Source organism: Hymenobacter sp. ISL-91, from assembly GCF_018613725.1.
Classification (GTDB): Bacteria; Bacteroidota; Bacteroidia; order Cytophagales; family Hymenobacteraceae; genus Hymenobacter.
In genome coordinates this window covers 30,904-146,246 of the sequence record NZ_JAGGPS010000008.1, presented here as the reverse complement: position 1 = coordinate 146,246, position 115,343 = coordinate 30,904, and the positions used below count along the sequence as shown (strand labels likewise).

Annotated in this window: 93 protein-coding genes (1 of these 93 running past the window's edge); 57 read left to right on the top strand and 36 right to left on the bottom strand. The window is 60.1% G+C overall.

The genetic code is table 11. The features are described 5' to 3' along the window. Positions 1-101, top strand: partial view of a M16 family metallopeptidase gene (locus tag J7E24_RS04225; protein WP_215135450.1) — the 3' portion only. Its footprint begins 2,926 nt before the window's first position; 101 of the gene's 3,027 nt are visible here — the last part of the coding sequence; its start codon lies off the left edge, out of view; its stop codon occupies positions 99-101. 131 nt (positions 102-232) lie between these two features. On the opposite strand, the gene rpoN is transcribed toward J7E24_RS04225, so the two are convergent. Continuing rightward, positions 233-1,822, bottom strand: coding sequence for an RNA polymerase factor sigma-54 (rpoN, locus tag J7E24_RS04220; RefSeq protein ID WP_215135448.1), 1,590 nt, complete (start codon positions 1,820-1,822; stop codon positions 233-235). Between the two features lie 258 nt (positions 1,823-2,080). On the opposite strand from rpoN, the gene asnS reads away from it, so the two are divergent. Further along, positions 2,081-3,487 (top strand): asparagine--tRNA ligase, encoded by a 1,407-nt coding sequence (gene asnS, locus J7E24_RS04215; protein WP_215135446.1) that lies wholly within the window; start codon positions 2,081-2,083, stop codon positions 3,485-3,487. A 580-nt stretch (positions 3,488-4,067) separates the two neighbouring features. Here the strand turns inward: asnS and J7E24_RS04210 are convergent. Further along, on the bottom strand, positions 4,068-4,316 hold the full coding sequence (locus tag J7E24_RS04210) for a hypothetical protein (RefSeq protein ID WP_215135442.1): 249 nt from the start codon (positions 4,314-4,316) through the stop codon (positions 4,068-4,070). 133 nt (positions 4,317-4,449) lie between these two features. Here J7E24_RS04210 and J7E24_RS04205 point away from each other — a divergent pair, with 133 nt between their 5' ends. Then, positions 4,450-6,096, top strand: coding sequence for an FAD-dependent oxidoreductase (locus J7E24_RS04205; RefSeq protein ID WP_215135440.1), 1,647 nt, complete (start codon positions 4,450-4,452; stop codon positions 6,094-6,096). A 100-nt stretch (positions 6,097-6,196) separates the two neighbouring features. Here the strand turns inward: J7E24_RS04205 and J7E24_RS04200 are convergent, their stop codons facing one another. Beyond that, entirely contained in the window at positions 6,197-6,679 is a 483-nt protein-coding gene (locus J7E24_RS04200) for a hypothetical protein (protein ID WP_215135437.1), read from the bottom strand. 412 nt (positions 6,680-7,091) lie between these two features. Here J7E24_RS04200 and uvrA point away from each other — a divergent pair, with 412 nt between their 5' ends. Together uvrA and J7E24_RS04190 are read left to right on the top strand one after the other, a co-directional pair. Beyond that, on the top strand, positions 7,092-10,250 hold the full coding sequence (gene uvrA, locus J7E24_RS04195; RefSeq protein ID WP_215135435.1) for an excinuclease ABC subunit UvrA: 3,159 nt from the start codon (positions 7,092-7,094) through the stop codon (positions 10,248-10,250). Between the two features lie 182 nt (positions 10,251-10,432). Further along, on the top strand, positions 10,433-10,630 hold the full coding sequence (locus J7E24_RS04190) for a hypothetical protein (protein WP_215135432.1): 198 nt from the start codon (positions 10,433-10,435) through the stop codon (positions 10,628-10,630). Positions 10,631-10,714: 84 nt separating this feature from the next. Here J7E24_RS04190 and J7E24_RS04185 read toward each other — a convergent pair whose 3' ends face one another. The 3 genes from J7E24_RS04185 to J7E24_RS04175 form a co-directional block, all read right to left on the bottom strand. Beyond that, entirely contained in the window at positions 10,715-11,299 is a 585-nt protein-coding gene (locus tag J7E24_RS04185) for a DUF4142 domain-containing protein (RefSeq protein WP_215135430.1), read from the bottom strand. 46 nt (positions 11,300-11,345) lie between these two features. Next, positions 11,346-11,579, bottom strand: a complete 234-nt coding sequence (locus tag J7E24_RS04180) for a hypothetical protein (protein WP_215135427.1) — start codon at positions 11,577-11,579, stop codon at positions 11,346-11,348. Positions 11,580-11,667: 88 nt separating this feature from the next. Next, positions 11,668-12,243, bottom strand: coding sequence for a DUF4142 domain-containing protein (locus J7E24_RS04175; protein WP_215135425.1), 576 nt, complete (start codon positions 12,241-12,243; stop codon positions 11,668-11,670). A 184-nt stretch (positions 12,244-12,427) separates the two neighbouring features. Here J7E24_RS04175 and J7E24_RS04170 point away from each other — a divergent pair, with 184 nt between their 5' ends. After that, a complete protein-coding gene (locus J7E24_RS04170; RefSeq protein WP_215135422.1) occupies positions 12,428-13,282 on the top strand; it encodes a hypothetical protein in 855 nt (284 codons plus the stop codon). A 94-nt stretch (positions 13,283-13,376) separates the two neighbouring features. Here J7E24_RS04170 and J7E24_RS04165 read toward each other — a convergent pair whose 3' ends face one another. The 3 genes from J7E24_RS04165 to queA all read right to left on the bottom strand — a co-directional run bounded on the left by J7E24_RS04165 (position 13,377) and on the right by queA (position 16,393). Further along, a complete protein-coding gene (locus J7E24_RS04165; RefSeq protein WP_215135419.1) occupies positions 13,377-14,177 on the bottom strand; it encodes an enoyl-CoA hydratase-related protein in 801 nt (266 codons plus the stop codon). Between the two features lie 165 nt (positions 14,178-14,342). Next, on the bottom strand, positions 14,343-15,068 hold the full coding sequence (locus J7E24_RS04160; protein ID WP_215135417.1) for a 2-C-methyl-D-erythritol 4-phosphate cytidylyltransferase: 726 nt from the start codon (positions 15,066-15,068) through the stop codon (positions 14,343-14,345). 275 nt (positions 15,069-15,343) lie between these two features. Further along, entirely contained in the window at positions 15,344-16,393 is a 1,050-nt protein-coding gene (queA, locus tag J7E24_RS04155) for a tRNA preQ1(34) S-adenosylmethionine ribosyltransferase-isomerase QueA (protein ID WP_215135415.1), read from the bottom strand. A 232-nt stretch (positions 16,394-16,625) separates the two neighbouring features. Between queA and J7E24_RS04150 the strand changes: the two genes are divergently transcribed. From J7E24_RS04150 to J7E24_RS04140, 3 genes are all read left to right on the top strand, one after another. Beyond that, on the top strand, positions 16,626-17,885 hold the full coding sequence (locus J7E24_RS04150) for an ABC transporter permease (protein WP_215135412.1): 1,260 nt from the start codon (positions 16,626-16,628) through the stop codon (positions 17,883-17,885). A gap of 342 nt (positions 17,886-18,227) precedes the next feature. Continuing rightward, the gene (locus tag J7E24_RS04145; RefSeq protein WP_215135409.1) at positions 18,228-19,091 is read left to right on the top strand and encodes a TIGR00730 family Rossman fold protein; all 864 of its coding nucleotides are present in this window, start codon (positions 18,228-18,230) and stop codon (positions 19,089-19,091) included. A 193-nt stretch (positions 19,092-19,284) separates the two neighbouring features. Beyond that, positions 19,285-20,511 (top strand): lycopene cyclase family protein, encoded by a 1,227-nt coding sequence (locus tag J7E24_RS04140; protein WP_215135407.1) that lies wholly within the window; start codon positions 19,285-19,287, stop codon positions 20,509-20,511. 14 nt (positions 20,512-20,525) lie between these two features. On the opposite strand, the gene J7E24_RS04135 is transcribed toward J7E24_RS04140, so the two are convergent. The 3 genes from J7E24_RS04135 to J7E24_RS04125 all read right to left on the bottom strand — a co-directional run bounded on the left by J7E24_RS04135 (position 20,526) and on the right by J7E24_RS04125 (position 23,106). Further along, positions 20,526-21,269 carry an ABC transporter ATP-binding protein gene (locus J7E24_RS04135; protein ID WP_251047009.1) on the bottom strand — a complete coding sequence of 248 codons (744 nt, stop codon included), beginning with the start codon at positions 21,267-21,269 and terminating at the stop codon, positions 20,526-20,528. A 78-nt stretch (positions 21,270-21,347) separates the two neighbouring features. Next, positions 21,348-21,569 (bottom strand): DUF2795 domain-containing protein, encoded by a 222-nt coding sequence (locus tag J7E24_RS04130; protein WP_019948259.1) that lies wholly within the window; start codon positions 21,567-21,569, stop codon positions 21,348-21,350. Positions 21,570-21,762: 193 nt separating this feature from the next. Continuing rightward, on the bottom strand, positions 21,763-23,106 hold the full coding sequence (locus J7E24_RS04125; RefSeq protein WP_215135405.1) for a DUF349 domain-containing protein: 1,344 nt from the start codon (positions 23,104-23,106) through the stop codon (positions 21,763-21,765). A gap of 201 nt (positions 23,107-23,307) precedes the next feature. Between J7E24_RS04125 and ettA the strand changes: the two genes are divergently transcribed. Beyond that, positions 23,308-24,975 (top strand): energy-dependent translational throttle protein EttA, encoded by a 1,668-nt coding sequence (ettA, locus tag J7E24_RS04120; protein WP_215135403.1) that lies wholly within the window; start codon positions 23,308-23,310, stop codon positions 24,973-24,975. A 471-nt stretch (positions 24,976-25,446) separates the two neighbouring features. Here the strand turns inward: ettA and J7E24_RS04115 are convergent, their stop codons facing one another. From J7E24_RS04115 to J7E24_RS04090, 6 genes are all read right to left on the bottom strand, one after another. After that, positions 25,447-26,202 carry a hypothetical protein gene (locus tag J7E24_RS04115; protein ID WP_215135400.1) on the bottom strand — a complete coding sequence of 252 codons (756 nt, stop codon included), beginning with the start codon at positions 26,200-26,202 and terminating at the stop codon, positions 25,447-25,449. A gap of 68 nt (positions 26,203-26,270) precedes the next feature. Continuing rightward, a complete protein-coding gene (locus J7E24_RS04110) occupies positions 26,271-27,410 on the bottom strand; it encodes a hypothetical protein (RefSeq protein WP_215135397.1) in 1,140 nt (379 codons plus the stop codon). Positions 27,411-27,757: 347 nt separating this feature from the next. Beyond that, positions 27,758-30,727: a DEAD/DEAH box helicase gene (locus J7E24_RS04105; protein WP_215135395.1), complete on the bottom strand. Its 2,970-nt coding sequence runs from the start codon at positions 30,725-30,727 to the stop codon at positions 27,758-27,760. 192 nt (positions 30,728-30,919) lie between these two features. Beyond that, positions 30,920-32,146, bottom strand: coding sequence for an FtsX-like permease family protein (locus tag J7E24_RS04100; RefSeq protein ID WP_215135393.1), 1,227 nt, complete (start codon positions 32,144-32,146; stop codon positions 30,920-30,922). A gap of 87 nt (positions 32,147-32,233) precedes the next feature. Continuing rightward, the gene (locus J7E24_RS04095; protein WP_215135390.1) at positions 32,234-33,043 is read right to left on the bottom strand and encodes a class I SAM-dependent methyltransferase; all 810 of its coding nucleotides are present in this window, start codon (positions 33,041-33,043) and stop codon (positions 32,234-32,236) included. A 126-nt stretch (positions 33,044-33,169) separates the two neighbouring features. Continuing rightward, on the bottom strand, positions 33,170-33,625 hold the full coding sequence (locus tag J7E24_RS04090; RefSeq protein ID WP_215135387.1) for a ribosome-binding factor A: 456 nt from the start codon (positions 33,623-33,625) through the stop codon (positions 33,170-33,172). 189 nt (positions 33,626-33,814) lie between these two features. Here J7E24_RS04090 and J7E24_RS04085 point away from each other — a divergent pair, with 189 nt between their 5' ends. Beyond that, positions 33,815-35,230 (top strand): hypothetical protein, encoded by a 1,416-nt coding sequence (locus tag J7E24_RS04085; RefSeq protein ID WP_215135385.1) that lies wholly within the window; start codon positions 33,815-33,817, stop codon positions 35,228-35,230. Between the two features lie 86 nt (positions 35,231-35,316). On the opposite strand, the gene def is transcribed toward J7E24_RS04085, so the two are convergent. Further along, a complete protein-coding gene (gene def, locus J7E24_RS04080; protein WP_215135383.1) occupies positions 35,317-35,922 on the bottom strand; it encodes a peptide deformylase in 606 nt (201 codons plus the stop codon). Then, a complete protein-coding gene (gene ruvX / locus J7E24_RS04075) occupies positions 35,919-36,329 on the bottom strand; it encodes a Holliday junction resolvase RuvX (protein WP_215135605.1) in 411 nt (136 codons plus the stop codon). Before ruvX ends, def begins: the two co-directional genes overlap by 4 nt. A gap of 403 nt (positions 36,330-36,732) precedes the next feature. Between ruvX and J7E24_RS04070 the strand changes: the two genes are divergently transcribed. Then, positions 36,733-38,415, top strand: coding sequence for a S41 family peptidase (locus tag J7E24_RS04070; protein ID WP_215135380.1), 1,683 nt, complete (start codon positions 36,733-36,735; stop codon positions 38,413-38,415). Positions 38,416-38,584: 169 nt separating this feature from the next. Here J7E24_RS04070 and J7E24_RS04065 read toward each other — a convergent pair whose 3' ends face one another. Further along, positions 38,585-39,559 carry a transglutaminase-like domain-containing protein gene (locus tag J7E24_RS04065; RefSeq protein WP_215135378.1) on the bottom strand — a complete coding sequence of 325 codons (975 nt, stop codon included), beginning with the start codon at positions 39,557-39,559 and terminating at the stop codon, positions 38,585-38,587. 238 nt (positions 39,560-39,797) lie between these two features. Here J7E24_RS04065 and J7E24_RS04060 point away from each other — a divergent pair, with 238 nt between their 5' ends. Beyond that, positions 39,798-41,003 carry a homogentisate 1,2-dioxygenase gene (locus tag J7E24_RS04060; RefSeq protein ID WP_215135375.1) on the top strand — a complete coding sequence of 402 codons (1,206 nt, stop codon included), beginning with the start codon at positions 39,798-39,800 and terminating at the stop codon, positions 41,001-41,003. Between the two features lie 175 nt (positions 41,004-41,178). On the opposite strand, the gene J7E24_RS04055 is transcribed toward J7E24_RS04060, so the two are convergent. Beyond that, positions 41,179-42,369 (bottom strand): SMP-30/gluconolactonase/LRE family protein, encoded by a 1,191-nt coding sequence (locus J7E24_RS04055; RefSeq protein ID WP_215135373.1) that lies wholly within the window; start codon positions 42,367-42,369, stop codon positions 41,179-41,181. 462 nt (positions 42,370-42,831) lie between these two features. Between J7E24_RS04055 and J7E24_RS04050 the strand changes: the two genes are divergently transcribed. Beyond that, positions 42,832-43,353, top strand: coding sequence for a hypothetical protein (locus tag J7E24_RS04050; protein WP_215135371.1), 522 nt, complete (start codon positions 42,832-42,834; stop codon positions 43,351-43,353). 97 nt (positions 43,354-43,450) lie between these two features. On the opposite strand, the gene J7E24_RS04045 is transcribed toward J7E24_RS04050, so the two are convergent. Together J7E24_RS04045 and J7E24_RS04040 are read right to left on the bottom strand one after the other, a co-directional pair. After that, positions 43,451-44,476, bottom strand: coding sequence for a hypothetical protein (locus J7E24_RS04045; RefSeq protein WP_215135369.1), 1,026 nt, complete (start codon positions 44,474-44,476; stop codon positions 43,451-43,453). A gap of 152 nt (positions 44,477-44,628) precedes the next feature. Next, positions 44,629-45,024, bottom strand: a complete 396-nt coding sequence (locus J7E24_RS04040) for a hypothetical protein (RefSeq protein ID WP_215135366.1) — start codon at positions 45,022-45,024, stop codon at positions 44,629-44,631. 160 nt (positions 45,025-45,184) lie between these two features. Here J7E24_RS04040 and J7E24_RS04035 point away from each other — a divergent pair, with 160 nt between their 5' ends. Continuing rightward, positions 45,185-47,197, top strand: coding sequence for a WG repeat-containing protein (locus tag J7E24_RS04035; protein WP_215135364.1), 2,013 nt, complete (start codon positions 45,185-45,187; stop codon positions 47,195-47,197). Between the two features lie 18 nt (positions 47,198-47,215). On the opposite strand, the gene J7E24_RS04030 is transcribed toward J7E24_RS04035, so the two are convergent. Then, a complete protein-coding gene (locus J7E24_RS04030) occupies positions 47,216-47,611 on the bottom strand; it encodes a DUF6799 domain-containing protein (protein WP_215135362.1) in 396 nt (131 codons plus the stop codon). Positions 47,612-47,850: 239 nt separating this feature from the next. On the opposite strand from J7E24_RS04030, the gene J7E24_RS04025 reads away from it, so the two are divergent. Beyond that, positions 47,851-48,171 (top strand): hypothetical protein, encoded by a 321-nt coding sequence (locus J7E24_RS04025; protein WP_215135359.1) that lies wholly within the window; start codon positions 47,851-47,853, stop codon positions 48,169-48,171. Positions 48,172-48,321: 150 nt separating this feature from the next. Here the strand turns inward: J7E24_RS04025 and J7E24_RS04020 are convergent, their stop codons facing one another. Then, complete coding sequence (locus J7E24_RS04020) at positions 48,322-49,872, bottom strand: hypothetical protein (RefSeq protein ID WP_251047008.1); 1,551 nt, start codon at positions 49,870-49,872, stop codon at positions 48,322-48,324. A 157-nt stretch (positions 49,873-50,029) separates the two neighbouring features. Here J7E24_RS04020 and J7E24_RS04015 point away from each other — a divergent pair, with 157 nt between their 5' ends. The 6 genes from J7E24_RS04015 (at position 50,030) to J7E24_RS03990 (ending at position 54,321) form a co-directional block, all read left to right on the top strand. Next, the gene (locus J7E24_RS04015) at positions 50,030-50,773 is read left to right on the top strand and encodes a hypothetical protein (protein ID WP_215135357.1); all 744 of its coding nucleotides are present in this window, start codon (positions 50,030-50,032) and stop codon (positions 50,771-50,773) included. Positions 50,774-50,816: 43 nt separating this feature from the next. Then, positions 50,817-51,542 (top strand): hypothetical protein, encoded by a 726-nt coding sequence (locus tag J7E24_RS04010; RefSeq protein ID WP_215135354.1) that lies wholly within the window; start codon positions 50,817-50,819, stop codon positions 51,540-51,542. Between the two features lie 76 nt (positions 51,543-51,618). Then, complete coding sequence (locus J7E24_RS04005) at positions 51,619-51,837, top strand: CsbD family protein (protein ID WP_215135352.1); 219 nt, start codon at positions 51,619-51,621, stop codon at positions 51,835-51,837. Between the two features lie 401 nt (positions 51,838-52,238). Then, the gene (locus tag J7E24_RS04000) at positions 52,239-52,691 is read left to right on the top strand and encodes a BLUF domain-containing protein (protein ID WP_215135350.1); all 453 of its coding nucleotides are present in this window, start codon (positions 52,239-52,241) and stop codon (positions 52,689-52,691) included. Between the two features lie 115 nt (positions 52,692-52,806). After that, a complete protein-coding gene (locus J7E24_RS03995) occupies positions 52,807-53,382 on the top strand; it encodes a hypothetical protein (RefSeq protein WP_215135347.1) in 576 nt (191 codons plus the stop codon). 108 nt (positions 53,383-53,490) lie between these two features. Continuing rightward, on the top strand, positions 53,491-54,321 hold the full coding sequence (locus tag J7E24_RS03990; RefSeq protein ID WP_215135344.1) for a DUF1206 domain-containing protein: 831 nt from the start codon (positions 53,491-53,493) through the stop codon (positions 54,319-54,321). 130 nt (positions 54,322-54,451) lie between these two features. Here J7E24_RS03990 and J7E24_RS03985 read toward each other — a convergent pair whose 3' ends face one another. Further along, positions 54,452-55,669 carry an NAD(P)-dependent oxidoreductase gene (locus J7E24_RS03985; RefSeq protein WP_215135341.1) on the bottom strand — a complete coding sequence of 406 codons (1,218 nt, stop codon included), beginning with the start codon at positions 55,667-55,669 and terminating at the stop codon, positions 54,452-54,454. 190 nt (positions 55,670-55,859) lie between these two features. On the opposite strand from J7E24_RS03985, the gene gcvP reads away from it, so the two are divergent. Then, positions 55,860-58,775, top strand: coding sequence for an aminomethyl-transferring glycine dehydrogenase (gene gcvP / locus J7E24_RS03980; protein WP_215135339.1), 2,916 nt, complete (start codon positions 55,860-55,862; stop codon positions 58,773-58,775). Between the two features lie 302 nt (positions 58,776-59,077). Here the strand turns inward: gcvP and J7E24_RS03975 are convergent, their stop codons facing one another. Then, positions 59,078-59,704, bottom strand: a complete 627-nt coding sequence (locus J7E24_RS03975) for a hypothetical protein (RefSeq protein WP_215135337.1) — start codon at positions 59,702-59,704, stop codon at positions 59,078-59,080. Positions 59,705-60,020: 316 nt separating this feature from the next. Between J7E24_RS03975 and J7E24_RS03970 the strand changes: the two genes are divergently transcribed. The 9 genes from J7E24_RS03970 (at position 60,021) to J7E24_RS03930 (ending at position 72,418) form a co-directional block, all read left to right on the top strand. Further along, positions 60,021-63,458, top strand: a complete 3,438-nt coding sequence (locus J7E24_RS03970; protein ID WP_215135334.1) for a DUF4175 family protein — start codon at positions 60,021-60,023, stop codon at positions 63,456-63,458. Positions 63,459-63,509: 51 nt separating this feature from the next. Further along, positions 63,510-63,983, top strand: coding sequence for an ATP-binding protein (locus tag J7E24_RS03965; protein WP_215135332.1), 474 nt, complete (start codon positions 63,510-63,512; stop codon positions 63,981-63,983). A gap of 65 nt (positions 63,984-64,048) precedes the next feature. After that, a complete protein-coding gene (ybeY, locus tag J7E24_RS03960; RefSeq protein ID WP_215135330.1) occupies positions 64,049-64,531 on the top strand; it encodes an rRNA maturation RNase YbeY in 483 nt (160 codons plus the stop codon). Between the two features lie 69 nt (positions 64,532-64,600). Beyond that, the gene (locus J7E24_RS03955) at positions 64,601-65,284 is read left to right on the top strand and encodes a GNAT family N-acetyltransferase (RefSeq protein WP_215135328.1); all 684 of its coding nucleotides are present in this window, start codon (positions 64,601-64,603) and stop codon (positions 65,282-65,284) included. A 206-nt stretch (positions 65,285-65,490) separates the two neighbouring features. After that, a complete protein-coding gene (mnmG, locus tag J7E24_RS03950; protein WP_215135325.1) occupies positions 65,491-67,359 on the top strand; it encodes a tRNA uridine-5-carboxymethylaminomethyl(34) synthesis enzyme MnmG in 1,869 nt (622 codons plus the stop codon). 301 nt (positions 67,360-67,660) lie between these two features. Further along, positions 67,661-68,554, top strand: coding sequence for a class I SAM-dependent methyltransferase (locus tag J7E24_RS03945; protein WP_215135323.1), 894 nt, complete (start codon positions 67,661-67,663; stop codon positions 68,552-68,554). A gap of 216 nt (positions 68,555-68,770) precedes the next feature. Continuing rightward, positions 68,771-70,393, top strand: coding sequence for an Ig-like domain-containing protein (locus J7E24_RS03940; RefSeq protein ID WP_215135321.1), 1,623 nt, complete (start codon positions 68,771-68,773; stop codon positions 70,391-70,393). A gap of 931 nt (positions 70,394-71,324) precedes the next feature. After that, a complete protein-coding gene (locus J7E24_RS03935; protein WP_215135320.1) occupies positions 71,325-71,816 on the top strand; it encodes a DUF4385 domain-containing protein in 492 nt (163 codons plus the stop codon). Between the two features lie 119 nt (positions 71,817-71,935). Then, positions 71,936-72,418 (top strand): hypothetical protein, encoded by a 483-nt coding sequence (locus J7E24_RS03930; RefSeq protein ID WP_215135318.1) that lies wholly within the window; start codon positions 71,936-71,938, stop codon positions 72,416-72,418. Positions 72,419-72,621: 203 nt separating this feature from the next. Here J7E24_RS03930 and J7E24_RS03925 read toward each other — a convergent pair whose 3' ends face one another. Beyond that, on the bottom strand, positions 72,622-74,028 hold the full coding sequence (locus tag J7E24_RS03925; protein ID WP_215135316.1) for an inorganic phosphate transporter: 1,407 nt from the start codon (positions 74,026-74,028) through the stop codon (positions 72,622-72,624). Between the two features lie 270 nt (positions 74,029-74,298). Between J7E24_RS03925 and J7E24_RS03920 the strand changes: the two genes are divergently transcribed. Continuing rightward, positions 74,299-75,822, top strand: coding sequence for a glycine--tRNA ligase (locus tag J7E24_RS03920; protein WP_215135314.1), 1,524 nt, complete (start codon positions 74,299-74,301; stop codon positions 75,820-75,822). 171 nt (positions 75,823-75,993) lie between these two features. Here the strand turns inward: J7E24_RS03920 and J7E24_RS03915 are convergent, their stop codons facing one another. Next, positions 75,994-76,392, bottom strand: coding sequence for a hypothetical protein (locus J7E24_RS03915; protein ID WP_215135312.1), 399 nt, complete (start codon positions 76,390-76,392; stop codon positions 75,994-75,996). Between the two features lie 235 nt (positions 76,393-76,627). Between J7E24_RS03915 and J7E24_RS03910 the strand changes: the two genes are divergently transcribed. From J7E24_RS03910 to rnr, 5 genes are all read left to right on the top strand, one after another. After that, positions 76,628-79,051 (top strand): efflux RND transporter permease subunit, encoded by a 2,424-nt coding sequence (locus J7E24_RS03910; RefSeq protein WP_215135310.1) that lies wholly within the window; start codon positions 76,628-76,630, stop codon positions 79,049-79,051. 189 nt (positions 79,052-79,240) lie between these two features. Continuing rightward, positions 79,241-82,732: an isoleucine--tRNA ligase gene (gene ileS, locus J7E24_RS03905; RefSeq protein ID WP_215135308.1), complete on the top strand. Its 3,492-nt coding sequence runs from the start codon at positions 79,241-79,243 to the stop codon at positions 82,730-82,732. Positions 82,733-82,995: 263 nt separating this feature from the next. Then, positions 82,996-83,655 carry a lipoprotein signal peptidase gene (locus J7E24_RS03900; RefSeq protein ID WP_215135306.1) on the top strand — a complete coding sequence of 220 codons (660 nt, stop codon included), beginning with the start codon at positions 82,996-82,998 and terminating at the stop codon, positions 83,653-83,655. A gap of 191 nt (positions 83,656-83,846) precedes the next feature. Then, positions 83,847-85,931 carry an ABC transporter ATP-binding protein gene (locus tag J7E24_RS03895; protein ID WP_215135304.1) on the top strand — a complete coding sequence of 695 codons (2,085 nt, stop codon included), beginning with the start codon at positions 83,847-83,849 and terminating at the stop codon, positions 85,929-85,931. A gap of 227 nt (positions 85,932-86,158) precedes the next feature. After that, complete coding sequence (gene rnr, locus J7E24_RS03890) at positions 86,159-88,801, top strand: ribonuclease R (RefSeq protein WP_215135302.1); 2,643 nt, start codon at positions 86,159-86,161, stop codon at positions 88,799-88,801. Positions 88,802-88,921: 120 nt separating this feature from the next. Here rnr and J7E24_RS03885 read toward each other — a convergent pair whose 3' ends face one another. Then, positions 88,922-89,431, bottom strand: coding sequence for an energy transducer TonB (locus J7E24_RS03885; RefSeq protein ID WP_215135300.1), 510 nt, complete (start codon positions 89,429-89,431; stop codon positions 88,922-88,924). An 80-nt stretch (positions 89,432-89,511) separates the two neighbouring features. Here J7E24_RS03885 and J7E24_RS03880 point away from each other — a divergent pair, with 80 nt between their 5' ends. From J7E24_RS03880 to J7E24_RS03870, 3 genes are all read left to right on the top strand, one after another. Next, entirely contained in the window at positions 89,512-90,483 is a 972-nt protein-coding gene (locus J7E24_RS03880) for a polyprenyl synthetase family protein (protein WP_215135298.1), read from the top strand. 243 nt (positions 90,484-90,726) lie between these two features. After that, positions 90,727-91,365 (top strand): rhomboid family intramembrane serine protease, encoded by a 639-nt coding sequence (locus tag J7E24_RS03875; protein ID WP_215135296.1) that lies wholly within the window; start codon positions 90,727-90,729, stop codon positions 91,363-91,365. 98 nt (positions 91,366-91,463) lie between these two features. Beyond that, complete coding sequence (locus J7E24_RS03870; RefSeq protein ID WP_215135294.1) at positions 91,464-91,751, top strand: PLD nuclease N-terminal domain-containing protein; 288 nt, start codon at positions 91,464-91,466, stop codon at positions 91,749-91,751. A gap of 95 nt (positions 91,752-91,846) precedes the next feature. Here J7E24_RS03870 and J7E24_RS03865 read toward each other — a convergent pair whose 3' ends face one another. Further along, positions 91,847-92,470: a DUF2939 domain-containing protein gene (locus J7E24_RS03865; RefSeq protein WP_215135292.1), complete on the bottom strand. Its 624-nt coding sequence runs from the start codon at positions 92,468-92,470 to the stop codon at positions 91,847-91,849. Positions 92,471-92,521: 51 nt separating this feature from the next. Further along, complete coding sequence (locus tag J7E24_RS03860; RefSeq protein ID WP_215135291.1) at positions 92,522-93,352, bottom strand: IS5 family transposase; 831 nt, start codon at positions 93,350-93,352, stop codon at positions 92,522-92,524. Between the two features lie 190 nt (positions 93,353-93,542). On the opposite strand from J7E24_RS03860, the gene J7E24_RS03855 reads away from it, so the two are divergent. From J7E24_RS03855 to J7E24_RS03845, 3 genes are all read left to right on the top strand, one after another. Further along, entirely contained in the window at positions 93,543-94,382 is an 840-nt protein-coding gene (locus J7E24_RS03855) for a glycerophosphodiester phosphodiesterase family protein (protein ID WP_215135289.1), read from the top strand. A gap of 230 nt (positions 94,383-94,612) precedes the next feature. Beyond that, a complete protein-coding gene (locus tag J7E24_RS03850; RefSeq protein ID WP_215135287.1) occupies positions 94,613-95,011 on the top strand; it encodes a helix-turn-helix domain-containing protein in 399 nt (132 codons plus the stop codon). A 294-nt stretch (positions 95,012-95,305) separates the two neighbouring features. Beyond that, positions 95,306-95,878, top strand: coding sequence for an acyl-CoA thioesterase (locus J7E24_RS03845; RefSeq protein ID WP_251047007.1), 573 nt, complete (start codon positions 95,306-95,308; stop codon positions 95,876-95,878). Positions 95,879-96,211: 333 nt separating this feature from the next. On the opposite strand, the gene J7E24_RS03840 is transcribed toward J7E24_RS03845, so the two are convergent. Together J7E24_RS03840 and recF are read right to left on the bottom strand one after the other, a co-directional pair. Continuing rightward, a complete protein-coding gene (locus J7E24_RS03840; protein ID WP_215135285.1) occupies positions 96,212-96,535 on the bottom strand; it encodes a DUF721 domain-containing protein in 324 nt (107 codons plus the stop codon). A 66-nt stretch (positions 96,536-96,601) separates the two neighbouring features. Further along, a complete protein-coding gene (gene recF / locus J7E24_RS03835; RefSeq protein ID WP_215135283.1) occupies positions 96,602-97,717 on the bottom strand; it encodes a DNA replication/repair protein RecF in 1,116 nt (371 codons plus the stop codon). Between the two features lie 69 nt (positions 97,718-97,786). On the opposite strand from recF, the gene pdhA reads away from it, so the two are divergent. The 12 genes from pdhA (at position 97,787) to recJ (ending at position 112,910) form a co-directional block, all read left to right on the top strand. Next, the gene (gene pdhA, locus J7E24_RS03830) at positions 97,787-98,962 is read left to right on the top strand and encodes a pyruvate dehydrogenase (acetyl-transferring) E1 component subunit alpha (protein WP_215135281.1); all 1,176 of its coding nucleotides are present in this window, start codon (positions 97,787-97,789) and stop codon (positions 98,960-98,962) included. A 54-nt stretch (positions 98,963-99,016) separates the two neighbouring features. Then, positions 99,017-99,787, top strand: coding sequence for a tetratricopeptide repeat protein (locus tag J7E24_RS03825; RefSeq protein ID WP_215135279.1), 771 nt, complete (start codon positions 99,017-99,019; stop codon positions 99,785-99,787). Between the two features lie 305 nt (positions 99,788-100,092). After that, complete coding sequence (gene ribH, locus J7E24_RS03820) at positions 100,093-100,569, top strand: 6,7-dimethyl-8-ribityllumazine synthase (RefSeq protein ID WP_019948742.1); 477 nt, start codon at positions 100,093-100,095, stop codon at positions 100,567-100,569. A gap of 323 nt (positions 100,570-100,892) precedes the next feature. Further along, a complete protein-coding gene (locus J7E24_RS03815; RefSeq protein WP_176897415.1) occupies positions 100,893-101,276 on the top strand; it encodes a TraR/DksA family transcriptional regulator in 384 nt (127 codons plus the stop codon). A gap of 232 nt (positions 101,277-101,508) precedes the next feature. Then, positions 101,509-103,425, top strand: a complete 1,917-nt coding sequence (locus tag J7E24_RS03810) for a pseudouridine synthase (RefSeq protein ID WP_215135277.1) — start codon at positions 101,509-101,511, stop codon at positions 103,423-103,425. A 208-nt stretch (positions 103,426-103,633) separates the two neighbouring features. Next, positions 103,634-104,377, top strand: coding sequence for a type III pantothenate kinase (locus J7E24_RS03805; RefSeq protein ID WP_215135275.1), 744 nt, complete (start codon positions 103,634-103,636; stop codon positions 104,375-104,377). Further along, complete coding sequence (locus J7E24_RS03800) at positions 104,364-105,722, top strand: outer membrane protein transport protein (protein WP_215135273.1); 1,359 nt, start codon at positions 104,364-104,366, stop codon at positions 105,720-105,722. Before J7E24_RS03805 ends, J7E24_RS03800 begins: the two co-directional genes overlap by 14 nt. 120 nt (positions 105,723-105,842) lie before the next feature. Then, entirely contained in the window at positions 105,843-106,445 is a 603-nt protein-coding gene (gene lptC, locus J7E24_RS03795) for an LPS export ABC transporter periplasmic protein LptC (RefSeq protein ID WP_215135271.1), read from the top strand. Between the two features lie 2 nt (positions 106,446-106,447). Further along, positions 106,448-106,735: a hypothetical protein gene (locus tag J7E24_RS03790; RefSeq protein ID WP_215135269.1), complete on the top strand. Its 288-nt coding sequence runs from the start codon at positions 106,448-106,450 to the stop codon at positions 106,733-106,735. Between the two features lie 133 nt (positions 106,736-106,868). Further along, a complete protein-coding gene (locus J7E24_RS03785; protein ID WP_251047006.1) occupies positions 106,869-109,004 on the top strand; it encodes a peptidylprolyl isomerase in 2,136 nt (711 codons plus the stop codon). A 213-nt stretch (positions 109,005-109,217) separates the two neighbouring features. Further along, positions 109,218-111,056, top strand: a complete 1,839-nt coding sequence (locus J7E24_RS03780; RefSeq protein WP_251047005.1) for a tetratricopeptide repeat protein — start codon at positions 109,218-109,220, stop codon at positions 111,054-111,056. Positions 111,057-111,182: 126 nt separating this feature from the next. Beyond that, positions 111,183-112,910, top strand: a complete 1,728-nt coding sequence (gene recJ / locus J7E24_RS03775; protein WP_215135266.1) for a single-stranded-DNA-specific exonuclease RecJ — start codon at positions 111,183-111,185, stop codon at positions 112,908-112,910. A gap of 11 nt (positions 112,911-112,921) precedes the next feature. On the opposite strand, the gene J7E24_RS03770 is transcribed toward recJ, so the two are convergent. After that, positions 112,922-113,281, bottom strand: a complete 360-nt coding sequence (locus J7E24_RS03770; RefSeq protein ID WP_215135264.1) for a DoxX family protein — start codon at positions 113,279-113,281, stop codon at positions 112,922-112,924. A 206-nt stretch (positions 113,282-113,487) separates the two neighbouring features. Here J7E24_RS03770 and J7E24_RS03765 point away from each other — a divergent pair, with 206 nt between their 5' ends. Beyond that, the gene (locus J7E24_RS03765) at positions 113,488-115,326 is read left to right on the top strand and encodes a peptidase M61 (protein WP_215135263.1); all 1,839 of its coding nucleotides are present in this window, start codon (positions 113,488-113,490) and stop codon (positions 115,324-115,326) included. Positions 115,327-115,343 lie beyond the last annotated feature (17 nt).

Here is a 115,343-nt window from a genome sequence, read left to right as displayed (position 1 = left end):
TGGCCCCCAGCATGGATGTAGAAAAAACGAAGGTGGTGACCAAGAGCGCCAAAGGCAAAAAAGAGAAGAAGAAGTCCAAGCGTGACAAGGACAAAGACTAGTTCTTGAATTAGCTGACGAAAACGGCCCGGTTCGCAATGTGCGACCCGGGCCGTTTTGCGTTTGTGCCGGGCTCAGTCAATAATCGTTTGTCATTAAGAGCGAAGCGAAGAATAGAATGACAGACGGTTTTCTATAGCTCCTTGCGCAGCCGGGCTACCGGAATGTTGAGCTGCTCGCGGTACTTGGCTACTGTGCGGCGGGCGATGTTGTAGCCGCGGGCGTTGAGCATTTTCTCCAGCTTGTCGTCGGAAAGCGGCTTTTTCTTCTGCTCACCCTCGATGATTTCCTTGAGGATGTACTTCACCTCGCGCGAGCTGGCATCCTCGCCCGAATCGGTGGCAATGCCTTCGGAGAAGAAGTACTTGAGCGGGTAGATGCCGAACTCCGTCTGCACGGCTTTCGAGTTGGCTACCCGGCTCACCGTGCTGATGTCCATGCTGATTTCCTGGGCAATGTCTTTCAGAATCATGGGGCGCAGCTTGCTTTCGTCGCCCTCCTCAAAGAACTCGCGCTGGTAGCGCACAATGGCGTCCATGGTGCGCAGCAGCGTGTTCTGGCGCTGCCGGATGGCGTCGATAAACCACTTGGCCGAGTCGAGCTTCTGCTTGACAAAGGTCACGGCCTCCTTCATCTTCTTGTCCTTCTTCGAGGCCTTGTCGTAGGCCCGGAACATCTCGGTGTAAGCCGGCGACACGCGTAACTCGGGGGCGTTGCGGGTGTTGAGCGTGAGGTTGAACTGGCCGTTGTCGTGGGTCAGCAGGAAATCGGGGATGATGTACTGGATTTTGCCGCCGCCCACCGGCCCGCTGCCGCCGGGTTTGGGGTTCAATTTGAGAATGAGGCCAATGGCTTCCTTTATCTCCTCATCTTCGAGGTCGAGCTTCTGCTGAATGCGCTGGTAGTGCTTCTTGGTGAACTCCTCGTAGGTGTCCTGCAGGATGCGTTCGGCGTTTTCCACGGTTTCCTCCTGCGGGCGGCGCTCCAGCTGCAATAGCAGGCACTCCTGCAGGTCGCGGGCCGCTATACCGGCCGGATCGAAGGTTTGTACTACGTGCAGCACACCTTCCACTTCGGGCACGCTTACTTCCAGGTTTTGCGAGAAAGCCAAGTCGTTGGCAATGGCCGACAGGTCGCGGCGGATGTAGCCGTCGCCATCGATGGAGCCGATAAGCTGGCGGCCAATGGTTTGCTGCCGCTCATCGAGGCCCGAGAAGCCGAGCTGGCTGAGCAGGTTGTCCATGAGCGAGCCGCTGGTGTCGGCCAACGGCATTTCGCGGCCGTCCTCGTCGTCGCCGGGCCCGTCGCCCTGCATCTTGTAGCCCGCTATTTCGTCGTCGTTGAGGTAGTCGCTCAGGTCGAGGTCTTCCGATTCCGAATTCGATTCGGGGGCTTTGGGCGCTTCTTCCTTCACTGGCAGCTCTACCTCAGGCTGCTCGTCGCGCTGGTCGGCGTCGTAGTCTTCGTCGAGCGTGTTGTCGGGGTTGTCGAGGGCGGCATCGGGGTCGTCGTAGTTGTCATCGGCATCATCGTCGCCGCTGTCGAGGTCGTCGAACTCGTCCTCCGGCTCATCCTCGCCTTCTTCCAGGGCGGGGTTCACCTCCAGCTCCTCCTTGATGCGCGCCTCCAGCTCCGCCGTCGGAATTTGGAGCAGCTTGATAAATTGAATCTGTTGGGGGCTCAGCTTCTGCGAAAGAAGCTGCTTCATGTCCAGTCGTTGCATACGCCAAAAACGGTACGCCCCGCCGGGTTTTCGGCACGGGGGTAGGTAAGCCAAATGTAGCCCTTCTGTACTTGAATCAGGAAGGAAAAGTTGGGAAGGGACGATATACTGATGCCGCTTGTCATCCTGAGCTTGCGAAGGACCTTACCACGTTAGCACGGCCATGACCGCAACCTGTTCCAGCGTGATAAGGTCCTTCGCAAGCTCAGGATGACAAGCGGTTTCTCCTACCTTTGCGCTCTACTTACGACTCCAACCATGTCCGACCTCCGAAAAACCAGCGTGCAGGACCTGCTGCGCAGCCAAGACCTCGACCGCGAGGTGCTGGTGAAAGGCTGGGTGCGCACCCGCCGCGGCAACAAATACGTGCAGTTCATTGCCCTCAACGACGGCTCGGGCTTCAACTCCATTCAGGTAGTGGCCAACGCCGAGCAGTTTCCGGAGGAAAAGCTGAAGGCCGACGGCGTGGAGAACGGCGCCGCCATTGCCGTGCGCGGCAAGCTGGTGGCCTCGCAGGGCAAGGGCCAGGCCGTGGAAATTCAGGCCGACGAAATAACGGTGTATGGCTCGGCTGATCCAGCCGTATATCCGCTCCAGAAGAAGGCTACCTCGCTGGAAAACCTGCGCGGCATTGCCCACCTGCGCCCCCGCACCAACACGTTCGGGGCCATTCTGCGCATCCGGCACGCCATGGCCTTCGCGGTGCACCAGTACTTCAACGACCACGGTTTCTACTACATCCACACGCCCATCGTCACGGGTTCCGATGCCGAAGGCGCGGGCCAGATGTTCCGCGTAACCACGCTGCCCGACCAGAACCCGCCCCTGACCGAAGACAAATCGGGCGTCGATTACGCGCAGGATTTTTTCGGCAAGCAAACCAACCTCACCGTGTCGGGGCAGCTGGAGGCTGAGGTAGCCGCCATGGCCCTGGGCAAGGTGTACACCTTCGGGCCCACGTTCCGAGCTGAGAACTCCAACACGGCCCGCCACCTGGCCGAGTTCTGGATGATTGAGCCCGAAGTGGCCTTCAACGACCTGCAGGATAACATGGACCTGGCCGAGGACTTCCTCAAGAGCCTCGTGCGCTACGCCCTGGCCCATTGCCAGGATGACCTCAAGTTCCTCAACGAGCAGTACGACAAGGAGCTGCTGACCCGCCTGCAGTTCGTGGTCGACAACGACTTCCAGCGCCTGACCTACACTGAAGCCGTTGAAATCCTCAAGAAAGCCCGGCAGAAGTTCGAGTTCCCGGTAGACTGGGGCACCGACCTGCAGAGCGAGCATGAGCGCTACCTGGTAGAGAAGCACTTCAAGAAGCCGGTTATCCTGACCGATTACCCCAAGGATATCAAGGCGTTCTACATGAAGCTCAATGACGACGGCCAGACCGTGCGCGCCATGGACGTGCTGTTTCCCGGTATCGGCGAAATCATCGGCGGCTCGCAGCGCGAGGAAGACCTGACCAAGCTGAAGGAGCGCATGGCCGCCATGCAGGTGCCCGAGCACGAGCTGTGGTGGTACCTGGAGCTGCGCCAGTACGGCACCGCGCCCCACGCCGGCTTCGGCCTGGGCTTCGAGCGCCTCATCTTGTTCGTCACCGGCATGGCCAACATCCGCGACGTCATCCCCTTCCCCCGTTTCCCCGGCAGCGCGGAGTTTTAAAGCACTGTTTCGCGCTAACGCCTTATGATAACGGCCGCTCCTGAAGAGGGGCGGCCGTTATTACGACAGGATTTTGAGTAGCAACTTCTCATAAAAGGTGGAGAAGCTCTCAGCTTTCGTTCGGGAGCAAAGACTAGTGGTTAAGTAGTTGTCAACTTTCAAGTAATTCTCTCGAAGGTCGTTAGGCCTTCGATCAGTGTACCAACTGTAAATCAAGTAGGGGCGGTCGGCTGCAAAATTATTTCCGCAATCCGCCTCACCTCCGCTCGTCGTAACGGAAATGGTATCAGTTTGTAAGCGGCCCTTATATAATTGGTTGATTTTAAATGTGAATTGGACAAGTTTTCCCGGACTGGTCACCAATTTTCCCTGATAGATACCAAGAGTGTCTGTATAGGTAGTAGTAGCGCTTTTTATAGGCGTGCCAGTGAATATCACGGCAGCGTAACAGCGGCTTTTTAGAATGCCAACTCTTCCGCAGGAACAGGCCCAACTGTAATTGGAAAAGATTAACAGCAAGAAAAGTAGCAGCGCACGCATAGTAGAACTGAGGAGTCAGGGGGTACAGAGTTACAGCTTTTCAACAGTAATTCCGCAGCTCCTTGTCGTCCACGGCCAGCAGGTTGTCCAGCCGCAACTCGAAGCCGTCGGCCAGTCGCAAGTATTCTACTTTGTCCTGAATATACAGGTCCTGGATGATGCCGTGGTAGGTGCTGGGCGGCGTGTCGGACTCGGTACGATAGACGAGCGTGCAGGGCTGGCCGGTGGTGGCGCGGGCCTCCAGTTCGTCGTAGAACGAGCAGCTGATGGGTTGGTAGGGAGCAGACATGGCAGAAGCAACGTGGTGATTTGTGCTTGTACGCACGCCCAAGGCGGCCGGATGAGGGAGTTGGGCCGCAGCCATGTTTTATAACCAAGCTCGGCTTTGGCGCGTTGGCATAAACACCAATCCCCCCACCGCCATGCCTCCCGAAATTAACCTTGCCCCCGCCGACGCCCTCCGGAACGACGGCGAAATGCGCGCCTACCCCGCCACGCCCGACACCGAGGTGCTGCTGGTGCGCCGGCAGGGCCAGTACCGGGCGCTGGCCGCCCGCTGCCCCCACTACGGCGCCCCGCTCGACAAAGGCCGCATCATCAACGACCAAATCGTTTGCCCCTGGCACCACGCCTGCTTCCGGGTGGATGACGGCCACCTGTGCCAGCCCCCGGCCCTCGACGTCCTGCCCACCTACCCCATTCGTGTAGCCGACGGCCGAATCTGGGTGACGCTACCCGCCCACCCCGCCGCGGCCGCCGATAGCCCCGACGCCACGCCCACAGCCCTGGTAGGCGGCACCCCGCCCGCCCCCGACCGCACTGCAACGGACGAACGCACCTTCGTGATTGTGGGCGCCGGAGCTGCCGGCCAGTTCGCGGCCCAGACGCTGCGCACCGAGGGTTTTGGCGGCCGAATCGTGCTGGTCGGCGCCGATCCGGCCGCGCCCTACGACCGCACCAAGCTCAGCAAGGCCTTTTTGGCCGGCAAAGCTGATAAAAAGGCGCTGCCTCTACGTCAGCCCAAATTTTATGAGCAGCAGCGCATCGAGTTGCTGACGGATACCCGCGCCACCGGCCTGGATTTGAAGCAGCGCCAGCTGCAACTCGCCGGCCGCGCCCCACTGACTTACGACAAGCTGCTGCTGGCCCCCGGCAGCCGGCCCAACACCCTGCCCCAGCTGCCCGGCCACGACCTTGGCGGCGTGCTACTCCTGCGCACCGTTCAGGATGCCGCAGCCATTCGGAAAGCGGCCGCCGATGCCGAGCACGTAGTTATTATCGGCAGCAGTTTTATTGGTATGGAAGCCGCTGCCAGCCTGGCCACTGAGAACAAAGAGCAGGATAAAAAGCGGCAGATTACGGTAGTGGCGCGAGACAAGGAACCGTTTGCCAAAGTGCTGGGGCCAGAAATCGGGGCCATGTTTCGCCACCTGCATATCGGCCACGGCGTGCAGTTTGAGGCGGAGGCGGAAGTGGCGGCCCTGGAAGGCGAAAACGGCCGCGTAACGGCCGTGCGCCTGGCCTCGGGCCAGCTCCTGCCCGCCGATGTGGTGGTGCTGGGCGTGGGCGTGCAACCGGCCACCGAATTTCTGGCCGATGCTTTCGAGCTGGAAAAGGACGGCGGCCTGCGCGTGGATGCACATTTGCGGGCGGCCGAGCATGTGTACGCCGCCGGCGACGTGGCCCTGTTTCCGCTGACCACCGGCCCGGGCCGGCACCGCATCGAGCACTGGCGGCTGGCCCAGCAGCACGGCGCCTGCGCCGCCCGCAACATGCTGGGGCAAAAAGAGGCCTTTAGTGAGGTCCCCTTCTTCTGGACCCAGCAATTTGGCAAAAGCCTGCGCTATGCCGGCCACGCCACCGACTACGACGAAATCATCTTCCAGGGTCAAATAGACAAGCAGGAGTTCCTGGCGCTCTACGTGCAGCAAAACCGCCTGGTAGCCGCCGCCGGCATGGGCCGCGACGATGACATGCTAGTGATTATGGAGCTGCTGCGCCGCAACCAGATGCCCACGCCGGCTGCTGCTCGGGGCAAAATCGAGTGGGAACCACTGCTGGCGCGCTGAAGCTCCAGGTAACACCCCTCCGAAAAATTTGCTTGAAGTGCAACGGGCCGGCTTCTCTGAGAAGAGGCCGGCCCGTTGCACTTCAAGCAGGTTCGGAAAGCTAGTGCTTGCCTTTACCCTGCCCTTTACCCTTGTCATGGCCCTTTTGGCCTTTGCCCTGCTCAACATAAACTGGCAAGCCAGTAGGGGCTACATACACGGCCCGGGCCTTTTTGGCCTGGCCGGGCGGCATGCCGTGCGGATGACCCTTTTTGGGATATTTTACCCGATGCTCTTGGATAAGCACCCAGGGCTGCGCCCCCACATAATTGATAACGACCGGATGAAACGAATTGGTAGCGTAGCCATTGATGGTCTTCAGTTTTTTCCATTTGCCATCACGCCGCACCACGTATTGCTGGTCGCGCAGGTCGTAATAGCCGCCCACTTCCGGAATGTAATAGTACTGGGTGCCCGCTGGCACGGCCGGGCCCCAGCTGGGTGGGTTTACATTGATGGTTACCTGGGCCTGGCCCGGCAGGCTGAACGCAGCCAGAGAGGCCGTCAGCACAGCCGTAAGTAGTAAGTTGGAAGAAGAGCGCATGAGTATTGAGTAGGATGAGAGAAGCAAAATGCTGCCAGTAATCAGCGTATTCAGGGTCGCCAGCATTAGCTGCAGAGCCTCTGAGGGGCTGTTGGCAAAAATGGAACCAACTCCGTATCAGCCGCAGACTGCGCCGGCCACCGGGGCGTACGCGCCGCTCGCCCGAACAGAAGGTGTCGTTTCAAACAACGTACAAAGTGTGCTGCTCCGGAGCAGGGCATCTGCACCGGAGCAATTACATACGGGAAGTTCAGGCGACCGGGCACAAACCGAGGGCTTCGGCTGTTATGCTCCATCTGGCCGCTACCTTCACAGTGCCGGCCACCGAAACTGCCTGACTCAAAAGCTATTCGCATTAGCCATCGGGCCGCGTTTCCTTTACCTTTGCCGACTTATCCCGCTCCGCTGCCGCATGGCCAAAAAAACGACTGCCGCTTCCGCTTCTTCCGCCACCGAAACCGCTCAGGCTCCCAAGGCTGGCCGGGCCGCCAAATCGGCTTCCACCGCCGAAACTACCACCCAATCGGCTCCTGCTAAAACTGCCCGGGCGGGCAAGGCCACTAAAGTCAACAAGCCCAGCAATGAGGCCGTTTCGGTAGCCGCTGCGGTGGCCGAGGGCAATGGGCACCACAGCACAGCCGCCGTGCAGGCGGTGCCGCGGGCTGAGGTGGTGAGCGAAACCATTGTGGAAAACCGTGCCCCCATTGGCGGGCAGCTGCTGGGGCCGGCCGATTTGGAGGCGCCCTATATTGAAGTGTACGGGGCGCGCGAGCACAACCTGAAGAACGTGTCGGTGCAGATTCCGCGGGGGCGGCTGGTGGTGTTTACCGGCATTTCGGGCTCGGGCAAGTCATCGTTGGCCTTTGATACGATTTACGCCGAGGGCCAGCGCCGCTATATGGAGACGTTTTCGGCTTACGCCCGCTCGTTTATGGGCGGGTTGGAGCGGCCCGACGTGGACAAAATCGAGGGTTTGTCGCCGGTTATCAGCATCGAGCAGAAAACCACCTCGCGTAACCCGCGCTCCACGGTGGGCACCATCACCGAGATTTACGACTTCCTGCGCCTGCTCTACGCTCGCACGGCCGAAGCTTTCAGCTACGCTACGGGCCAGAAGATGATCCGGCAGAGCGACGACCAGATTATCAACTACATCCTCAAAGAGTACGACGGCCGCAAGCTGGTGGTGCTGGCCCCCGTGGTGAAGGGCCGCAAGGGCCACTACCGCGAGCTGTTTCAGCAGGTGGCCAAGCTGGGCTTTACCAAGGTGCGGGTGGATGGCGAGCTGCTCGACCTGACGCCCAAAATGCAGGTCGACCGCTACAAAATTCACGACATCGAAATCGTGATTGATCGGCTGGTGGTGGAGGAGGACGACCGGTTCCGGCTCTCGGGCTCGGTGCAGAACGCCCTCACCCAGGGTAAGGGCACCATGCTCGTGCTCGACCCCGACACCAAGAAGAAGGACAACACCCAGTTCTTCTCGCGCTTCCTGATGGACCCGGCCACCGGCATTGCCTACGACGACCCGGCCCCCAATACGTTCAGCTTCAACTCGCCCTACGGCGCCTGCCCCACCTGCAATGGCCTGGGCCAGGTGCAGGAAATAACCGAGGAAACGGTCATGCCTGACCTCAAGCTGACCATCAGCCGCGGCGGCATTGCGCCGCTGGGCGACTACCGCGACATTTGGATTTTCCAGCAGCTGGGCCAGATTCTCAAGCGCAACAAGGCCAGCCTGAGCACGCCCTTGCACAAGCTGCCCGCCGATTTGCTCCAGCACCTGCTCTACGGCATCTCGGAAGACGAGGCCGAGGACCCTAAGCTGCCCGGCTACGCCGAGCCGTTCGAGGGCATCATCCCGTTTCTGCGCCGCCAGATGGACTCCGAGTCGGACAATATCCGGGAGTGGATTCAGCAGTACACCCAGGCCCAGGAGTGCCCCGAGTGCCACGGCTACCGGCTCAAAAAGGAAAGCCTGCACTTCAAAATCGACGGCAAGCACATCGGCGAGCTATCGGTGATGGACCTCAACGAGCTGGCCGACTGGTTTGTGGGCCTCGAAGACCGCCTCTCGGAGCGCCAGAACCTGATTGCCCGCGAGCTGCTCAAGGAAATCCGCAAGCGCATCGGCTTCCTGCTTGAAGTAGGCCTCGATTACCTCAACCTGCACCGCTCGGTTCGTACGCTTTCGGGTGGCGAAAGCCAGCGTATCCGGCTGGCCACCCAAATCGGTACTCAGCTCGTGGGTGTGCTCTATATCATGGACGAGCCCAGCATCGGCCTGCACCAGCGCGACAACGAGCGCCTCATCAAGGCCCTGCAACACCTGCGCGATTTGGGCAACTCAGTGATTGTAGTGGAGCACGACAAGGACATGATTATGCACGCCGACCACGTGCTCGACATCGGCCCCGGCGCGGGCATCCACGGCGGCCACATCGTGGCTTCGGGCACGCCCACCGAAATCTTCGGCTCCGGCTCGCTCACCTCGCAATACCTGAGCGGGCAGAAGCACATTGAGCTACGCAAGAAGAAGCGCAAGGGTGAAGGCAACGAGCTGGTGCTGCGCGGCGCCAAGGGCCACAACCTCAAAAACGTAACGGCCAAGATTCCGCTGGGCAAGCTGGTGGCCGTGACGGGCGTGTCGGGCTCGGGCAAGTCCAGCCTCATTCACGACACGCTCTATCCCATTCTCAACCAGCACTTTTTCAAGGCCAAGCGCGAGCCGCTTGCTTACGGCAGCATCGAGGGGCTGGAGTTTATTGATAAGGTGATTGAGGTGGACCAGTCGCCGATTGGGCGCACGCCGCGCTCGAACCCGGCCACCTACACCGGCGTGTTCACCGAGATTCGCCAGCTGTTCGCCAACCTGCCCGAGTCGAAAATCCGGGGCTACGGGCCCGGCCGGTTCTCGTTCAATGTGAAGGGTGGGCGCTGCGAAACCTGCGAGGGGGCCGGCATCCGCACCATCGAGATGAACTTCCTGCCCGACGTGCACGTGCCCTGCGAAACCTGCAAGGGCCGCCGCTACAACCGCGAAACCCTGGAAGTGCGCTTTAAGGGCAAGTCCATCACCGACGTGCTCGACATGACGGTGGAAAAGGCGGTGGACTTCTTCGAGTTCCAGCCCCGCATCCTGCGCAAAATCCAGACCCTGCACGAAGTGGGCCTGGGCTACCTCACGCTGGGCCAGCAGGCCACCACGCTAAGCGGCGGCGAAGCTCAGCGCGTGAAGCTGGCCACCGAGTTGAGCAAGAAGGACACCGGCAAAACGTTCTACATCCTTGACGAGCCCACCACCGGCCTGCACTTCGAAGACATCAACCACCTGGCCGTAGTCCTGCACAAACTCGCCGACAAGGGCAACACCGTCCTTATCATCGAACACAACCTCGACCTGATCAAGGTGGCCGACTACCTCATCGACATTGGCCCCGAGGGCGGGGCGGCCGGCGGCACCATCGTGGCCCAGGGCACACCCGAAGCCGTAGCCAAGGCCGGCAAGGGCCACACCGCCCGCTTCCTGGCCGAGGAGTTGCGCACGAGCCAGTACGCAGTAGCTGAATAAGCAGGCTGTTACCGGACAGGCAGAAAATCAGCTCAAAAACTGGTTTTTCAGCAATAATCAGGTGCATTTATTGTCATGCTGTACTGAGTAAGCATTTACTTTTCGCAAAATTTACATGAACGAATAGTTGAAAAACCAATGATATTTCTATAGTTTGAGGGCTTCTATCTTCCCTCCTGCCCATGAAAGTTCTGGTTTTTCCTGCTTTGCTTGCCGTAGCCATCATCACCAAGCCACCTAAGCCCGTCACTCCCCCGGCCACAGCAACATCTGTCACATCAGTAGCGCTTACCACAAATAGCCCTAAAACCGGGCAGGCCATGACCGCAAGCCCGAATCAGGATACTGCGCTCAGCAAAATTCAGCCTGAGACCCATTAGTATTCTTTTCGTCGTCTGAACTCACCGGACGCAAAAAAACCGCCGCGCAAAAACGCGGCGGTTTTTTTAATCAGATGGGTGACCTTAATTGGCCATAGCGCCGGGCAGCTTTTTGGCCGCCTCCAGATGCGCCTGAATAGTGGGCAACACCTTGCTGGCAAAGGCTTTTACCTCCGCATCGGTGCCGTTTTGAATTTCGCTCTGGAAAGCATCCACCGTTTTTTGGTGGTCGACTACCATTTGCTGGGCATACTTCTGGGTAGCTTGCTCAGCCGCCATTGCCTCCATCTCCGTTTTGATGGCCATGTGCTCAGCGTCCATTTCGGTAGGAAGCGTTACGTTCTTGCTTGCAGCAATGGCTTTCAGTTCCTCTCCCGCTTCCTTGTGGTCGTTAATCATCATGTCGGCGTAGCTTTTGGTTTCGCCGCTGGCACCTTTGGCCAGGGCTACCTGGCTTAGGCCCATCTCATTGTGGCCACCGGTAGCTACCATTTTCATGAACTCGGCGTCGCTCATCATCGGAGCGGTGCTGGCAGGAGTCGTCATATCGGCTGCTGTACCTTCCGTAGCGGTGTCGGTGGTAGCAGTAGTGGTATCGGTGGTGGGGTTGCAGGCTGTAGCAGCCAGCAGGGCGCCGGCACTTAGCACGGCCAGAAAAGAGCGTTTCATAGGAGTAGGTAGGTTAAGTGGGTTTAAAATAACGCGTAAAAAAGGGCTAACGGGTTGTGTCGGCAGCAGCGGCTGGCAGCGAATCGGCGTCGGCCGTCACTGTAGGACCAGCGTTGTTGTCAATCACCACCGCATCGGCTTTTACGCCTCCATCATCGGTGGCGGCATCAAGGTCGCTCACGGCTTCGCCAGCGGTGCCGTCAGTGCGGGTTTCGGTGTTACAGCTGCTGAGCGAGAGAGCAAAGGCCAGGGCCAGAAAAGGAAGAATCCGAAGTTTCATAGGGTAGGCAGAGAAGGTGAAGGTTGGTGAAACGGGTACTTGTATTTCGCGGACAGGGTTACCGCCAATCAGTCTATCTTCTTTGAAATCAGATTTTTAATTTTGATTTCAAGTCATCGGTGGCCCGCTTCAAATCCTGCAGTACCGCCAGCTGTCGGGTTGCGACAGGGCGCAGGTCGGCATCGTACGATTCCGTTTGCAGGTCTTCGTTGATATCCAGATCCTGTTCGATTGTGCGGGTCAGGGCATCTGCAAACTTTTGGTCGAAGGCCGCGCCATTGAGGGCGGTCATTTCGCCTACCTGCAGTGCCTGGCTCTCACTCAGGCCGGCGGGCAGCACCAGATTTTTCTGTTTAGCCAGCACCCTCAGTTCACTGAGAAGGGCGCTTACCTGATTGATGACATTCTGAGCCACATATTTAGCATCAGGCGAAACCGCCTTGCGCTGGGCTATCTGGCTAATTTCGAGCAGCTCCATCTGGTTGCTGGCCGTTTCCACCACCAACTCTGCATCCCTGATCTGCCGCTTGGTGATATCCTGCTCACTAATGCGCTTTTCATTCTGAAGCTTCGCCTCAAAAACCGGATCATTGTTGCTGGCCGAGCCTGAACAGGCTACCAATGCGGGCAGCAACAAAAGGCAGACAGCGCGGAAAAACAACATCAGATCAGGGAATTGAAGAAGAAAAATGTATTCGCAGCTATACGCGACCTGCCTGATCGGGTTAGGGAGTCGACGGTCTAAAAAAAAGTTCCCTGCCTGTTTAAACTTTTTCGCAAACGCTGCTTCTAACCGCCGAAAACCAGTTGCTCTTCTCATTCCCCACTTTTCATTTTCTGCCTTTCCCATGAAGCGCTCTACCTCTTATCTGCTGAGCATGGCCGCCCTGGCTGGCTCCACGCTGCTGCTGCCCGCCTGCAACAAGGCCAACGACCCGCAGAGCCCCGATGTCGCCGTAACAGCCCAAGATCAGAGTTTGGCCGAGGATGAAACGGCCGCTCTGGCCGACCTGACGGATGCCGCCGCGCCTGCCGATGCCGCCGCACCCAACAGCCCCGCCGCCGAAGCCGATGACCTCACCCGCCTGGCCGGCCGCTGCCTCACGCGCACCTACGACGCCGCTACCCGCACGCTCACCCTCGATTTCGGTACCACCAACTGCGTGGGCCCCAACGGTGTGGCCCGGCGCGGCAAAATCGTAACCGTATTCGGTGGCCAGCCCCGCGACGCCGGTGCTACCAAAACCATCACCCTCGTTGATTACTACCGCAACGACAACCAGCACACCGGCACCCGCGTCATCACCCGGCTCGGAACCGGCTCCTGGAACCTGTCGGTGCAGAATGCCAGCATCACTACCTCTGCCGGTAAGCACTCCTGGAGCGCCAGCCGCACTTACACCCGCACGGCCGGCCAAGCTACTCGCACCCTCTCCGACGACGAGTATAGCGTAACCGGCCAGACCAGCGGCACCAACCGCAAGGGCCAGGACTATTCGGCCGTTATCGGGCAGCCGCTCATCAAGAAATTCCAGCCCGGCTGCGCCCGCACTTTTGTGGCCGGTACAGTCACTATTTCCACCGAGGGCGCCCGCGAATTGCTGCTCAACTACGACCCCACCGGCACCCAGGCCTGCGACAATATTGCCTCTATCACCACCAACGGCGTTACCCGCACCATCCGCGTCGGCGGCCGCCTGTAAGCGCCATTATGTACCAAAAAAGGAGCCTGGCCCTCGTTATACGACGGGGCCAGACTCCTTTTTTTTGCGCGGACGCCGCCGAGCCTACCGAACGTTACTCACCCTTAAAATCGGGCTTCCGCTTTTCCAGGAACGCCTGCACGCCCTCGCGGTAGTCGCCCGATTCGCCGGCAATCTGCTGGCAGTGGGCCTCATAGTCCAGCATTTCGTCGAGCGTGGCAGTGGCGGCCTTATTGAGCATTTGCTTGATGAGGCCGATGCTTTTGGTGGGCGCGGCGGCATAGCGGGCAGCTAGTGCATAAGTGGCTTCGTCGAGCTGCCCGGGGGCCACCACCTGGTTCACCAGGCCCAGGCGCAATGCTTCCTCGGCAGTTACCTTCGAGCCCAGCGTACATAGCTCAAACGCCTTCAGCGTGCCCACCAGCCGGGGCAGAAACCACGACGAGCCCGAATCGGGTACCAGCCCGATGTTGATAAACACCTCAATCAGCGAAGCCTCCGACGAAGCCACAATGGCGTCGCAGGCCAGCGCCAGCGAACAGCCGGCCCCGGCCGCCACGCCATTTAGGCGGCAGATGATGGGCTTGGGCAGCGCCCGCATAGCCCGGATAATGGGGTTGTAGCGCTTGTGCAGCGAATCGTAGAACGAACGAGGCTGGCCCTCGGCGGCCTCGGCCTCGGCCTCACGGCTAGCCTTCAAATCCTGGCCCGAGCAGAATGCCCGGCCGGCCCCCGTGAGCACCACCGCCCGCACGCTGGCATCGCGCGCCACCTGCTTCAGCGCATCCTGCAGCTCGTAGCTCTGGGCATCATCGAAGGCATTGAAAACGTCGGGACGGTTGAGCGTAATAGTGACTACGCCATCGGGGCGCACGTCGTAAAGCAGAGTGGGCATAGGGAAAGGAATAGGTTGATAAGCAAAGAAACGTCATTCAGAGTGAAGCGAAGAATCTCGCGTGCTGATGTTGTGTCGGTAGCCCAATATCAGCACGCGAGATTCTTCGCTCTTGCTCCAAGCGCAGCATGTTCTGAATGATATTCTGCCCTCAACGCACGTCACTCAGTTACCCATGCGCAGCAACGCCTCGGCCACGTACAGGTCCTCGGCCGTCGTTATTTTGAGGTTGCGGTAGTCGCCTTCTACCAGCTGAATGGGGTGCAGGTCTTCCACCACACTGGCATCGTCGGTGAAGGTGTTGAGCTCGGGCAGCTGGTAGGCACGGCGCAACAGGGCCAGATCGAAGCACTGCGGCGTTTGCACGAGGCGCAGGCGGGCGCGGTTGAGGGCGTAGCTGCCCTGCTGGCTCAGGTTGCGCACCGAATCTTTGGGCACCACGGCGGCCACGGCCGCGCCGTGGTTGTAGGCGGCTTGGTACGTGGCCTCAATCACGGAGCGGGGCGTGAGGGGGCGCACGCCGTCGTGCACGGCCACCACGCCGCTTTCGTGGTCAGCCAAGTGGGCCAAACCAGCGCGCACCGAGGCCCAGCGCGTAGCCCCGCCCACTACCAGCGTGTGCGGAATCTGCACCTGGTACTGCGCGCACAGGTCCTGCCAGGTTTCCAGCTGCCCGGCCGGTAGCACTACTACCAGCGTGCCCACACCCAGGGCCGGATCGGCAAAGCGGCGCAGCGTGTGCAGCAGCACCGGCTCGCCGGCCAGCTCCAGAAACTGCTTGGGCCGGTCGGCGCCCATGCGCGTACCGCTGCCGCCCGCCACCAGAATGGCGTAGCGGGAAGTAGCAGAACCTTTTGGACTTGAGGAACTGGCGGTGGCGGGTGAGTTCATGGCAACGGTGCAGGAGCGCAAATACGGTAATCGGCATAAAAAACGCCGGCTGCTACTCGCAAAAGTAGCAGCCGGCGCAGCCTGTTTCAAACGGCAGGGCTGTAGCCCAAGAACGTTGCTAACTCAAGTTGTAGCATACGTATATCAGCACGTAGTAGGGGCGGGGCTTGTCCCCGCCCGTCATTCGCGCCGCTTCAACGGTACTTGTTCAACGGTAACCGTTCAACGGCGGGCGGGGACAAGCCCCGCCCCTACAGCGCCCTCCGCAACTTTAGTTAGATAATCAGCATGGCGTCGCCGTAGCTGAAGAAGCGGTACTTCTCCTTGATGGCCAGCTTGTAGGCCTCAATCAGCAGGTCGTGGCCGGCGAAGGCCGAGGCCATCATCATCAGCGTGCTTTCCGGGGTGTGGAAGTTGGTGAGCAGCGCGTTGGCGATTTTGAAATCGTAGGGAGGGAAGATAAACCGGTCTGTCCAGCCTTCGTTGGCCTTCAGGCGAGTGTGGGCCGAAACCGACGACTCCATGGCCCGCATGGCCGTGGTACCAATGGCGCACACGCGCTTCTTGGCATCGAGGGCTTTGTTTACGACCACGGCCGTAGTGCCGGGCACCACGAAGTTCTCCGAGTCCATTTTGTGCTTGGTCAGGTCCTCCACATCCACGGTGCGGAAAGTGCCCAGGCCAATGTGCAGCGTTACGGGCGCCACCTCGATGCCTTTGATTTCCAGGCGCTTCATTATCTCGCGGGTGAAGTGCAGGCCAGCCGATGGCGCGGCTACTGCCCCGATATTGTTGGCGTAAATCGTCTGGTAACGCTCCTTGTCGGCCGCCTCGGTGTCGCGGGTGATAAACTCCTTTGGGATGGGGGTTTCGCCCAGGCTGTACAGCGCCTTATAGAAATCTTCGGGCGGGCCATCGTAGAGGAACTTGATGGTGCGGCCGCGCGACGTGGTATTGTCGATTACCTCGGCCACCATGTCCGACTCGCCGAAGTAGAGCTTGTTGCCCACCCGGATTTTACGGGCCGGATCTACGAGCACATCCCAGAGGTGAATTTCGGTGTTCAGCTCGCGGAGCAGAAATACCTCAATCTGGGCGCCGGTTTTTTCCTTGTTGCCATACATGCGGGCCGGAAACACCTTCGTATCATTCACCACAAATACGTCGCCTTCGTCGAAGTACTCCAGAATGTCTTTGAAAGAGCGGTGCTCGATTTTGCCACTGTCGCGGTGCAGCACCATCAGGCGCGACTCGTCGCGGTTTTTGGCCGGGTGCTGGGCCACCAGATTCTCGGGCAATTCGAATTTGAACTCAGAAAGCTTCATGGGCCAGACAGGGCAATAGTTGGGGAAACTAGTAAAAAAATCGAGCCGCAAAAGTACGGATAATTGCCGGAATAATAGGTAATTTTCGCCCGGAAACATTAATTGCCCTCCATGCGCCCGGGCCGGAGCGGATGGGTGCGTCGGGACCGTATTGCGCGGGAAATAACCGTGCCATGCCTGCCGTATCATTCGCAGTTTTCCAATTTAGCCTGTACCTCAGCTCCCCGATTCTATGAAAGCTATTCGCCTGACGCTTGAGAGTTTTCGCTTTGCCTGGGAGGCTTTGAAGGGCAACTTGCTGCGCACAATACTGTCGTTGCTGGGCGTTACAGTGGGTATTTTTGCCATTATTGCCGTGTTTACGGTGGTCGACTCGCTCGAGAAAAACATCCGCAACAGCATGAGCTTTGTGGGCGACAAGGTTATCTACGTGGATAAGTGGCCCTGGGAGTTCGGGCCCGAATTTGCCTGGTGGAAGTACTTCAACCGGCCGGTACCCAACATTCGTGAGTACCGACTACTGCAGAAGCAGCTCGGGTCCAACAACGCGGGCGTGGCCATTTTCGCCAGCAAGTCGGGCAACACGTTCAAGGCGGGCTCCAACAGCGTTGATGATGCCTTTTTGCAGGGTGTGAGCTATGACTACCGCATCATCTCGGATGTACCCGTGGCCCAGGGCCGCTACTTTACGCCCCAGGAAGTCGATGGCGCCCGTAACGTGGCCATCATCGGGGCCGATATTGCGGCTAACCTGTTTCCGGACCGCTCGGCCCTGGGCCAGGAGTTTAAAACCCGCGGCCAGCGCTTTACGGTGATTGGGGTGATGGAAAAGGCCGGTAAGAGCCTGCTCGAAATCAAGAGCAACGACACCAACACATTTATCCCGTTCGGAGCCTTTTCCAAGATATTCGCCATCAACCCCGGTACCGGCAGCGGCGTTTCGGCCACCATCGGCATCAAAGGCCTCGATACCGACCCCGGCCTGCTCGACCTTGAGTATGAAGTAACGGGGCTGATGCGCAGCGCCCGCGGCCTCAAGCCCCGCGAAGAAGCCAACTTCGCCCTCAACCGCCCCGAAATGCTGGCCAGCGCCATTTCGGGCCTGTTCTCGATTCTGGGCGTGGCCGGCGGCGTTATCGGCTCTTTTGCCATGCTGGTAGGCGGCTTCGGTATTGCCAACATCATGTTCGTGTCGGTGAAGGAGCGCACCAACATCATCGGCATTCAGAAGTCGTTGGGGGCTAAAAACTACTTCATCCTGTTCCAGTTCCTGTTCGAGGCCGTGTTTCTGTGCCTGCTGGGCGGAGCGGCGGGCCTGTTGCTGGTGTGGCTGGTTACGCTCATTCCGCAGGACTCGCTGCCGCTGTTCATGAGCGGCGGGCGCATCGCGCTGGGCCTTACGGTGTCGGTGCTTATCGGGATGGTGGCAGGCATTGTGCCGGCCGTCCTGGCCGCCAACCTCGACCCCGTTATTGCCATCCGGGCCAAGTAAGAGGCGAGAAGTGAGGGGTTAGGAAAGAACGTCATTCAGAGCGCAGCGAAGAATCTCGCGGGCTGAAGTAATCCTTTAGCAGGGAGTTACTGTGGCACGCGAGATTCTTCGCTGCGCTCTGAATGACAATTCTGTTACCCCAGCACTTCATCGCCCCATCATCCACAAATCACTATCTTGCGAACCGCTATGTGAGGTCGCCCCCCTTTTTGTGGGGGCGGCCTTCCTTTTTGCTTACCTTATTTAACCGCTTACTTTTTCCGGCGCCAACCGCTCCGAACCGGGCATACTTCCGGGTCCGGGTCGGGCGTTTTTGCGCCTCATTTTTCCTTTAAAATTCCCATGGCGAAACTCAAAAAAGAAAGCCGCACCAAAACGGCCGACCAGAACCTGAACGCTGGCAGCGGCCAGACCATCGTTCAGCCCAATGTAAACGACAACAAGGTCAAGACCATCAGCGACATCCGCGAGCAAACCCACGGCGAGCGGACGGTGCAGGTGGAAGACGAGCAGCGCATCCGCAAGGCGTTTGTTGACAAGGACTGGAACGAGATTAAGATTGCCGACTCCTGGCAGATCTTCAAGGTGATGGCCGAGTTCGTAGAGGGCTTCGAGAAGATGTCCAAAATCGGCCCCTGCGTATCCATTTTCGGCTCGGCCCGCACCAAGGCCGACAACCCGTACTACAAAATGGCCGAGGAAATTGCGGCCAAGCTCGTACGCCACGGCTACGGCGTTATCACGGGCGGCGGCCCCGGCATCATGGAGGCCGGCAACAAAGGCGCCCACTCCGAGGGCGGTAAGTCGGTGGGCCTCAACATCGAGCTACCCTTCGAGCAGTTCAACAACATCTACATCGACCCCGATAAAATCATCAACTTCGACTACTTCTTCGTGCGGAAGGTGATGTTCGTGAAGTACGCCCAGGGCTTCATCGGCATGCCCGGCGGCTTCGGCACCCTCGACGAGCTGTTTGAAGCTATTACGCTCATCCAGACCAAGAAAATCGGCCGCTTCCCCATCGTGCTGGTGGGCACCAGGTACTGGCAGGGCATGTTCGACTGGATTCAGCAGGTGATGCTGGAGGACGAGCGCAACATCTCGCCCGAAGACATGGATCTGGTGCAATTGGTAGACACGGCGGAGGACGCGGTGAAAATTATCGACGACTTCTACAGCAAGTACGTGCTGTCGCCCAACTTCTAAGGCTGGGGCAGCCCAGACTGCAACGGCTTGCACAAACGTTTTCGGAGGCAGGTATGGCCTCCCTTCGAAGGCGAGATACGCGAGGCATAAACATTCCAGTTTTCCGGGGCTTTTGAAAGCCGCTGCTTCGGCAGCGGCTTTTTTGTGCGTAGCTTGGTTTGATTTCTTTCGTTACCTGCCTGTGCCTGTTGCTATGCCCGATTCTGTTGCCCCATCGTTGTCGTCTGCCTCTGCCCAAGCGCCCGCGCTGGTGCGCAACTACGACTACCTGCTGGTGGGGGGCGGGGCGGCGGGCCTGAGCCTAGCCTACCACATCAGCCAGGAGCCGCGGCTAGCAGGCAAACGGGTACTCATTCTGGAGCCCGAGGCCAAAGACCGCAACGACCGCACTTGGTCGTTCTGGGCCGATGCGCCCACACTTTTCGATGGAATTGTGGCCCACGAGTGGGCAAAGCTGGCCTTCCGCAGCCCCGGTTTCGAGCGGGTGCTAACCCCGGAACGCTACCGCTACAAGATGATCCGGGGGCTGGATTTCTACCAGTTTGTGCGCCAGATGCTGACCGGGAATTCGCAGTTCACTTGGCTGCACACCACGGTAGAGGAGTTGGCCAGCACGCCCACCGGCGCCCGGGCTGGCACGCCCGAGGGCGAGTTTACGGCCCGTTATGCCTTCGACAGCCGCCCGCCCCAGCTGGCCGAGCTGCGCCGCCCGCGCCACCGCTACCTGCTCCAGCATTTTGTGGGCTGGGAAGTGGAAACCGAGCACGACGCCTTCGACCCCACCACGGCCGAGCTCATGGATTTTCGGGGTGAGCAGGGGCAGGAAGTGCGCTTTATGTACGTGCTGCCGTTCACTTCGCGCCGGGCGCTGGTCGAATACACCCTGTTTTCGGAGACGCCGCTGGCCAAGGCCGAGTACGAAGTGGAGCTGCGCCGCTACCTGGCCGCGCTGCCCGGGGCCGGCAACTACCACATTACGGCCGAAGAAGTGGGCGCCATTCCGATGACCGACCACCCACTTCCCCTGCGGCAAGGCGCGCACGTCCTCAACCTGGGCACGCGCGCCGGCCGGGCCAAACCCAGCAGCGGCTACGCCTTCAAGCGCATTCTGGACCACTCGGCCCGCCTGACGCAGGCGTTGGCCGCCACCGGCCACCCGCCCCGCCACAGCACCGGCGACCAATGGCAATTTGGCCTCTTCGATACGCTGCTGCTCGATATTATGCAGCGCCGGGGCGAGCAGATACGCGACATTTTCAGTCAGCTTTTCCGGCGCAACCCCACCGACCGGGTGTTCGATTTTTTGGACGAGCGCACCAGCTGGAAAGAGAATTTTCAGATTATGAACTCGGTTACCCCCTGGCCCTTTCTGCGCTCCATCTGGCATGTGCTGCGCCGCCGCCCAGGACAGCGGGAATAAGCCGTAACCACTCGTCAGGCGTGTACGGGCAGGCTTTGCTCGCTTTCCAGATAGGCGCGCTCCGATGCCACCACTTCCGGCGACAGTACTTGCAGCTGGGGCGTGGGGCGCGAGAGGTTGAGCAGGTAGCCGGGCAGGTGCGTGAGGTTGTCGAGGTCGTGGGTGATGCAGAGCACGGTTTTGCCTTCCTGCTGCACCCACTCGTGCAGCAGCCCGAATACGCGGCGGCGGTAGTACACATCGAGCTGCTGGGTGGGCTCGTCGAGCAGGCACAGGGCGGAATCCTGCAGGCTGAGCTGGGCCAGCCACACCAGTTGCTGCTCGCCGCCCGAAAGCAGGGTAAAATCCCGTTCGGCGAGATGGGCGGCCCCCACACGGGCCAGGGCAGCATCGGCCAGGGCATAATCGGTGGCTGAGTAGGCCCCCAGGAAGCGGTGGTGACGGAAGCGGCCCATCACCACCAGCTCGCGCACGGGCAACGAAAACTCGACGCTGGCCCGCTGGGGCAGGTGGGCCAGCAGCCCGGCCGCCGCCGGCCGGCGCACGGTGCGCAGGTTTTGCCCATTCACGGTTACGGTGCCCTCGTACGAAATCTGGCCGGTAAGAGCCCGCAGCAGGGTGGTTTTGCCGCAGCCGTTGTGCCCGATAACGGCCACGAAGGCCAGCTCGGGAACCGTAAAACACAAATTGCGGAGCAGGACTCGTCGTCCGTACCCCGCAATCAGGTTTTCTATAGAAAGTGTTGAGTGGTGAGACATGAGTAGTGAGATGCGGATGGCAGCAAGCCATCATCCTAAACCGTTCTAACTACTCAATACCAACTACTAACCACTGTTCTAGTACTCGTCCTCGTTGAACATGAAGTCCTCCTTGGTCGGATAGTCAGGCCAAACTTCTTCAATGTTTTCGTAAGGCTGGCCATCGTCTTCCAGGGCCTGCAGGTTTTCTACCACCTCCATCGGGGCACCCGAGCGGATGGAGTAATCAATGAGCTCATCCTTGGTGGCGGGCCAGGGGGCATCTTCCAGATACGAAGCAAGTTCGAGGGTCCAGTACATAAGCGTGTGTGCTACTAAAGGGCAACTAAAAAAATGGTCAAAAGCGCGGAGCGCCGTCCGCAAAAACCCGGCCGATACCGAAGGCCTGTCAGAACTGCATAGAGGCCGCAGCCCAAAGGTACATCGGCGAAGTTGCTGACGACAACGTAAATCCGTCAGGAAGGTTAACCCGGCCGCCGGCTGCGCACCAAACTTAGCGGACGGCCGCCGCCTGGTACATGGCAATCAGGTCGTTCTTGGTTCTAATTTTGCGGTCGAAAGCTCTGATTTTGCTTTGCAACAGCGTGCGGAAGGCGTCGTTGGCGGCGCTGGGGCTGAGCTTGTCGAGGTTGTCGGCCAGCACCTGCCGCTCCTGCTCGTCGAGGCGCAGAAACTCGCGCAGCGCCTGCACCCGCAGGGCCGCTTCGGCTGCCGGGGCCGGCGCGGGCGTAGCGGGGTCGGCCTGCCGCTTACGCATGTAGTAGTCGAGGGCGCTCATTTCGAACACCTTGTCGCAGGCCATAATAAACTGCTCCCACACTTGGTCCGACTCCTCGCCGCGCACCGGCCCAACCTGTTTCCAGGCCGCCTGTAGCTCTTTGGCGCGGGTTACGGCTTCGGGCATGGGTCGCTTCAGCAACGCCTGCGCCTCGGCCACCAGGGCCCGCTTGCGGCGCAGGTTTTCCTCGCCGCTGCTGTTGTTGCCACCCGTTACACTGTTGCCACCCGGCTGCTGGCGCTGGCTTTCGATATGGGTTTTGAGGCGCTCGAAGAAGTGGTTATGGGCTGCCCGAAAGCTCGCCCACAAATCGACGGCCTGCTTGCGGGGCAGGTTGCCATCAATTTCTTTCCAGGACTGCTGCAGCGCTTTCAGCTTGCGGCTGGTTTCCTCGAAGTCGGTGGAATTCTGCAACGCTTCCGAGCGTCGGATCAGGTCTTTGTACTGGTCGAGCGTGCGGTTGTTCATGGCCTTCTTCACGGCCAGGTAGTCCTTTTTGCGCGCATAGAACTCATCGGCGGCCGTCTGGAAACGCTTTTCCAGCTCGTCGGTCAGCTCCTTCTCTACCGGCCCGGTTTTAATCCAGGCCTGGCGCAGCTCCTTCAGCTGGTCGCTGCCCTGCTGCCAGTCCAACGTATCGCGCAGGGCTTCCGCCTGCTCGATGATGCTGTGCTTGGTAGCCAGGTTTTTGGCCCGGTTGTACCGCACGGTGGCCAGAATAGCTTCCTCGGCCGCGCTGAGCTGTTGGTGCAGCCCGGCAAAGTCGCCCAGCGCATCGTAGCTGCCGGCCTGCTCTTTCAGATGCAGAGCCTTCATCAGAAACGAGCCCTTGTTGTCGGATTCGTCGATGCTGCGCAGCAGCTCCTCGACTTTGGCCTGGTAGCGGGCGAAGCGCTCGGCGAAATAGCGCAGCGACGCTTCGGGCGAATCTTTCACCTGGCCTACTGGCCGGGCCGGATAGTTGAGCACAGGACGCAGCCAGACCTGGTTGCCCTCCGCGTAGCCATACTGCCGGGCCTGGGCCAGCAGCTGGTCAGGAGTGGATGCCGGTAATTCCATAATCAGATAAAAACAGCTAAGTGGGGAGAGGAGAAGTGAGGGCAGAACGAAGTACAAGTTTACAGCTTGTTGGCCAGACTTGCGGCCGGCTGCAAAGGGCGGAATGTTGGGGCCGGCTGCCTACCTTTGGTAGGCCGACAAGGCCGGCCGGCCGGCTTTCTGCCCGCGTCAGGCCATTTTTTCAGCTTCTACTTTCTTTCCATGAGCGACCAGCCCACCATTATCTTTTCGATGGCCGGGGTCACTAAGGTGTACCCGCCCCAGAAACAGGTTCTCAAAAACATCTATCTCTCGTTTTTCTACGGCGCCAAAATCGGCGTACTCGGCCTCAACGGCTCGGGTAAGTCGAGCCTACTCAAAATTATTGCCGGTGTCGATAAGCAGATTCAGGGCGACGTGGTGTTTTCGCCGGGCTACTCGGTGGGCTACCTGGAGCAGGAGCCCCAGCTCGACGCCACCAAAACGGTACTCGAAGTAGTACAGGAGGGCGTGGCCGAAACGGTGGCGCTGCTCAAAGAATTCGAGGAAATCAACGAAGCCTTCGGCGGCGAAGACCCCGACTTCGACAAGCTGCTGGAGCGCCAGGGCACCGTACAGGAGCGCCTCGACCAGCTCGATGCCTGGAACCTCGACAGCAAGTTGGAGCGGGCCATGGACGCGCTGCGCACGCCCGACGCCGACGCCATCATCGGCAACCTCTCCGGGGGCGAGAAGCGCCGGGTGGCGCTGTGCCGCCTGCTGCTGCAGGAGCCCGACGTGCTGCTGCTCGACGAACCCACCAACCACCTCGACGCCGAGAGCGTGCTGTGGCTGGAGCAGCATCTGCAGCAGTACAAAGGCACCGTGATTGCCGTAACCCACGACCGCTACTTCCTTGATAACGTGGCCGGCTGGATTCTGGAGCTCGACCGGGGCGAAGGGATTCCGTGGAAGGGTAACTACAGCTCGTGGCTGGAGCAGAAGTCCAACCGCCTTTCGCAGGAAGAAAAGACCGAGAGCAAGCGCCAGAAAACCCTGCAGCGCGAGCTGGAATGGGTGCGCATGGCCCCCAAGGCCCGCCAGGCTAAGAGCAAAGCCCGCCTTGCAGGCTACGACAAAATGGTGAACGAGGACTCGAAGGAGAAAGAGCAGAAGCTCGAACTCTTCATCCCCGACGGCCCGCGCTTGGGTGCTCAAGTAATTGAAGTAGAGGGTCTGCGCAAGGCCTTCGGCGACAAGTTGCTGTTTGATAACCTGAGCTTCTCGCTGCCACAGGGCGGCATTGTGGGCGTTATCGGGCCGAACGGCGCCGGCAAAACCACCCTGTTCCGCCTCATCACCGACCAGGTGCAGCCCGACGCCGGCACGTTTGTAGTCGGCCCCACGGTGCAGACGGCCTACGTCGATCAGCAGCACGACACGCTGGAGCCCAACAAATCGGTGTTCGAAACCATTTCGGGCGGCACCGAAACGATGATGCTGGCCGGCCGGCCGGTGAATTCGCGGGCCTTCGTGAGCAACTTCAACTTTAGGGGCGGCGACCAGGAAAAGAAGGTTGGCAGCCTTTCGGGCGGCGAGCGAAACCGGGTACACCTAGCTACCACGCTCAAGCAGGGAGCCAACCTGCTGCTGCTCGATGAGCCCACCAACGACCTCGACGTAAATGCCATTCGGGCGCTGGAAGACGCGCTGGAGAACTTCGCCGGCTGCGCCGTTATCATCAGCCACGACCGGTGGTTCCTCGACCGGCTGGCCACGCACATCCTGGCCTTCGAGGGCGACTCGGAAGTGGTGTGGTTCGAGGGCAACTTCTCTGACTACGAGGAAGCCAAAAAGAAGCGCCTCGGCGACGTAGCCCCTAAGCGCGTACGCTACCGCAGCCTGAACTAGCAAATTATTTTTCTGGTATTTGGTCGCCACAATTCGGGCCTGCCGGCTGTACTCAGGTGCATCGGGCAGGCCCGAATGGCATAAGGCAGTTGGTGCCGGCCGGTGGTGTTACATTGGCGGCAGAGCTACTGCGGCATAAACCAGTGCAAGTAGCCACAATTGTCGCACTCGTAGCACAAGGCCGAGGCATCGGTCCACTCGGTGCGCAACCGGAGTTTAAGCGGGAAGGCGGTGAGTGAATGAGGCTGCTCGCCATTACACGTAGGCTTAACATTCTGCGCATCAAGCGGCGTCAGTCCGTGACGGCAAAATGACCAGTCACTGATCAGTAGAAAGCCTCTGACATGAGAACGTCAGAGGCTTTACAATTTGACGCGTATTGCGTGTAGTATGGTCGGATTAGCTACGCTGTTTTTATGGTGTTTCGGACCTTGGCTTGATGCGCCACACGCCTCGTAACAACGGACGGGTTTACTCGCCGTCTTGCGCAGGAGCCATCTGGGCGGTGCGCTCTTTATCCCATAGCCGCACGCCCATCGTTACCATCCAGAGCCGGCTGGTTACGTTGGCGCGGTAGTTTTGGCCTTCCCAGCGCACTTCGCCCACCACCGGCGTTATATTCCACTCCCGCCGGAAATCGAGCGACACCCGCCACAGCTCCAGGCCAACGCCCAGCTGAGCGCCGGCCGTAATGCAGGGAAAGCCTTCGTAAAATGCTTTTTCAATCCGCCGGTAGGGGGTGGCGGGGGATTGAGGATGCCAGTTATAATTATCCCGCAAAAGCTCCCGCCGCGACATATAGCTTACGACCGGGCCGCCCAGCAGCCGCACCGGGGAGCGGAGAACCGGCACTCCCAGTAGCGCAGTCAAGTCGTAGCGCCGAATTTTAGCGCCGGGACTTGATAGCTCAAAATCGAACGGTGAGGGTTCCGGGGCAAGGTTTTCCAGCTGGGCGTGCGCGTTACGGCCCGAGCGGTCCAGTTCGGCCTGCACGTACCACGCCCCATCGGCCCGTCCCAGCGGCTTTCGAGCAAACACGCCCAGCCGCCACATATCCATCGGCTCCATGCCGTAAATATGCAGTTGATACTGGCCAAACTGCCGCTCAGCTGGGTTGAACTTGTAGTGCCCGTAAGAGCCCAGTAAGCCCACCGACCAAACGGGGCGCTGCGCCTGACTGGCTCCTGGCAGCAGAAGCAGAACGGGTAGCAGTAAGATTCTTTTCATAGCAAAAAAGCAGAACCTGCCCCGCGCTTAACAATGCGCCCGGGGCAGGTTTTTCAGCTTGAGAATAGTTAGTACCGATCGTAAATAAGTTCACGACGCGGGAGGGTGAATTTCAAATAATCCTGTGCTTTCCAAAACGGAAATTCACCGCGCCATCCATTATATTGATCAAGAGTATTAGCATAAAAGAAAAGGGAACGAGCAAAATCTTGCTGCCATATAATCTCCTCTTTCGTTTTGTATTTTATTTCTTCAGTTGATTCTTTGGTTGTTTTAGTATTCACCGTACCGCTTGGGCCACCATCCTTACCAGGTATAGTGACTCCCGTATTTACTTCAAATGTAGTTTTGGCAGTTTTTGTCCGCTCACTAGCATTATCATACTCGTATACGACGAAGTACTGCGTCTTTTCGAGACGAGTCCAGTCACTATCAAAAATTATGTACTGATACGTGTGATTCTTGTCACGAATAGTAGCCCGGCTTAAATCCACCCCTACAATAGCTGCAGGTTCTTTGTTTACGTCTACTTGTCCGCCGGCGTCTATCGATAGGTATCCTTTCGGTCTAGTGAAGCGAAGCTCTGAGCCACCGGAATTTCCTGAGCCATCACCAAATAAACCATCAAGCTGCTTCGTGAGTTGCACGTATCCAATGCGAAGTTCATTGGCAGTGTCCTTGATGCTATTTGTACCGTTTGGCTGAAGTATAATTGGCTGTTCCGTACTAGTGGTCATCTCAGACTCATCAAGAGGCTGCACAATAAATGTAGAGTGCAACTGTACGTAATTTTCATCCACTGTTACTTCGACGATTTCTTCTATTCCGTCGCCATCAGTATCAGCGTAATAATAACCAGTAGAGGCTTGGGTATTGTGCAGTGGAGCGAAGGTAACAGTCGGGTTATCTATTTCCTCAAAATCCTGAGAATATGGAAAGTAGATATCCGCTCCATCCTCTACTAAGGCAGATTCTAGGTTACCGCCTCCAGAAGTGCCACGAGCAGCAGATCCTGTTTTAGTTGTAAAATCTTCTGAATGCGGATAAGCATTAGTGGCTAATAATTGGTCAAATTTACTTTTAAAACCACTAAGTGGATTATCCTGCCCCCTAGATGCTATGCTAGAAGCAGCAAAAAGCTCTTCAAAAGAAATTTGCTCGTGCTGATATTTATCAACCTCTAACTCTTGGCTCAATGCCTTGAGCATTTGCTTGTCTTCATGAAGTGCTTTTACTAGTATAAGAGCAGCTTGCTTATAATTATCTGCTTTGACTTTTTCTTCAGCGGAAAGCTCGCGCTTTTGAATTTCTTCTTTCTGCGGACGCGGCTGGTCTACATTCTATTTTTCGCAGGATGCGAATAGTCCGCTCGTAACGGCAAAAGTGACAACTAGTAGCTTCCTAAAAGCTGAGGGGGGGGGTAAATTGCTTAAACATAAAGGGGAAAAAGGAAGGATGAATGAGGCACAAATATATAGAGAGTTTTTATTGTTTGACGCTCTGCATAAAAATAATTTCACAGATTCTTCATGTTTTTTGAGTTGCCATCCTGCTCTCACCCCAGCAGTTCCTCAATGTCCTCTTTCGTCAGGTTCTTTATAACGGCTTCGTCGGTGGAAATCAGGTCCGTCACGAGCTGGATTTTCTTGCGCTGCAGGGCCAGGATTTTCTCCTCGACAGTGCCGCGGGTGATGAATTTGTAGGTGAATACCGTTCGCTCCTGCCCGATGCGGTGGGCGCGGTCTACCGCCTGGGCCTCCACGGCCGGGTTCCACCAGGGGTCGAGCAGAAACACGTAGTCGGCGGCCGTGAGGTTGAGACCCACGCCGCCGGCCTTAAGGCTGATGAGAAACACGCGCAGCTCGGGTGTTTCCTGAAACCGGGTGACTTCCTTGTGCCGGTCGCGAGTGTTGCCGTCGAGGTAGGCGTAAGCTAGCTGCCGCTCATCGAGGGCGGTGCGCACCAAATCAAGGTGCTTCACAAACTGGCTAAACACAAGCACCTTGTGCCCTTCGGCCGCCACGTTCTTTATCATCCGCACTACCTCGCGCAGCTTGCCCGACTCGTGGGTGTACTCCGGGTCGGCGAGGCGGGGGTGGTTGGCAATCAGGCGCAGCTTGGTGAGGCCCTGTAGCAGCACAAACTGGGTGTTAGCCGAGCCAGTTTCTTCCAGGTTCTGCAGAATCAGGTTACGGTAGTGGCTCTTTGTTTCCTCGTAGAACTGCTGCTGCTCCTCGGTCATGGCGCAGTAGTTCAGGTTTTCAACCTTAGCGGGCAGTTCGGTAGCCACCTGGGCTTTGTGGCGGCGCAGGATAAAGGGCTTGATAAGTGCGTGCAGGCGGCGACGCTTATCCTCGTCTTGGTGCTTTTCAATAGGCTTAAGGAATTCCTTGCGGAAAAACGCTTGGGTGCCCAGCAGCCCGGGGTTGATGAACGACATCTGCGACCACAAATCCATCGTGCTGTTCTCGACGGGCGTGCCGGTCAGAATCAGGCGGTGGCGGGCCGGCAGTTGGCGCACGGCCTGCGAGGTAGTGGAACCCGGATTCTTGATGGCCTGCGACTCATCAAGAATCACGTAGTCAAACTGGTAGGTTTTGAGCAGCTCGATGTCGAGGCGCACGATGCCATAGCTGGTTAGCACCACGTCGTAATCGGCAAACTGAGCCACGTTTTTCTCGCGGTAGGTGCCGGTGTAGATGAGCAGGCGCAGACCGGGCGCAAACTTGAAGGCCTCGGTCATCCAGTTGTACACCAGCGAGGTAGGCATCACCAGCAAGGAAGCCGCCCCGTTGGCCGCCCCCGTTTCCTTGCGCTGCAGCAGCAGCGCCAGTGCCTGAATCGTTTTGCCAAGTCCCATATCGTCGGCCAGGCAGCCGCCAAACTGGTAGTTCTGCACGAAGTGCAGCCAGTCGTAGCCGGCCTTCTGGTAGGGGCGCAGCTCGCCCCGGAAGGTGGCGGGCATGGGGTGCTCGGCCACGGCTTCGAACTCGCGCAGCTGCTCCAGCTTGCGGCTCATGAGCACGGTAGCCAGGTTACCGCTTTGCAAATCGGCCACCAGCGACACGTGGTGTTTGCGCAGGCTCAGGCCCTCGTTGTGCTCCTCGGCGAAGGCAAACAGCTCCAAGTACTGCGCAAACCACTCCTCCGGAATAACGGCTATCTGGCCGTTAGGCAGTCGGAACTCGGGCCGCTTATTGAGAATGTAGGGCCGCAGCTTGATAAACGGAATCTCGAACTCGCCGAAGCGCACCACGCCGTGCACATCAAACCAGTCGTTGGTTTCGGTGATGCCCACCTCTACCGACACGGCGCCGATGAAGTAGTCTTTGCCCGAGGAGCGGCCCTGCTTTACCGTAAAGCCGCGCTGGGTCAGCTCGTCGGTGTGGTCGTGGAGCCAGCGGAAGGCGGTAGCTTTTTCGAGCATGGCGCGCCCATCCTGCACCTGCAGGGCCCGGGCCTGCAGCTCGCGCACTATCTCCTGTTCCTGGTCGAGGTTGCGGATGAGGCGGTGGAAGACGTAGTTATCGGCTTGTTTTTCCAACTTCACGCACACGCGCTTGTCGTGGTCGGAGGGCACCGTGTGGGGGCCGTAGCGGAAGCTCAGGTCGAAGTGGATGTGGTTGGCCGGCGGGGCTGGGGCGCTGGCTGCCGTAGCCACAGTGCCAGCGCCCCGGCGGCCCGGGCGTGGGGCCGCGGCGGGGGCTACTGCCGCCGGGGCCGGGGCATCGGAGAACGTGAGTTGGGGCCGGGCCACGTAGCGCTCCGAGCGGATGTCGAAGCCGCGGGCGTGCACATCGAACGACTCGACCAGCGGGGCCACGAACTTGTGGAAGTAGCTGTCCTCGACCTGGCGCGGAATTACGATAAACTTCTTGTTGAGGAAGGGCCGGAGCTTCTTGCCATCTACCTCGTTGCGGAAGTTGTGCAGCACGTCGCCCACCAGCAGCCAGGCCGGCTGCTCGCACACAATCACCGTATTTTTGTACTGAAAATCGAGCTTCTGGCCCTGGTACTGAATGGTGGGGAAGTAGTGGGTGTTTTCCTCGTTGCGCCGGAAGTGAAACAGCACTGAGGCCGGCTCGGGGGCCAGGGAAATCTCTCGCCAAGTAGGCTCGCCGTCGCGCCCCATAATAAACACGCACTTGCCAGCCAGCCGCGCCAGAATCTGGCCCATACGCTCCTGCACGTAGCGGCAGATGGCATCCTGCAGCGGCTTATCGCCTTTTTCGGGGTCGTAGGTTTTTAGGAAGAAATCGGCCGGCGTGGTCTTTTTCTTGGGTCCGAACTCCTTGATAACCGCGTCCTGGCTGATCTGGTCGGTGAGGGCTACCAGTTCGAAGTCGGTGGCGTCGAGGCCAGCTGCAAACTCGGCCGCGTTCTTGGCCGATACGGTTTGGTGCAAAAGCGTCAGCTGTCCCCGCTCGTTGCGCTGCACCACATACGACTCAAATAAATATCCCAGATATTCATGCTCCAGCAACGAATAAACAATCTGAAACGGCTCAGTAGTTGAGACCTTCATGGTCGGGCTTGATAGGGGCAATTAAACAAATACAGCCCGCTAAATAGCGTAATTTTACTCAATAAGAAAGTTCAACAGCCGGATAAACATACTAAAAGCCGGTATCCTTTCGTTTTGGTGCGCAAATTCAGCCGACAGCATTCCATCAACTGCCCACGGAGCGTCCCAAAAAATGCGGGGCAGGCAGGTGGCTTACAGGTTGTCGCGCACGTCCAGGCGCGAGGCGTTCAGGGCCGGCCTAATGGAGACGCTGATAGTGATAAAGATGATGGCAATACCGGTGAGCACGATATCGGAGAGCTGCATCTTCACCGGATACGCATCCACCACGCTCGTGGCCATGCCCATGCTCACCACATGAAACGTCTGCTGAATCCAGCAGATGCCCACGCCCAGCACCAGCCCGACAATGGCGCCCACCTGGGCCACAATGGCCCCCTCAAACAGGAAAATGTTGCGAATGGTCCGCTGGTCGGCACCCATGGCCATCAGCACGGCCATGTCCTTCTTTTTGTCAATCACCAGCATCGAGAGTGAGAAGAAGATGTTGATGCTGGCAATGAGCAGAATGAAGGCGAAGGTGATGAACACGAACATCTTCTCGACCTTAATGGCCTTGAGCAGCGACACATGCTGCTCATCAGAATTGAGCACTTTGAAAGTTGGGCCGAGCCGCTCGCGCAGCGTTTGCTGCACGCTTTCAATGTCCTGGCCCTCCTTCACTTTCACCTCCAGGCCCGTGCGGCGGGTGCCGTAGTTGAGTAGGTCGCGGGCAAATTCGAGGGGCACAAAAACGTAGCTGTCGTCGATGCGCTGCTCGATGAGGAAGACGCCCCCGGCCAGAATATTTTTCTGGGTGAAGTAGGCATCGGGGTCCATGGAAACCCGGAACTTACCGGCCTTAGGGTAGAGCAGGCGCATGGGTGCAAAGCGGTTGTCGAGGGCAATGCTGAGCTCGTGCTGTACGCCGGCCCCCAGCAGGGCGTACTCGCGGCCCTCGCGCTGCAGGCCCGAGCTGCCATCTACAATGGCCGAGTCGATGTTACTCTGGTGGTGATAGTTAGCCGAAACGCCCTTCATCTTCACCACCATTTGCCGGTCGCGGTACTGCAGCAGGGCATTGTCCTCGATTACCTCGGTTACCATGCGTACGCCGGGTGTGCGCTGCACGCGCACCAGCAGCGGGGCCGTCAGCTCGAATGATTTGCCCTGCACGGCCGTCACCACCAAATCGGGGTCGGATTTGCCGTAGAGGCTGCGCACCAGATCCTCGAGGCCGTTGAAAACGGAAAGCACAATAATGAGCGCCGTGGTGCCCACCGCCACCCCCACCATCGAAATGTTGGAGATGATGCTGATAATGTTGCGCTTCTTCTTGGAGAGAAAATAACGCCGGGCAATGAGCAGAGGTACGTTCACGTGCGGGGCGGGCCGGAGCTGGGCGGAGTGTGAGGGTAAAAAAGCAACGGGTTCCGCAGCCAAGATACGCCGTTGCGCCGGAAAGGTCTATTTCCAGGCTTTCACGATGAGGCCGGTGCCCGACTCGTGCTTGGTGCTGGCATCAAGCCAGTTCAGCAGCAGGCAGAAGGGGAAGGTGACGAGGTAGTAGAAAGGCAGCAGCAGAAAAAACCACTTCGACGCGCCCAGCATCTGAATGGGGTATTTCATGCTCAGGCGCCACGAAATCTGGCCCGGCTCGCCGTAGCTGTACTGGGCCTCAATCCGCTCGAAACCGGCCGTACGCAGCTTTTGCTGAATTTCGTGAATGTTGTAGCCGTCGCGCACGTGCTCCTCGATAAAGCTGGTTTCCCCGTCGGAATGCACGTCGGAGCCGCCCTGGTCGCTGGGGGTGGAGATGAGCAGCATGCCGCCGTCCTTCAGCGAGGCGTGGATGTTTTTAAACACCTCCACATCCTCCAGAATATGCTCCATCACATCCACCGACAGGGCCAGATCGAAGGTATTGGGCTGCTGGTAAAGCACGAGGTCCTGGACGGCAAATTGGGCATTCACGCGGCCAATCTCGCGGAAAAAGCGGTTGGAGTCGGCCACCTGCTCCTCCTTCACATCAACGGCCAGGATTTCCCACTTCGGGCTCTGGCCCGCCAGCCAGTAGGTGTACTGCCCGTAGCCCGAGCCGGCGTCCAGAATCGTGAGTTGCTCCTGGGTGCGGCCCTTGCCCCAGGCGCGCAGCTCGCGGTGCACGTGCCAGGTGCGCAGCAGCAGCAAATCGAGCAGATGATAAAAGAGCCGCCGCAGCCAGGGAGTGCGGTTGAACACGTCGCCGAGCGACTTTTTAATCGGGTCGTAATACAAGGGGTGAGCCGGTGAGTGGGTGAAGGCCAAAGGTGGTCAGCCTGCGCAGCGCGAAGAACCTGTACAGAAACGCTTTCTGCTTAGGTTCTTCGGGCTGCTCAGAACGACAGGCAGCGTTTTAGTCGATTACTCGCCCCCAAACAGGCGCGGGCGCTTGCCAAGGCTGGTGGCCGCGTCGGTGCTTTCGGCGGGGGTGGGCTCGGTGGGGGCCGCCGGAATTTCCAGGTCGCCGAATACGCGGTCCATCTGGGCAGCATAAGCGGCCGAGTCGTCAAGGAAGAATACCAGCTCGGGCACGATGCGCAGCTGGCGCCGAATCCGCTTGGCCAGCGCCTGCCGGATGGGCTTGCCGTTGTCCTTCACCAGTACCAGCTGCTGCTCGCCCTGGTTGGCCTTATCGGCTGCGCTGCCGATGCTGAGCACGCTCAGGTACACGCGGGCCACGCCCAGGTCGGGCGATACGCGTACCAGGTTGATGCCCGGCGGCAGGCCCGGAAACAGGTGGGGCAGGTCGCGCTGAAATACGGCCGCCAGCTCCTGCTGGAGCAGGCTGGCTACTTTTTGTTGTCGTTTGCTTTCCATAAGAGGCTACAAAGATACGAATTGGGGTTTGAGGTATTGAGGTGCTGAGCTGTCATGCTGAGCGGAGTGAAGGACCTCACCACGTCATAACGACTTGTGCTCACGTGGTAGGGGCCTTCGCTCCGCTCAGGATGACAGTATATTTGTCCCAGTCCTTCGCCCTCGAACTACCACCCCCCACCACGCCACTTGCTTACGTTTTTCAAGAGCACCCTGCCCACCCGCCTGCTGCTGTTGCTGCTGCTTGTTCTGGCGCTGCGGCTGCCGCTGCTCTGGTGGGGCCTGCCCCTGATGCCCATCGAGCTGCGCGCCATGCTGGTGGGCGAGCGGCTGGGCGAAGGCGTACACCTTTACCGCGACCTGTACGATAGTACTGCGCCGCTGGCTGCCGCCCTGGCCGGGCTGCTGGAACTGGCGAGTAGCCGGATGCTGTGGCTGTACCGGCTGCTGGCGCTGGCGCTGCTCATGTTTCAGGCCCTGCGCTTCAATTTCGTGCTCAACCGCGCCGACGCCCTGCCCGAACGCGGCTACCTGGCGGCGCTGGTGTACCTGCTGGTGGGCTCCGTCAGCACCGACCTCGACATTTTTTCGCCACTGCTGCTGGGCCACACCTTTCTGATTGCCGGCTTCAGTGCCCTGCTGCCCACCTCGCGCGAGGGCTACGACAACCGCCGGCTGTTCAGGGCAGGTTTCCTGATGGGCGTGGCGGCGCTGTGTTACCTGCCGCTGGCGCTGTTTCTGCTGCTGGGCCTGTTTGCCGTTATCATCTTCGCGGCCAATTCGTTCCGGAGTTTTCTGCTGCTGGTGTGCGGCTTTCTGTTCCCGTATGCGGTAGTGGCCTCGTTCTTCCTCTACACCAACTCCCTGCTGGGCTTCGTGCAGTTTCATCTGCAGCCTACTGTTAGTGGCCTGGTGGCCGGCACCGATGGGCTGCCGCTGCCCGTGCAGCTGCCGTTGCTGGTTTTGCCGGGGCTGGTACTTGTGCTCGGGTTGGTACGCAGCCTGTTGGGGCCGCCGGGCCTGGTGTTTCAGGTAAAGTTTCAGCAACTGATGCTGGTGTGGCTGCTGGTAGCAGTGGCCGTAGCGTTTGCCGGCCGGGGCGTAGCTCCCGGCACGGCGGCGCTGCTGCTGCCGCCGGCCGCCTATTTCAGCCTGTATCTGTGGCAGAAAACGGCGCGGGCCTGGGTGCCCGAGGTGGGGCTGCTGGTGCTGGTAGGCGCCGTACTGCTGGTGCGCTACCGGGCCGTTTTCTTCCTCGACGACGCCCTGCAACTACCCCTCGAAGCTCGCTATGCCGTGCAGCCCGACCCGCGCACCAGCTTCCTGCGGGGCCAGCGCCTGTTGGTGCTCGGCCCCAGCCTGCGCCCTTACGTACACAACCGCCTCGCCTCGCCCTACCTCGACTGGCGGCTGGCCCAGGTCGATTTCGGCTACCTCGATGAGTACGCGGCCGTGTTCCGGCTGGCTCGCAGCCTCGGCCCCAACCCGCCCCAGTACCTCATCGACCAGCGCAACCTACTGCCCGAGCTGCGCTACAAGCTCCCGCACCTATTCGGCCGCTACGAGCCCACCAGCACCAAAGGCGTGTACCGGCTGGGGAAGTGAGTTGTCAGGTGTTGGTTGTCAGTTGTCAGGATGACGTTCATTCTGACAACTGACAACCAACACCTGACAACTCAATTTCTCACCCGTTACCGCCGGCCACCGGCCGGGGCGGCAAAGCGCATGCGGTAGTCGGCATCCACGTCGCCCTTGCTGATGCGGGCGAGCTTGCCTTTGAGCAGCTGCTTGCGCAGGCCCTTGGTGTAATCGGTGAATAATATCCCCTCCAGGTGGTCGTACTCGTGCTGAATAACGCGGGCAGTGAGGCCCGAAAAGGTTTCCTCGTGCACCTGGCGCTGCTCGTCTTCGTAGCGCATCCGGATAACCGGGCAGCGCATTACCCGCTCCCGAATGCCGGGAATGCTCAGGCATCCCTCCTCAAAAGCCCATGGCTCGCCGGTTTCGCTCAGCATTTGGGGGTTGATGAAGGCGCGCTTAACGGGGGCCGCCGTGGGCTCGTCTACAATCGGGTTGCCATCCTCGTCCTCGTCGAGCATGGGCGCCGAGTCGATAACGAACAGGCGGATGCCCTTACCCACCTGCGGGGCTGCCAGGCCCACGCCGTGGGCGTGGTACATGGTTTCGTACATGTTGGCAATCAGCAGCTCCAGTTCGGCCGCCGGGAAGTCGGCGGGCAGGAGTTTGGCAGGGGTTTTCAGTACCGGGTCGCCGAAGGCAACGATGGGGAAAATCATCGGGATTCGAGGTAAGATTGAAGGATAATGGTGGCCGCCACCCTATCGACAGTAGCCTTGTCGCGCCGGTCCTTTTTGCCCAGGCCGCCGGCCAGCATGGCCGCGTGGGCCATGCGCGAAGTAAACCGCTCGTCAATTTCGTGCACCGGCACCTGCGGAAACTCCTTGCGGAGCCGCCGCACGAGGCCCACTACGGCGCTGGTCGCATCGGTGGGCTCGTTGCCGAGGGTGCGGGGCATGCCCACCACCAGCGCCTCCAGCGGCTCACGCTCGTGGTAGGCTTTCAGGTAGGCCAACAGCTCTTGGCTGTGAATGGTGGCTAGGGGCGTGGCAATGAGTTGGAGTGGGTCGGTTATGGCCAGTCCCACGCGTTTGTGCCCGTAATCAATGGCCATCACGCGCCCCATTGCATCGAAATCAAGAGTATTGGGCGGGTTCGCCAACCGGCGGCCACCACGCCGCAAAGGTACGACAGATGGCCCGAACGTTATAAGCGGCCCCGATACCCGGCCATGGCCAGCGCCCGAGTCCGGGAAGAGAAGAGCACCCTGCTGAGCGAAAAACTTAATCGGCCTATAATCATATAAAAATCAAGGCACTGAACTGGTAATGCTACTTATCACGGGTAGGATAAAAGATGTAAAACCGACTGTTTATTGGTTTTAATTTATAAAAAATTGAATGCTTATTGGAAAATACAGATGCTCCTATGTAGCGCAATACAATCTTTGAAAAGTTTTAATAAGTTTGAAGAACCGTTCCATACCTGTTGCCCGTTTATTGGCTGAACTTCTACTCGCTTAGCGCTTTATGACTTTTCCGCCAAAGCAGCCAGCCCGGCCCGTTTCGGGGCCCGGAACCCGCAGTTGGCGGTGGCAGGTGCGCCAGCCCTGGCTGCTGGGCCTGGTGCTGGCCTGCGGGGTGCTGATCGGGGCCAACCCCTTCCGGCCTTCCAGCCAGAACCCCGATCTGACGGCCCGCGGCTACCTCAAGTTCAAGGAAATCCTCAGCTACATCGACCGCGACTACGTGGACTCGGTGAATGCTGAAGAGCTGTCGGATTACGCCATTACCCGCATGTTGGAGCGCCTCGACCCGCATTCGGTGTTCATTCCGGCTAAGCAGCAGCAGCAGGCGTCTTCCTTTCTGCAAAGCGACTACGACGGTATCGGCGTCGAGTTCAACCTGTTCCGCGACACGGTAACGGTAGTAGCGCCGCTGAGCGAAGGCCCCGCCGAACAGGCCGGCCTGCAGCCCGGCGACCGGATACTGGCCGTTGACGGCCAGGCCGTGTCGGGAGTGCATTACACTACCCAGGATTTGTTTGAGAAGCTGCGCGGTCCGCGTGGCAGCCGGGTGCAGCTGCGGCTGCTCCGCCGGGGCCTGCCCAAGCCCATCACCGTAGCGGTTATGCGCAACCGCATCCCCAATTCGTCGGTCGATGTGGCGTACATGGTGGACAACGAGACGGGCTACCTGAAAATCAGCCGCTTCGCCAGCGGAACCTACGACGAGTTTAAGGCCGCCCTGGGCGATTTGCGCCGCCAGGGCCTCACGCGGCTCGTGCTGGATTTGCGCGGCAACCCCGGCGGCTACCTCGACCGGGCCACCAAAATTGCCGACGAATTCATTGGGGGCACTAAGAAGATTGTGTACACCGAGGGCAAAGGCGACCAGTACGACACCCAGACCTACTCGCGGGTGGCCGGCGAGTTTGAGGACGGCGCGCTGGTGGTGCTGGTAGATGAGGGCAGTGCCTCGGCCTCCGAGGTACTGGCCGGTGCCCTGCAGGACCATGACCGGGCCCTGCTGGTGGGCCGCCGGACGTTTGGCAAGGGCTTGGTGCAGCAGCCCATCACCCTCAACGATGGCTCGGAGCTGCGCCTGACCATTGCCCGCTACTACACGCCTTCGGGCCGCAGCATTCAGAAAGCGTACGGCGGCGGGCGGGCTGACTATGAGCAGGAGTTGCAAAACCGGGCCCGCAATGGCGAGTATTTCCACGCCGACAGCATTCACTTTGCTGATTCGCTGCGCTACCGCACGGCCCGGGGCCGGATGGTGTACGGTGGCGGCGGCATCATGCCCGACCTGTTTGTATCGCGCGATACGTCGGCACAGTCGGGCTACTACCTGAAGCTGCAAAGCCTGAATCTGGTGCGCGAGTTCGCCCTCAGCTACTACCAGGACCATAAAGCGGAACTGGAAGCATTGCGCTTCGAGCAGTTCAGCGAGCAGTTCCGCATCAGCGACGTGCAGCTGCAACTGCTGGCTACCCGCGCCATGCAAAGCGGCTTGCCCACCGACGCGGCCGGCCTGCGCCGCTGCGCCCCCCTGCTGCGCACCCAACTGAAGGCCTACATTGCCCGCAACGCCTACGGCAAGCCCGCCTACTTCCGTGTCCTCAACGAGGGTGATACCGAGATGCGGCAGGCCCTGAACGCCATCCGTGAGCCCGGCAACACAGCCCTGCTCGGACTGGCCGGGCAGTAGGGCTGGCGTTGTCAGTTATTAGTTGTCAGTTGGCAGTAGAACGTCATTCAGAGCGCAGCGAAGAATCTTGCGTGCATTCGTTGTAACCACTGTTTAACGAATGCACGCAAGATTCCTCGCTCCACTCAGAATGACGTTCTTTTAGCCTAGCGTAACCGGCAGCTGAACCTTACTTATCCTGAAAGCGAAAGCTGTGGCCTACCCCGGCCAGCGGCTGGCCATCGGCTTCGGCGTAGGGGTAGATGAAGTAGTTGAGGGCCTGGCCCTGCTGGCGCGGAGCCAGGGTCAGGTCGCGGCCCCGGCTGAATTCGAGGCGGTTTTCGTCATGGGTCCCGAAGAAATAGTTGCGGCGGGTGGGGTCTTTGGCGGCTTCGGAGGCATCGATGGGTACCCAGCCGGTTTCGGGCGTGAAGAACTCGGCCCAGCAGTGGTAGCCCTTTACTTCGGCCGCGCCGCGCTCGGGGGGTAGCGGGAAGCCAATGCTGAAGCGGGCCGGAATGCCCAGCGCCCGGCAGTAGCCGATGAACACGGCGTGGAAATCGGTGCAGTTGCCGCGGCGGGCGTCGCAGGCGTAGTAGATGTCGCCGCGGCCCCAGCCCTGACCGGTTTTGTCATATGTAACGGTGCTGACGACGTGCTCATAGATAGCACGGGCCTTGTCGAGGTCAGTTTTCGCGCCGGCTTTCGCCACAACTTCGGTGGCCCAGAGGCGGATTTTTGGGTCGAGCGGCACGAGGTTGTCGGGGGCCAGCCAGCGGCTCAGGTTGGGGTCGGGCGCTTCGGAAGTGGGGGGCGCGCCGGCGGTCTGGCCCAGGCTGAGGTGCTCCTGGCGGGTGGCTTCCAAGCTCATTTTCACCTCGAACCCCTTGAGTTCTGCCCCCGTGACCCGCAGGTGCAGGATGCGGTTGCCGTATTCGCCGGTTTGAATATGGTAGGCTACCGGCGCCGTTATCCGTAGCTGGCGCACCTGTTGCGACTTATCGGCGTGGGGTACGGGCAACCACAGGTCTACGGCCTTGGTACCGGCCGGGGCCGCGGGCACGGTGGCCGTGTAGTTGAAGCGAAAGGAGCGGCTGCGCGGTTTCGGGGCCGAGTCGGGCGCGGAAACGAACAGCGCCAGCAGCGGCAGCAGGAATGAGAGCATATAAGTGGTAAAGCACCGACAAATGTATTTGGTTGCCAGTTGGTAGGCTAAATGTCATTCAGAGCGCAGCGAAGAATCTCGCGTGAATGGTTGAACAGTTGCGGCAACGACTGGCACACGAGATTCTGCGCTTTGCTCTGAATGCCGTTTAGCCTGGCCACTAGCAGCCCCGGCCCGGCAACTGATAAACTTTGTACCTTCACGAACCGGTATTTCCCACCCGAAAAACTTGTTCGTTATGCCTTTTTATCAGCGTTTAGGCCAAATTCCGCGCAAGCGACACACCCAGTTCCGGCAGCCCGATGGCTCACTCTACCACGAGCAGCTGGTGGGTACGCTGGGCTTCCACGGCGTCTCGTCGCTGCTCTACCACCGCCACGCGCCCACCGAAATCCGGCGCGTGGGGGAAGCCCGACCATTTGCGCCCAAGCTGCTCAAAGACCGGCCCTTGGCTCCGGCTCACCTGCGCACGCTGGCCCAAACCAGCACCGGCGGCGACTACCTCGAAGCCCGCCAGACCCTGCTCGGCAACTCCGACGTGACCATGAGCGTGTGCAACCCCACGGAGAAGCGCATGGACTATTATTACAAAAACGCGCTGGCCGACGAGGTGATTTTCGTGCACGAGGGCCGCGGCGAGCTGTGGAGCCAGCTGGGCAAGCTCGCCTTCGAACCCGGCGACTACATCGTGATTCCGCGCACCATTATCCACCAGCTGCACTTCGAGGAGGGACCGGTGCGGCTGCTCATCATCGAGTCGTTCAGCCCGGTAGAAACCTGCCGGCGCTACCGCAACCACTTCGGGCAGTTGCTGGAGCACGCGCCTTACTGCGAGCGGGATTTCCGGGGGCCCTCGGAGCTTATTGAAAACGACGTGCGCGAGTCGGGCGAGTACGAGGTGCGGGTGCAGAAGGACGGATTGCTCCACTCGCTTTTCTACGGCAACTCGCCGTTTGATGTGGTGGGCTGGGACGGCTACTTCTACCCCTACGCCACCAGCATCCACGATTTCGAGCCCATTACCGGCCGCATCCATCAGCCGCCGCCGGTACACCAGCAGTTCGAGGGCAACAACTACGTTATCTGCTCGTTCGTGCCGCGGTTGTTTGATTATCACCCGCTGGCTATTCCGGCCCCTTATAACCACTCCAACGTCGATTCCGATGAGGTGCTGTACTACGTGGCCGGCAACTTCATGTCGCGCCGCGGTGTGGATTTAGCCTCGTTCACCTGGCACCCCAGCGGCATCCCGCACGGGCCGCACCCCGGCACCGTGGAGGCCAGCATCGGCAAAAAGGAAACCCACGAGCTGGCCGTAATGCTCGATACTTTCCGCCCGCTGTATTTAACGGAAGCCGCCTTGGCCTACGAGGACGAAGGGTACCCGCTCAGTTGGCGGCCCGAGGCGCACAACCCACCCCGCCCGGCTGATATGATGGATTAGGCGGCCGAAACGAGTAACTCAGGTTGCGCAGAACGGCGTAGGGGCGGGGCTTGTCTCCGCCCGCCATTAGAACGGATACGTCGGCCAAATTGGCTGTTCAGCGTCGCTGTTCAATGGCGGGCGGAGACAAGCCCCGCCCCTACGCCGTTCCTTTTCAGTCAGCTACTCAAGCGGCTTACTTCCCGATTGCCATTTTAAAAATATGGTAAGGCTGATCCTGCCGGCCTACTCCCTGGTTCCAGGTGGCCGTTTTATGGATGGCCGAATTGGCGACGTACAGCGTGCGGCCATCAGCCGAGAAGGCAAACGTGTCGGGCCACTCCAGGCGCGGGTCCTGCACCACGATTTCGATTTTGCCGGCCGGTGTGCGCCGCTTGATGGAATGGTCTTCGAAAGCCGTGAGGTAGAGGTTGTTTTGTGCGTCGAGAATCATGCCATCGGAAGCCGGCACCTTGCCCAGGTCTTCGATTTGAGCAACCAGTTGGACCTCGGTGAGGGTAGGGTTGCGTAGAGCTTCGGTTTTGATGCGGTAGAGCGCGTAGCTGGTCAGGGGCTTCCAGTATAGGTATTGCCGGTCGTGGCTCAGGGCAATGCCATCGGCGTTGAACTGGCCCTGCTTGCCGCTGGGGTCTACGAGCAGCTTGCCATCGGCCCTGATATTGAGCGTGGTGTCGCCGAGCATAGTTTTGTGGCGGGCCAGCAGCTGCCGCGACTTACCGGTTTTCAGATCAACCACCACCAGGCTGCCGATGCCCGACTCGGTGATGTAGGCGTACTGAGCCTCGGGGTCGACGCGCACATCGTTGAGGTAGGACTTGGTGGGGGCCACGCTGGCCGGAATAGCAATGTTCTGCACCACTTTATCGGTGGCCGGATCAATTTTAACCAGCTTAGGGCCGCCGGGCACCGTGCCTTTGATGCCGGGCGAGGCGGGGTCGAGCACCCAGAGCATCCCGGCCGGGTCGGCATATACGCTCTGGGGGCAAATCCAGTGTTTCTGGGGCTCGTTGCGCACCGTTTCGTCCCACTTGCACCACTCGGCGTCGGGGTAGGGTTTGAGGGAGCTATTGGGTCCGATTTCGGCCACCGGGGCCACCGGGTTGTTGTCCCAGCGCGGGAAGTCGCCGAATATACGGCCGTTGGGCAGTACGGCTACCCCTACTATCTGCGGCTCCCGAAACTGGGCCACTACCTGCAGCGGCGAGTTGGCCGGGGCAACAGGGGCGGCAGTGCCCAGCGAGTCGGCAGTGCGGGCGGAGCCAGTGGCTACTGTGGGCTCAGAAGAAGGCGTAGAGCAGGCGCCCAGGCAGCCCAATGCCAGCAAGGCTGCGGCACGGGCAGGCAGAATAAACGAGTTGGAAAGCATAGAAATACGCGTTGGCCGGAAAGTGCGCCGACCCTTACAACACTGGTCGACTGCCTACCATACGCGGCCTGTTGCGCCGGGTTCCGGGGCCTGGGGCAACCCTTTTGCCAGGTGCGTCGTATGCGCGTTCCATTGCCTGAGTTGGACCCCGGTCCATCGGATGGAGTGCCAGACTACCATATGCCTGCCGACAGGCTGGAAACAGCCATTTATGGCCATATCGAAAAAAGGTCTTACCTTTGGCCCCTCCAAACAGAAACGGTATACTTAATACAATTCAATCACCGAATTATATTACTTTATGCCGGTTTTCGCCTTCTATTGACTGCATTCGGTCTTTCGGCCGTCACCCTAAAAAAGAAACGTTACTTTTTTTTAAAAAAAGCGTTTTTGCCCATCTGCCGAGTCGGGCCGGCTGCCTATCCTCTCCAGGCTAAGTGAGAGTTCACCGACCCAATTGCCATGTCTATTGCGTTACTGCTGCTGACTTTCCTCTTCCCTCCCCGTACCGTTTCCTCGACGGCGTTGGCCCTGCCCTCTACCGTCGCCACCCTGACCCCCCGTCCGGTAGCCGTGTCGCTGCCGGTGCAGCCTGTTAAAAAGGCTCCTGAAATGCTGGCCTACAAGGTTACAGCAACCACCTACTGGCCCGAAGTGAGCCAGACCGACGACAACCCGATGGAAACCGCCGACGGCTCCATCATTCCGAAGCGCCATTCCAGCAAAACGCGCTGGCTGGCTGTATCCCGCGACCTGCTGAGCAGGTGGGGCGGCCCGTTTAAGTACGGCGAAAAAGTGCGCGTGACCGGCCTCGCCAATGGCCTCGACGGCGTTTACATTATCCATGATACCATGAACCGCCGCTACCGCCACTGCGTGGATGTACTGGTGAACGAAAAGGAGTGTAAAAACGGCCTGGAAGGCCGCTGGACTGGCATCCAGCTCCGCAAATACGCCCCTGAGCCGGCCTGGCAGGCAGGCTGATTCTCGAACTAGTAGCTGCTGGCTGACTATTGCCTCTAGGGCGCTGCTGTTGCGCGTTTTTCCTTTGGCACTCGCCTTTTCGGCCTATTCTTTTCCTCTATTTCTCGTCTTCTTCCGGGTACGCTGGCAGCTGCCGGGGTTGGTCGTGCGCGTCGTAGAGGTAGGTTAGCGGGCGGCTGGGGTCGGCCGTAATGCGCTCCAGCGGAATCTGCCAGCGCTTCCACATTTCCAGCAACGACTGGGCGTAGGCGCTGTTTTCCCAGGGATTGAATATGGCCCCGGTCACGTCGTCGATAAACGAATCCATTATCACCTCCCGGTCGCCTGGCTTTGGGGCGCGGGCGAAATAGTTGGGTACCACATTGAGCAGATAGGCAGCGTAGTATACGCGGGCCTTGAACTCGGCCACCTGCACTGGGTGCAGCGGCCGGCGGGCATCGGCCTCCACGCGCCGCATGGCCTGCCCGATGATGCCATTATCGACCAGACAGGCTACCAGCACCGTTTCATCGAGCTTGATGCTGAAGGTCAGCGTGCTCAGGTCGTCGTCGTACTCGAAGGGCAGCTCGTCGTGGGTGGCATCGGTTTCGAGCACGAACAGAGACGCCGGCACGAAGTCGTCGTAGCTCATGGGCACGCGCAGGGCCTGCAGCGGCTGGAAGAACGCCTGGAAGCGGCGCAGCATCTGGGCATTTTCGGCCAGCGGGTACTGCGGTACGGCCAGCGGGTTTTGCTGGTTGATGAGCTCGGTTACCAGAATGCCGTAAAACATCTTGCCCAGCCACAGAAACAGCGTCTGCTCATCAAGCTCGCGAAACCCGCGCACTCCCTGCCGGCTGATGGCCTCTACATGCGCCTCCAGCGGCTCGACGTGCTGCGTGCGGCAGCGGGCACAGCACGCAATGCGCAGCTCCGGATACGTAACAATGCGCAGGTCGAGCAGCTTGATGGGCCGCTCGCGCAGCTGGTAGCGGTCCATGAGCCAGTCGGCGAAAACGGGCACCGTATCCAGGGGCGGCGTGGTGGGGGTTCCACACAGAAAGCACGCCTCCGGTCCGAAGCGCATGCCATCGAAGGGGTCGTAGAGCGTAAGGTCGGCGGCAGAAGGAGCAGTTTCGGACATGGATAGGCGGCAAACGAAAGTACAAAGCTACGCCAGTCGCCGTTTGGTGCTACGTATCCTTTTTCACAACTGCAGGGACCCATCCAGCGGCTATCAGCAGATGATAAGCGCTGGATGGGTCCCTGCAGTTGTGAAAAAGCTGGCTGACGGCCTTACTTTGACAACTGCGAGCCGAGCTTCATCAGGGTTTTGCCAAGCTGAGCAAGCGGCGTTGCATAGTCGTTGGTGGTTTCTTCGGCCACTTTACCGGTTTCGATGCCCAGCGAGGCCAGCGTTTCGGCTAGGTCGTGGGTATCGGTGTCGGAGGAAGACAGCTGCTGATGCACCAGTTGCAGTTCCTGGGTTACTTTGGCCAGGCCGGCGCGCTCGGTGGCTTTAAGCACTTCTATCCAGCGCTCAATTTCAATCAAAGCCTGCTTGGGGTCGGGCGATTTGGCGCCCAGCAGGTTGAGCGTGTCGGTGAGCAGGGCTGAGTTCTGCTCGTCGGTAACGGTGAGCGGTACGGAAGGAACAGACTGGTTGGCAGGAGTGGAGGCGGTGGAATCCATAGGAAAAGACAGAAAAGCGAAAGGAAACGAGAAAGAAGAACTACCCGGCTATACTTGCCCAGGGCCCGAAAAGTTGGCGTATCCGGAGGGCTCCGGTGTCCATACGCTACCTTTGTGCCGGCCTGTCTGGGTCGGAAAGTTGCGGCCATACCGCTCGTTTATGCTGCATCAGTACCAATCCGTCCCGTTTTCTTCCCCCATCCGTCAGCAGCAGTTCGAGGCCATAGCCGCCGCCCTGGCCACCGAAGCCGGAGCGCCGCCCACGCTGCTGCTGGGCCAGGTACCGCTGCCAGCCGGCGAAGCGCCCATTGATGCCCTGCTGCTGCGCCCCCGCAGCCTTACTATCGTGCAGCTGTTGCCCTTCGGGGGCGAGCTGGAGCTGCCCGACCTACGCACCGGGCCCTGGTATCTGGATGGCGCGCTGCTGGAGCTGCCGGCCCCTGAAACCGACGAGGCCGACAACCCGTTTGCCCGCTTCGAGCGGCAGCGCAGCGCGTTGGCGGCGCTGCTGGGGCCTCGCTTGCCGGCCGAGACGGCCAACCTGCACTTCATCACCGGGTTGGTTCTGTTTAGCGCGCCGGTGCAGTTTGGGCCCACCGTGGAGGCCCGCATGGGCACGGTGCCCGCTGCCTCCACCTTCCATCTGCTGCCCGACCCGACCCGGTTTGCGCGCCGCCTAGCCCAGTTGGCCTCGCCCGAAATCGACCTCACGCCCACCGATTTCGAGCAGGTAGCCACCCTGCTTATGGGCGTAGAAGGGCTGGTGGGCGGTAGCACCCCGCTGGCCACAGCCGCGGCAGGGCCACCGCCTGCCGCCGTCCTGCCCGAACCAGAGCCGGCCCATCCCGGCGAACAGCTGGGCAGGTGGGCCGGGCAGCTGTGGCGCTGGCTGGGGGCCGAAGACGTGGCCGAGCTCGACCGCACCTCGACGGGCTACGAAATCGACATCGACGCGCGTTACCAGGAGAAACAGGAGCTGGAGGCCCTGCGCCAGCAGATGCAGCAGGATGTGCAACAGCAGCTAAGCGCCCTCGAAGCCCGCGAAGCCGCCCGCGAGCAGCGGATGAAGGAGTTGCAGCAGCAGTTGCAGGCGGCCCCGGTTGCCCCCAACGCGCCGCAGCTGGCCGCCCGCCTAAGCGCCGAACAGCAGGAGAAACAAGCCCTCGAAGCCTCCATCGTCCGCCACCGCACCGACCTGGAGGCCCGCAATCAGGAACTGGGCCAGAAAATCGGGCAACTCGAACAACTCATCAGTCAGTTGGCTACGGCCCCGGCCACAACTCCGGCTGCTGCGCCCGCCCCGGCAGAGCCCCGGCCATCAGCAGGTAGTGGGGCGCCCGCACCGCACCAGCCGCCACCCGTTGCCGCAACGCCGCCGCCTGCCGGCCAGCCGGGCACCTGGGCCGGCTACTGGGCCCGGGCGCAGGCCATCAACTGGAAACGGTTGCTGGAAGAGACGCGGGCTACTATTGGGGAGCGGCTGGCAGCCCTGCCGGCCCGCACCCGCTACGGGGCGCTGGCCGGTGGCGCGGCCCTACTGCTGGCGCTGGGCATAACCCGCTGCGGCCCCGAACAGCCGGTTCCGTTCGAGCAGAACGGGCAATACGGCCTATTGCGGCCCAACGGCGACACGCTGCTGCCCGCCCGCTACGCCCGCATCGGCGAGTTTCGGGAGGGCCGGGCGGTGGTGGAGCAGGAGGGCGTAGCCGGGTTTGTGGCCGCCGATGGAACGGAAGTCATCAAGCCCGCCTACGATGCCCTGTACCCCTACACCGACGGCTACGCCCGGGCCCGGGCCGGCGGGCTGTACACGTTTCTGAACGAAGACGGTGAGGAATTCAACTCGTTTTATTACGCCGCCCGCGACTTCGCGGAGGGCTACGCGGCCGTGCTTACGAGCCGGGGCTGGCACTACATTGAGGGGCCCGAGGAGCCGGCTGCGCCCGTTGTCTTTCAGGAAGCCTACTCCTTCGACCAGAAACTGGCGCGCGTGAAAACGGGCGGCTACTTCACCTTCATCGGCCCCGACTACCTGGCCGACACCACCGCCGGTAGCGCCCCTTTTGGCCGCTACGCCAGCGCCACCGACTTCGACGACCAGGGACGGGCGCAGGTGAGACAAAACGGCCGCACCTTTTTTATCGACCGGCAGGGGCAGGAAGTAGAGAAGTAGGGCCGACGCCGGGCCGGGTTAATCGTCGTCGCGCTTGCGCTTATACCTGCTTTTCCATTTTTTACCCGGCCAGAACCCGGAGCGGTTGCGCGCCTGCCCGGGCGCCGTAGCGCCGGGGCCATGCAGCAGCACCCGGCCACGGCTGTCGAGTGCAGTGCGGGCCACCTCGCCGAGCATGGTGCAGCCTTGGCCGTCGCGTAGCTCGGTGCGGCGGCCGTCGCGCGCTACCACCCAGCCGTCGCGGGTAACGCGGCGGCCGTTGGGTAGTTGCACATCGTGCGGCATGGGCCTGATTTCGCCATTGCGCACCACAAACATGGCACCATCGCGCCGCTGGAAACCGTCGTTGGCCTGGGCGGCGGCCAGGTTAGTGAGTAGCAGAAAGGAAGCGAGCAGGAGCAGGCAGAAACGCATAAACTGGTAATGGAACGATTAAGGCCCAGGAGCCGAGGCAGCGGCCCTTGCATACGGCCGCAGAAGGCCGGGGTTGAAAGGGGCCGGGCGAAGTAGCCCCAACGCAACAACTCGGACAGCGCAACATAGCGAGTGGAATAAAATTCTTCTGGAAGCGGGTTACTTTTTTCGCTTGCCCTTATAAAACCCTGTCCGACAGGCTGTCGGCATTCATTTCTTCCCTTTAGATTTCTATTCCGATGAAAACCCTGTTCAAAACCCTCTTCGTTGCTGCTGCCGTTACGTTCTCCGCTGCTTCCTGCACCGAGCAGAGCCAGGAGAATGCCGAAGCCAACACTGAAGCTGCCGCCGAAAACGCCACTGTAGCGACCGACGACGCTCTCGAAAACACTGGTCAGGCAGTTGAAGCCACGGCCGAGAATGCCGCTGCCAACACCGAAGCCGCCGTCGAAGAAGCTGCTGCCGAAACCAAAGCTGCTGCCGACAAAGCCGACACCAAAATGGATGCCGCCGCCGGCGAAGCCAAAGCCGAAATCAACGCCGCTACCCGCACCAACTAGTAGCGCGCGTACCGCTTAGCCGGCAGCACGGCACAAACCGCCTGCCCGGCCGAAGCAAATCCAAGGACCTTATTTAGCTGAGATGCGTCGTTTTGCGGCCGCTTCGGCTAAGTAAGGTCCTTTTTTTGCTTGGCACAGTATAGCCGGTTTCTATACTCGGGCCTCCGATTCGGGGGCGTTGGCCAGCTCCAGCAGCACGCTGTAGTAGGGCTGGCCCGTGGCCCGCGAGCGAAGCCAGCTGAAGAAGCTCAGGGCCTGCAAATCTTCCTGCTCCACCGACACGAACGAGGGAATCTGGAGCAGGCGCTCGGCAAAGGCGGGGCAGCGGGCGGTGGCCGGGTCGTCGATAAGCTCGCCCACCAGCTGCAGGTAGTGGAGCACGGCCGCGTAGCCGCCGCCGCCGGCCCCAAACCGCTCCTTCAGCAGCCGCTCGATGGCCCGCAGACGGTTGTGGGCCAGGTCGGCGTTGCCCAACTCGAACTGAATCAGCATTTCGCCCATGCCGCGGTTGATAACCCACTCGACGCCCATTTCCTGCTCGCAGTAGTGGTCGGTGCGCCCAATGGCCTGCAGCGTTTGGTTGGCCTTCTGGAACTGGCCTTCGGCGAAGTAGTGGAAGCCCAGGCCCAGGCGGGCCGTCAGCTCTTCGCGGGGGCTGAGCGGCAGGCGCAGCACCTGTTCGAGTAGGCTAATACTTTCGGAGTTACGGCGCAGGAAGGCGTAGTTGGCGGCCAGCAGAAACGTGTAGCGCGGCCACATGGCCGCCCGCAGCAGGCGCGGGCCGGCCTCCAGCAGCACCCGCAGCCGCCCCAGGTACTCCACCGACTCGGTGAAGCGGCGGGTGCGGTACAGGGCGTGGGCAATCATCAGCAGCAGCCCCAGCTGGGCCTCGCGGTGGGCCGCCTGGAAGCCGTGGCGCTTTTCCATCAGCTGGTAGCAGCGCATCACGAAGGGCGCAAACGAGGCGTAGTCGCGGCGCACGAGCATGGATGCGCGGGTGATGGACATGAGCCGCAGCAGCAGCGCGGGCCGGCGGGCAAAGGCTTCCTGCAAATCATACTCGCGCAGTACCTGTTGCAAAATCTCATCAAATGACTCGGCGGCCCGGCCCTTTATGCGCGCTTGGCGCAGGCGCTGCCGGATGAGGCTGTCGGCAATGTTGGCCCGCTCCTCCTCGTCGGCGTCCTTTTTGTTGAGGTTGCGCTGCCGGATGATGTCGTCGAGCGGGTCGGCGTGGGGGCTGTGGGCGCGGGCAATCTGCAGGTTGTACACGGCATTGAGCTGCTCATACTGCTCGTTGGTGCGGGCCAGCTTTTCGGCCTTGCGCAGTGTGCCCCAGGCCAGCCTATCGATGCCGGCCCCGAACAGGTACTGCGCCAGCGTGAGCAGCCCGCGCACCGAAGCGGCCGCTGTGGGGTCCTGCTGGTGCTGGCGCAGCAGCAGGAAGTCGAGCAGATGGCGCAGCAGGCGCTTGCGCAGGGCGTAGTAGGCCACGGCGTTGGGCTCGTTGGGGTAGAGGCGGGCCAGCAGCTCGGGGGTGGTATGCTCGCGGGGCTGGGTCAGCAGCTCGTACAGCTGCACATCCATGCGGCCGTGCTGCTTGCGGCGCTGGCGCTGAATAAACTGCCGGAACTCCTTGTGGTCGTCGGGTGAGAAGGTGGCGAGCGTGGTGCGCAGGTCGTCCATGAGCGGGCGTGGCATTCTAAAGTCTGAATACAACAATGCAAACCACTGTCTTTCAGTATTATTATCTTCTGAAAAAGCTGGGCATCGAGTCTAAATATAGCATATTCTGGTTGCAACTAAGCGTGGTTGAATTGGCATCTTTCCGGAGAATTTCACCCTAAGCCCCACTGCCATGCTCCCACGTTTACTCAGCCTACTGCTCCTGCTGCTGGTTTCGGCCTTCGCCGCGCAGGCCCAGGACATGCTCACCAAGCAATCGGGCGAAGAAATTGCCGTGAAAGTGCTGGAGATTTCGCCCACCGGCGTCACCTACCGCCGCACCGACAACCCCGACGGACCGCTGATTACGGTGCGCAAAACCGATGTTTTCATGATTCGCTATGCCAACGGTACCAAGGAGGTGTTTGGCACGCCCGGCGGGGCGCGGCAGCTGCCGGCGGCCCCGCCCTACACCGGCTCTGCCGTACCCGGCGATGAGCTCCTGATTGACCCCACCGTTAACCTCAGCGGGCCGCGCATCGGCTTCACGGTGCTCACGGGCGGAGCAGCCGATAAGGCCCGCGAGGACTTCCGGCTCAACCCCTTTCTCACGCAGTTTGGCTGGCAGTTCGAAAAGCGCATCTTCCGGCTTTCCTCGGGCCTGTCGGGGTTGGTTGAGCTGGTACCGCTGATTGGCGGGCTGGAACAGGGCAAGTTTATCCCCAGCCTGAACGCGCTGGTTGGTATCCGCGGGCCCAAGGGCTTCGAGTTCGGGCTGGGGCCTAACGTAACGCCGGCCGGCGCCAACATTGCGCTGGCTGTCGGCACTTCATTTAAGGTCGAAGACGTTAATTTTCCGGTGAACCTGGCCGTGGTGCCCGGCAACGGGGGCGTGCGGTTCAGCCTGCTGCTGGGTTTCAACTACCGCCGCCGCTAAGGGCACGGGCGTTTTCATCGTTTATCTTCTCTCCGAAATTATTATGTCTTCTCTACCCTCTTTGCTGCTGACATTGAGCTTAGTGCTGAGCGCCAGCTTCTGCCAGGCTCAGCAGACTCCCGTTGCGCCCGACTCGACCACCCGGCCGGTAATAAAACCGGCGGTCAGCACTCAATCGGGCGCTGCCACCGATGTTATTGTGCGCACCAACGGCGACGAGTTGCCGGCCCGGGTGCTGCGCATTACGCCCCAGCTGGTGCGCTACCTGCCCCTGCCGCCCGCCACCGACTCGCTGGGCCAGGCCAAGGCCGCCGATACACTGCAGTTGGCCGCCACCGACGTGTTTATGGTCCGGTTTGCTAATGGCACGCGGGAAGTGCTGCGAGCAACGCCGGCACCGGTGCCCGGTACCAGCCTGGTGGGCCTGAGCACGGCGCAGCGCACCGCGCTGGGCCGCCAGGACAGCCGGAAATACTACAAGCCCGATAAAGGTGTGTTCTGGGGCACGTTTGGTGCTACGGTAGCCACCTTTTATGGCGGGCCGATTGTGGGCGGCGTCATAGCCCTCACGCCACCCAAACGCTATAACCTGACCGCTCCCCAGCCCGACCTGCTCAACGACCCCGCCTATTACGACGGCTACAGCCGGCAGGCCCAGAACCGCAAGCTGGGCAAGGCCGCCGCAGGTTTGGGGGTAGGGGCCGGAACGCTGGTCGTCGTGACGACAGTTCTGGTAGCCATATTACTCAGCTCGACCAGCCATTTTTAGCATTTGGGGCCGGGGTTTCAACCCTACTGCAAGCTGGTGCGTAAAGCGGGTATCTTCCACCCCTAACCCTACGATCATGGACCTCAATAACAACGGTATCGACGACAACACCGAGCTGCGCGCCCGCGGCAACTGGAACGAAATCAAAGGCCAGACCAAGCAGAAGTGGGGCAACCTCACCGACGACGACCTCGACTACGAAGAAGGCAAGCAGGACGAGTGGCTAGGCAGCCTGCAGCAGAAAACCGGCGAAACGATGGACGACATTAAGAACTGGTTCCGGCGCACATTCTAGCCTCGCCTACTTGCAGTACGCACAACCGCCCGATACACCCCGAGTGTACCGGGCGGTTGTGCATATGCCTAGGTGCAACGGGTAACCGAAGCTGCAGAACGGTTTGCCGGCGCGCAGTAACTTGCCGAACCCGGCTTTGCAGATTAGGTAGAAGAGTGAATACGTTTGAAATTTACGCAAAACAGCCTGTGCGGACCGGGCCCTTGCAACGCAAACCACAACGCAGCACCCACTTAGAGCAGAATTGGATTTAACTAGTGAAATCCAGAACTAAGATGCGAATTCAATGCGTTAGCTGCCGGTAGTGCAGTTCGCGCTATAGTCCACCTACGTAGGGCCTGCTCGTCAAACCCGTCGGTAAGCGACACGTAAAAACCATTGCCTCCACTGGCTCCGTCGCCATGATTCACCTTGTTTATATGAGCGTAGCTGCGCAGGATATTGATGATCTTGAGCTAAGGGCTATGCTCGACAAATACCGGCATTACAATACCGCCCGTGGCATTACCGGAATGCTGTTTTACAGCAATGGCCATATCGCTCAGATTCTGGAGGGCGAGGCGGATGTGGTAGAGCCGCTCTACGAAAAAATAAGCAGCGATACGCGGCATATCAATGTGGTTAAAATGGCCCATAAAACCATTGCACAGCGCAGCTTCGCGGAGTGGTCGATGGCCTTTCATCCATTGGATGAGGCGGGTTTTGCCCAGCTAGAAGGCTTTTTTCTGCCAAGCGAAATAGGCCAGAATCCGGCGTCGCTGAGCATGTCGGATGCGCTGGTACTGAATATAGTGCGAGATGCTGTTTTTGGCTCTCCGTCTTCGCCCAGTACGGATAGCACAGCAGCAGTATAGCGGCATATCTATGCAAGCTGCACGAATAACCAGTCCGGAGAATTTCTTTATCTGTATATTGATTTTATCAATATATTATTTAACTTTATCAATAACAAAAAGTTCCTTTCTTTAGATGCTGACGCTGCCGGAAGAACTGCGCACCCTTGGTAGCCCGGCTTTGCTGGCACTGCCTAAAACGGTCTTTCTGTGTTCCCGCGCTTACCCGGCAGCCATTGAGCGCGACACCTACCGCTGGGCCATGGAGCAGCGCCAGCAGCGGCGCTGCATTGCGTCGGGGTTTCATTCGCGGCTGGAGCAAACGGTGTATCATTTTCTGCGCCAGGGACCCGAGCAGCCTATTTTGTACGTGCTGGGGCGGGGCCTTCAGCCAAACACGGCCTTTGAGCACGAGGCCGATCTGAAGCGGGGCTATCTGCTGTTCATCACGCCCTTCGAGCCCGAGGTGAATGCCGTGAGCCTGGAAACGGCTACTATCCGCAACCTGCTGCTGGCCGATATGGCCGACGATTTTTTCATTCCTTATATGGCCCCTGGCGGCAACTTGGCGCAGCTGATGACCGATACCATGGTGCGCGACAAGCCGCTGTTCACGCTCGATATACCCGGTAACGCGGCGCTGGCCCACCCGGGTGTGCGCGTGTACCAGCCCGATGGGTTGCTGAACAACAGCCGCCGGGCCACCTTTTAGCGTTTGCTGCCGTAAGAGGTCGGGTAGCCGGGCACAGGCAGGCTTTGTTGTTCCTGCTGCTTCGACAACGGCCCTATGGGCACTCCCACCTCAGCAAGCAGCTAACGCATGACACTTTCCGACACGCTTTCGAACACCCTGCCCGCCAACGCCAAATCGGGGGGCCTGCGGACGCTGGCACGCGTAGGATTCGCCGCCAAAGGCACCGTTTATGGGCTGATGGGCCTGCTGGCTCTGCTGGCGGCCACCGGACAGCAAGAGGGCCAGACGGCCGATAAGAAGCAGGCTGTTCAGACGCTGCAGGGCCTGCCCGGCGGCCCGGTATTGCTGGGCCTGATTGCGCTGGGGCTGCTGGCCTACATTGCGTGGCGGTTGGTACAGGCCGTGCGCGACACCGAAGACAAGGGCAATGACACGACCGGTGTTGCGCGGCGCCTGGGCTACGCCGCCAGTGGCCTGCTGTACACCAGCTTGGCCTGGTACGCTGCCAGTTTGGCCCTAAGTGGCTCGGCCGACAGCGGCGGCAACACCCAGCAAACCCTCACGGCCCGGGTATTGGCCTGGCCCGGTGGCGACTGGATCATTATGCTGGTAGGGGTAGTTACCATCGGGGTCGGCTTCTACCAGTTTTACCAGGCGTATTCCGGCAAATTTCAGAAGCATGTGCAGGGCAGCGACATTCCGGGCGGCCAGCAGAACACCGTGTACCGGCTCGGGCAGCTAGGCTACACGGCCCGGGGCGTCGTGCTAGGTATCATCGGCTATTTCTTCGTTCAGGCCGGCCAACAGTCGCGGGCCGCTGCTGTTGGCAGCACCGATGAGGCATTCGACCTGCTGGCCAGCATGGGGCCGGTAGTGCTGGGCATAGTAGCCCTGGGCCTGATGGCGTACGGCCTTTACATGCTGGTACAGGCCAAGTATCCGGTCCTGAAAATCTGATTTAGTTGTTAGTTAGTTAGTTGCTCGTTGTCAGTCATCAGTTGTTGGGAAGATTACAGGACCTACAAACGAACGGCCAGCAACGAACGACTAACAACTGACAACGAGCAACTGACAACTGACAACCAGCCTAATCGGCCACGTAGTCGGCCAGGTACTGGTAGCGGGGCAGCAATTGGCCGGCGCGGGCAATGGTGGCGCGCTCAATCACCTCGTCGGGGCCGCCGGCGGCCAGCAGGTGGGGCAGCACGTGGGAGATGAGCTGGCGGGCGAAATCGCGCGAGGCGTTGCGGGGCAGCTCGCAGGGCAGGTTATCCACGGCCATTACGGTGATATGCTCCGGCGCTGAATAAGCCGCGTGCAGCTCGCCGGTAGCGGGGCTGTAGTCGTAGGCAGGCGCCTGAATGGTGGTACTGCGGCGGGTGGTGGGCACCGAGCCGTCAATATCACAGGTAACATCGGCAATGGTATTGATGCGGAAACCAGGGCGGCGCGTGTCTTCTTCGGCAAACAGGCGCGGGGCCTGGGGGTGCCAGTAGGCGCAGGCAATCAGTAGGTCGGTTACGGGCAGGAAGTTGTGGAACGTGCTTTCGTACTCCTGGGGGTTGCGGTGGAAATCGGGCGTATCCCACACGCGGCCGTCGCGGCGGCGGTTGTAGTCGGAGGAGCGCAACTGGGTATACACCGGCTCATTGAAATCGAGGTAGAGGTAATCGTACACGCTCACCCGCCGGATGCCCATCAGCTCCAGCACCTCTACCGCGCCCTGGGCCACGCGGCCGGTGCCGGTAACCACCAGTTTAATGGGCGGCAGCTTCTTCACCTTGAAAAACTCCTCCTGCATGTCCTCCATATCCACGCACTCGTAGGCGGGCTTCAACTGGAACAGGTCGTGCTTGCGGCCGTAGGTGAGCAGGCCGTTGTAGGCGCCCACAATGCCCGCCCAGCGCCCAAACGCTACAATGCGCTGGCCCTGCTCGTCGGTGAGCAGCTCGTAATCAATAAGTGTGATGTTGCGGGCCAGCACCTGGCGCAGCAGCTCGCGGTTGGCGGGCTGCTTCTTGATGGTGTGGGAGAAAAAGCAGTAGGTTTTGTTGGGCAGCAGCTCGGCCACCGGCACCTCCTTCACGCCCATCAGCACGTCGCAGTCGACCACGCTGGGGCGCACCTCCAGGCCCACGTCGCGGTACTCCTGGTCGGCAAAAGCGCGTATTTCGCTTTGCTGAGCCACTATTTTCAGGCCTGGGAACTGGTCCTGGGCCTCGATGCACTTTTTAGGAGTGAGCGGTACGCGCTTGTCGGGGGGCGTTTTGCCTTCGCGCAGCAGGCCAATGGTAAGGGGAGGCATACGGTAGCAGTTGGGTAGGATGGGGCTTAAAGGTAGCAAGCCCTGCCGTAGAGACGCGACCCATTATGTCTCTGCGGGTTTGGCGCAGCAAACTTTTGCCCGCTTATCGGTTTAAGGGTGAAGCCTTTTCGCGCTACCTTTGTTGGAGCTACTACCCAAGCCTTTCGCTGCCACCCTCATCCACCCCTTTATGTTGCTGAAGACCAAGCCCGCCGATGTGTTTGTGGACCGCCACAACGGACCCGATGCCGCCGGCGTAGCCGAAATGTTGCGCGTTGTCGGCGTCGAGTCGCTAGACCAGCTCATCGACGAAACCGTGCCGGCCGCTATCCGCCTCAAAAAGCCGCTGAACCTGCCCACGGCCCTCACCGAGCGGGCTTTCCTGGCCAAGTTCAAGGGCATTGCCGAGAAAAACCGGCTGTTCAAGAACTACATCGGCCTAGGTTACCACCCCACCCAGCTGCCGGCCGTTATTCAGCGCAACATCCTCGAAAACCCGGGCTGGTACACCGCCTACACGCCCTACCAGGCCGAAATTGCCCAGGGCCGCCTCGAAGCCCTCATCAACTACCAGACGATGGTGATGGAGCTGACGGGCCTCGACATTGCCAACGCCAGCCTGCTCGACGAAGGCACTGCCGCCGCCGAAACGCTGCACATGTTCCACTCGCTGCGCAAGAACAAAACGGCCAAGCGCTACTTCGTGTCGGAGCAGGTATTGCCCCAGACCATCGACGTGCTGCGCACCCGTGCCACGCCGCTGGAAATTGAGCTCGTGATTGGCGACCACCGCACCGCCGACCTCACCGACGAGTCGTTTTTTGGCGCTATTCTGCAGTACCCGGCCGCCGACGGCGCGGTATACGATTACACCGATTTCATCACGAAGGCCCACGAACATAACCTGTTCGTGACCGTGGCCGCCGATTTGCTGGCCCTGACGCTACTCACACCTCCCGGCGAGATGGGTGCCGATGCCGTGGTGGGCAACTCCCAGCGCTTCGGCGTGCCGATGGGCTACGGCGGACCGCACGCCGGTTTCCTGGCCACCCGCGACCAGTTCAAGCGCGTCATTCCGGGCCGGATTATCGGCCAGAGCATTGATGCGGCGGGCAACAAAGCCTTCCGCATGGCGCTGCAAACCCGCGAGCAGCACATCCGCCGCGAAAAGGCCACCAGCAACATCTGCACCGCTCAGGTGCTGCTGAGCGTGCTGGCCGGCATGTATGCCGTGTACCACGGCCCGCAGCGCCTGCGCCAGTTTGCCAGCAACATTCATGTGCAGGCTCAAGTGTTGGCCGGCGCCCTGGGTGAGCTGGGTCTGGAGCAGCAGAATGAGTTTTACTTCGACACCCTCGACATCAGGCTGGAAAGCGCGGAGCTGCAAAGCGCCGTGAAAAAGGAGGCAGAAGCGGCGGGTATCAACTTCCGTTATTTCGGGGAGAACCAGGTGGGCATCTCGCTCAACCAGAACACCGAACTAGCCGACGTGCAGGACATTGTGGCCGTGTTTGCCAAAGTGCTGGGCCAGAACGCGCCCACCGTGGAGCTGCCGGCTGAGCAGGAAGTGAACTGGGACGACGTGCTGATTCGCAAGAGCGACTACCTGACGCACCCCATCTTCAACACCCACCACTCCGAGCACGAGATGCTGCGCTACATGAAGCAGCTCGAAAACAAGGACCTGAGTCTGGCCCACTCCATGATTGCGCTCGGCTCGTGCACCATGAAGCTCAATGCCACGGCCGAGATGATTCCGGTTACCTGGCCCGAAATCGGCAACCTGCACCCGTTCGCGCCCCGCGAGCAGGCCCAGGGCTACGCCGAAATCTTTGCCGACCTGGAAAAGTGGCTGTGCGAGGTAACCGGCTTCGACGCCGTAAGCCTGCAGCCCAACTCGGGTGCCCAGGGCGAGTACGCCGGCCTGCTGGCCATTAAAGGCTACCACGATGCCCGCGGCGACCAGCACCGCAACGTGGCCCTGATTCCGGCTTCGGCACACGGCACCAACCCTGCTTCGGCCGTAATGGCCGGCATGACGGTGGTTGTGGTAAAGAGCACCGAAGACGGCAACATCGACGTGGCCGACCTCAAGGCCAAAGCCGCCCAGCACGCCGACAAGCTGAGCTGCCTGATGGTGACCTACCCCAGCACGCACGGCGTATACGAGGAAACCATTATCGACATCTGCGCCACCATTCACGAGCACGGCGGCCGGGTGTACATGGACGGCGCCAACATGAACGCCCAGGTGGGCCTCACGTCGCCCGCCACCATTGGCGCCGATGTGTGCCACTTGAACCTGCACAAAACGTTCTGCATCCCGCACGGCGGCGGCGGCCCCGGCGTGGGCCCCATCGGCGTAGTAGCCGATCTGGCTCCTTTCCTGCCCGGCCACGTATTGGTCGATGCCGATGGCCGCACGGCCAGTGCCGTGTCGTCGGCTCCGTGGGGTTCGGCCAGCATTCTGCCCATCAGCTACGCCTACATCAACATGATGGGCGGCGAGGGGCTGACTGAAGCCACGCGCATCGCCATTCTGAACGCCAACTACATCAAGGCGAAGCTGGAGGAGCACTACCCGGTGCTGTACACCGGCTCGAACGGCCGTTGCGCCCACGAAATGATTCTGGACTGCCGCCAGTTCAAGAAGTCCGGCATCGAGGTAGAAGACATTGCCAAGCGTCTGATGGACTACGGTTTCCACGCGCCCACCGTGAGCTTCCCGGTGGCCGGCACCCTGATGGTGGAGCCCACCGAATCGGAGAGCATGGAGGAGTTGGACCGCTTCATTGAGGCCATGGTGAAGATTCGGGAGGAAATCCGGGAGGTAGAGGAAGGCCGCGCCGACGCCAAGGACAACCTGCTCAAGCACGCCCCGCACACGGCGGCCACCGTGCTCGTACACGACTGGACGCGCCCCTACTCGCGCGAGCAGGCCGTGTACCCCACCGACTACGCCCGCGCCTACAAGTTCTGGCCCGCCGTCTCGCGCATCGACTCGGCCTACGGCGACCGGAACCTCATCTGCTCCTGCACCTCGATTGATGAGTACGTGGATGCCGAAGAGCAGCTCGTGCAGGCTGATAAAGGCCCGTCGTATTAGAGCTTAGAGCTTAGAGCTTAGAGCTTAGAATGTATGTGAGAGGTCCCGCAACGGTTGTTGCGGGACCTCTCTTTTTGGTGGTTTTTCTAGTTGATTTCTGGAGGTTTCGAAGTATCAAAAAACTGCTACCCATAGCCCCAGCGGGGCGGCATACCGGTAGCAACCAGCAACTATCCGACGTTAAAGCCCCAGCGGGGCGACACCAATCGTTCAACCGTTGTGTCGCCCCGCTGGGGCTTTCGTATTCCCTGCCTGCTGATACGACCGAATTACCGTTCCGCCGGGGCAGCAACGTAAACTTTCTACAGCGCGCTTACGGCCCCGATACCTAACGCCACGCCCAAGCCAAGCGCCAGCCCGGCCCACACCTGGGCGGGCGTGTGGGCATCGAGCACCAGCCGGGCGTGGCTTACGGCGGCGGCCAAAACCGCGCCGCCCACCAGCCACCAAGCCCCCGGGGCGCCAGCCGCGCCGCCGAAGTTCAGGAGCAACAGCAGGCCGAACGCGCCGCCCATGCCTACACCATGGGCCGAAATTTTCCAGCGGAGCGTAATGAGCAGTGTCAGCAGGACGGCCAGTGTCATGCCCGCCATCATCTGGAAAAGCAGCGAGTCGGGCTGCTGAGACTGGTGGAGCAACGCGGCCGTAGCACCGAAGCTGAGCGCGGCCAGCAACAGGGGCGCGGTGCGCTGCCGGCGCTGCCGCAGCTCCACCGAATCGGCGTAGCCCAGCCACACGAGTAAGGCGGTGCCCAGTCCGGGCAGGCCCAGCGTGCCGGCGGCCACCAGGGCCAACACGAGCCCGCGGCCCGGCAGGACCGGGTGCGCTGCTACGCCCGGCAGCTGGTAGCACACGATGTAGAACAGATAAAGCGGCACCAGCAACGGATGAAACACCGCCGATAATACCGTGGCTAACAGTCGGGGCACGAGCCGGGAGAAACAAATTAGGAAGTGGCCAAAGGTACGCCTATGTTGAACTGTTGGCGCAGCGCTGGTAGCGGTTGGCGCTTTTTCAGAGCAGGAACCCATCGACCGACAACTCAGCAAAAAGGAACCTGTTACCCCGTTTCCGTTGTCCATCTTGCACTGCCTGACGGAGTGAAAGTTGTATCTTTCCCGGACCTGAATTGGGCAGCTAAAAGACCAAACTGGCGTCTCTTGCACAAAAGACCGTGTAATTTGTTGTCAGCCAGAACAAAGCTAACAGCTAGTAGCTGATAGTTAGCAGCTTACTGATACGTTTATGGGAGTGGAGCAAGACCCCGCGACGACCCGGGCTTTGGACGAGGTGCTGGGCCGGCTCGATGCGTTTAAGCGCAAGTTTTACCTCAGCCTGCTGGTGCGCGGGGCCCTAGTGGCCGGCGGCCTGCTGCTGAGTGTGTTCCTGGTATTCAGCCTGCTCGAATACTTCCTGTACCTGCCCACCTGGGTGCGGGCCGGGTTGCTGTTCGGGTTTGTGGGGGGCATGGTGTACGCGTTCGTGCGCTGGATCTGGCAGCCGCTGGCAGCCCTTACGCACCTGCGCCGCATGCTGAGCGACGAGCAGGCTGCCCGTCGGGTAGGCGAACTGTTTCCGGAGGTGCAGGACAAGCTGCTGAACGCGCTGCAACTGCGCGGACAGGCCCAGGAAAATGCGCTGCTGGCCGCCAGCCTGGAGCAACGGGCCGGGCAGCTGCGGGGCGTCGAGTTTTCGCGGGGTATTGATATTCAGCGCCAGAGCCGGCCGCTGTGGAAGTACGTGGCCGTGCCTGCGGCCGTGGTGGCGGTGCTGCTGCTGGCTTACCCGGCCTTCTTCGTGCAGGGCACCGGCCGCATTCTCAACTACAACCAGAAGTATAGTCCGCCCGCGCCGTTTACGTTCGTGGTGGAGAATAAAAGCCTCACAGCGTTCAAGGGCGAAGATTTCAGCCTGAATGTGACGGTGGAAGGGGAGGTGCTGCCCAACGAAATCAGCATACAGTATGAGGGCAAGGAGCGCCGCCTGACGCGCGAATCCGGCAACCGTTTCCGCTACGATTTCCGGCAGCTGCGCCGGAACGTGGACTTCCAGCTGGCAGCGGCCGGCTTTTCGTCGGACGAATATGAGCTGAAAGTGAAGGCGCGGCCCAACCTGCGCGACTTCGCCGTTCGGGCCGTGTACCCGGCCTACGTGGGCCGACCCAACGAAACGATTCGCAACACCGGCAACCTTACAGTGCCCGAGGGCACGGAGCTGCGCTGGGAGTTCCAGACCGAAGCCACCGACCAGTTGCAGCTCCACTTCCAAAATCCCAATGAAACCGTGGCCGCCACGCCCGATGAGGCTGCCGCCGGCCAGTTTTACGTGCGCCGCCGGGCCCGCCGGAGCCAGAACTACGCCGTGCGCCTGCGCAACGCCGCTAGCCCCAACCGCGACCCTATTGAGTACCAGTTGACCGTGTTGGCCGACGCCGTGCCCGAAGTAACGCTGGAGAGTTTCCAGGATACCACAGCCCGCCAGTTTCTGGCTTTGGGCGGCAACCTACGCGACGACTACGGCTTCTCGCGCCTGCAGCTACACTACCGCATCCTCGGCAAAAATACCCCCAACGCCGCCTACCAGACCCGTGCCCTGCCGCTGGGCGCGGGCCCCAGCCAGAGCTATGCCTACGCCTGGGACGTGCGCCGGCTGAATATGAAGCCCGGCGACCGGCTCGAATACTTTGTGCAGGCCTGGGACAACGACGGCGTGAACGGCGCCAAGCCGGGCCGCAGCCGGGTGGCCGAATTCCGGCTGCCCTCGCGCACCGAGCAGCGCCAGCAGCTGGCTTCCCAGAGCGAGGCCATGCAAAGCCAGATGAGCCAGGCGGCCCAGGAATCGAAGAAAATGGAGCGCGAGCTGGCCAAAGCCCAGGACAAGCTGAAAGTGAAGCGCGACCTCAACTTCCAGGACCGCAAGCAGCTCAAGGACATGCTGGAGGGCAAACAGCAACTGGACCAGGCCCTGGAAGACCTCAAGCGGCAGTTCGAGCAGCTACAGGAGCAGCAAAACCAGCTCGACCCCCAGAAAAACGAGGAGCTGGCCGAGAAGGCCAAGGAGCTGCAGAAGCTGATGGACGACCTGCTCGACCCCGAAACCAAGAAGCTGTATGAGGAGCTGCGCAAGCTGCTGGAGCAACAGGAAGACCAAAACCAGCCCGACATCCAGAAACTACTGCAGCAGCTCGAAAACAAGGAAAACACCCTGCAGAAGGAGCTGGAGCGCGCCCTCGAAATGTTCAAGCAGCTGCAGTTCGAGCAGAAGCAGGACCAGGCCCTCGAAAAGCTTCAGCAGCTGGCCCAGGAGCAGCAGAAGCTGGCCGAGCAAACCGAGAAGAACGACAAGCAGAACCCCGATAACAAGCTCAGCAACGAGCAGCAGAAAGCCAAGAACGAAGACCTTAAAAACCAGCAGACCGAGCAGCAGCAGAAGTTTGAGGAGGTGAAGGAAGACCTCAAAGACCTCAAGGAAATGGATAAGCAGCTCGACGGCGAAAACGGGGCCGACGAGATGAAGCAGGAGCAGCAGCAGGTAGACGAGCAGCAGCAGCAGAGCCAGCAGCAGCTGGGCAAAAATCAAAACCAGAAAGCCAGCCAGAGCCAGCGCCAGGCCGCCCAGAAGATGCAGCAGATGGCCCAGCAGATGCAGCAGCAGATGGACCAGGAGGAAGCCGACCAGCAGCAGGAAAACATCGACGACCTGCGCAACATCCTCGAAAATCTGCTCAAGCTCAGCTTCGATGAGGAAAACCTGATGCAGCAGTTCCGGCAGGTAGACCAGAGCGACCCGCGCTTTGTGCAGCTCGGCCAGACCCAGCGTAAACTCAAGGACGACGCCCGGGTGGTGCAGGATTCGCTGTACGCGCTGGCCAACCGCGTTTCCCAGATTCAGAGCTTTGTAACCCGCGAGGTGGGCGAGATGAACGGCCGGATGGATGAGGCCCTGGGCCACATAAAAGACCGCAACGTGGGCCGCGCCACCAGCACCCAGCAGCAGGCCATGACTAGCATGAACAACTTAGCTCTGATGCTTAATGATGCCCTGCAACAGATGCAGCAACAGCAGCGCGAAAGCCAGAGTCAGCAGCAGATGCAGGGCGGTGGCAAGCCGGGCCGCAAGAAGAAAAAGGGCTCTTCGGCCGGCGAGGGCCAGATGGGACGTATGCAGCAGCAGCTCAACCAACAGATTCAGCAGCTCCAGCAGAGCGGCAAAACCGGCCGGGCCCTGTCCGAGGAGTTGGCCAAGCTGGCCGGCCAGCAGCAGATGCTGCGCCAGGCCATGCAGGAACTGGAGCGCATGCAGGGTAAGCCCAACGGTAGCAAGCCTGGCTCGAACAAGGACGGCCAGGGCCAGGGTGGTGCCGGTGGCCTCGGCGACATCAAGAAAATGATGGAACAAACCGAAACCGACCTCGTAAACAAGCGGCTAACGGAGCAGACGGTCATGCGTCAGCGCCAAATCCTGACCCGTTTGCTCGAAGCCGAGAAATCGGCCCGCGAACGTGACCAGGACGACAAGCGCGAAGCCCAGACGGCTCAGCAACGACCACCTGTTTTTCCACCCGCTTTCCAGCAGTACCAGCGTCAGCAAACCCGTCAGACCGAACTACTTCGCGCCGTACCGCCCACCCTCACCCCCTACTATCAGCGCAAGGTGAGCGAGTATTTTCAGCAAATGAAGTAGCGTTCTGCTATTTTTACCCTTTACCCGCCGCCCTTCTCTTTTTTACCCCGTATGAAGCAGGTTAAAATTCAAATTCCTTCGCTCGTTGAGAACATCCGCGTAGTGGAGAGCTTTATCGACAACTCGAAGGATACATTTCACATCGACGACGATATTTACGGCAACATTATGGTCGCCGTCACGGAGGCCGTCAACAACGCTATCCGCCACGGCAACAAGTTCGACAAGGATAAAAACGTGCTGCTTTCGCTTCAGGTCGAGGCCGATCGGGTACGGTTTGAGATTGAGGATGAAGGCGCCGGCTTCGACTACGACAACCTGCTTGACCCCACAGCACCCGAAAACATCGAAAATCCTGGAGGCCGCGGCATCTTCCTCATCCGCCACCTCGCCGATGAAGTGGAGTTCAACAAGGACGGCCGCCATGTGCTGCTTACCTTCCTGCTGCCCGGTTCGGAGGCCGATGGAGAGGCTGAAGAGCGCCATTCGACCATCAATGGGGCCGAGGCGCCGGCTGCCCACTAGGTTTCAACCCGGCTGGTTCTGCTTTTCTTTTGCCTGAATTTTTCAATCTCCAGTTTTCGGCTGCCATGAGCGACCTGCCCACCGAGTTCGATGCATTAGATGAGCCGGGACCCGATGCCGAATCGCATGGCATCGAGTTTATGGTGGAAGAGGTGGATTTTGAGCTCGACGACGCCCGCGAACTGACCTCCTGGATTGAGCGCGTGGCCGAAGTGCACGAGCACGAAATCGTGCAGCTCACCTACATCTTCTGCTCCGACGAGTATCTGCATAAGGTGAACGTGGAGTACCTCGACCACGACACCTACACCGACGTCATTACCTTCGACAATGCCGACGACGCCGACATCCTCGAAGGCGACATCTTTATTTCGGTCGACCGGGTGCGCGAAAACGCCGTTGTCCACGGCGTTACTTTCCGCGACGAGTTGCACCGCGTGATGATTCACGGTGTGCTGCATCTGCTCGGCTACGCCGACAAGGACCTGCTCAGCCAGACTGCTATGCGCAAAAAGGAAGACGACTGCCTGCTGCTCCGCACGTTTTAATCTTCCTTTGATTTGATTTGAAAACGCCTGCCGAAACGCGGGCGTTTTTTGTTCTACCGGCACCCCCATATGTCCGTTACGCCGCCGCTTGTCATTCCGGGCCGGGCCCTCGATTTCTACCTCAGCCAGGGCTACTACCGCATGCACCAGGACCTGTTCACCTGCCTGTTTCTGCCGGTGGGAGAGGAGGTGTACACGGTGCACTGGCTCCGCATGGTGCTGGCGGAGGTGAAGTATGGCCCCGCCCAGCGCCGCCTGTTGCGCCAGGCCGAGCGGTTCACGCTTCAGCTACGGCCGTTCGAGCTGACAAACGAATTGGAGGAACTCTACGCCCGCTACCGCCAAAGCATCACCTTCGACGCGCCCGACACGGTGGAAACCTTCCTGCTGAACGGGGCCACCCACAACGTGTTCCAGACCGAAGTGCTGGAAGTGCGCGAGGCGGGCCGGCTGGTGGCAGCCGGCATTTTCGATGCCGGCGAACGGACGATGGCGGGCATCATGAACTTCTACGACCCCGACTACCGCAAATTCAGCCCCGGCAAAATGCTGATGCTGCTGAAAATGGAGGAAGCCCGCCGCCGCCACTACACGCACTACTACCCCGGCTACGTAGTCCACGGCTACCCCAAATTCGACTACAAGCTGTTTCCCTGCCCGGCTGCCACCGAAGTATTCGACTGCCTGCGCGAGGAGTGGCACCCGTTTTCTTGGGAGCGGGTGGACGCCCAGAACGCGGCGCTGAGCCTGTAAGGACGGGGCTTAGCGCCGCTGTCCTTCGGTCGTTCCCGCCCGCCGTTCGGGCCGCAGAACAGAATAAGTTGAAGCGGTGCATCTGCGGGCAGGTACAAGTTGCGCCCCTACGTCGCTCATGGAAGCCAACCGCTAGCAAAAAGGCGGTAAATTTGCGGCTGTCAATCTGCGTTGAACTCTTTCAGGCGCAGACAGATTAACCAACTATGTTTCAGCAAGAAGAATACGATGTGCTAGTGGTGGGTGCGGGCCACGCCGGGTGCGAGGCCGCCGCCGCCGCCGCTAAGCTGGGCTCCAAAGTCCTGCTGGTTACCATGAACATGAACACCATCGCCCAGATGTCGTGCAACCCGGCCATGGGCGGCGTGGCCAAAGGGCAGATTGTGCGCGAAGTGGACGCGCTGGGCGGCATGTCGGGCATCATCACCGACAAAACCATGATTCAGTTCCGGATGCTGAACCGCTCCAAGGGCCCCGCTATGTGGAGCCCACGGGCGCAATCGGACCGGATGCGCTTTGCCGAGGAGTGGCGTTTGGCGCTGGAGCAGACGCCCAACGTGGACTTCTGGCAGGAGGCCGTAACGGGCCTGCTGGTGGAAGACGGCGTGTGCGTGGGCGTGAAAACCCAGCTCGGCATCGACTTCCGGGCCAAGTCGGTGGTGCTGACTAATGGCACTTTCCTCAACGGCCTCATCCACATCGGCGAGAAGCAGTTTGGTGGCGGCCGCATGGCCGAGAAGGGCAGCACTGGCCTCACCGAGCAGCTGCTGGAGCTGGGCTTCGAGGCGGGCCGCATGAAAACCGGCACCCCGCCCCGTGTAGATGGCCGCAGCCTCGACTACAGCAAGATGGAGGAGCAGCCCGGCGACGAGGTGCCCGGCAAGTTCAGCTACCTCGATACGCCCGCGCTGCCCAAGCAGCGGCCCTGCTACATCACCTACACCAACCCCGAAGTGCACGAAATCCTGAAGGAGGGCTTCGAGAAGTCGCCGATGTTCCAAGGGCGCATCAAGGGGCTGGGGCCGCGTTATTGCCCGAGCGTAGAGGACAAAATCAACCGCTTCGCCGACAAGGACCGCCATCAGATTTTCGTGGAGCCCGAGGGCTGGAGCACGGTGGAAGTGTACGTGAACGGCTTTTCGAGCAGCCTGCCCGAAGACGTGCAATACCGCGCCCTGCGCAAAATTGCCGGCTTCGAGAATGCCAAGATGTTCCGCCCCGGCTACGCCATCGAGTACGACTTCTTCCCGCCGACGCAGCTTCACCTCACGCTGGAAACCAAGCGGGTAGCCAACCTGTACTTCGCGGGCCAGATAAACGGCACTACCGGCTACGAGGAAGCCGCCTGCCAGGGCCTGATGGCCGGCATCAACGCCCACCGCAAGGTGCACGGCGAGGCCCCATTTGTGCTTTCGCGCAGCCAGGCCTACATCGGCGTGCTTATTGATGACCTCGTGAACAAGGGCACCGACGAGCCCTACCGCATGTTCACGAGCCGCGCCGAGCACCGCCTGCTGCTACGTCAGGACAACGCCGACCTGCGCCTGACGCCGCTGGGCTACGAACTGGGCCTGGCCTCGGAGGAGCGCATGCAGCTAGTGCGCGAAAAAGAGCAGCAGACCAAGGAAGTAGCTAAGCTGCTGAAGAACTTCGGCATCGAAGCCGCCGACATCAACGGCTGGCTCACGGAAATCGGCTCGGCCGAAATCAGCGAGAAAACCCGGGCCGTAAACCTGCTGCGCCGCCCCGGCGTGGAGCTGCCGGCTTTGGCCGCCGCTCTGCCCGGCCTCGCGCTGGCCCTAGCGCCTTACCGCCCCGACGCGTTGGAGCAGGCCGAAATTCTGGTGAAGTACGAGGCCTACCTGGAAAAGGAGCACCAGCAGGCTGCCCGCATGCAGGAGTTGGAAAACTTCATTATTCAGGGCCGTCTCGACTACCAGGCCATGCCCGCCCTCTCGCACGAAGCCCGCGAAAAGCTGCTCAAAATTCAGCCCGAAACCCTGGGCCAGGCCAGCCGCATCAGCGGCGTCAGCCCGGCCGATGTGTCGGTGCTGATGGTGTACCTGGGCCGGTAGAACGTGAACCGAAAACCAGAAGAACGGTCATTCTGAGCGGAGGCGCAGCCGGAGTCGAAGCATCTCTACCGCAATAGTGACTCAGCCGACTGGCAACGAAGTGGTAGAGATTCTTCGACTCCGGCTGCGCCTCCGCTCAGAATGACCGTTCTTTTTCAGCCTCTCCTATAGTATTGCCAACTGGCCGCCGTTTCTTTCCGATTCGGCGGCCGGTTTGGTTTTGTACCTTCGTCTTACAGCTGGCACCCCGACCTAACCCGGTCGTTGCACTCAGCGAAATCAACCTAATCAGCAAGAATCAGTGATTTACGAGCGTTTGGATACCTGCCCGGTGTGCGGCAAAACGGAGCTGCGCAACAAGCTGGTGGTGGAGGATAAATCGGTGAGCCGCGAGAGTTTCGCCATTCAGCAGTGCGCGGCCTGCACGTTCCAGTTCACCAACCCCCGGCCCGACGCGGCGCATATCGGGCGCTATTACGAGTCGGATGAGTATGTGTCGCACAACAGCGGGGCGGGTGGGCTCATCAACCAGGCATATAAGGTAGCCCGCGTGTTTACCATGCGCCGCAAGGTGGGGCTGCTGAACAAGCTGGTACCCGGCGGGGGCAAGCTGCTCGATTATGGCTGCGGTACGGGCCACTTTCTGGCCGCCGCCAAGGCCGACGGCTGGCAGGTAGCCGGCTGGGAGCCCAACGCCGGAGCCCGCACTGAGGCCAGCCGACGGGTAGGCCAGTCCATCGGTCTGGCCGGATTGGTCGATTTTCAGGAGGCTTCATTTGATGCTATAACGCTCTGGCACGTGCTCGAACATGTGCACGAGCTCAACGACACGCTCCGGCAGCTTATCCGGCTGCTGCGGCCGGGCGGGCTGCTGGTTATTGCCGTGCCCAACGTGGAAAGCCTCGACGCCCAGCACTACGGCCCCGACTGGGCCGCCTACGACGTGCCGCGGCACCTCTACCACTTCAGCCCCAAAACCATGAAGCTGCTGCTTAAAAAGCACAAGCTGCAGGTAGAGCAGGAGCTGCCCATGCCGCTGGATGCCTACTACGTAAGCATGCTCAGCGAAAAGCACCGCGGCAGTCAGCGCGGAGGCTTGCTTTCGGTGCTGAAAACCGGCTACAACTCCAACCAGTATGCTGCCCGCCACGAGGGCCAGTACAGCAGCGTGATGTACGTCGCCCGCAAGCGGTAGGGGAGGGTAAAGCAGAAGGCCAATGCCGACAACCAGAACGTCATGCTGAGCTTGCCGAAGCATCGCTACCGCTTCGTAGCAGTCATTCAACGAAGCGGTAGCGATGCTTCGGCTGCGTTGCACTCCGCTCAGCATGACAGTAGCATTTGCTGCAATTAGTTTCCTTCCTCCCCGTTCTCAAAATCCGAGTACCCTTTTCCATCTGTACACCCTGCAATGCGCATCGCTTTCTTTCTGATTACGGCCGGAACCCTGAGCGGCTGCGCGGCCATCAGCTCGCCCGAGGGCGGTGCCCGCGACACGACGCTGCCCAAGCTCGTCAGCTCTACGCCTGCCAACGGGGCCCGCAACGTAACGGGCCAGAGCGTGCGGCTGGAGTTTTCGGAGCAGGTGCAGCTGACGGACCTGGCCAAGAATCTGCTTGTAGCTCCGGTACTCGACCCAGCCAATACCTACAAAATCCGCGAAGACCGCACCTCCATTACGCTCACCTTCGAGCAGCCCTTCCGGCCCAACACCACCTACTCGTTCAACTTCGGCGACGCCATCAGCGACATCACCGAGAAGAACAAGGCGGCCAACGTATCGGTCAGCTTCAGCACCGGGGCCCAGCTCGATTCGGGCGCGGTGCGGGGCAGTGTGGTGGGTTTGCTGAGCCAACAGCCGGCCGAGGGGGTTTCGGTGCTGCTCTACCCCGAGGCCGATACTTCCGACATTCGGCGGGGCGTGCCCACCTACCTGGCCCGTACCGATAAGCAGGGCAGCTTTGCGTTTCGCTACCTGAAAGAAGGCCGCTACCGCGCCTACGCGCTGGCCGACAAAAACCAGACAAACCGCTACGAGGAGCCCGAAGCAGTAGCCTACCGGCCCGGCGGCGAGCTGCTGACAGTGGGCCCCCGGCCCGACACGTTGCGCTTCGTGCTGACCAAGCCCGACAGCCGCCGCCCCCTCATCACCACCCAAAAAAGCGCGCCCACCGATCAGCGCATCAGCTACAACGAGGGCCTGCTGACGGCTACACTCGCGCCGCTGGGCAGTGCCACCGCGCCGCCACCGGCCCTGCAGGAGGCCGTGCAGCTAACCGAGCGCAACCGCACGGCCGTGTTGTACCGTACGGCCGCCCTCACTGAAGGCCGCTACCTGCTGGCCGCCACCGACAGCGCCGGCAACGTGGCCCGCGACACGATTGCGGTGAAATTTGCCGAGCCGCCCGCCAAGGCTCCCAAGCCAGTGCCAGCGTATACCGTAGAGGGCAGCCCCAAGGAAGTGTACCGTCAGGGCCAGGTGAAATTCGTGTTCACCGAGCCTATCCGCATCGACCCCAAAAAGCCCATTGGTACGCTGGTAGAAGACTCGCTGAAGCGCCGGCCGCTACGCCTGCCCCAGGATGGCAGCCTCAGCCCCGACCGCACCACGCTCAGCGTCAACCTCGACACCAAAGCCCGCAAAACCATTACGCTGCTGCTCGACAGCACCGCCATCCAGAGCGTTACGGGCCGGCTGCTGGGGCTGCAGCCGCTCAAGCTGCGCGTAGTCGACCAGACGACCACCGGCACGCTTAGCGGCCCCGTTCAAACCACGGCCAAGCGCTACTGGGTGCAACTGCTCGACGAAAAGGGCCTGGTGCTGTCGAGCCTCGATACGCCCAAAGGCAGCTACCGCTTCGACAACCTCGCGCCGGCCACCTACCGCCTGCGCGTGCTCATCGACAGCAACCAGGACGGCCGCTGGCAGGGCGGCGACCCCGACCTGAAGGCGGACCCCGAGCCGGTGTTCCTCTTTCCGAAGCCCATTACCATCCGCTCCAACTTCGACAACGTGGAGACGCTGAGCTTCTGACGCCACCCTTTATAGCTTCATACACGCAAAAGCCCGAATCCGTCTTCTGGATTCGGGCTTTTGCGTTGGGGCCGAACCGGTAGGCCGAAGTAGGCAGGCCGCATCCCTGTCTGGCAGGCCGTATTAGCTCATGGGTTGGTGGGGCTGCTACCCCAGCTCGGCCAGCGGGCCCGGTCGGCTTCCGATGAGTTGTTGGCTGTCCATAATCCTATTTCGCGCTATATAGGAAGCGGGCCTGAAAGATATCCACAGCATAAAACGGCGGTTGGGTGGCGCCAGTGGCTTTTTGTTACCCCTGACCGGCGCTAATCCACATAGTTTTCCACGTTTGCAGCATCTGCACGCATAACCTGTGGATAAGGATGGGGAAACATGGGGATAACGCGTGGAGAAGTTGCGGACATCTTTTTTTGGTAGTCCGGCCGCCCTAACAGCCCTATTATCCACCTAAGCATTGGTGGATAAGGGTGGATAACTATCCCCCAAGAATCCCACAATCCACATCGGTCCCGGGCTGTGGATTGTGGATATCGGGATAAGTCCTGTGGATTGTGAAAAACTCCTATAAGCATCTGTAAATAAGCTGTTTATTATCCACACACCCTGTTGGCAGACGGTGGATAAGTAGGGTCTTGTGCACATGTTATCCCGACCGTGGATAACCTGCTTTTCTTATCCACTTATCAACAGCCCTAACGATGGGGATTAAAAAGATTTATTTAAAAAAAGATATTTCAAAAGTTATTAAGCTTGTGGATAAGCAGGCCGGTTTCAGAAAACGCCTTGCCTAGCGGCCGGTGCCGGGCCGGAAGCCGGCGCCACGCTGCCAGGGCCCAGTTAGCGGGTTTTGCCGCAACCGGGGCAGCCCCGCCGGGCGAAGCCGCGTATACAGGGCTGTTGCTCCTTGCCGGCGGTTGCCCGGCTGCCGCCTATGCCCTTCGACTACACCCTCGATTTTGCTGCCGTGGATTTCCGCCGCCACCCCGAACTGTACCGGGTGGGCAAGGGCGAGCAGGGTGTGCTATTGGTACAGCCCTATAAAGGCGAGATTCTGCCCCACTGGCGCTTCCGGACGCCCGAGGTGGCCCGGGAGTCGGCCGATACTATTTACGGGCTGTTTGAGGCTTACCTGAAGGCCCACGACTTTGTGGGGGCCGACATGGCCCGCAAGTTTCTGCAGATGGGTTACACCCGCGCCCGGCGCTACGCCAACCACCGCGGCGGCAAAAAGTACGATGGCCCCGTGCCCGACGACAAAAAAGGCCAGAGTGGCGCCCACGGCCGCCCCGAGCTACCCCGCGCCCCCGAAGACCCCGTAAAGGCCAAATCGGCCGCCATCTTTAAAGCCAAATGGGACGAGGCCCGCGCCCACCCCGACTACCAGGAGCAGCGCGCCGAGTTTCAGGAACGCTACGGCAAGTGAATTTGGAAAAAGCGGGTAGCTTTTAGCTGTTAGCTTTGACCATTCGACCTTCAAAACCGTTAACCCAGCAAAAGCTATCAGCTAGCAGCTGATAGCTCTCAGCTTAAAAACAGACCACTATGCAACACCCTGCCCAACCCTCCAGCACCGACGAACACGAAATCCGCCTTGGTACCGGCATGGGGCCGCTCAAGTTTGGCGCCTCCCAGGACGAGGTTCGCTCGCTGATGGGCGAGCCCGAGGAAATTGAAGAGTCGGAAGACGATGACGAGTTTGAGCACCAGGCCTGGAACTACCTCGACGAAGGCTACTCGCTTTACTTCGACCGCGAAGATGACTACCGCCTGAGCTGCATCGAAACCGACCACCCTGGCATCCGGCTCTACGGCGAAGCTATTCATGGCCGCAGCCCCGAGCAGATTCAGGAACTGATGCAGCGCCACGGCCACGAGCAAAGCGAGATTGAAAAAATGGACACCGGGGAGATGCGCATTTCCTATGAGAAGGAAATGATCGACATGTATTTCGAAGATGAGGAGCTACAGTTCGTTAACTTCGGGGTGTTTATTGATGAGGATTTAGAAGTGCAATGGCCCGCTTAGACTGTAGTTATCCACAAACCCCGGCCTTTTAGCTGTTGATAAGTTGATAACCTCTTCATTTTCCGTATTTTCACTGTTTTAGTATTTACTAATGGGACAGTTGTCCCATTCTGACACCAGGCTGAAAAGCAGCAATAGACTAAAAAAGCCACTCCGAATTTCGGAGTGGCTTTTTGTCTTATTCCAATAAACTGCTAAATAGATTAGCCCGGCAGAATGGCACGGAACAGCAGAAATAGCAGGCCCGAAAGCGCCATGGTAACCGGTAGCGTGAGTATCCAGGCCAGGGCAATGTTGCGCACCATTACAGGGTTCACATTCTTCACGCCCCGGCTGGCCACCATGCTACCTGCAATAGATGAGGTAAGCACGTGCGTAGTGGAAGCCGGCAGGCCCAGCGCCGAGCTGATGCCAATCATGGAGGCGGCTACCAGTTCAGAAGAGGCTCCCTGGGCATAGCTCAGGTGCTCCTTGCCAATCCGCTCGCCAATGGTTTTTACAATGCGCTGCCAGCCGACCATTGTGCCAATGCCCAACGACAGCGACACGATGACGAATACCCAGGTAGGGGCATAGTCAGTAAACGATTTCAGGCCTTTCAACCCATCGTCCAGCGTCTGCCGGTCGCGGGTGCTCAGGCGTACTTTGTCGCTTTCTTGGATAAGCTTGGCGCGATTAGAGAGCAAGAGAATGGCCTTGCGGATTTCGAAACGGTCGGACTGTGGAATCTGCTCGACCTTGCTCTTGCCTTCGAAAATCCGGTCGAGCGCGTTGGTCTGCACCCGGATTTCGGCCACCGTTTTCTGGTCTTCCCGGCTTAGCTCGGGTACGTTTACGCGGCTCATTACCTGCTCTACGCGCACCAACGAGTCGCGCATATCAAGCGGATTTTTGGTGTGGTCGAGGGCGAAATAGGCGGGTACAATACCAATGAGGATGAGCATAATCAGACCCACACCCTTTTGGCCGTCGTTCGAGCCGTGGAAGTAGCTTACCAGTGTGCAGGTAACCACCAGAATGAGGCGGATCCAGAGCGGTGGTGGCTTATGCTTGTGCGGCTCCTTGAAGATGGATTTGTCTTTGATAAGCCGCCGCAGCAGAAACATGAGCAGAATGGTGAGCGTGAAACCGAAGGCCGGGCCTACGATGAGCGCCAGTCCGGTGTCGCCTGCTTTGCTCCAGTTCACCCCCGAATTGATGACGCCGGGCAGGAAGCTGTAGGCAATGCCCACGCCCAGAATCGAGCCGATAAGCGCGTGCGACGACGACGAGGGCAGGCCGTAGTACCAGGTGCCAATGTTCCAGATGATGGCCCCGATAATGAGCGCGCCCACCATGGCAATGCCGTGGTACACGTTGCCATCTACGAGGCTTTCGACGGGCAGCAGGTACACAATGGTCATGGCCACAGCCACGCCGCCCGTGAGCACGCCGACAAAATTCCAGAATGCCGACCAGATAACGGCCACCCAGGGGCGCAGGGCATTCGTGTAGATGACCGTGGCTACGGCGTTGGCCGTGTCGTGGAAACCATTCACGAATTCGAAGGCGCAAGCCGCTATCAGGCAGGCAGCCAGCAGCAGCAGCACATGAGGCTCTAAGCCAAACATAAGGGAGTAGTTGGGTGAGAAATCGGGAAAAACAAATCCAAAGGTACTTCGGACCTCAGGCAGGGCAAGGTTATGAAATTGTTACTGGCCCGGCTGGTTGGCCGGCTGGAGGGCTAAACGCAGGATTGCCAACTACGGCTGAAATCTGCCTTCCAACTGTCAGAGAAGCCGTTTTACACCAGGGTGCGGTTGCGGGCGAGGCTTTGGTTACTTTTGCCTGTCGTTACGTGCTTTGCCCGAAACGACTCTTCTCTCAACCCCGCATCTGCCATGAGCAACGCCCCCAAACCCGCCGCCGCGGCCACTACCGAAGGCACGCTGGCCAACATCGTGTCGCACGCCAAGGAATACGGCTTCGTATTCCAGTCGTCGGAAATCTATGACGGCCTGGCCGCCGTGTACGACTATGGCCCCAACGGCGTGGAGCTCAAAAACAACCTCAAGCAGCTCTGGTGGAAAGCCATGACCCAGCTGCACCAGAACGTGGTGGGCCTCGATGCAGCTATTTTCATGCACCCGCTCACTTGGAAAGCCTCGGGCCACGTCGATGGCTTCTCGGACCCCATGATTGACAACCTCGACAGCAAGAAGCGCTACCGCGCCGACGTGTTGCTCGAAGACAAAGCCGCCGAGTACGAGAAAAACGGCGAGCTGGCCCGCGCCGAAACCCTCCTAGCCGAAATGGGACGCCTGCTGACGGCTGAGGATCTGGCCGGCGTCAAACAACTCATCATTGATGAGAAAATCGTTTGCCCCATCAGTAAAACCGGCAACTGGACTGAGGTGCGCCAGTTCAACCTTATGTTCAGCACGCAGGTAGGCGCGGTGGCCGAAGATTCGAGCCAGATATACCTGCGCCCCGAAACGGCCCAGGGCATCTTCGTCAACTTCCTGAACGTGCAGAAATCGGCCCGCCAGAAGGTGCCGTTCGGTATTGCCCAGATCGGCAAGGCCTTCCGCAACGAAATTGTGGCCCGGCAGTTCATCTTCCGGATGCGCGAGTTCGAGCAGATGGAGTTGCAGTTTTTTGTTCGCCCCGGCACCGAGGGCGAGTGGTACGAGCACTGGAAAACCATGCGCCGCCGCTGGCACGAGGTAATGGGCCTGCCCACCGAGAAACTCCGGTTCCACGACCACGAAAAGCTGGCCCACTACGCCAAGGCCGCTGTCGATATCGAGTATGAATTCCCCTTCGGCTTCAAGGAAATCGAGGGCATCCATTCGCGCGGCGACTTCGACCTGAGCCAGCACCAAGCTCTGAGCAAGAAGAAGCAGCAGTACTTTGATGCCGACATTGACCCCGAAACCGGGAAGGCCTACGGCAACTACGTGCCCTTCGTGGTGGAAACCTCGGCCGGCGCCGACCGCCTGTTTCTGGCCACGCTGTGCCAGGCTTACCAGGAAGAAACCATTACCGAGGGCGAAGGCGAGCAGCAGCAAACCAAAACCCGCACTCTGTTGCGCCTGCATCCGGCCGTAGCGCCCATCAAGGCGGCCATTTTCCCGCTGGTTAAAAAGGACGGCATGCCCGAGAAGGCCACCGAAATCTTCAACAGCCTGCGCCACGATTTCCGCGTGATTATGGAGGAGCGCGACGCCATCGGTAAGCGCTACACCCGCCAGGACCTTATCGGCACGCCCTTCTGCATCGTGGTAGACGGCCAGACGCTGGAGGACGATACCGTAACAGTACGCCACCGCGACTCGCGCGAACAGACCCGCATGCCCATCTCGGAGCTGCGCGGCTACATTGGCGAGGCCGTAAGCTTCTCGCGCATTTTCGAGCAGTTGTAAGAGAAAGAACCAGAGCTAGAAGTTAGAATTCCGGCTGTCATCCTGAGCAAAGCGAAGGACCTTATCACGTGAAAACGAATCGTTGTTACGGTCGTTCAAGCGTAATAAGGTCCTTCGCTGCGCTCAGGATGACAGCCGGAATTCTAACTTCTACCTCCTAGCTTCTCTAAATCAGTTCTCACTCAGCCACTGGGTGGCGTCGTGGCGGGAGGTGAAGTAGTTGAACTCGACCTGGGCCGGCGGGAGGGAAGAGGACGCCAGCGAATTGCCAATCTGGTACTGGTATTGGCCCTCCGAAACGAGGGCGGCAATAAACAGGGTCTGGTCGGGCTGCTTGGCTACGGCTTCGCCGAGCGGGGCCAGCAACTCTTCTAGGTCGTCGGTGGAAGGGGCATTACGCTTAAGGTCGAGGAGCAGCCGGCCAATATTCTGGGTCAGCATCTCCTCCAGCGCCAGCTGGTAAGCCTGCCCGAATGAAACCGATAGCCCGGTAGCCGTGTAGCTTAGGAGCAAGGTAGCCGAATCGGAGTCGAAGGTGAGAGATGTATCGGGTGAATGGTACAATACCATGTCAATTTAAAAATAACAAGACGTTATTTGAATAATGCAAATGAATGTATTTGCAACCGTCTGAAAAAGCTGTCTTTACGGAAAATATGACGCAAAATGTTTCATATATTCCAAATAAAAAATGTTTGCTCTGAAATAATTCTTCCTCAAAGCAGCTGTCCGTCCGGCACTTACTGATTAGTTCGGTCCGGCTACCTGAACCGGGTTGCGTACCTTTGCTGCATTTTAACGGTCTATGTGGCGGAATCTTGCCCTGTTTGTAATTAAGAACCGTAAGCTGCTGGTAGGGCTGCTGGCGGCCATTACCCTGTTTATGGCCTGGGAGGCGCGCAAGGTCGAAATGACCTATGATTTCGCCCAGGTAGTGGCGCCCGACGACCCGGACATGGTGTACTTCCAGCAGTTCAAGCGCCAGTTCGGCGAGGACGGCAACGTGCTCGTGCTGGGTATGCAGGACAGCTCGGTGTACCAGCTGGGCAAGTTCAACCAGCTGCGGCTGCTCACTGATACCTTGAGCAAGGTAGAGGGTGTAAATGGCGTACTGAGCGTGACGCGGCTGCCGCGGCTCGAAAAAGACACCGTCAACCGCACCTTCCGGGCCGTGCCCATTTTCCGCGGGCCGCCCCGCTCGCAGTCCGACCTCGACTCGCTGATGCGGGTAGTGAACGAGCAGCAGTTTTATAAGGGCCAACTGATTTCGCCCACTACCGGCGCCACGCTGCTGGCCCTCACCCTCGACCCCAAGTACCTCAATTCGAGCCGGCGAGAGGCCGTTATGGCCGAAATTCTGGCCCACGCCCACCGCTTCGAGAAGGATACTGAAATCCGGCTGCACTACGCCGGCCTGCCCTACGTGCGGGCCACGATGACGACCAAGGTAGCCTCGGAAATGAAGCTGTTTGTGGCCCTGACCATCGTGATGATGGCCCTGACGCTGCTCATGTTCTTCCGAACGTGGTCGGCGGTGGTGTTCCCGCTGCTGATTGTGCTGATTGTGGTAACCTGGTGCATCGGCTCCATGGTGCTGATGGGCTATAAAATCAACCTGCTTACGGGCCTGATTCCGAGCATTATCATCGTTATCGGCATTCCCAACTGCACCTACCTGCTCAGCCGCTACCACTACGACTACCGCAAATCGGGCAACCAGGTGCTGGCCATGACGCGCGTAGTGCGCAAAATCGGCCTCGTAACGCTGATGAACAACACCACCACGGCCATTGGCTTCGTGGTGTTCTGCTTCACCAACATTGCCATTCTGTTCCAGTTCGGGTTGGTGGCCACCATCAATATCTACGTCGCCTTTCTGGTGTCGTTTATTCTGATGCCCATCATCTTCACCGTGCTGCCGCCGCCCACGCCCAAGCAGCTGGACCACCTGGAGGCCAAGCCGCTCATCAAGCTGCTGGAGTTTTTCGACTACCTGGTGCTGGAGCGCCGCCGCACGGTATACCTGACCACGCTGGCACTGTCGGTGCTGGCCGCCGTGGGCGTGAGCAAGGTGCAGTCGGTGTCGTATATGGTGGACGATCTGCCCAAGGATTCATCGGTGAATTCCGACCTCAAGTTCTTTGAGCAGCATTTCAATGGCGTGATGCCGCTGGAAATTGTGGTGGACACTGGCAAAGCCAAAGGCCTGCTAAAACTCAAAAACCTGGAGCGCATCGACCGGCTCGAAAACTACCTGCGCACCCTGCCGGTGCTTACGAGCCCGGTGAGCGTGGTGACGGCCCTGAAGGCCTCGAATCAGGCCTTTTACAACGGCAGCCCCGAGTTTTACCGCCTGCCGGATAACTCCGAGAAAAACTACATCTTCAGCTACCTGGCCCGCTCGCAAAGCCAGCCCGGGGCCGAGGGCAACCTCACCGGCAAGCTGCTCCGCTCGTTCACCGACTCGACGATGCGCGAGGCCCGCATCTCGCTCAAAATTGCCGACATCGGCTCGCAGAACCTCGATACGCTGCTCACCAACAAGATACGGCCCCAAATTGACAAGATTTTCAAGGATACCGACCTCACCGCCCGCCTTACCGGCACCACTATCATCTTCACCAAGGGCAACGAGTTCCTGATCGGAACGCTTAAGAACAGCCTGCTGCACGCCTTTATTCTAGTGGGCCTAGTAGTGCTGATTCTGTTTCGCTCGGTGCGCTCGGTGTTTTTTGCCCTGCTGCCCAACTTCTTCACCCTGCTGCTCACGGGCGGTATTATGGGCTACTTCGGCATCCCGCTCAAGCCCAGCACGGCCCTTATTTTCAGTATTGCGCTGGGTATCGATGGCGACAACTCCATCCATCTGCTGGCCAAGTTCCGGCAGGAAATGGCCAGTAACGGCCGCCGGGTACGGGCTGCCATCAGCACCACCCTCAGCGAGGCCGGCACCAGCATGATTTACACCAGCATTGTGCTGTTTCTGGGCTTTTCGGTGTTTGCCTTCTCGGAGTTCGGCGGCACCAAGGCCCTGGGCCTGCTCATGTCGGCCAGCCTGCTCATCACCAACTTCTCCAACCTGATTCTGCTGCCCTGCCTGCTCGTTACCTTCGAGCACGGGGCCGACGAAACCACCATTGACCAGTCGGCCATTAAGCACTACGACGACAACTACCACGCCGAGGACGACGAACTGGAACTGGATTTGGGACGGATGCGGAAGAGTTAGTCGTCTTCTTCTAGCCTCTAGTCGCCTCACCCCCTAGCCCCCTCTCCGAAAAAGGAGAGGGGGGAACTAGTCTAAAAATTGAATTCGAATTCTAGCGCTAGCTCGTTGCACCTATATCTAGTTCCCCCTCTCCCCCTGGAGAGGGGGCTAGGGGGTGAGGCGACTAGAGGCTAAATAGCTCAACATAAAATGTCCTACCCCGAATACAAGCAGCCGCTCAATTACGGCCAGGTTGGCACCGATATCCTGGCGTGGTGGAAGCAGAACAGCATCTTTGAGAAGAGTGTGAGCAGCCGTGAAGGCCAGCCCACGTTCGTGTTTTACGAGGGACCACCCTCGGCCAATGGCGCCCCCGGCATCCACCACGTAATGGCCCGGACGGTGAAGGACATCTTCTGCCGCTACCAGACGCTGCTGGGCAAGCAGGTGCCCCGCAAGGGCGGCTGGGACACCCATGGCCTGCCCATCGAGCTGCAGGTGGAAAAGGAGCTGGGCATCACCAAGGAGGATATCGGCAAGAAAATCAGCATCGAGGAGTACAACCAGCGCTGCCGCGAAACCGTGATGCGCTTCAAGGCGCAGTGGGACGACTTGACCGAGAAGATGGGCTATTGGGTGGACCTCGACGACCCCTACATCACCTTCGAGCCCAAGTACATCGAAAGCTGCTGGGCGCTGCTCAAGAAGCTCTACGACAAAGGCCTGCTCTACAAGGGCTACACCATCCAGCCCTACTCGCCGGCCGCCGGCACCGGCCTCTCCTCGCACGAACTGAACCAGCCCGGCACGTATCGGGATGTGAAAGACACGACGGTAGTGGCCCAGTTCAAGGTGGTGCGGGATGCGGCGTCGGAAAAAGCAAATTTGTTTCCCTCCACTAATTCCTATAAGCCAGATACTTTCATTTTGGCTTGGACAACTACGCCTTGGACGCTACCCGCTAACACGGGTTTGGCTGTTGGTAAGAGCATTACTTACGAGCTAATAAGGACAATCAATCCTTATACACTTCAGCCCATCTTGGTTGTTGCAGCCCAGAACTTGGTTAAAAAACTGTTTGGCTGGGATGACTTTTTGATTGAAAAAAAGAGTCTTTCAACTGCCTTGCAGGGAGTGTTAGAAACTTGGTTGGAAAACCTTAATCCTGAAACATTACTGTCTGCTTCAGACGAGGATAAAAAAGAGCTTTCTAAATTCATCAACAGAGGGAGAATACCTTATTCTGTTCAGGGAAATATTAAAGGGGCCGACCTCGTCGGCATCCGCTACGAGCGGCTCTTCGGTCACGAAACTGGTTTCCCTGCCTTCGAGGGCGAGGAAAATGCCTTCCGCGTGATTCCCGGCGACTTTGTGACGACCGAGGACGGTACCGGCATCGTGCACATCTCGCCCACGTTTGGCGCCGACGACTTCCGGGTGGCCCAGCAGAACGGTATTCCGGCCCTGCTGCTGGCCGACGCCGAGGGCAAGCTCGGCCCCATCGTGGACCGCACCGGCCGCTACGTGGCCCAGATGGGCGAATTCGGCGGCCGCTGGGTGAAGAACTACGACGGCCACGACCAGAGCGGCGCCGACTACAAAACCCTCGACGAAAGCATTGCCATCCGCATGAAAGGCGACGGCACGGCCTTCAAAGTGGAGAAGTACGAGCACACCTACCCGCACTGCTGGCGCACCGACAAGCCCGTCCTCTACTACCCGCTCGACTCGTGGTTTATCAAAACCACGGCGGTGAAAGACCGGCTCATCGAGCTCAATAAAACCATCAATTGGCAGCCCGCCAGCACCGGCACCGGCCGCTTCGGCAACTGGCTCGAAAACCTCGTGGACTGGAACCTGAGCCGCTCGCGCTACTGGGGCACGCCGCTGCCCATCTGGCGCACCCAGGACGGCTCGGAGGAAATCTGCATCGGCAGCATCGAGCAGATGAAGCAGGAGATTGACAAGGCCGTAGCGGCCGAAATCATGACCCACAACCCCTACGCCAACGGCGAAAAGGTGGACCTGCACCGGCCCTACGTGGACGATATTTTCCTGGTGAGCCCCAGCGGCCAGCCCATGTACCGCGAGCCGGACCTGATTGACGTCTGGTTCGACAGCGGCGCCATGCCCTACGCCCAGTGGCACTATCCGCTCGAAAACAGCGAGAAATTCCACCAGAATTTCCCGGCCGATTTCATTGCCGAAGGCGTGGACCAGACCCGCGGCTGGTTCTTCACGCTGCACGCGCTGGCTGTGATGCTGGAAGACTCGGTGGCCTACAAGAACGTGATGGCCAACGGCCTGGTACTGGACAAGAACGGCAACAAGATGAGCAAGCGCCTCGGCAACGCCGTCGACCCGTTTGCCACCATCGCCCAGTACGGTCCCGACGCCACGCGCTGGTACATGATTGCCAACGCCCAGCCCTGGGACAACCTCAAATTCGACCTCAACGGCATCACGGAGGTGCAGCGCCGCTTCTTCGGCACGCTGTTCAACACTTACTCGTTCTACGCCCTCTACGCCAACCTCGACGGCTTCCGGCCGGGCCAGAAACCGCGCGTGCCGCACGCCGAGCTGGGCGAGCTGGACCGTTGGGTGCTGAGCAAGCTGCAGTCCTTGATTCAGGAAGTGCGCGGCCACTACGACGCCTACGACCCCACCAAGGCCGCCCGCGCCATCCAGGATTTCGTCACCGACCAGCTCTCCAACTGGCACGTGCGCCTCTCGCGCCGGCGGTTCTGGAAGGGCGAGCTGACCACCGACAAGCGCGCCGCCTACGAAACGCTGCAGGAGTGCCTCGAAGTGGTGGCCCAGCTTATGTCGCCCATCGCACCATTTTTTGCCGAGTGGTTGTATCAGAACTTGAATTCTGGAAGTCAGTCCACCGACAAGCCGGAATCCATCCACCTGACGCTGCTGGTGCAGGCCGATGAGGCCCGCATCGACAAGGCGCTGGAGGAGCGCATGGAGCTGGCCCAGCGCATTTCCTCGCTCACCCACTCGCTCCGCAAGAAGTCGGTGCTGAAGGTGCGCCAGCCGCTGCAGCGCATCTTGGTGCCGGTGCTGAATGACCGTACCCGCGAACAGGTGGGCAAAGTGGAAGACCTGATTTGCGCCGAGGTGAACGTGAAGCACGTGGAGTTCCTCGACGATACCAGCGGCGTGCTGGTGAAGTCGGTGAAGCCCAACTTCAAGCGCCTCGGCCAGCAGTACGGCCCCAAGCTGAAGGTAGTAGGTGCCCGCATTCAGCAGATGACGGCCCCGGAAATCAGCCAGCTGGAGAAGGAGGGAAGCCTGACGGTGGATATCGACGGCGAAACCTACACCCTGGCCCCCGACGACGTGGAAATCCGCACCGACGACCTGCCCGGCTGGCTCGTGGCCACCGACGGCCCCCTCACGGTAGCCCTCGACGTGACCCTGACCGATGAGTTGCGCCAGGAAGGCGTGGCCCGCGAGCTGGTGAACCGCCTTCAGAACCTGCGCAAAGACAGCGGCCTGGAAGTGCAGGACAAAATCCGCGTAATCCTAGGCCGGCAGCCCGAGCTGGAAGCCGCCGTGCAGCGTTTCGGCGACTACATCCGCGAGGAAATCCAGGCCTTGAGTCTCGATTTTGCGGCCGATGTGAACGGTGATTCCGTGCTCGAATTCGACGACTACCAGGTGCCCGTGCAGTTGCAGGTGGCAACTGCCTGAGACTGAAGCGCCAACCGCCGGCCCCAAACCGGCGGTTGGCACACCGGCGCATAAAGCCCGGAGTCGGCCCCGAAATCCGGCTCAAAAGGGCACAAACCGACCACCAGAACATATACCGCCGGGCAGACAGCCGGGCTCCGAGGCCACGGGACTAAGTCTAAAAATCTTCGTCCCTTTGTGCTACGAGAGGAGGGAGGGAACAACGCTGACAGCCTGTCAGAGCGAAGTCTCACTTCTCACATCTAACCTCTCAGTTCTAAAAAATGAAGTACTGGAAATACTACCTCGTGGCCTTGCTCGTCATCGTCATCGACCAGCTCTCGAAATGGGCCGTGCACCGCTACATGCCCATGGGCATGGCCGGCGAAATCCCCGTGTTCGGCGACTGGTTCAAGCTGCACTACACGCTCAATCCGGGCATGGCGTTCGGCGTGGAGCTGCCCGAGCCCTTCGGCAAGATGTTCCTGACGCTGTTCCGGCTGGTGGCCGTAACGGGCATTGCCTACTACATTTACCGCCTCTGGAAGCAGCACGCGCCCAACGCCCTCATTATCTGCATCTCGCTGATTCTGGGCGGCGCCATCGGCAACCTCATCGACTCGATTTTCTACGGCGTCATTTACAACAACGCGCCCTTTGGGGCACCCACGCCCTGGCTGCACGGGCAGGTGATTGACATGCTCTACGTGGACATCTACGAAGGCATCCTGCCCTCCACCTGGCCGCTGGTGGGCGGTTCGCACCTCTCGCTCTGGCCCATTTTCAACATTGCCGATGCCGCCATTTTCGTGGGCGTGGCCCTGATTCTGCTGTTTCAGAACCGCTTCTACGGTCAGCATTTCGAAGCCGCCGAAGCCGAGGAGCGCGCTGCCAAAGAAGCCACCCAGGCCCGCCGCGACGCGGAGGCTTCGGGCGTAGCGTAGGTTTCGGTTGCCAGTTGGATTGAGGGTTGACCAAATCCGCCTGTCATCCTGACGAAGGAAGGACCTTATCACCTTGAAATGAGTCGTTATTGCGACCTTTCTTGCGGGATAAGGTCCTTCCTTCGTCAGGATGACAGACGTTTTCGTTCCTTCACTACTCACTACTCACTACTCACTACTCACTACTCCCTATGCCCATCCTCTCCGTCCGCGACCTGACCATCGACTTCCACAGCCACCGCGGCAACACGCGGGCCGTGGAGGGCATTACGTTTGACCTGCACCGGGGCGAGACGCTGGCTATTGTGGGCGAGTCGGGTTCGGGAAAGTCGGTTACCTCGCTGGCTTTGATGGGGCTGGTGCCCATGCCGCCCGGCCGGGTGGCGGCAGGGGAGGCCCGGTTTCAGAGTGCGGCGCTGGGCGACGTGGATTTGCTCACCCTGAGCGACGAGCAGCTGCGGCAGGTCCGCGGCAACGACATTGGGATGATTTTTCAGGAGCCCATGACCTCGCTGAACCCGGTGTACCACTGCGGCCCCCAGGTGGTGGAGGCTCTGCGCCTGCACACCAGCTTAACCGAGCAGGAGGCCCGTGCCCGCACCGTCGAGCTGTTCACGATGGCCCGGCTGCCCCGGCCCGAGAAAATCTTCGCCAGCTACCCCCACGAAATCAGCGGGGGCCAGAAGCAGCGCGTGATGATTGCCATGGCCATGGCCTGCAACCCTGCCCTGCTCATCGCCGACGAGCCCACCACGGCTCTCGACGTAACCGTGCAGGCGCAGGTGCTACGCCTGATTGACGAGCTACGCCGGGAGCACGATACGGCCGTCATCTTCATCACCCACGACCTGGGCGTAGTAGCCGAAATAGCCGACCGTATTCTGGTCATGTACCGCGGCCGCGTGGTGGAACAGGGCCCGGTGCTCGACATCTTCACCAACCCCCAGCACCCCTACACCAAGGGCCTGCTGGCCTGCCGCCCAAAACTTTCGGTAGGCCGCAAAAAACTTCCCGTAGTAGCCGATTTCATGCGTGAAACAGCTGATGGGGGCTTTATTGCCACTGAAACCGATACGGCGCAAGTGCTTGAGGCTGAAATGGCTGCTGAAACGGGAGTAGTACATGCCAGCGGAACCGATACTACCAAAATGTTCCCCGTGGAACATTCTGTTTCACGACCCGAAACCCCGCATTTTGGCCTCGAATCGGCGCCCTCGGCCGAATCGGGCCTGCCGTTACCGCTCACTTCCGACCCGCTGGCGGCGGCTTCTCAGTCAGACCAAGCGGACCTTATGCCGCCGGCTTCCCAAAGCTTAAGCCATGGGCTAAACGGCACCTCGCACGATAGCGAGGGGGAAGCAAGCAGGGGAGAGGCAGCTGCAAAGGAGGCTCCTGAAACTGCCGCTACTACTACGGCGCACTCCATAGCCTCTAGAGCTCTAGGCTCCGCAGCACCTCTTCTTCAGGTCGAAAACCTGCAGGTATACTTCCCGATTCGCAAAGGGTTTTTCAATCGGAAGCCGGAGTTTGTGCGGGCCGTGGATGGGGTGAGCTTCGCCATTTACCCCGGCGAAACCGTGGGGCTGGTGGGCGAATCGGGCTGCGGTAAAACCACGCTGGGCCGGGCGCTGCTGCGGCTGGTGGAACCAACCGGGGGCCGCATCCTGTTTGGCAACGACGATTGGGCCACGCTGCCGGCTGAGGCCCTGCGGCGGCGGCGGCGCGATTTTCAGATGGTGTTCCAGGACCCCTACGCCGCCCTCAACCCTATGCTGACAGTGGGCGAGGCCATCTGGGAGCCTATGCGGGTGCACGGGGTAGGCGGCAGCGGCGAGCAGCAAAAGGCCCGAGTGCTGGAGCTGCTGCGCACGGTGGGCCTGCGCGAGGAGCACTTCCAGCGCTACCCCCACGAGTTCAGCGGCGGCCAGCGCCAGCGCATCTGCATTGCCCGAGCCCTGGCCCTGCAACCTAAGTGCATCATCTGCGACGAGTCGGTTTCGGCCCTCGACGTGTCGGTGCAGGCGCAGGTCCTCAACCTGCTCAACGACCTCAAACGCGAGTTCGGCATCACCTATCTATTTATCACCCACGACTTGTCGGTGGCCCGGTTTATGAGCGACCGGCTGCTGGTGATGCGCCAGGGGCAAATTGTAGAAAGCGGCCCCGCCGCCGATATCTACGCCAACCCCCAGCACGAGTACACCCGGCAACTGCTGGCCGCCATCCCGCGCGATTCGCCGGCCGATATCCGCGCCGCCGTGGCCAGCCGAGCGTAGAAGCACGCAAGATGCTTCGTCCCTGGCTTGATGCGCCACATGCTCTGCATGACGTTTACTTACCCCCGCCAACCCTGATATAGTTATTCTCCGTTATATTCCGTACTATCTTTCGAAGCCGGCTTAGCCGCTTCCCTTTTCATTTTCCCGGAGGCAATCAATCGACTGCCTCCACCCAATTCAACCTCTGCCGCCTGAGAAAACGACAATACCGGCGGCCCGATTCCATGAAACAACCCTCCCCATCGGCCCCCCGCGCCTCCCGCGCGAAGGCCCCTGCCCCCGAGTCCGCCGCCGCCGCGGCCCCCATCAGCCAGGACCAGATTATGCGGATTTTCCGCGACAACCCCGGCAAGGTGCTCACGTATCGGCAGCTCTCGCGCCGCCTTGGCGTAACCACCAAGGACCAGCGCGAGGTGGTGTTTGCCCACCTGCGCGAGCTGCGCCAGCAAAACCAGCTGCTCCTGATTCAGAACGACGAGTACCGCCTGACCGACGAAGCGCAGGCGGCACTGGCCGCTGCCCCTAAAGGCCGTCGGAAGGGGGCCAGGAAAGACGAAACCGAGGAAGCAGCCGAAGCTCCTACAACGCCCGTTGCCGAACCCGGCGAATTGCCCCCTGGCAAAAAGCTACCCCGCGGTGGCCGGGTAGTGGAAAGCGAATTTGGTCAGGACCCCGTGGTGCACCGCCGCCGCGAGGCCGGCTTCGACTTTGCCGATGCCGACGACCCGCAGGCCCCGCGCCGCCGCCGCGAGAGCGGGGGCGACACCATTGTGGGCACCGTGGCGCTGGCCACCGAAAAGTATGCCTTCGTGATTAGCGAGGAGACGGAAAACGACGTGCGCGTGTTTACCGACCGCCTGCGCTTTGCCATGCAGGGCGACACCGTGCGCCTGCGCCTGCGCGGCTCCCGCGACGGCCGCCCCGTGGGCGACGTGGTGGAGGTGCTCGACCGCAAGCGCCCCGAGGTGGTGGGCCGCCTCCAGATTCGCGACCATGCAGCCTTCGTGAAGGCCGACAACCGCAAGCTGTACTTCGATGTGTATGTGAGCCAGGACGACCTGAACGGTGCCGAGCACGGCGACAAAGTACTGGTGCACGTCACCGAGTTCCCCGAGGACGGCTCCGACCGCTCGCCGGCCGGCGTGGTGGTGCGCACCTTCGGGCAGGCCGGTGGCAACGAAGCCGAAATCAACGCCATCATGGCCGAGTTCGGGTTGCCGTTTGAGTTCCCGGCCGAGGTGGAAGCCGAGGCCCAGGCCATGTCCGACACGATTGCGCCCGAGGAAATTGCCCGCCGCCGCGACTTCCGCCACATCACCACGTTCACCATCGACCCAGCCGACGCCAAGGACTTTGATGATGCCCTGTCCATTCAGCAGCTCGAAAACGGACGCTGGGAAATAGGGGTGCACATTGCCGACGTAACCCACTATGTGAAGCTCGATACGGCCCTCGAAAACGAGGCCCGCAGCCGCGCCACCTCGGTGTACCTCGTGGACCGCGTGATTCCGATGCTGCCCGAGCACCTGAGTAACGGCCTCTGTTCGCTCCGGCCCAACGAGGACAAGCTGACGTTTTCGGCCGTGTTCGAACTCGATGAAAATGGCAAGCTGTACTCTACCTGGCTGGGCAAAACCGTCATTCACTCCGACCGCCGCTTCGCCTACGAGGATGCCCAGGAGCGGATTGAGGGCCTGGAATCGGACTACACCCAGGAGGTGCAGCTGATGAACCGCATTGCCAAAAAGCTGTGCGCGGCCCGCTTCAAGCAGGGCGCTATCAGCTTCGAAACGCAGGAGGTGAAGTTCCGCCTCGATGAGGACGGCAAGCCGTTGGGCGTGTACGTGAAGGAGCGCAAGGACGCCCACAAGATGATTGAGGAGTTCATGCTGCTGGCCAACCGCAAGGTGGCCGAGTTCGTCTTCAAGCTGAAGAAAACCAAGCCGCGCTTCACAATGGTGTACCGGGTGCACGACTCGCCCGACCCCGAGCGTCTGCAGAACTTCGCGTTGTTTGCCAAGAAATTCGGCTACCACCTGGAGCTGAAAGATGTGCAGAAGCTGAGCACCGAACTCAACGACCTGAACGTGGAAGTGGTAGGCCGTCCCGAGCAGAACGTGCTCCAGACGCTGGCCATCCGGACCATGGCCAAGGCCACCTACACCACCGACCCGCGCGGGCACTTCGGCCTGGCCTTCGAGCACTACTCGCACTTCACTTCGCCCATCCGCCGCTACCCCGACATGATGGCCCACCGCCTGTTGGAGCACTACCTCGAAGGGGGCAAGAACGTGGAAGTAGAGCCGATTGAGGAGGAGTGCAAGCACTCGTCGGAGCGCGAGAAACTGGCTGCCAGCGCCGAGCGGGCCAGCATCAAGTTCAAGCAGGTCGAGTTCCTGCAGGACCACATCGGCGAGCAGTTCACCGGCGTGGTGTCGGGCCTTACCGAGTGGGGCATGTACGTGGAAATTGCCGAGAACAAGTGCGAGGGCATGATTCGCATCAGCGACATTCCCGGCGACTTCTTCGAGCTCGACAAGGATAACTACCGCCTTGTAGGCCAGCGCAGCAAGCGCATCATCCAGTTCGGCGACGAGTTGCAGGTGGAGGTGAAGGCCGTGAACCTGCTCGACCGCACCATTGATTTTGCGCTGGTAGACGACCGCCCCGACGAGGTGAAGCAGCGCGAGCAGCAGGAGCGCCGCGACAACGGCGGCGGCAGTGGCCGCTCCCCCCGGGGCAGCAGCCGCGGTGGCAAATCGGGTGGTGGCGGTGGCCGGGCCGATGGCAAGAACAGCAGCAACAGCGCCAGCAGCCGGAGCGAGCGCAAAGGCAGCAAGGGCGGCGGGGGCAAGCGCCGTCGGTAGCGGCCGAACCCACCTGTCATCCTGAGCATCGCGAAGGACCTTATCACGCCAGAACGACGGTTCGTTTTAGCGTGGTAAGGTCCTTCCTTCGTCAGGATGACAGGTGTGCGGGCGCGGTGGCTACCGAAACGCTACCGGCACCGTCAGCACCATATCGACGGGCTGCCCGCCGCGCTTGCCCGGCGAAAAGGAGGCAGGCAGCCGGCTAACTGCCGCTACGGCTGCGGCATCGTAGGCCGGGTTTAGGCTCCGGCCCGGCACTACCCCGATGCCCGATAAGGCCCCTGACGCCAATACCGTGAACCGCACCAGCACCGACCCGCGCTGCCGGGGGCCACCGGGCCGTTTTAGGTTCCTGCTGATGGCTGCGTACATCGCCTGCGCCCCGCCCAGAAACATCGGCATCACCTCCGCCACCAGATACCCGCCACTGGTCAGGGCCACCGAATCGCGAAGCACCCGGACTGCTGCGGCCGGTTTGGGAGCAGCCGGCGGGCCGCTGGTTTTGCGGGGCAGCGGCGCTATGGGGTCGGGTGGGCGCGCATCCCAGCGGTTGTAAGAGTTCTGGGCTACGGCCACTGTCGGGAGTAGCAGCCAAACAAGCAGCAGGGGCAGGGGTTGAGTTCTCATGCCAGGGAAGATACGAAGTTGGGCGGAGCACCGCTTCCCGCAACCCGCCGTACCTTTCCCTGCTCAATCTGAATCCTTGCATGGACCTTTCTTTCTTCACTGCTAAACTCACGGCTGGCCTCACCGACCTGCGCTACGGGCAGGAGCCGACGAGCCTCTACGAGCCCATCCGCTACATTATGGGCCTTGGGGGCAAGCGCATCCGGCCGGTGCTGGCCCTTATGGGTGCCCACCTGTTCACCGACGAGCTCGATGCCGTGGTGCGGCCCGCGCTGGCCACCGAAGTCTTCCACAACTTCACCCTGCTGCACGACGACCTGATGGACCAGGCCCCGCTGCGCCGCGGCCAGCCCACAGTGCACGAAAAGTGGAACCCCAACGTAGCCATTCTGAGCGGCGACGTGATGCTGGTGCGGGCCTACGAACTGCTGTTTGATGTGCCTGCCCCGCTACTGGCGCCGCTGCTGCGCCGGTTCTCCCAAACCGCCGCCGAAGTCTGCGAGGGCCAGCAGTGGGACATGGAGTTCGAAACCCGCACCGACATTACGATTGCCCAGTACCTGGACATGATCCGGCTGAAAACGGCCGTGCTGCTGGGCTTCGCGCTGGAGCTGGGCGCCCGGCTCGGCGGCGCTTCCGAAGAAGATGCCGACCACCTGCGCCAGTTTGGTGTGGACGTTGGCCTGGCTTTCCAGTTGCGCGACGACTTGCTGGATGTGTACGGCGACGCGGCCACCTTTGGCAAGCGTGTGGGCGGCGACATTCTGGCCGATAAAAAGACCTTCCTGCTGCTCACCGCTCAGGCTCAGGCCAGCCCCGCCCAGCAGGCCACGTTGTCCCAACACGTTGGCCAGCCGGTATCGGACGAGGAAAGTAAAATCCGGGCCGTGCGCGCTATCTACGACGAGCTCGAAATACGCCTCCAGACCGAAGCGCTTATCAACGACTACTTCGTAGACGCCCTGCAGCACCTGGAGCGCGTGGCGGCCCCCGAAACGCGCAAAAAGCCCCTGCACCAGTTGGCCCTGCAGCTGCTGGAGCGCGAGCAGTAGCAGTAAACAGCTGAGCAACGGTAACGGGATAAAGCACGTGTCATGCTGAGCGCAGCGCAGCGGAGTCGAAGCATCTCTACCGCAATGCTAATCCCATCGTCGGATTACCATTGCAACGAAGCGGTAGAGATGCTTCGGCTTCGCCTCCGGCTGCGCTCAGCATGACACGTTTTTTACCCCTCACCGTTCTTTTCCAACCCTCCAATCCATCAAATTCTCTCCCATCACCCCTTACTCCCCTGAATGGAAATTTCCGCCACCCTGGTGCTGGCCGTTATTACGGTCGGCATTTCTCTTTATGCCTGGTCAAATCCCGACTTTCTGGAAAGCTGGATTATGGAGCCTTACCGGATGAAGCGCCAGAACGACTGGTACCGCTTCCTCACCTCGGGCTTCCTGCACGCCGACTTCACGCACCTGCTGTTTAATATGATTGCCTTCTACTCGTTCAGTCGGGTAGTCGAAACCATTTTCGGGTATGCCTTCGGGCCTACGGCGGGGCTGCTGTGGTACCTGCTGCTATATCTGGGCGGTATCGTGGTTTCCAGCGTGCCTACTTACCTGCGCCACCGCGACGACCCCAACTACCGCTCGCTCGGGGCCTCGGGCGGCGTGTCGGCGGTGGTGTTTTCGGCCATCCTGTTCAACCCGGCGGCTGGTCTCTACATCTTCCCCATCCCCTTCGAAATCCCGGGCTTCATTTTTGGCCTCCTATATCTGGGCTATTCCTACTACATGGGCCAGCGCCAGGGCGACAACATCAACCACGATGCCCACTTCTACGGTGCCCTCTATGGAGTTGTGCTCACGTTGGTGCTTATTCCGCGGGCGGCCAGCATTTTTCTGGAACAGATTCAATTGTATGTAGGTAAGTACTTGTAAATCAGCTTATTAAGTATATTCATAGGCGATTTTAAATATCTATTTTGAGTTCAATGCGTAAAGGAGGCATATCTCTCTAATCCTAACCTTTCCCTGCCATGAACGCCATCAACACGCTCACCAAACGTCTGCCCGGTGCCGGCCTACTTCTCTCGCTGCTCTCGGTTTCGCTGCTCACCTCCTGTAGCCGCTTCAACAACGACGGTAGCCTGGCTACTTGGGGCTACATCATCCTGGCCCTCGACGTATTCGTTCTTTTCGATATCTTCCGTCAGAACTGGGGAATTGGCAAGAAAATCCTGTGGGCGGCCATTGTGTTCTTCTTCCCGCTGGGAGGTCTGATTCTCTATTTCCTGTTCGCAGGTCGTGGCAAATCCAGCACCTAAACAGCCCGGTTATTTATCAGCCAACAACAGAAAGCCCCGCTGTACTTCGGTACGGCGGGGCTTTTTGTTGGAAGTTCTGTTGGGGTAGGCAGTACTTACTTGCCTCCTACCAGCCGGCGTTTTTCCATACGCGCCACATGTTGCAAAATGGCACCGGTGTTCGTGATTTCAGTGGCCTGCCAGTAGTCGCCGCGTTTGCGCATTTGCACCTCCAACACCATAGTGGTATCGTAGCGGGGCTGCGTAAACTCCAGGCCCACCAGTGCCTGCTCACCTTCCTCACGCGAGTAGGCAATGCCCTGAAACTTGCTGTTCTCGCCCACCACCTTGCCGGCCAGTCCCAGCATCGACACGTTCACCAGCCGGTTGGGCGCGGCGGCTGCGGCGGCCTCTACCGAGCCGGTTTCAATGTATCGTTGCACCTCCTTTCGGGCTGCCTGGGTTAGCTGGGGCTTCAGCAGACGCAGGGCTCCGGTCATGGCCATGCCGCCGGGGTTCAACACGCCCAGGGCCGAGCCGTTTTTGGCTACCTCATCCACCAGGCTGCCCGTAACGCTGTTCACATCCACGTACCGCTCAAAGGTGGCCGGATCATGGTCGTTGATGGCCTTGTACGCCTGCATGAGCGAGTACTCGGGCGCGGTGCGCACCTTGTAGTAGTAGAGGTAGGCGCCAATGCCCACGGCCGCGAGTATTAGCAGGATGAGGAGCTTTTTCATGGGTTGCAGAGATGAAGCAATAAGGGAAATGAAGATTGAGAAAGAAGCTGTTTAGGAAGTAGAAGATGGGGCAATTTTGCGCAACAACAATACGGTGAAGGCCAACCAGTGCATGGCCAGCCAGTTTTGCAAGCTGGTTTCGTAGCGCACGAGCAGGGTCTTGAAGCCGTCAAGCCAGGCGTTGAGGCGCTCAATGACCAGGCGTCGGCGGTAGAGTTCGGGGTCGAGCGGCGTGTCGTCGTCGGTCTGCCAGTCGGCCGAGCGTCGGTTGCGCGGGATGTTGGCCTCGATACCACGGCCCGCGCAGGCCTGCCGCAACCTGTTGACATCAAAAGCTTTGTCGGCGTTTAGAAATAAGCCATCCAGGCGCAGGTTGGCCGCTTCGAGCAGCGCACAGAGTTCGGCAAACACGCGCTCCAAGTCAAACGTGTCATGCTGATTGCCCGCCTGGGGCGTGGCCACGGCCAGCGGCATGCCTTGGTTATCAGCCAGGAAAAGGGCATTGGTCGTGCGGGCTGCTTTGCGGCCCTGGTAGCCGATGGCCGCCCCGCCGTTCTTAGCCGGCGTGTGGCTGCCGTCGAGTTGGATGCTGGATAAGTCAAGCAGGCGCCGATGCAGACGCAAGCTGTTGAGCCAGATAGTTTTCCAGACCCCTTGCTTGCCCCATGTGTTGAAGTGGTAGTAGACGCCCTGCCAGCTTAGCGGCTCGCCGGTAAACAAGGCTTTTACGGGCAGCCAGCGCCACTGGCAGCCTGTTTTGAGCTTGTAGCAGATGGCGCCCACCACCTCAGCCGGGTCGACGGTTGCGCGACGGCCACCAGTACGGGCCGGCAACAAGGGCAGTATCCAGCGGGTAATTATATCTTTGCTCAAGACTTCCATGAGGGAGGGAAAGGAGATGGGTCGCACCTCAAATTTCCCGCTTTTGTGGGAGTCTTTTCTGTTTTGCGCCTGACTGACTACTTCCTAAACAGCTTCAAAGTAAAAATAGGCCGATTTACTTACGCCGAAGCGCGGGCTGCGTAAGCAACTGGGCCAGCCGCGCTGGGCGGTTGGTGCTATGTTTTCGCCTATGCTATTGCCTTCGTCCGGGCATTTTCCCGAAGTTCATGGCCACCGCGGCTGCCGGGGACTACGGCCCGAGAATACGCTGCCTGCCTTTCGCGAAGCATTGCGGCTAGGAGTTGATGCTGTGGAGCTGGATGTAGTGGTTTCGGCCGACCGGCAGGTGGTGGTTTCGCACGAGCCCTGGATGTCCGCCGCCATCTGCCGGCTGCCTTCCGGTGAACCCATTGTGCCCGCTGAAGCCCACCAGCACAACCTCTACCAGATGCCCTATGCCCGCATCCGGGAGTACGACTGCGGCCTGACGCGCCACCCTGGTTTTCCGGAGCAGCAACCCACGCAGGCCGCTAAGCCCTTGCTACGCGAAGTGGTAGCCGACCTCGAAAACCTGGCCCGGCAGCTGGGCCGTGGCCCGGTGAAATACAGTGTTGAAATCAAAAGCGAGCCGGCCCACGACGGCCTGTTTCAGCCCCCGCCCGCCCAATTGCTGGCGTTGGTTTTGGCCGAACTGCAGATGCTGCAAATCATGCCTCGCACCACGCTGCTCTGCTTCGATAAACGCATCCTGCAGCTAGCCCGCGCTGCAGTACCCACGCTACCCTTGTGCCTGCTCATCGAAGACGCTCTGCCGCTGGCCGAACATCTGGCGGCGTTGGGTTTTACGCCAGCCGTAGTTGGTCCCGACTTCCGGCTACTGACCCCTACGCTGGCCGCAGAACTGACCGGACGGCAAATCCGACTGGTACCCTGGACCGTGAACGAGCCGACCGACTTACGGACTGTACTGGCGCTGAATCCCTGGGGTATCACCACCGACTATCCTGATCGGCTACTGGCACTTCGCTAGTGTTTTGTGCCAGAGGGGAGCATACTCACTTATAGCTGTGGCGTTACAATTATGTGTAACGTACCATGTGTAACACAAAAATGTGTCCGCGTATAGTGTGTCTGTAAGCTGTAACACAGTGCACTTTTGTTAAACTGTATCATTATATCAGCATAACATATTCGTACGCTTTGGTAACGCAGATTGTATTGTACATATTTACATCCTGAACTCCTTTACACCCGTTATCTATGCCACACCAGGGCGAAATATTGCAGGATGCTATTAAAAACAGTGGAATATCTATTACACGGATAGTAGACGACCTGGGTATTACACGTCCGACAATGTATCGCAAGTTCAAGGAACGCGAACTTGATTACACCTTTGTAAAACGAGTAGGTGAAATTATCGGACATGACTTTAGTAACGACTTTACGATTGCAGAACAAACTGATATATCCTTTAGTGTAACACCTTCTGCAAGAAATGTAACAAATGTGTCCGATAGTAGTGTTCCATCGCGCACGGCAGTTACAACAGTTGCTGGTGCCGATAGTCTAAAAGACCTTATGCTGCTTCAGCAGAAGTATATCGCCTTACTGGAGGCGTACAATGAGCTGTTATTGAAAGTGTACGGCCCGAAGTAAAACAGAAGTGTTCCACGTGAAACATATCTGTTGCGCGTCCCTTGCGCACCCATGATACAATACAGAATAAGCAAGGCACTGGTATGCCTTGTGCGGCGTACCCGCCACGGAGTACAGCTGTCCATTTGTGTTCGTTTGATTGGTTCAGTTAGGCGCGGGCAGGCTTGTTGAAATCAGCAAGTGGGGGCTAAATAGCTATACAGTGAACAAGGCCGGACAGGGTGGGAGAGAAGCCGGGCAGCATGGTGGAAGCACTAGCTTTGTACAACTTCAGTCCGTTTAACCTGCCGCCTCATGCCCCCATTTGTACTCCCCGAATACCGCCCTGTTTCCTACTCGCGCGTCACGCTCACCGAGCTGATGATACCGTCGTATGCCAATTTCGGAGGTAAGATTCATGGCGGTATTTTACTCTCCCTAATGGATAAAGTGGCCTACGCCGCCGCCTCCAAACACGCCGGTACCTACTGTGTAACCGTGAGCGTAGATGGAGTGAATTTCATGCAGCCGGTGGAAGTAGGCGAGTTGGTTTCGCTGCTGGCCTCCGTCAATTATGTAGGCCGCACTTCGCTGCTGGTAGGTATTAAGGTAACGGCCGAAGATGTGCGCACCGGCCTGATGAAACATACCAACACGAGCTACTTTACCATGGTGGCTAAAAACGAAGGCGGCCAGCCTACACAGGTGCCGGGCCTGGAACTGGAAACCCGCGACGATGTGCGCCGCTTCCAGGAAGCCATCAAGCGGCGGCAGTTTCAGCAGCAGTACCGCGAACAGTTTGATAATGCCCGCACCAGCTTAGCCGTCGATGACCAGATGGCGCTGCTGGATGGGGAGCGTTGCCGCATTGTCTACCACAGCAGTTGAGCCGCTACGGCGTAGCAGAAGGGGAGAAGCAGGGTTGCGCTAAGGAGCCGTTTGGTTCTAGTATTGTGCAACTCCTGATCCTGCTCATAAGCGTGGCACCTGTAGCTGGTCCTGCTGACGATAGGTGTGCCTCGCTACAGCATATACATTATGGCACGGGGAGCCATCAGCCATCTGAAGAGGGGAGAGCGAAAGTGCCGGCGTGGCAGGGGATATAGCAGCAGACGAATGCCGTATATAGCTTCCTTATCGGCTGGGGTAGCCGTGCATCAGTTGTAAGGCAGTGCGGTGGAGAAATGGGCGCTGTGAAGCAAGCAGGCCTCTGTAACCCGGCTACAGGAAAACTACCTCTTTGATGATGTCCTCGCCAACCTCGGCGTTGAGGTTGGCCAGCACTTTGGTCTTGGCCATTACCAGTTCATGCTTGAGCGGCGCAGAGGAGAGGCGCACGAACAGCTTGTTGTTGCTCACGTAGAGCTGCTGGGTTTTCAGGGCCACGGCCTTGCCCATCACCTTCTCCCAGCTGGCCACCACCGTCACCTCGTTCAGCTTGCCCTGCAGCCGGTAAGCACGCAGCATAGACGTGATACTGTCTTTGAGCGAGACAATGTCGGCCTTGCGGGAATTTTCGGGGGCGTAGGGTTTTTTAATGGCCATTTCTGTAAGTTAACGCGCGAAGAAACGCCCCGCTGCCTAACGCAACAAAGATACCCTGCCCCCCGGCTACAACCGCGTTACGGTGCCGGCATCTACCCGGAACCGGCGGATATCTTCCGACAGCTCGGCTAACACCCGGTCGGTGCGTTCCAGATGCGTATCGGTCAGGAAAATCTGGCCGAAGGTATGGTCGGCTACCAGCTGCATGAGGCGCGTGATGCGCTTCTCATCAAGACGGTCAAAAATGTCGTCGAGCAGCAACAGCGGCTTCTGGTGCTGGCGCTCGGCCAGCAGTTCAAACTGGGCCAGCTTGAGGGCAATAACAAATGACTTCTGCTGGCCCTGCGAGCCGTAGCCTTTCACCGGCTTCTCATCCATCAGGAAAGTGAAGTCGTCGCGGTGGGGGCCAATGGTGGTGCGCTGCAACGTCAGGTCGCGGCGTTCCTGCAGCCGTAGCAGCTTCCCAAAGTCGGCACCTGGCAGCTCGCTCTTATATAGTAGCGTGACCTGCTCCTGGCCATCGGCGAGCTGGGCGTAATGGCGCTGGAAGAGCGGTTCGAACCCGACCAGAAACTCCTGCCGGCGCTGTACCAGCTGCTCGCCCAGCGGGGCCAGTTGCTTGTCAATTGTTAGCAGGTAGTCACGGTCGTAGCCAGCCTGGCGGTCGGCGGCCAGCTTGAGCAGGGCATTGCGCTGCTTGAGCAGCTGGGTGTACCGAATGAGCAGCTCCAGGTACTCATGGTCGAGCTGCGACATAAGGCTGTCGAAGTGCTTGCGCCGCTCCTCACTGCCCTGCCGAATCAGGTCGGTATCGTAGGGCGAGATGAGCACAACCGGATAGCGCCCAATATGGTCGGACACCCGCTCATAGGCTTGCTTGTCGTGGGTGACGCTTTTCTTCTGGCCCACCCGCAGGCTGCACTGGATGGTTTCGGCCGGGGCTTCGTCAGGCCGACCCCCAAACCGGCCCCGCACCACAAAAAACTCCTCCCCCTGCCGGATGCTCTGGGCATCGGCCTGCGTGAAGGCACTCTTAGTCAGCGAGAGGTAATGGATGGCGTCGAGCAGGTTGGTTTTTCCACTGCCATTGTCGCCGATAAAGCAATTGATGTGCGGGGAAAAGGCAAGCTGGGCTTCTTCGTAATTCTTGAAGAAGAGCAGATGAAGGTTCTCCAGATTCATGCGCGGGGTTCGGACATTGCCATCCTTTTACGTACTTTCGCCTCCCAAACGCGAACAATCGAAACTAAGATGGCGGAGACGAAAGTACAGGCTACGGCTAAGGCTTCCAATTCGGCGAAGAAAACGTCGGCAACCAAAGCACCTGCTAAAGGCAAGGCCAAGGTGGAAACCGCTCAGCAGCCCCAGAACGTGAAGACGGCAGCAAACAAAGAAGCCAAGGCCGCTACCGATGCGCCCAAGGCCTCGTCGCCGGCTACTGCCGAATACTCAAAGGAAACCTACCTGACCTGGTATGAGCAGATGGTGCTCATGCGTAAGTTCGAGGAGAAGGCCGGCCAGCTCTACGGCCAGCAGAAGATCAAAGGTTTCTGTCACCTCTATATCGGTCAGGAGGCCTGCGTAGCCGGTACAGTCTCGGCCCTGACCAAGGACGACAAGCACATTACGGCTTACCGCGACCATGCTCACCCGCTGGCCCTGGGCACCTCGCCCAACGCTATTATGGCCGAGCTGTATGCTAAAGCCACCGGCTGCTCGAAGGGCAAGGGTGGTTCGATGCACATTTTCGATAAGGAAGTAAACTTCATCGGTGGCCACGGCATTGTGGGCGCGCAGGTACCTATGGGAGCCGGCATTGCCTTCGCCGAGAAATACAACAAAACCGGCAACGTGTGCGTCTGCTCGATGGGCGACGGTGCCGTGCGCCAGGGTGCCCTGCACGAGGCCTTCAACATGGCTATGCTCTGGAAGCTGCCGATTATCTTCGTGATTGAGAACAACGGTTATGCTATGGGCACCTCGGTGCAGCGCACCTCCAACGTTACGGAGCTGTATACGCTGGGCGAGTCGTACGACATGCCCTCCGAGCCGGTGAATGCCATGAACGTGGAGGAAGTGCACGAGGCCGTATCCCGCGCTGCCGAGCGGGCCCGCGCCGGCGAAGGCCCCACGCTGCTGGAGTTCAAAACCTACCGTTACAAGGGACACTCGATGAGCGACCCGGCCAAGTACCGCACCAAGGATGAGCTGGAGGACTACCGCTCGCGCGACTCCATTGAAGCGGTGCGCCACACCATCCTCACGCACAACATGGCCACGGAGGCCGACCTGGAAGCCATCGACGAGAAGGTGAAGGCGCAGGTGCAGGAGTCGGTGGAGTTTGCCGAGAAGTCGGACTACCCGACGGCCGACGAGCTTTACCACGACGTGTACGTGCAGCAGGACTACCCATACATCCGCGACTAAGCAACCGGACGATTTTCCGGCCGCATCCAGCGGCCCCTTTTTCGAGCAACTTCCATGTCCAAGATTCCTTTTACGGGTAAAAGCCAGCAGAACCGCCCGCAGCGTGTGGTTAGCACCGACCCGCTCGCCCCTGCGCAAGCCTACAACCCCGAGCACCCGCTGATGGAAGACCCCAACGCGCTGGCTATGCGGCTGGTGGAGTCGGAGGACTTTGTGCGCCGCAACAAAAACGTGCTGTTGGGCCTGCTGGCCGTAGTGGTGCTGGCTGTAGCGGGTGGCTTCGGCTACTACATGTGGCGCAACTCGCAGAACGAGAAAGGGCAGGCAGCCATGTTCCAGGCAGTGAGCTACTGGGAAGCCGACTCGTTGCAGAAGTCGCTGAAAGGTGACGGCCGCAATTTGGGTCTGGAGCGTGTGGCTTCGGAATATGGCGGGTCTGATGCCGGCAACCTGGCCAGCTTCTACGCCGGTGTGGCTGCCCTCAAGCAAGGCCAGTACAAGGCCGCCATCGACTACCTCGAAGATTTCAGCGCCGACGATTACCTAGTGCAGGCTCGTGCCTACTCGCTGATTGGCGATGCCCACCTGGAGCTCAACCAGCCCAAGGAAGCTGCCGACTACTACAATAAGGCCGCCAACTACAACGCCAACGAATACTTCTCGCCCGCTTACCTGCTCAAGGAAGGTACGGCCCGCGAAGTAGCCAAGGATTACGCCGGCGCCATCACGGCCTACGACAAAATCCTGACCGCCTACCCCGCTGCCGCCGAAGCCAACGAAGCCAAGCAGTACAAGTCGCGCGCCGAAGGTTTGAGTGGTAAGTAGGTTCTTTTGAGCTGAGAGCTATTAGCTGTTAGCTTTCGTCCCTCTTAACGGATAAAAATTTGCATAAGGTATTTGATACCAACGCTTTGCAAAGTAGAAAGGCGGCTCTAGAGCCGCCTTTCTACTTTATATAAACAGCCAATCGATGCACTTATCCTTGTAATGGGGCGTTTCCCCGCCTTTAACATAGCTCTAAAGCTGTATTAAAAGCGCGTAGCTTTTTCGATAAACAATTGTCTTGCAGAACTTAAGCTGACAGCTAGCAGCTGATAGCTAACAGTTCAAAAACCCATAGCTTAAAACAAATGGCAACTTCCCTCAAAAACCTGAGCGACTACACCTCCGACCACTTCGTTGACATCTCCGAGAAGCGCTTTGGGCTGGTAGTGGCCGAGTGGAACCGCGAAATCACCGATACGCTGGCCCAGGGCGCCTACGATACACTGCTTAAGCATGGCGCCAAACCCGAGCATATCTTCCGCAACACCGTGCCCGGCAGCTTCGAGCTGACGCTGGGGGCGCAGCTGCTGGCCCAGCACGACGAGATTGATGCCGTAATTTGCCTGGGCGTGGTAATTCAGGGCGAAACCAAGCACGACGACTACATTTGCCACGCCGTGGCCAGTGGCATCACCAACGTGGGCCTCAAGTTCAACAAGCCCGTTATCTTCGGGCTCGTAACCACCAACACGCTGGAGCAGGCCTGGGACCGGGCCGGTGGCAAACACGGCAATAAGGGTGTAGAAGGGGCAGTGGCCGCCATTCATATGCTGGGTTTCTAAGCTCAAATGCCGGGCCGGTTCGGTGAGCCGGGCGGCGGCTGTCCCTGAGTAATAGCGTAGTCCGCTACGGGCGAGCCATTGCCATTTAGGCAGGTGGGCGCGCAATCCGCCGACAAAACCGTAGCTTTGCGGCCGATTACCGGCATTGAGCGGCTGCGGAGCTTGTGTAAGCAGGCTTCTGGCAAAGCAACTGAACAAACCAATCCGGCCCGGCTGCTGTTCGGTTTAGCCGGCTTAGCAACCAGATGCGCCAGCTGGTCGGTATCATTTTCTCCCAGCATCCCCACTCCCACTCCCTCTCACTATAATCTTCCTTTACCATCATGAGTGAAGCACCCCTACGCTATTCCAAGGAAGAACTGGCCGAGTTCGAGCAAATTATCCAGGACAAGCTTACCGCTGCCCGCAAAGAAGTTTCCTTTATCAAGGAGACCCTGAGCCGCAAAAACGACATGGGCACCGACAACACGGCCTCTTCATCGAAGGTGCTGGAAGATGGCGCCGACACGGCTGAGAAGGAAAGTATGAACCAGTTGGCGTCGCGCCAGATGAAGTTCATCCAGCAGCTCGAAAACGCGTTAGTCCGCATCAAGAACGGTACGTATGGTGTATGCATCGGTACCGGCAAGCTTATCCAGAAGGAACGCCTGCGCGCCGTACCGCACACCCAGCATTCGATTGAGGCCAAAATGGCCCGTCGCGACTAAACCAGTTGTCAGTTTTTAGCGGGCCGTCATTAGGTTGTTCTCCGAAACATTGCCTGACAACGGCCCGCTAAAAACTGACAACTAAAAGACCAGCCCGGATTGGCTGCCTGAACCTCGCCCCGCGCGGGGGCAGGCTACCAATCCGGGCACTGTTTTCCGCGGAGCTTTGTTTGTAAGCTCTCCCGAATCATTCATCTGTACCGTAGCGATACGGCACGCACGCTTCACCATTATGGGTAAGAAACACCACTCCGACGACGCGCCTAAGGGCCGCGGCCGCTTCTCCAGCTCCAGCCGGCCTACGAGCCGCGACGCGGGCAGCAAATTCATTCAGCCCGGCCAGGAGCGGGCCAACCGCGACCAGGCCCGCGGTGGCGCCGGCCGCAACGACTCGCGGCGCAGCAGCGACCGACCCGCCTTTGGCGGACGCCCGGCGGAGGGTGGCTACGGTAGCCCGCGCAAGTTTGGCAATGGCGGTGGCAGCTTTGGTGGCCCACGTAAGTTTGGCAACAGCGGTGGCGGCAGCTTCGGTGGCCGCGACGAGCGCCCGGCCCGCGACAACCGCTTCGGTGGCGGCCGCGACGAGCGCCCGGCGCGTGACAGCCGCTTTGGCGGTGATTCGCGGAGTGCCGGCCGGAGCGACGACCGCCGCGACCAGCGCGACGAGCGGCCGATACGCAACTTCGAAGCCAAGCAAACCTGGAAAGGCCAGCCCTACCGGCGGGAAGATGGCGAGCAGTCGGTGCCCCGTGGAGAACCTGGTGAGCGGAACCGCAAATTCATTAAGGGGAACCCGAATGCCGTAGACGAGCCGCGCCGGGAAGCCCCGCGCCCACGCCCGCAGGAAGACCATCTGGGCTCGCGCGAGTACGGCCCCGACCGCCCGGTACGCCCGGCCCGTGCCTTCGACCCCAACCGCCGGCCCGAGAGCCTGGCCCCACAGCACCCCGATTTTTCGGATGACGCCACCTACCGCGCTACCCGCCGGGCCGAAGAAGCCGGCAGCCGGGAGCAGCGCGACAATTCTGACCGAAAGCCCTCTGGCTTCGGGGGAGGAGCCAGTGGCGAGCGGCGCAGCAGCTTTGGCCGCGACGAGCGCCGCAATGAGCGCCCCGACCGCGACCGGCGCGACGACCGGCGCTCCGAGCGTCCGGCAGGTGCTGACCGGCCCGCGCGCCGCAATGATGCGGATGCACCGCGCGGAGCCTTCGGGCGCGACGAGCGACGTGCGCCGCGTGAGGAACGGCCCCGCCGTGCTTACGACGAGCGCCCAGGCCGGCCCGATGCGCCAGCCGCCGCCGCCGACTCGAACCAGGCCGGCAAGCGCAAGCGGGGCGAGGTAACCGGCGAAGCACCCGACTACAAGAACCTGCGCCACTACGAGGAAGATAAAAACCGGGGCAACAAGCGCCGCCGCGAAGAGGAGGACAACACCGCCGAAGGCTCGACGCGCCTCAACCGCTACATCGCCAACGCCGGCATCTGCTCGCGCCGCGACGCCGACGCGCTGATTGCCGCTGGCGAGATAAAAGTGAACGGGGAAGTAGTAACGGAAATGGGCTACCAGGTGCAGCCCTCCGACACGGTGCAGTACGGCAAAACCAACCTTAGCCGCGAAAAACAAGTGTACCTGCTGCTCAATAAGCCCAAGGACTTCCTCACCACCACCGACGACCCCGAAGGCCGTCGCACGGTAATGGAGCTCATCAAGAGTGCCTCGAAGGAGCGCGTTTTCCCGGTAGGTCGCCTCGACCGCAACACCACCGGCCTGTTGCTGTTCACCAACGACGGCGAAGTAGCCCAGAAACTTTCGCACCCCTCGCACCGCAACAAGAAAATTTACCAGGTGGAACTGGATAAGCCCTTGACGGAAGAGGACCTGCGCCAGATTGCGGCCGGCGTGGAACTGGAAGACGGCAAGGCCGAAGTGGACGACGTGGCTGTAGTGGCCGGCAACCCGCACTTTGTGGGCGTGGAAATCCATATTGGCCGTAACCGCATTGTGCGCCGCATTTTCGAGCACCTCGGCTACGATGTAGTAGCCTTGGACCGGGTGCAGTACGCCGGCCTCACCAAGAAGGACCTACCCCGGGGCAAGTGGCGCTTCCTCAACGAGAAGGAAGTTATCCGCCTCAAGTATTTCATGTAAGCAGGCAACCCCGGGGGCCTAAACCGGCTCCCGGAGTTATCGGCTGCCAGAAAGAACGTTATTCAGAGTGAAGCGAAGAATCTCGCTCGGGGCCGTTGCAACAACACACCAACGGCTTCGGGCGAGATTCTGTGCTTTGCGCTGAATGACGTTCTTTTTAGCTTCTCGCTACTTTTGGCTTTCAGCTTCCAATCTCTTCCTTCTCCCATTGCGCACGCTCGCCCTCGATATTGGCAATACGGCCGTGAAGTACGGCTGCTTTGAGCGGGATGAGCTGCTGGAATGGGCCAGTGCCCAGACCCCCGCGCAGGTTCGGGCGGCGGTGCTACGCCTGCAGCCCGAGCATGTAGTGGTAGCATCGGTGGCCGAGCCGACGGCTGTTTGGGCGGCCGAGCTGCGGGCGCTGGTACCGGGCCAGGTGCTGGAGTTTGTGCCTGCTTCCACGCCGATACCCTTAGCCAACGCCTACGCCACGCCCCATACCCTTGGAGCCGACCGGCTAGCGGGGGCAGTGGGGGCGGCTTGGCTGCTGCCGGGGCGCGATGTGGTAGTTGTGGATGCCGGTACGGCCATCAAGTTTGATGTAGTAGAAGGCGGGCAGGTGTTTCGGGGCGGCAGCATTGCGCCGGGGCTGGCCATGCGGTTTAAGGCACTGCACGCGTTTACTGGGCGGCTGCCGCTGGTAGCCCCGCCGGCCGATGGCCTGCATGAGGTGCCCCTCACCGGTACCGATACCGAAAGTGCCATCTGCAGTGGCGTATTGAACGGGGCAGTGGCCGAAGTGGCCGGCTTGCTGGCCGCCTACGCTGCCCGCTACCCGAAGCTGGCCGTGGTGCTGGCCGGCGGCGACGCACCATTTTTCCGTGCCCGCCTGAAAGGACCTATCTTTGTTGTTCCGGAGCTGGTTTTACTTGGGCTCCACCGAATTTTAGTACATCATGTCGCAACTTAATTTTGCTGGACTGGCCGGCGGTTTTTCGCTGCTGGGCCTGCTGGCTGCCACGCCGGGGGCGCTGGGCCAGGGTCAGGGCTTGGGCAACTCGCCTTATTCGCGTCTGGGGCTGGGCGATGCCAGCCAGAACCTGGGTGGCGTGCGGCAAATGGGCATGGGCGGCACGGGCGTCGCGGCGCCAAATGGCACCAACGTCAACGAGTTGAACCCGGCGCTGCTGTATTACACCAACCGCACTACGTTCGAGGCCGGGTACACCGGCCAGTTCAAAACGCTACGCAATAATGTAAGCAGCCAGCGTACCGGTACCGGCACGCTGGGCTACATAACCCTGGCAGTTCCCATCAGCCGCAGCTGGGCTGGGGCCATTGGCCTCAAGCCTTACAGCACGGTAGACTACGAGTCCAAGACGGTGGACAACGGCGTGGACAACGACCAAAATGCCCAGCTGGAGCGCCAGTACAGAGGTGACGGTGGCTTGGCCGAGGCCTACATGAGCCACGCGGTACGGCTGCGTAAAAACCTGGTAGTAGGCGTGTCGGCGGCTTATGTGTTTGGCAGCATCAACCAGCAGGCCAGCACCCGCGTGGGCACTGCTACGTTGCCCCTGGCGCTGGCCAGCCGCTCTATTTACGAGCAGCAGGTACGCTACACCGATTTCACCTTCCGCTCGGGAGTGCATTACCGTGGCAAGCTCAATGACAAGCTCAACTACAACGTGGGCGGGGTGTACAGCTTCCAGAGCAAGCTCAACGGCAACCGAAGCACTAATATTCTGCGCGAAGACGCTAGCGGAGCCCTGATTAACGCCAATGCACTGAGCAGCGGCGAGAAGGGCAAAGCCCAGGTGCCCGCGCTGTCGCAGGTGGGCATCAGCTTCGACAACAACCGCAACTGGAGCCTGAACCTCGACGGCAGCCTGCAGCAATGGTCGCGCTTCAAATCGTTTGGCCAGGAAGGCGGGCTGTCGAACATTGCGCTCAGTGACACGTACCGCGGGTCGGTGGGCGGCGAATACACCCCCGACCCTACATCGGTCGATAACTACTTCAAGCGCGTTGCTTACCGCGTGGGCCTTAGCGTGGCTCAGCTGCCGTACCGCCCCGGCGGCAACGTGTTGCTCGACCGGGCCGTGAGCTGGGGTTTTGCCCTGCCGCTGCCCTCGGCTTCGGCCCTCGATGCCACCACCGTCAGCCTGGGCTTCACCTACGGGCGGCGCGGCAACACCGATGTGCTCCGGCTCGCCGATAATACCACTGAGCGCAATGTGCAGGAAAGCTACATCCGGATGCAGCTGGGCGTGACGCTCAACAACCGTTGGTTTATCAAACGCCGGATTGAGTAAGCGGAGAAGGAGCGTGCAGCGGCGGGGGAGTAAGAAGAAGTGGAGCCAGATGAATTTTCTGGCCGGTACTTGCTTACCTGACGCCGCTGCCGCTCATCCTTTGTTCAATTTCCTCCAGATATGAAATCAGCAGAGTGCATACCGGGGTGGCTGGTGCTGGGCACAGCGGCGCTGCTGGCCACTGGCTGCCACAAAGCCGACGAGGTAGTAGCCAAGCCCATCGACTACCAGGGCCCAACCATCGAAACCCGCAACGTGCTCATGCTCGTCAGCGACTCGGCCCGGTTGCGCGTGCGCCTGACGGCCCCACTGGAGCAGAGTTTTGAGTCGGGCGACCGGCTCTACCCCGAGGGCGTGCAGCTCACGTTCATGGATGAAGCGGGCAAAACGGTTGTCAACACCATCACGGGCAAGTACGGCCGCTACCAGCGCAACCAGGGCCTGTACTCTATGCGCGGCGACGTGCGCGTAACCAACGTGCCCAAGCAGCAGCGCATGAATTCCGAGGAGGCTTTCTACGACCAGAACAAGGCCAGCATTTACACCAAGCCCGAAACCGAAATCAAGGTGACGACGCCCACCGAGGTGCTTACCGGCCGGGGCCTGACGGCCAACCAGGACTTTTCGCGCTACCGGATTTTAACCCCCACCGGCGTGTTTACCATGCAGGAAGGCGCCCCGGCGGCCGCCCCCGTAGCTCCACCCACTGATACCGCTCCGTAGCCATGAAACGATTCTGGGACCCTGGCATCAGCCGGACCATACTGCTGGTTTTCGGCGTGTTCACGTTTGTCGTGGCCTCTTACCGCACGCTGGCTACCGGCGGCCTGGAGGGCCTCTACGACAACTACTGGCTGTATATGGTCGCCTTTGGCTGCGTTATCTGGCTGCGGTATCAGCGCCAGCGCCAGAAGGAGGCCGACCTGCGGGCCGAGGATGCCCGGAAGGCCGAAACTAAAAAAGCGGCCCGCAAACCCGGCAAAGCAGCCGGCAAGCCCAAGAAGCGGAAATAGCAGCCCAGGGCCTATTGTGCCCGGCCAGGGCATGGCGCTTTATCTATCTGACAGAGAATGTACCAAATGACCGGCATTTTTGGTTATTTTGCGCCTCATTCACCATTTTCTACCCGCGCTTTTTTTCAAGTTCATGGCATTAATTAATACAATCCGCGAAAAATCGGGCTGGGCAGTTGGCGCTATCGTCATCGGCCTGCTCCTGTTTATGGTGGGCGGCGACCTGTTTACGGGGCAGAACAGCTTCTTTGGCCGCTCCGACCGCTCGGTGGGTGAAATTGCAGGGCAGGAAATCGACTATGACGAATTCAACGCCACGCTGGAGCAGGCCAAGCAGGCCTTCATTCAGCAGCAGGGCCGCCAGCCCGACGAGCAGGCCATGGGCTACCTGCGTGAGCAGGCCTGGAACCAGCTGCTCTACCGCATTGCTTTCCAGAAGCAGTTCGAGAAGCTGGGCCTGACCGTTTCGGACGATGAAATCTACGAGATGGTGCAGGGCACTAACATCAACAACTTGCACCCCAGCATCCGCCAAGCTTTTACTGACTCCACGGGCCAGTTCAGCCGAGCAAATTTGCAGACCTACCTGCGTAACCTTGATAAAGATCCGCAGGCACAGGCCACCTTCACCAACTTCGAGCAGAACCTGCGCCCCGAGCGCCTGGGCCAGAAGTACACCAACCTGCTCAAAATGAGCACCTACGTAACTTCGGCCGAAGCCAAGCGCTTCAACGAGGGCATGATGGCCCAGGTAAACCTGCGCTACCTGTTCGTGCCCTACTTCGCCCTTTCCGATTCGAGCGTGAAAGTAACCGACGAGCAGCTGCAGGCCTATATTGATAAAAACCAGGGCCGCTTTAAGGTAGAAGATGGCCGCAGCATCGAGTACGTATCCATTCCGGTTACGGCTTCGGTGGAAGACAGCACCGAAATCAGTAAAACGGTGAATGAGCTGGCTACCCAGTTTGCCGCCGCCCCCGCCGACTCGGTATTCGTGAAGCTCAACTCCGACAATCCGGTTGCCCCGGCCTACCTCACGGCTGCCGACATGCCCGAGAAACTGCGCGAGCAACTGCCACTGCAGGAAGGAAAAGTATACGGCCCCTACGCCGAAAACGGCACCTACTCGCTGTACAAGGTAACCGGCCAGAAAACCGGCGACCAGGCTGCCGCCCGCGCCAGCCACATCCTCATCAAGAGCGAAGGCACCACGCCTGAGGCCGATGCCGCCGCTAAGGCCAAGGCCACGGAAGTGCTCAGCAAGATTAAGGGCGGTGCCGATTTCGCTGCCATGGCCCGCCAGTATGGCTCGGATGGTACCACCGCTACCGGCGGCGACCTGGGCTGGTTCCAGCAGGGCCGCATGGTGCCCGAGTTCGAGAAGGCCGTGTTCGGCGCTTCTTCGCTCGGCCTGCTGCCCAACCTCGTGAAGACCTCGTTTGGCTACCACATCATCAAGGTAACCGCCGCGCCCACCAAGCAGACCTACCGCGTGGCCACGGTGCAGAAAAGCATTCAGCCCACCGAGGGCACCCGCGACGCGGCTTACAACAAGGCCCAGGAGCTAAAAGGCCAGGCCACCGACCTGGAGTCGTTCCGCAAGGCGGTAGCTGCCGACAAGAGCCTGCAGAAAACCGAAGCTAAAAACCTAGGTCGCGGCGACCAGGCCGTAAACAACCTCCAGGATGCCCGTGCGCTGGTGCGCTGGGCCTACGGCGCCGACGACTCGGAAGGCCCCGGTGCTAAAGAAATCGGCGACGTATCGCGCGTTTTCGAAATCGGCGACACCTACGTAGTAGCCGTACTCACGGGCGAGCGGAGCAAGGGTACGGCCGACCTGGCCAGCATCAAGCCCGAAATTACAGCCCAGGTGCGCAACGAGCTGAAGGCCGAGCAAATCAAGCAGAAGCTGAGCACCTCCAAAGGCACGCTCGAGCAGATGGCGCAGGCCTACGGCCCCGCCGCTCAGGTGAAAACGGCCGACAACGTAGTACTGGGGCAGAGCATGATTGCCGGTGTAGGTAGCGAGCCAATTGCGGTGGGTCGGGCCTTCGGGCTGAAAGTAGGCCAGAAGTCGGCCCCGATTGCCGGCGAGCAAGGTGTGTTCGTGGTAGAGCCCACCAGCGTACAGCCCGCTCCCCCGACCACCGACGTAGCCGCCGCCCGCCAGCAGCTGACCACCCAGCGCGCGGCCCGCACCGATGGCCTCATCTTTGAAGCCCTCAAGCAGAACGCCGACGTGAAAGACAACCGCGCCAAGTTCTTTTAGGGCGTAGAACAGAGGTGACGGAGCAGTGCGAACTGCCTGTCATGTCATCCTGACGAAGGAAGGACCTTATCCTGCAAGACCGACCAGAATACTGGTTCAGTTTTGCAGGGTAAGGTCCTTCCTTCGTCAGGATGACAGTATCTTTAGAATAACAACATTGCTTCCTGAATTTCCTTCCGGCACTTTCCGGCCGCTTCATCTCGTTAGCTCTGCATGAAAAACCCGTTGCGTGGAATGCGTGGATTGATAGGCAGCGCCGGCCTGCTGGCGCTGCTGGCCGTAGTCCCGGCCGCCCGGGCCCAGGCCCCCGATGATGGCAGCATTCAGCTGGCCCGCGAGTACGAGCGCAAGGGCGAGCACGAGAAGGCCGCCTACCTGTTCGGCCGCCTGCGCACCGACGAGCAGACGGCCCCCAACGTGCTGCCCGATTACCTGGCCGCCCTCCAGGCCCTCAAGCGCACTAAAGACGCCGAGAAGCTGGTGAAGCGCGCCATCAAGCAGCGCCCCCAGGACCAGACGCTGGGCGTAACGCTGGGCCTGATTTCGGCCGCGGCCGGCGACCCGGCGGCGGCTGCTAAGCAGTGGGAACGGGTCGTGCAGCTGCTCAACCCCGATCAGGTAGTGCCCGTGGCGACCAGCTTTCAGCAGGCCAACCTGCCCGCCTGGACGGTCCGCACCTACCTGCGCGGGCGGCAGCTGGCGGGCAATGAAACCGAGTATGCGCCCCAGCTTATCAGCATTTACACCCAGCGGGGCCTGACTGATATGGTGCTGGTGGAAACCCTGCGCCTCGTGCAGGATGATGAGCAGCAGCTGCCCTTCGTGCGTAACATGCTTCAGAACAACCTGCAGGATGAAGCCGCCTTTGCTACTCTCGAAAAGGAGCTGCTGACCCAGGTGCAGCGCAACCCCGACCGCGCCGTGTACAGCGAGCTGCTGCTGTGGCTGCAGGTGCAGCGCCGCGACTTTATTGGGGCCCTGGTGCAGGCCAAGGCCCTCGACCGGCGCGGCCGCAGCCAGGGCCGCCGGGTGCTGGAAGTGGCCGAAATTGCCCGCCGCAACAAAGACTACGAAAGTGCCATTGCCGGCTTCGAGTACATTGCCCGCGAGTACGCCGGCCAGCCCTTTTATGCCCTGGCCCGCCAGCGCCTCGTGCAAACCCGCGAAGACCAGGTGCGCAACACCTACCCCGTAAACCAAACCCAGCTGCGGGGCCTGCTGAAGGAATACGAGCAGGTACTCAGCGACCTGGGCCGCACGCCCGAAACGGCGCCCGTGCTGCGCAGCATGGCTGCCCTGCTGGCTTTCCAGCTCGGCGAGCAGGCCCCGGCCATGAAGCTGCTGGAAGAAGTAATTGCCATGCCCCGCGCCAGCTCCGACGTGGTGGATCAGGCTAAAATCGACCTGGCCGACATATACGTGCTGCGGGCCGAGCCCTGGGAGGCTACGCTGTTGTATTCTCAGGTCGAGAAGTCGCACAAGGATACGCCGCTGGGCTACGATGCCAAGCTGCGCAACGCCCGCCTCAGCTACTTCGCCGGCGACTTCAAGCTGGCCAAATCGCACCTCGATATTCTCAAGCAGGCCACCACCCGCGAAATTGCCAACGATGCCATGCAGCTCAGCCTGCTCATCACCGACAATACGGCCCAGGATACCTCGGGCGTCGCCCTGCGCGACTACGCTGCCATCGAGCAGCTCGTGTTCCAGAACAAGCTGCCCGAAGCACTGCGCGGCCTCGATGCGCTGCTGGTGAAGTATCCCGGCCACGCCCTGCAGGACGAAGCCTGGTACCTGAAAGCCCAGCTGCAGCGCCGCACCAGCGACTATGCCGGGGCCCTGGCCACCCTGGAGCGCATCACGGCCAACCCCAAGTACGACGTGCTCAGCGACGACGCCCTGTTTCTGGCTGCCAGCATTCAGCAAGAAAGCCTGCAAGACCGTGAGAAGGCTCAGCTGCTCTACCAGCAGCTCATCACCAGGCACGCCGGCAGTATTTACGTAGCCGAGGCCCGTAAACGTTTCCGCCAGCTGCGCGGCGATGTGCAGTAAAGACTAGGCGTTGCTGCTGCAACATCTGTGCTTTTATTGGGTACTTTTGGTATCCTGCGTTGTGGCAGCGGCCCGCCGAACGGTTCGCCTGCCTCTGCGTCATCTGCAAAATCTGCATTAGCTGTGATGAAGAAACGATGGATCCGCAAGCCGGCGCCCGAGGCGGAGCAGGTGGCGCACCTGGCCCAGGCATTGCGCGTAAACGAGGCCATTGTGCGGCTGCTGTGCCAGCGCGAGATTGGTACCTTCGAACTGGCCCGCAGCTACTTCCGGCCCGACCTCGGCCAGTTGCACGACCCGCTGCTGATGCGCGACATGGACCGCGCCGTGGCCCGGCTCGTGCAGGCGCTGCACGGCGGCGAGCGGGTACTGGTATACGGCGACTACGATGTGGACGGCACGACCTCGGTGGCCCTGGTGTACAGCTACCTGCTCCGCTTCTTCGGCCCCGAGCGCATCGACTACTACATTCCCGACCGCTACAAAGAAGGCTACGGCGTATCGGAGGCCGGTATTGATTTCGCGACGGAGAGCAAGTTTCAGCTCATCATTGCCCTCGATTGCGGGGTGAAATCGGTGGAGAAAGTGGCCTACGCCAACGAGCGGGGCGTGGACTTCATCATCTGCGACCACCACTTACCCGGCGCTGAGCTGCCGGCCGCCGTGGCCGTGCTCGACCCCAAGCGCGCCGATTGCGCCTACCCGTTCAAGGAGCTGTGCGGCTGCGGCGTGGGCTTCAAGCTGATGCAGGCCTTCACCGAGCACCAAGGCCTGCCCGAAGACGACCTCTACGAGTTGCTGGACCTGGTGGCCGTGGCCATTGCCGCCGACATCGTGCCCATTTATGGCGAAAACCGCACCCTCGCTTTCCACGGCCTGCGCCTGCTGAATGACCGCGCCCGCACCCAGCGACCCGGCTTCGAGGCCCTGCGCGAGCTGGCCGGCCTGCGCGACACCGAGCTGAGCATTACCAGCCTGGTATTTGGCTTCTCGCCCCGCATCAACGCCGCCGGCCGCATGGGCGACGCCAAGCGCGCCGTGGCCATGCTACTGGCTGGCACCGCCGAACAGGCCAAAGAAAAGGCCGGCGTCGTCGACAAAACCAACCAGGAACGCCGCACCGTTGATACCAGTACCGCAAAGGAGGCGCTGGCTATGATTGAGGATGATGCTGCGCTGCAGGCTGCCAGCAGCACCGTGCTCTTCAAACCCGACTGGCACAAGGGTGTAGTGGGCATTGTGGCCTCGCGTTGCATCGATAAATACTACCGGCCCACCGTTATCCTCACCGAAAGCAACGGCAAAGCCACCGGCTCGGCTCGCTCGGTGGTGGGCTTCGATGTGCACCAGGCCATTGAGGAGTGTGCCGATTTGCTCGACCAGTTCGGGGGCCACATGTACGCCGCCGGCCTCACGCTGCCGCTCGAAAACGTAGCCCTGTTCCAGCAGAAGTTCGAGCGCATCGTAGCCGGCCGCATCACGCCCGAGCAGCTTATTCCGCCCGTCGATATCGACTGCACCGTTGCCTTACATGATATTACTCCCTCGTTCTACAAGCTGCTGAACCAGATGGAGCCCTTCGGTCCCGGCAACGCCAACCCGGTTTTCGCCTCCGAAAACGTAACCGCCGCCCCCGACTCGGCACGCATCGTGGGCAACTCCCACCTTAAGATTGCCCTCACCCAAAACGGGGGCCGCCACCGCCTCGAAGCCATCGGCTTCGGTATGGGCGACCACCTCGAGCGTATCCAGGGGGGCGAACCGTTCAGCGTTTGCTACAACGTCGAAATCAACGAGTATCGGGGCGTGAAATCGTTGCAGCTCAAGCTGAAGGATATTCGCTGGGAGGAGTAGAGCAAAAAGGTTTACCGCCGCACCCACCACACCCACGCCATCAGCCCCAACTGCAATGGCAAGCGTAGCCAGAGGGCCCACTCGGGCACGGGCATACCTGCGCCGTGGCTTTGCAGCATGTACACGTTGGCCGGAAACACAGCCACTAGCAGCGCCATGAGGCCCCAGGCGGCCCAAAGCCGGGTGGCGGGAACCAGCAACCCCAGCGCCCCCGCTATTTCGGCGGCGCCGCTGAGCTGTACCAGCAGCAGCGGGTTGGGCAGGTAGGGCGGCACGATGCGCACGAACCCATCGGGGCGCAGAAAGTGTAGGATGCCGGCCGTGAGGAAAAATAGAGCCAGCACGAGGCGGGCGGTTTCTTTGAGGTTCATACGTTGGAGCTATAAGCTGTCAGCCACAAGCTGCAAGCTAGGCAGAGCGTAAAGGAACGTCATTCAGAGCGCAGCGAAGAATCTCGCGTGCTGACGCTGGATTACTGTTGCAACGTCAGCACGCGATATTCTTCGCTGCGCTCTGAATGACGTTCAGACACTACGTACCTTCGTGAGGGCGTTAGCCTGCTATTCTACTGCGTACTATGAAATTTTTGCCATTGGCCCTCGGGCTGAACCTGGTGGCAGCCGTGGGGGCGCTGGCTCAGCAGCCCGCCGGCTACCGCATCAACCTCGATTTCGCGCGCGTAGTCAACGACCGAGTGAAGGTGGTTATTCAGACGCCCGTTCTGCAGGAGGAGCAGGCCACCTACGTGATGCCTGCGGTGGTGCCCGGTTCGTACTCCAAGAAGGACTACGGGCGCTTTATCACCAGCTTCAAGGCCTTCGATAAGAACGGCAAGGCCCTGAAGGTACGCAACGACGGCCCCAACCTGTTCGTCATTAGCAACGCCCGCCAACTGGCCCGCCTCGAATACCTGGTGGACGACACTTGGGATGCCAAGCAGGACGACCAGTTCGTCTTTCAGCCCGGCGGTACCAATATCGACGCTGGCCGCAACTTCACGCTCAACCATTACGGTTTCTACGGCTACTTCGAGGGTTACAAGCTGCAGCCCTATGAAGTAACCGTTGAGAAGCCCGCCGACCTCTACGGAGCCACCGCCCTGCCCGTGCGCCGCGCCTCGCTCACCCGCGACGTGCTTATGGCCCCCGACTACGTGACGCTGGCCGACGGCCCCGTGCTGTATGCCAGGCCCGATACGGCCAGCTTCAGCACTGGCGGGGCCCGCATTTCAGTGGCGGTACTCTCGGAAACCGGGGCCGTGAAGGCGGCCGACCTGAGCCGGATGCTACGGCCTATGTCGGAAGCGCTGACCAAGTACTTTGGTCGGATGCCGGTGCCGCGCTACCAGTTCCTCTTCTACTTCCCCAGCCAGAATTCGGCCCTGAACAGCGAAAACGGCGGCTACGGGGCCATGGAGCACAGCTACTCCTCGCTCTACTTTCTGCCCGAAATACCCGACCCGGCCCGCTTGCAGAGCATGGTGCTGGAAGTGGCTTCGCACGAGTTTCTGCACATGCTGGCCCCGCTCAACATCCACTCGCGCGAAATCGGCGACTTCGACTTCCGCAACCCCAAAATGTCGCAGCATCTGTGGCTGTACGAGGGCGTAACCGAGTACGTGGCCCAGCAGGTGCAGGTGCAGGCCGGCCTGATTTCGCCCGCCGAGTTTCAGGCGCGCATGAAGGGCAAAATAGACAAGGACGCCAGCTATGGCCCGCCGGTTTCGTTTACCGAGATGAGCCGCCTCATTCTGGAGCCGCCCTACAAGGACATGTATGAGAACGTGTACAACAAAGGCGCGCTGCTGGGTTTGCTGCTCGACATCAGGCTGCGCGAACTGAGCCAGGGCCGCCAAACTCTGCGTGACGTGCTGTTGACCCTGCGCGAGAAGTACGGCCCCACCCGCTCGTTCGACGACGACGCGCTCATCCCCGAAATCGTGGCCCTCACCAGCCCCGAAATCGGGACGTTTTTCCGCCGCTACGTGCAGGGGGCAGAGCCGCTGCCGCTGGCCGAGTACTTCGGCAAAATGGGTTGGCGCTACGAGCCCGTGGCTCCGGCGCGCATTAAGGCCTTTGGTAAGCTCGGTTTCGCCTACGACCAAAGCCTCGACCAGTTTCGGGCCGCCCAGACCCAGGCCGACCAGAACGCCTTTGGCCTGGCCGAGGGCGACGTAATTGTGGCCGTGGATGGCCAGCCGATAACCATGCAGAACGCCGAGCAGCTACTGCGCCCCCTGGTAGAGCCCACCACGGCCACCGCCGTGCGCCTCCGGTTCAGGCACGGCAAAGGCCCGGTGCAGGAGCGCCAGGCCACTCCCCGCGAGTTTGAGGTGGAAGTGAAAAACCTGGTCGAAACCCTGCCCACCGCTACACCCGCCCAGCAGCAGCTCCAGAACGCGCTGCTGAAAGGGTAGAAGAACTGTCATGCTGA

Excerpts from the sequence above, each read along its gene's own strand:
- rpoN (WP_215135448.1), bottom strand. The coding sequence starts at position 1,822 with ATGCAACGACTGGACATGAAGCAGCTTCTTTCGCAGAAGCTGAGCCCC.
- asnS (WP_215135446.1), top strand. The coding sequence starts at position 2,081 with ATGTCCGACCTCCGAAAAACCAGCGTGCAGGACCTGCTGCGCAGCCAA.
- J7E24_RS04210 (WP_215135442.1), bottom strand. The coding sequence starts at position 4,316 with ATGTCTGCTCCCTACCAACCCATCAGCTGCTCGTTCTACGACGAACTG.
- J7E24_RS04205 (WP_215135440.1), top strand. The coding sequence starts at position 4,450 with ATGCCTCCCGAAATTAACCTTGCCCCCGCCGACGCCCTCCGGAACGAC.
- J7E24_RS04200 (WP_215135437.1), bottom strand. The coding sequence starts at position 6,679 with ATGCGCTCTTCTTCCAACTTACTACTTACGGCTGTGCTGACGGCCTCT.
- uvrA (WP_215135435.1), top strand. The coding sequence starts at position 7,092 with ATGGCCAAAAAAACGACTGCCGCTTCCGCTTCTTCCGCCACCGAAACC.
- J7E24_RS04190 (WP_215135432.1), top strand. The coding sequence starts at position 10,433 with ATGAAAGTTCTGGTTTTTCCTGCTTTGCTTGCCGTAGCCATCATCACC.
- J7E24_RS04185 (WP_215135430.1), bottom strand. The coding sequence starts at position 11,299 with ATGAAACGCTCTTTTCTGGCCGTGCTAAGTGCCGGCGCCCTGCTGGCT.
- J7E24_RS04180 (WP_215135427.1), bottom strand. The coding sequence starts at position 11,579 with ATGAAACTTCGGATTCTTCCTTTTCTGGCCCTGGCCTTTGCTCTCTCG.
- J7E24_RS04175 (WP_215135425.1), bottom strand. The coding sequence starts at position 12,243 with ATGTTGTTTTTCCGCGCTGTCTGCCTTTTGTTGCTGCCCGCATTGGTA.
- J7E24_RS04170 (WP_215135422.1), top strand. The coding sequence starts at position 12,428 with ATGAAGCGCTCTACCTCTTATCTGCTGAGCATGGCCGCCCTGGCTGGC.
- J7E24_RS04165 (WP_215135419.1), bottom strand. The coding sequence starts at position 14,177 with ATGCCCACTCTGCTTTACGACGTGCGCCCCGATGGCGTAGTCACTATT.
- J7E24_RS04160 (WP_215135417.1), bottom strand. The coding sequence starts at position 15,068 with ATGAACTCACCCGCCACCGCCAGTTCCTCAAGTCCAAAAGGTTCTGCT.
- queA (WP_215135415.1), bottom strand. The coding sequence starts at position 16,393 with ATGAAGCTTTCTGAGTTCAAATTCGAATTGCCCGAGAATCTGGTGGCC.
- J7E24_RS04150 (WP_215135412.1), top strand. The coding sequence starts at position 16,626 with ATGAAAGCTATTCGCCTGACGCTTGAGAGTTTTCGCTTTGCCTGGGAG.
- J7E24_RS04145 (WP_215135409.1), top strand. The coding sequence starts at position 18,228 with ATGGCGAAACTCAAAAAAGAAAGCCGCACCAAAACGGCCGACCAGAAC.
- J7E24_RS04140 (WP_215135407.1), top strand. The coding sequence starts at position 19,285 with ATGCCCGATTCTGTTGCCCCATCGTTGTCGTCTGCCTCTGCCCAAGCG.
- J7E24_RS04135 (WP_251047009.1), bottom strand. The coding sequence starts at position 21,269 with ATGTCTCACCACTCAACACTTTCTATAGAAAACCTGATTGCGGGGTAC.
- J7E24_RS04130 (WP_019948259.1), bottom strand. The coding sequence starts at position 21,569 with ATGTACTGGACCCTCGAACTTGCTTCGTATCTGGAAGATGCCCCCTGG.
- J7E24_RS04125 (WP_215135405.1), bottom strand. The coding sequence starts at position 23,106 with ATGGAATTACCGGCATCCACTCCTGACCAGCTGCTGGCCCAGGCCCGG.
- ettA (WP_215135403.1), top strand. The coding sequence starts at position 23,308 with ATGAGCGACCAGCCCACCATTATCTTTTCGATGGCCGGGGTCACTAAG.
- J7E24_RS04115 (WP_215135400.1), bottom strand. The coding sequence starts at position 26,202 with ATGAAAAGAATCTTACTGCTACCCGTTCTGCTTCTGCTGCCAGGAGCC.
- J7E24_RS04110 (WP_215135397.1), bottom strand. The coding sequence starts at position 27,410 with ATGCTCAAGGCATTGAGCCAAGAGTTAGAGGTTGATAAATATCAGCAC.
- J7E24_RS04105 (WP_215135395.1), bottom strand. The coding sequence starts at position 30,727 with ATGAAGGTCTCAACTACTGAGCCGTTTCAGATTGTTTATTCGTTGCTG.
- J7E24_RS04090 (WP_215135387.1), bottom strand. The coding sequence starts at position 33,625 with ATGGAAAGCAAACGACAACAAAAAGTAGCCAGCCTGCTCCAGCAGGAG.
- def (WP_215135383.1), bottom strand. The coding sequence starts at position 35,922 with ATGATTTTCCCCATCGTTGCCTTCGGCGACCCGGTACTGAAAACCCCT.
- ruvX (WP_215135605.1), bottom strand. The coding sequence starts at position 36,329 with ATGGGGCGCGTGATGGCCATTGATTACGGGCACAAACGCGTGGGACTG.
- J7E24_RS04070 (WP_215135380.1), top strand. The coding sequence starts at position 36,733 with ATGACTTTTCCGCCAAAGCAGCCAGCCCGGCCCGTTTCGGGGCCCGGA.
- J7E24_RS04065 (WP_215135378.1), bottom strand. The coding sequence starts at position 39,559 with ATGCTCTCATTCCTGCTGCCGCTGCTGGCGCTGTTCGTTTCCGCGCCC.
- J7E24_RS04060 (WP_215135375.1), top strand. The coding sequence starts at position 39,798 with ATGCCTTTTTATCAGCGTTTAGGCCAAATTCCGCGCAAGCGACACACC.
- J7E24_RS04055 (WP_215135373.1), bottom strand. The coding sequence starts at position 42,369 with ATGCTTTCCAACTCGTTTATTCTGCCTGCCCGTGCCGCAGCCTTGCTG.
- J7E24_RS04050 (WP_215135371.1), top strand. The coding sequence starts at position 42,832 with ATGTCTATTGCGTTACTGCTGCTGACTTTCCTCTTCCCTCCCCGTACC.
- J7E24_RS04045 (WP_215135369.1), bottom strand. The coding sequence starts at position 44,476 with ATGTCCGAAACTGCTCCTTCTGCCGCCGACCTTACGCTCTACGACCCC.
- J7E24_RS04040 (WP_215135366.1), bottom strand. The coding sequence starts at position 45,024 with ATGGATTCCACCGCCTCCACTCCTGCCAACCAGTCTGTTCCTTCCGTA.
- J7E24_RS04035 (WP_215135364.1), top strand. The coding sequence starts at position 45,185 with ATGCTGCATCAGTACCAATCCGTCCCGTTTTCTTCCCCCATCCGTCAG.
- J7E24_RS04030 (WP_215135362.1), bottom strand. The coding sequence starts at position 47,611 with ATGCGTTTCTGCCTGCTCCTGCTCGCTTCCTTTCTGCTACTCACTAAC.
- J7E24_RS04025 (WP_215135359.1), top strand. The coding sequence starts at position 47,851 with ATGAAAACCCTGTTCAAAACCCTCTTCGTTGCTGCTGCCGTTACGTTC.
- J7E24_RS04020 (WP_251047008.1), bottom strand. The coding sequence starts at position 49,872 with ATGCCACGCCCGCTCATGGACGACCTGCGCACCACGCTCGCCACCTTC.
- J7E24_RS04015 (WP_215135357.1), top strand. The coding sequence starts at position 50,030 with ATGCTCCCACGTTTACTCAGCCTACTGCTCCTGCTGCTGGTTTCGGCC.
- J7E24_RS04010 (WP_215135354.1), top strand. The coding sequence starts at position 50,817 with ATGTCTTCTCTACCCTCTTTGCTGCTGACATTGAGCTTAGTGCTGAGC.
- J7E24_RS04005 (WP_215135352.1), top strand. The coding sequence starts at position 51,619 with ATGGACCTCAATAACAACGGTATCGACGACAACACCGAGCTGCGCGCC.
- J7E24_RS04000 (WP_215135350.1), top strand. The coding sequence starts at position 52,239 with ATGATTCACCTTGTTTATATGAGCGTAGCTGCGCAGGATATTGATGAT.
- J7E24_RS03995 (WP_215135347.1), top strand. The coding sequence starts at position 52,807 with ATGCTGACGCTGCCGGAAGAACTGCGCACCCTTGGTAGCCCGGCTTTG.
- J7E24_RS03990 (WP_215135344.1), top strand. The coding sequence starts at position 53,491 with ATGACACTTTCCGACACGCTTTCGAACACCCTGCCCGCCAACGCCAAA.
- J7E24_RS03985 (WP_215135341.1), bottom strand. The coding sequence starts at position 55,669 with ATGCCTCCCCTTACCATTGGCCTGCTGCGCGAAGGCAAAACGCCCCCC.
- gcvP (WP_215135339.1), top strand. The coding sequence starts at position 55,860 with ATGTTGCTGAAGACCAAGCCCGCCGATGTGTTTGTGGACCGCCACAAC.
- J7E24_RS03970 (WP_215135334.1), top strand. The coding sequence starts at position 60,021 with ATGGGAGTGGAGCAAGACCCCGCGACGACCCGGGCTTTGGACGAGGTG.
- J7E24_RS03965 (WP_215135332.1), top strand. The coding sequence starts at position 63,510 with ATGAAGCAGGTTAAAATTCAAATTCCTTCGCTCGTTGAGAACATCCGC.
- ybeY (WP_215135330.1), top strand. The coding sequence starts at position 64,049 with ATGAGCGACCTGCCCACCGAGTTCGATGCATTAGATGAGCCGGGACCC.
- J7E24_RS03955 (WP_215135328.1), top strand. The coding sequence starts at position 64,601 with ATGTCCGTTACGCCGCCGCTTGTCATTCCGGGCCGGGCCCTCGATTTC.
- mnmG (WP_215135325.1), top strand. The coding sequence starts at position 65,491 with ATGTTTCAGCAAGAAGAATACGATGTGCTAGTGGTGGGTGCGGGCCAC.
- J7E24_RS03940 (WP_215135321.1), top strand. The coding sequence starts at position 68,771 with ATGCGCATCGCTTTCTTTCTGATTACGGCCGGAACCCTGAGCGGCTGC.
- J7E24_RS03935 (WP_215135320.1), top strand. The coding sequence starts at position 71,325 with ATGCCCTTCGACTACACCCTCGATTTTGCTGCCGTGGATTTCCGCCGC.
- J7E24_RS03930 (WP_215135318.1), top strand. The coding sequence starts at position 71,936 with ATGCAACACCCTGCCCAACCCTCCAGCACCGACGAACACGAAATCCGC.
- J7E24_RS03925 (WP_215135316.1), bottom strand. The coding sequence starts at position 74,028 with ATGTTTGGCTTAGAGCCTCATGTGCTGCTGCTGCTGGCTGCCTGCCTG.
- J7E24_RS03920 (WP_215135314.1), top strand. The coding sequence starts at position 74,299 with ATGAGCAACGCCCCCAAACCCGCCGCCGCGGCCACTACCGAAGGCACG.
- J7E24_RS03915 (WP_215135312.1), bottom strand. The coding sequence starts at position 76,392 with ATGGTATTGTACCATTCACCCGATACATCTCTCACCTTCGACTCCGAT.
- J7E24_RS03910 (WP_215135310.1), top strand. The coding sequence starts at position 76,628 with ATGTGGCGGAATCTTGCCCTGTTTGTAATTAAGAACCGTAAGCTGCTG.
- ileS (WP_215135308.1), top strand. The coding sequence starts at position 79,241 with ATGTCCTACCCCGAATACAAGCAGCCGCTCAATTACGGCCAGGTTGGC.
- J7E24_RS03900 (WP_215135306.1), top strand. The coding sequence starts at position 82,996 with ATGAAGTACTGGAAATACTACCTCGTGGCCTTGCTCGTCATCGTCATC.
- J7E24_RS03895 (WP_215135304.1), top strand. The coding sequence starts at position 83,847 with ATGCCCATCCTCTCCGTCCGCGACCTGACCATCGACTTCCACAGCCAC.
- rnr (WP_215135302.1), top strand. The coding sequence starts at position 86,159 with ATGAAACAACCCTCCCCATCGGCCCCCCGCGCCTCCCGCGCGAAGGCC.
- J7E24_RS03885 (WP_215135300.1), bottom strand. The coding sequence starts at position 89,431 with ATGAGAACTCAACCCCTGCCCCTGCTGCTTGTTTGGCTGCTACTCCCG.
- J7E24_RS03880 (WP_215135298.1), top strand. The coding sequence starts at position 89,512 with ATGGACCTTTCTTTCTTCACTGCTAAACTCACGGCTGGCCTCACCGAC.
- J7E24_RS03875 (WP_215135296.1), top strand. The coding sequence starts at position 90,727 with ATGGAAATTTCCGCCACCCTGGTGCTGGCCGTTATTACGGTCGGCATT.
- J7E24_RS03870 (WP_215135294.1), top strand. The coding sequence starts at position 91,464 with ATGAACGCCATCAACACGCTCACCAAACGTCTGCCCGGTGCCGGCCTA.
- J7E24_RS03865 (WP_215135292.1), bottom strand. The coding sequence starts at position 92,470 with ATGAAAAAGCTCCTCATCCTGCTAATACTCGCGGCCGTGGGCATTGGC.
- J7E24_RS03860 (WP_215135291.1), bottom strand. The coding sequence starts at position 93,352 with ATGGAAGTCTTGAGCAAAGATATAATTACCCGCTGGATACTGCCCTTG.
- J7E24_RS03855 (WP_215135289.1), top strand. The coding sequence starts at position 93,543 with ATGCTATTGCCTTCGTCCGGGCATTTTCCCGAAGTTCATGGCCACCGC.
- J7E24_RS03850 (WP_215135287.1), top strand. The coding sequence starts at position 94,613 with ATGCCACACCAGGGCGAAATATTGCAGGATGCTATTAAAAACAGTGGA.
- J7E24_RS03845 (WP_251047007.1), top strand. The coding sequence starts at position 95,306 with ATGCCCCCATTTGTACTCCCCGAATACCGCCCTGTTTCCTACTCGCGC.
- J7E24_RS03840 (WP_215135285.1), bottom strand. The coding sequence starts at position 96,535 with ATGGCCATTAAAAAACCCTACGCCCCCGAAAATTCCCGCAAGGCCGAC.
- recF (WP_215135283.1), bottom strand. The coding sequence starts at position 97,717 with ATGAATCTGGAGAACCTTCATCTGCTCTTCTTCAAGAATTACGAAGAA.
- pdhA (WP_215135281.1), top strand. The coding sequence starts at position 97,787 with ATGGCGGAGACGAAAGTACAGGCTACGGCTAAGGCTTCCAATTCGGCG.
- J7E24_RS03825 (WP_215135279.1), top strand. The coding sequence starts at position 99,017 with ATGTCCAAGATTCCTTTTACGGGTAAAAGCCAGCAGAACCGCCCGCAG.
- ribH (WP_019948742.1), top strand. The coding sequence starts at position 100,093 with ATGGCAACTTCCCTCAAAAACCTGAGCGACTACACCTCCGACCACTTC.
- J7E24_RS03815 (WP_176897415.1), top strand. The coding sequence starts at position 100,893 with ATGAGTGAAGCACCCCTACGCTATTCCAAGGAAGAACTGGCCGAGTTC.
- J7E24_RS03810 (WP_215135277.1), top strand. The coding sequence starts at position 101,509 with ATGGGTAAGAAACACCACTCCGACGACGCGCCTAAGGGCCGCGGCCGC.
- J7E24_RS03800 (WP_215135273.1), top strand. The coding sequence starts at position 104,364 with ATGTCGCAACTTAATTTTGCTGGACTGGCCGGCGGTTTTTCGCTGCTG.
- lptC (WP_215135271.1), top strand. The coding sequence starts at position 105,843 with ATGAAATCAGCAGAGTGCATACCGGGGTGGCTGGTGCTGGGCACAGCG.
- J7E24_RS03790 (WP_215135269.1), top strand. The coding sequence starts at position 106,448 with ATGAAACGATTCTGGGACCCTGGCATCAGCCGGACCATACTGCTGGTT.
- J7E24_RS03785 (WP_251047006.1), top strand. The coding sequence starts at position 106,869 with ATGGCATTAATTAATACAATCCGCGAAAAATCGGGCTGGGCAGTTGGC.
- J7E24_RS03780 (WP_251047005.1), top strand. The coding sequence starts at position 109,218 with ATGAAAAACCCGTTGCGTGGAATGCGTGGATTGATAGGCAGCGCCGGC.
- recJ (WP_215135266.1), top strand. The coding sequence starts at position 111,183 with ATGAAGAAACGATGGATCCGCAAGCCGGCGCCCGAGGCGGAGCAGGTG.
- J7E24_RS03770 (WP_215135264.1), bottom strand. The coding sequence starts at position 113,281 with ATGAACCTCAAAGAAACCGCCCGCCTCGTGCTGGCTCTATTTTTCCTC.
- J7E24_RS03765 (WP_215135263.1), top strand. The coding sequence starts at position 113,488 with ATGAAATTTTTGCCATTGGCCCTCGGGCTGAACCTGGTGGCAGCCGTG.